The 96,117-nt window shown below is 62.0% G+C and carries 101 protein-coding genes, 1 tRNA gene and 2 pseudogenes; 60 read left to right on the plus strand and 44 right to left on the minus strand.

The genetic code is table 11. The annotated features are described in order from the left end of the window. The coding region (locus X751_RS02650; protein WP_023746140.1) for a kinesin at positions 1-5,624 on the minus strand (5,624 nt) is incomplete at its 3' end. 313 nt (positions 5,625-5,937) lie between these two features. On the opposite strand from X751_RS02650, the gene X751_RS137525 reads away from it, so the two are divergent. The 3 genes from X751_RS137525 (at position 5,938) to X751_RS137515 (ending at position 7,890) form a co-directional block, all read left to right on the plus strand. Further along, positions 5,938-6,276: an Hpt domain-containing protein gene (locus tag X751_RS137525; protein ID WP_023746141.1), complete on the plus strand. Its 339-nt coding sequence runs from the start codon at positions 5,938-5,940 to the stop codon at positions 6,274-6,276. Positions 6,277-6,433: 157 nt separating this feature from the next. After that, positions 6,434-6,754: a 2Fe-2S iron-sulfur cluster-binding protein gene (locus tag X751_RS137520; protein ID WP_023707481.1), complete on the plus strand. Its 321-nt coding sequence runs from the start codon at positions 6,434-6,436 to the stop codon at positions 6,752-6,754. A 104-nt stretch (positions 6,755-6,858) separates the two neighbouring features. Further along, complete coding sequence (locus X751_RS137515) at positions 6,859-7,890, plus strand: NAD(P)/FAD-dependent oxidoreductase (RefSeq protein WP_023673506.1); 1,032 nt, start codon at positions 6,859-6,861, stop codon at positions 7,888-7,890. Between the two features lie 20 nt (positions 7,891-7,910). On the opposite strand, the gene X751_RS137510 is transcribed toward X751_RS137515, so the two are convergent. Together X751_RS137510 and X751_RS137505 are read right to left on the minus strand one after the other, a co-directional pair. Beyond that, on the minus strand, positions 7,911-9,395 hold the full coding sequence (locus X751_RS137510) for an MDR family MFS transporter (protein ID WP_023746142.1): 1,485 nt from the start codon (positions 9,393-9,395) through the stop codon (positions 7,911-7,913). Between the two features lie 231 nt (positions 9,396-9,626). Then, positions 9,627-10,247: a DUF922 domain-containing protein gene (locus X751_RS137505; protein WP_023728091.1), complete on the minus strand. Its 621-nt coding sequence runs from the start codon at positions 10,245-10,247 to the stop codon at positions 9,627-9,629. A gap of 148 nt (positions 10,248-10,395) precedes the next feature. Here X751_RS137505 and folP point away from each other — a divergent pair, with 148 nt between their 5' ends. The 3 genes from folP to folK are packed head-to-tail and all read left to right on the plus strand — an operon-like array spanning position 10,396 to position 12,120. Continuing rightward, entirely contained in the window at positions 10,396-11,241 is an 846-nt protein-coding gene (gene folP / locus X751_RS137500) for a dihydropteroate synthase (RefSeq protein WP_023742509.1), read from the plus strand. A 17-nt stretch (positions 11,242-11,258) separates the two neighbouring features. Further along, positions 11,259-11,618, plus strand: a complete 360-nt coding sequence (gene folB, locus X751_RS137495) for a dihydroneopterin aldolase (protein WP_023673502.1) — start codon at positions 11,259-11,261, stop codon at positions 11,616-11,618. Further along, positions 11,602-12,120, plus strand: coding sequence for a 2-amino-4-hydroxy-6-hydroxymethyldihydropteridine diphosphokinase (gene folK, locus X751_RS137490; RefSeq protein ID WP_023685987.1), 519 nt, complete (start codon positions 11,602-11,604; stop codon positions 12,118-12,120). The genes folB and folK overlap by 17 nt, the downstream gene beginning before the upstream one ends. Here the strand turns inward: folK and X751_RS137485 are convergent. Both X751_RS137485 and X751_RS137480 read right to left on the minus strand, forming a co-directional pair. After that, positions 12,117-12,665 (minus strand): DUF924 family protein, encoded by a 549-nt coding sequence (locus X751_RS137485; RefSeq protein ID WP_023673500.1) that lies wholly within the window; start codon positions 12,663-12,665, stop codon positions 12,117-12,119. The genes folK and X751_RS137485 overlap by 4 nt on opposite strands. Next, complete coding sequence (locus X751_RS137480) at positions 12,665-14,512, minus strand: monovalent cation:proton antiporter-2 (CPA2) family protein (RefSeq protein ID WP_023715853.1); 1,848 nt, start codon at positions 14,510-14,512, stop codon at positions 12,665-12,667. Before X751_RS137480 ends, X751_RS137485 begins: the two co-directional genes overlap by 1 nt. Positions 14,513-14,672: 160 nt before the next feature. On the opposite strand from X751_RS137480, the gene X751_RS137475 reads away from it, so the two are divergent. The 3 genes from X751_RS137475 (at position 14,673) to X751_RS137465 (ending at position 17,381) form a co-directional block, all read left to right on the plus strand. Further along, complete coding sequence (locus X751_RS137475) at positions 14,673-15,662, plus strand: AraC family transcriptional regulator (protein ID WP_023673498.1); 990 nt, start codon at positions 14,673-14,675, stop codon at positions 15,660-15,662. Positions 15,663-15,722: 60 nt separating this feature from the next. Then, positions 15,723-16,931, plus strand: a complete 1,209-nt coding sequence (locus X751_RS137470; protein WP_023746143.1) for an MFS transporter — start codon at positions 15,723-15,725, stop codon at positions 16,929-16,931. Positions 16,932-17,114: 183 nt separating this feature from the next. Next, positions 17,115-17,381, plus strand: a complete 267-nt coding sequence (locus X751_RS137465; RefSeq protein WP_023673496.1) for a hypothetical protein — start codon at positions 17,115-17,117, stop codon at positions 17,379-17,381. Positions 17,382-17,725: 344 nt separating this feature from the next. Here the strand turns inward: X751_RS137465 and X751_RS137460 are convergent, their stop codons facing one another. The 4 genes from X751_RS137460 to X751_RS137445 all read right to left on the minus strand — a co-directional run bounded on the left by X751_RS137460 (position 17,726) and on the right by X751_RS137445 (position 21,486). Next, positions 17,726-18,274: a hypothetical protein gene (locus X751_RS137460; protein WP_023673495.1), complete on the minus strand. Its 549-nt coding sequence runs from the start codon at positions 18,272-18,274 to the stop codon at positions 17,726-17,728. 82 nt (positions 18,275-18,356) lie between these two features. Next, entirely contained in the window at positions 18,357-19,421 is a 1,065-nt protein-coding gene (locus X751_RS137455) for a TIGR01620 family protein (RefSeq protein ID WP_023746144.1), read from the minus strand. Continuing rightward, on the minus strand, positions 19,418-20,896 hold the full coding sequence (locus X751_RS137450) for a YcjX family protein (protein WP_023746145.1): 1,479 nt from the start codon (positions 20,894-20,896) through the stop codon (positions 19,418-19,420). Before X751_RS137450 ends, X751_RS137455 begins: the two co-directional genes overlap by 4 nt. A gap of 86 nt (positions 20,897-20,982) precedes the next feature. Beyond that, positions 20,983-21,486 (minus strand): histidine phosphatase family protein, encoded by a 504-nt coding sequence (locus tag X751_RS137445; RefSeq protein WP_023746146.1) that lies wholly within the window; start codon positions 21,484-21,486, stop codon positions 20,983-20,985. 255 nt (positions 21,487-21,741) lie between these two features. Here X751_RS137445 and dksA point away from each other — a divergent pair, with 255 nt between their 5' ends. After that, positions 21,742-22,158, plus strand: coding sequence for an RNA polymerase-binding protein DksA (gene dksA, locus X751_RS137440; protein ID WP_023673491.1), 417 nt, complete (start codon positions 21,742-21,744; stop codon positions 22,156-22,158). A 174-nt stretch (positions 22,159-22,332) separates the two neighbouring features. On the opposite strand, the gene X751_RS137435 is transcribed toward dksA, so the two are convergent. Continuing rightward, positions 22,333-23,049, minus strand: a complete 717-nt coding sequence (locus X751_RS137435) for a flagellar biosynthetic protein FliO (RefSeq protein ID WP_023693371.1) — start codon at positions 23,047-23,049, stop codon at positions 22,333-22,335. 205 nt (positions 23,050-23,254) lie between these two features. Here X751_RS137435 and X751_RS137430 point away from each other — a divergent pair, with 205 nt between their 5' ends. Together X751_RS137430 and X751_RS137425 are read left to right on the plus strand one after the other, a co-directional pair. Beyond that, the gene (locus tag X751_RS137430) at positions 23,255-25,825 is read left to right on the plus strand and encodes a PAS domain-containing sensor histidine kinase (protein ID WP_023670922.1); all 2,571 of its coding nucleotides are present in this window, start codon (positions 23,255-23,257) and stop codon (positions 25,823-25,825) included. A gap of 84 nt (positions 25,826-25,909) precedes the next feature. Further along, the gene (locus X751_RS137425; RefSeq protein WP_023670923.1) at positions 25,910-26,620 is read left to right on the plus strand and encodes a DeoD-type purine-nucleoside phosphorylase; all 711 of its coding nucleotides are present in this window, start codon (positions 25,910-25,912) and stop codon (positions 26,618-26,620) included. A gap of 5 nt (positions 26,621-26,625) precedes the next feature. Here X751_RS137425 and X751_RS137420 read toward each other — a convergent pair whose 3' ends face one another. Beyond that, a complete protein-coding gene (locus X751_RS137420) occupies positions 26,626-26,928 on the minus strand; it encodes a ribbon-helix-helix domain-containing protein (RefSeq protein WP_023746147.1) in 303 nt (100 codons plus the stop codon). A 220-nt stretch (positions 26,929-27,148) separates the two neighbouring features. Here X751_RS137420 and X751_RS137415 point away from each other — a divergent pair, with 220 nt between their 5' ends. The 3 genes from X751_RS137415 (at position 27,149) to X751_RS137405 (ending at position 29,773) form a co-directional block, all read left to right on the plus strand. Beyond that, the gene (locus tag X751_RS137415) at positions 27,149-27,544 is read left to right on the plus strand and encodes a VOC family protein (protein WP_023684616.1); all 396 of its coding nucleotides are present in this window, start codon (positions 27,149-27,151) and stop codon (positions 27,542-27,544) included. Between the two features lie 81 nt (positions 27,545-27,625). Then, positions 27,626-28,150, plus strand: coding sequence for a twin-arginine translocation pathway signal (locus tag X751_RS137410; RefSeq protein ID WP_023696497.1), 525 nt, complete (start codon positions 27,626-27,628; stop codon positions 28,148-28,150). A gap of 51 nt (positions 28,151-28,201) precedes the next feature. Continuing rightward, a complete protein-coding gene (locus X751_RS137405; RefSeq protein ID WP_023670928.1) occupies positions 28,202-29,773 on the plus strand; it encodes a GMC family oxidoreductase in 1,572 nt (523 codons plus the stop codon). Positions 29,774-29,835: 62 nt separating this feature from the next. Here X751_RS137405 and X751_RS137400 read toward each other — a convergent pair whose 3' ends face one another. Together X751_RS137400 and X751_RS137395 are read right to left on the minus strand one after the other, a co-directional pair. After that, on the minus strand, positions 29,836-31,749 hold the full coding sequence (locus X751_RS137400; protein ID WP_023746148.1) for a PhoX family phosphatase: 1,914 nt from the start codon (positions 31,747-31,749) through the stop codon (positions 29,836-29,838). A 117-nt stretch (positions 31,750-31,866) separates the two neighbouring features. Beyond that, complete coding sequence (locus tag X751_RS137395) at positions 31,867-32,262, minus strand: hypothetical protein (RefSeq protein WP_023746149.1); 396 nt, start codon at positions 32,260-32,262, stop codon at positions 31,867-31,869. Between the two features lie 314 nt (positions 32,263-32,576). Here X751_RS137395 and urtA point away from each other — a divergent pair, with 314 nt between their 5' ends. The 6 genes from urtA (at position 32,577) to X751_RS1000000166330 (ending at position 39,070) form a co-directional block, all read left to right on the plus strand. Further along, positions 32,577-33,887, plus strand: coding sequence for an urea ABC transporter substrate-binding protein (urtA, locus tag X751_RS137390; RefSeq protein WP_023746150.1), 1,311 nt, complete (start codon positions 32,577-32,579; stop codon positions 33,885-33,887). Positions 33,888-34,001: 114 nt separating this feature from the next. Continuing rightward, on the plus strand, positions 34,002-35,618 hold the full coding sequence (gene urtB, locus X751_RS137385; RefSeq protein WP_023746151.1) for an urea ABC transporter permease subunit UrtB: 1,617 nt from the start codon (positions 34,002-34,004) through the stop codon (positions 35,616-35,618). Further along, entirely contained in the window at positions 35,615-36,847 is a 1,233-nt protein-coding gene (gene urtC, locus X751_RS137380; RefSeq protein ID WP_023746152.1) for an urea ABC transporter permease subunit UrtC, read from the plus strand. Before urtB ends, urtC begins: the two co-directional genes overlap by 4 nt. Positions 36,848-36,851: 4 nt before the next feature. Next, positions 36,852-37,598 (plus strand): urea ABC transporter ATP-binding protein UrtD, encoded by a 747-nt coding sequence (gene urtD, locus X751_RS137375; RefSeq protein ID WP_023684623.1) that lies wholly within the window; start codon positions 36,852-36,854, stop codon positions 37,596-37,598. A 69-nt stretch (positions 37,599-37,667) separates the two neighbouring features. After that, complete coding sequence (gene urtE / locus X751_RS137370) at positions 37,668-38,363, plus strand: urea ABC transporter ATP-binding subunit UrtE (RefSeq protein WP_023688639.1); 696 nt, start codon at positions 37,668-37,670, stop codon at positions 38,361-38,363. A 530-nt stretch (positions 38,364-38,893) separates the two neighbouring features. Continuing rightward, complete coding sequence (locus X751_RS1000000166330) at positions 38,894-39,070, plus strand: hypothetical protein (RefSeq protein ID WP_023670936.1); 177 nt, start codon at positions 38,894-38,896, stop codon at positions 39,068-39,070. Positions 39,071-39,162: 92 nt separating this feature from the next. Here the strand turns inward: X751_RS1000000166330 and X751_RS137365 are convergent, their stop codons facing one another. The 8 genes from X751_RS137365 to X751_RS137335 all read right to left on the minus strand — a co-directional run bounded on the left by X751_RS137365 (position 39,163) and on the right by X751_RS137335 (position 47,445). Next, entirely contained in the window at positions 39,163-40,308 is a 1,146-nt protein-coding gene (locus X751_RS137365; protein ID WP_023706183.1) for a GGDEF domain-containing protein, read from the minus strand. 314 nt (positions 40,309-40,622) lie between these two features. Continuing rightward, on the minus strand, positions 40,623-41,426 hold the full coding sequence (locus X751_RS137360; protein WP_023706184.1) for a DUF72 domain-containing protein: 804 nt from the start codon (positions 41,424-41,426) through the stop codon (positions 40,623-40,625). A 28-nt stretch (positions 41,427-41,454) separates the two neighbouring features. Continuing rightward, complete coding sequence (locus X751_RS137355; protein ID WP_023706185.1) at positions 41,455-41,919, minus strand: N-acetyltransferase; 465 nt, start codon at positions 41,917-41,919, stop codon at positions 41,455-41,457. Positions 41,920-41,953: 34 nt separating this feature from the next. Then, a complete protein-coding gene (uvrA, locus tag X751_RS137350; protein ID WP_023746153.1) occupies positions 41,954-44,875 on the minus strand; it encodes an excinuclease ABC subunit UvrA in 2,922 nt (973 codons plus the stop codon). Between the two features lie 785 nt (positions 44,876-45,660). Then, positions 45,661-45,882: a hypothetical protein gene (locus tag X751_RS02465; RefSeq protein WP_032893286.1), complete on the minus strand. Its 222-nt coding sequence runs from the start codon at positions 45,880-45,882 to the stop codon at positions 45,661-45,663. A gap of 146 nt (positions 45,883-46,028) precedes the next feature. Continuing rightward, positions 46,029-46,637 carry an ATP-dependent Clp protease proteolytic subunit gene (locus X751_RS137345; RefSeq protein ID WP_023684630.1) on the minus strand — a complete coding sequence of 203 codons (609 nt, stop codon included), beginning with the start codon at positions 46,635-46,637 and terminating at the stop codon, positions 46,029-46,031. Between the two features lie 29 nt (positions 46,638-46,666). Continuing rightward, positions 46,667-47,134, minus strand: coding sequence for an SRPBCC domain-containing protein (locus tag X751_RS137340; protein ID WP_023746155.1), 468 nt, complete (start codon positions 47,132-47,134; stop codon positions 46,667-46,669). Next, entirely contained in the window at positions 47,131-47,445 is a 315-nt protein-coding gene (locus tag X751_RS137335) for a metalloregulator ArsR/SmtB family transcription factor (RefSeq protein ID WP_023670944.1), read from the minus strand. Before X751_RS137335 ends, X751_RS137340 begins: the two co-directional genes overlap by 4 nt. Before the next feature lie 133 nt (positions 47,446-47,578). Here X751_RS137335 and X751_RS137330 point away from each other — a divergent pair, with 133 nt between their 5' ends. The 4 genes from X751_RS137330 (at position 47,579) to X751_RS137315 (ending at position 49,611) form a co-directional block, all read left to right on the plus strand. Further along, entirely contained in the window at positions 47,579-47,980 is a 402-nt protein-coding gene (locus tag X751_RS137330; protein ID WP_023730163.1) for a hypothetical protein, read from the plus strand. A gap of 210 nt (positions 47,981-48,190) precedes the next feature. Continuing rightward, positions 48,191-48,727 carry a single-stranded DNA-binding protein gene (ssb, locus tag X751_RS137325; protein WP_023746156.1) on the plus strand — a complete coding sequence of 179 codons (537 nt, stop codon included), beginning with the start codon at positions 48,191-48,193 and terminating at the stop codon, positions 48,725-48,727. Positions 48,728-48,764: 37 nt separating this feature from the next. Next, positions 48,765-49,163, plus strand: a complete 399-nt coding sequence (locus X751_RS137320; protein WP_023746157.1) for a DUF2306 domain-containing protein — start codon at positions 48,765-48,767, stop codon at positions 49,161-49,163. Positions 49,164-49,185: 22 nt separating this feature from the next. Beyond that, positions 49,186-49,611: an OsmC family protein gene (locus tag X751_RS137315; RefSeq protein WP_023693390.1), complete on the plus strand. Its 426-nt coding sequence runs from the start codon at positions 49,186-49,188 to the stop codon at positions 49,609-49,611. Between the two features lie 52 nt (positions 49,612-49,663). On the opposite strand, the gene X751_RS137310 is transcribed toward X751_RS137315, so the two are convergent. From X751_RS137310 to X751_RS137300, 3 genes are all read right to left on the minus strand, one after another. Beyond that, positions 49,664-50,293, minus strand: coding sequence for a MarC family protein (locus X751_RS137310; RefSeq protein ID WP_023670949.1), 630 nt, complete (start codon positions 50,291-50,293; stop codon positions 49,664-49,666). Between the two features lie 106 nt (positions 50,294-50,399). Next, positions 50,400-50,777: a VOC family protein gene (locus X751_RS137305; protein ID WP_023746158.1), complete on the minus strand. Its 378-nt coding sequence runs from the start codon at positions 50,775-50,777 to the stop codon at positions 50,400-50,402. 33 nt (positions 50,778-50,810) lie between these two features. After that, positions 50,811-51,347, minus strand: a complete 537-nt coding sequence (locus X751_RS137300; RefSeq protein ID WP_023746159.1) for a hypothetical protein — start codon at positions 51,345-51,347, stop codon at positions 50,811-50,813. An 87-nt stretch (positions 51,348-51,434) separates the two neighbouring features. Here X751_RS137300 and X751_RS137295 point away from each other — a divergent pair, with 87 nt between their 5' ends. Next, complete coding sequence (locus X751_RS137295; RefSeq protein WP_023746160.1) at positions 51,435-52,286, plus strand: AraC family transcriptional regulator; 852 nt, start codon at positions 51,435-51,437, stop codon at positions 52,284-52,286. A gap of 223 nt (positions 52,287-52,509) precedes the next feature. Next, positions 52,510-55,260 (plus strand): DNA gyrase subunit A, encoded by a 2,751-nt coding sequence (gene gyrA, locus X751_RS01000000164370; protein ID WP_050592412.1) that lies wholly within the window; start codon positions 52,510-52,512, stop codon positions 55,258-55,260. 97 nt (positions 55,261-55,357) lie between these two features. On the opposite strand, the gene X751_RS1000000166335 is transcribed toward gyrA, so the two are convergent. After that, positions 55,358-55,504 carry a hypothetical protein gene (locus tag X751_RS1000000166335; RefSeq protein ID WP_023700785.1) on the minus strand — a complete coding sequence of 49 codons (147 nt, stop codon included), beginning with the start codon at positions 55,502-55,504 and terminating at the stop codon, positions 55,358-55,360. A 194-nt stretch (positions 55,505-55,698) separates the two neighbouring features. Here X751_RS1000000166335 and coaD point away from each other — a divergent pair, with 194 nt between their 5' ends. The 7 genes and pseudogenes from coaD (at position 55,699) to tgt (ending at position 60,351) form a co-directional block, all read left to right on the plus strand. Continuing rightward, complete coding sequence (gene coaD / locus X751_RS137290; RefSeq protein WP_023670954.1) at positions 55,699-56,199, plus strand: pantetheine-phosphate adenylyltransferase; 501 nt, start codon at positions 55,699-55,701, stop codon at positions 56,197-56,199. Positions 56,200-56,367: 168 nt separating this feature from the next. Continuing rightward, the gene (locus X751_RS137285) at positions 56,368-56,862 is read left to right on the plus strand and encodes a peptidylprolyl isomerase (RefSeq protein ID WP_245265849.1); all 495 of its coding nucleotides are present in this window, start codon (positions 56,368-56,370) and stop codon (positions 56,860-56,862) included. Between the two features lie 43 nt (positions 56,863-56,905). Beyond that, positions 56,906-57,418, plus strand: coding sequence for a peptidylprolyl isomerase (locus X751_RS137280; RefSeq protein WP_023730156.1), 513 nt, complete (start codon positions 56,906-56,908; stop codon positions 57,416-57,418). Between the two features lie 12 nt (positions 57,419-57,430). After that, positions 57,431-57,880 (plus strand): DMT family transporter, encoded by a 450-nt coding sequence (locus X751_RS137275; RefSeq protein ID WP_023693398.1) that lies wholly within the window; start codon positions 57,431-57,433, stop codon positions 57,878-57,880. Beyond that, positions 57,880-58,968 (plus strand): tRNA preQ1(34) S-adenosylmethionine ribosyltransferase-isomerase QueA, encoded by a 1,089-nt coding sequence (gene queA / locus X751_RS137270; RefSeq protein ID WP_023746162.1) that lies wholly within the window; start codon positions 57,880-57,882, stop codon positions 58,966-58,968. Before X751_RS137275 ends, queA begins: the two co-directional genes overlap by 1 nt. Continuing rightward, positions 58,958-59,228 (plus strand): annotated as a pseudogene (locus X751_RS01000000164375) (hypothetical protein). The gene queA and the pseudogene X751_RS01000000164375 overlap by 11 nt, the downstream one beginning before the upstream one ends. Then, the gene (gene tgt / locus X751_RS137265; RefSeq protein ID WP_023746163.1) at positions 59,221-60,351 is read left to right on the plus strand and encodes a tRNA guanosine(34) transglycosylase Tgt; all 1,131 of its coding nucleotides are present in this window, start codon (positions 59,221-59,223) and stop codon (positions 60,349-60,351) included. The pseudogene X751_RS01000000164375 and the gene tgt overlap by 8 nt, the downstream one beginning before the upstream one ends. 6 nt (positions 60,352-60,357) lie before the next feature. Here tgt and X751_RS137260 read toward each other — a convergent pair whose 3' ends face one another. Further along, positions 60,358-60,780, minus strand: coding sequence for a DUF4864 domain-containing protein (locus X751_RS137260; RefSeq protein ID WP_023684643.1), 423 nt, complete (start codon positions 60,778-60,780; stop codon positions 60,358-60,360). A gap of 193 nt (positions 60,781-60,973) precedes the next feature. On the opposite strand from X751_RS137260, the gene X751_RS137255 reads away from it, so the two are divergent. The 18 genes and pseudogenes from X751_RS137255 (at position 60,974) to X751_RS02290 (ending at position 79,065) form a co-directional block, all read left to right on the plus strand. Then, positions 60,974-61,585 (plus strand): DsbA family protein, encoded by a 612-nt coding sequence (locus X751_RS137255; RefSeq protein WP_023746164.1) that lies wholly within the window; start codon positions 60,974-60,976, stop codon positions 61,583-61,585. Positions 61,586-61,653: 68 nt separating this feature from the next. Next, on the plus strand, positions 61,654-61,890 hold the full coding sequence (locus tag X751_RS137250) for an Lrp/AsnC family transcriptional regulator (RefSeq protein WP_023670963.1): 237 nt from the start codon (positions 61,654-61,656) through the stop codon (positions 61,888-61,890). A 275-nt stretch (positions 61,891-62,165) separates the two neighbouring features. Continuing rightward, the gene (locus tag X751_RS137245; protein WP_023688618.1) at positions 62,166-63,578 is read left to right on the plus strand and encodes a circularly permuted type 2 ATP-grasp protein; all 1,413 of its coding nucleotides are present in this window, start codon (positions 62,166-62,168) and stop codon (positions 63,576-63,578) included. A gap of 161 nt (positions 63,579-63,739) precedes the next feature. After that, the gene (locus tag X751_RS137240; protein WP_023670965.1) at positions 63,740-64,681 is read left to right on the plus strand and encodes an alpha-E domain-containing protein; all 942 of its coding nucleotides are present in this window, start codon (positions 63,740-63,742) and stop codon (positions 64,679-64,681) included. An 85-nt stretch (positions 64,682-64,766) separates the two neighbouring features. Next, complete coding sequence (locus X751_RS137235) at positions 64,767-65,561, plus strand: transglutaminase family protein (RefSeq protein WP_023670966.1); 795 nt, start codon at positions 64,767-64,769, stop codon at positions 65,559-65,561. Between the two features lie 32 nt (positions 65,562-65,593). After that, entirely contained in the window at positions 65,594-66,325 is a 732-nt protein-coding gene (locus X751_RS137230; protein WP_023684646.1) for a peptidase, read from the plus strand. A gap of 88 nt (positions 66,326-66,413) precedes the next feature. After that, positions 66,414-67,829, plus strand: a complete 1,416-nt coding sequence (locus tag X751_RS137225; protein WP_023715834.1) for a pyridoxal-dependent decarboxylase — start codon at positions 66,414-66,416, stop codon at positions 67,827-67,829. Positions 67,830-67,843: 14 nt separating this feature from the next. Further along, positions 67,844-68,290, plus strand: coding sequence for a hypothetical protein (locus tag X751_RS137220; RefSeq protein ID WP_023693406.1), 447 nt, complete (start codon positions 67,844-67,846; stop codon positions 68,288-68,290). 115 nt (positions 68,291-68,405) lie between these two features. Beyond that, on the plus strand, positions 68,406-69,173 hold the full coding sequence (locus X751_RS137215; RefSeq protein WP_023670971.1) for a DeoR/GlpR family DNA-binding transcription regulator: 768 nt from the start codon (positions 68,406-68,408) through the stop codon (positions 69,171-69,173). Positions 69,174-69,290: 117 nt separating this feature from the next. Then, positions 69,291-70,811 carry a glycerol-3-phosphate dehydrogenase gene (gene glpD, locus X751_RS137210; RefSeq protein ID WP_023700779.1) on the plus strand — a complete coding sequence of 507 codons (1,521 nt, stop codon included), beginning with the start codon at positions 69,291-69,293 and terminating at the stop codon, positions 70,809-70,811. Between the two features lie 38 nt (positions 70,812-70,849). Beyond that, positions 70,850-71,929: an ABC transporter ATP-binding protein gene (locus X751_RS137205; RefSeq protein WP_023746165.1), complete on the plus strand. Its 1,080-nt coding sequence runs from the start codon at positions 70,850-70,852 to the stop codon at positions 71,927-71,929. Between the two features lie 10 nt (positions 71,930-71,939). Beyond that, entirely contained in the window at positions 71,940-73,031 is a 1,092-nt protein-coding gene (locus X751_RS137200; protein WP_023700777.1) for an ABC transporter ATP-binding protein, read from the plus strand. Continuing rightward, positions 73,032-73,898 (plus strand): sugar ABC transporter permease, encoded by an 867-nt coding sequence (locus X751_RS137195; RefSeq protein ID WP_023746166.1) that lies wholly within the window; start codon positions 73,032-73,034, stop codon positions 73,896-73,898. It begins immediately after the preceding gene. A 1-nt stretch (position 73,899) separates the two neighbouring features. Continuing rightward, positions 73,900-74,824, plus strand: a pseudogene (locus X751_RS01000000164380) (carbohydrate ABC transporter permease). Between the two features lie 67 nt (positions 74,825-74,891). Further along, entirely contained in the window at positions 74,892-75,179 is a 288-nt protein-coding gene (locus tag X751_RS137190; RefSeq protein ID WP_023693410.1) for a DUF2160 domain-containing protein, read from the plus strand. A gap of 77 nt (positions 75,180-75,256) precedes the next feature. Then, entirely contained in the window at positions 75,257-76,984 is a 1,728-nt protein-coding gene (locus tag X751_RS137185; protein WP_023670978.1) for an ABC transporter substrate-binding protein, read from the plus strand. A gap of 89 nt (positions 76,985-77,073) precedes the next feature. After that, positions 77,074-78,567, plus strand: a complete 1,494-nt coding sequence (glpK, locus tag X751_RS137180) for a glycerol kinase GlpK (protein WP_023746167.1) — start codon at positions 77,074-77,076, stop codon at positions 78,565-78,567. A 6-nt stretch (positions 78,568-78,573) separates the two neighbouring features. Next, positions 78,574-79,065, plus strand: a complete 492-nt coding sequence (locus X751_RS02290) for a DUF6882 domain-containing protein (RefSeq protein WP_023746168.1) — start codon at positions 78,574-78,576, stop codon at positions 79,063-79,065. 90 nt (positions 79,066-79,155) lie between these two features. Here X751_RS02290 and X751_RS137175 read toward each other — a convergent pair whose 3' ends face one another. After that, positions 79,156-79,647 carry a BA14K family protein gene (locus X751_RS137175; RefSeq protein ID WP_023734331.1) on the minus strand — a complete coding sequence of 164 codons (492 nt, stop codon included), beginning with the start codon at positions 79,645-79,647 and terminating at the stop codon, positions 79,156-79,158. A gap of 322 nt (positions 79,648-79,969) precedes the next feature. Between X751_RS137175 and X751_RS137170 the strand changes: the two genes are divergently transcribed. Then, positions 79,970-80,045: transfer RNA gene (locus X751_RS137170), tRNA-Lys, on the plus strand. 98 nt (positions 80,046-80,143) lie between these two features. After that, positions 80,144-80,416, plus strand: coding sequence for a hypothetical protein (locus tag X751_RS137165; protein WP_023746170.1), 273 nt, complete (start codon positions 80,144-80,146; stop codon positions 80,414-80,416). Between the two features lie 49 nt (positions 80,417-80,465). On the opposite strand, the gene X751_RS137160 is transcribed toward X751_RS137165, so the two are convergent. The 3 genes from X751_RS137160 to X751_RS0134415 form a co-directional block, all read right to left on the minus strand. Further along, positions 80,466-80,873, minus strand: coding sequence for a hypothetical protein (locus tag X751_RS137160; protein WP_023746171.1), 408 nt, complete (start codon positions 80,871-80,873; stop codon positions 80,466-80,468). A 702-nt stretch (positions 80,874-81,575) separates the two neighbouring features. Then, positions 81,576-81,773 carry a hypothetical protein gene (locus tag X751_RS137150; RefSeq protein WP_023746173.1) on the minus strand — a complete coding sequence of 66 codons (198 nt, stop codon included), beginning with the start codon at positions 81,771-81,773 and terminating at the stop codon, positions 81,576-81,578. Then, positions 81,770-82,354: a hypothetical protein gene (locus X751_RS0134415; RefSeq protein WP_050592413.1), complete on the minus strand. Its 585-nt coding sequence runs from the start codon at positions 82,352-82,354 to the stop codon at positions 81,770-81,772. The genes X751_RS137150 and X751_RS0134415 overlap by 4 nt, the downstream gene beginning before the upstream one ends. Before the next feature lie 821 nt (positions 82,355-83,175). Between X751_RS0134415 and X751_RS1000000167245 the strand changes: the two genes are divergently transcribed. Beyond that, positions 83,176-83,448, plus strand: a complete 273-nt coding sequence (locus tag X751_RS1000000167245) for a hypothetical protein (RefSeq protein WP_156936415.1) — start codon at positions 83,176-83,178, stop codon at positions 83,446-83,448. Positions 83,449-83,548: 100 nt separating this feature from the next. After that, complete coding sequence (locus X751_RS01000000164385; protein ID WP_348524587.1) at positions 83,549-83,755, plus strand: hypothetical protein; 207 nt, start codon at positions 83,549-83,551, stop codon at positions 83,753-83,755. 571 nt (positions 83,756-84,326) lie between these two features. Here the strand turns inward: X751_RS01000000164385 and X751_RS137135 are convergent. Continuing rightward, positions 84,327-84,677 carry a hypothetical protein gene (locus tag X751_RS137135; RefSeq protein WP_023746178.1) on the minus strand — a complete coding sequence of 117 codons (351 nt, stop codon included), beginning with the start codon at positions 84,675-84,677 and terminating at the stop codon, positions 84,327-84,329. Positions 84,678-85,156: 479 nt separating this feature from the next. Here X751_RS137135 and X751_RS137130 point away from each other — a divergent pair, with 479 nt between their 5' ends. Then, positions 85,157-85,690: a J domain-containing protein gene (locus X751_RS137130; RefSeq protein ID WP_023746179.1), complete on the plus strand. Its 534-nt coding sequence runs from the start codon at positions 85,157-85,159 to the stop codon at positions 85,688-85,690. Positions 85,691-85,797: 107 nt separating this feature from the next. Here X751_RS137130 and X751_RS137125 read toward each other — a convergent pair whose 3' ends face one another. Continuing rightward, positions 85,798-86,010: a hypothetical protein gene (locus tag X751_RS137125; protein WP_023746180.1), complete on the minus strand. Its 213-nt coding sequence runs from the start codon at positions 86,008-86,010 to the stop codon at positions 85,798-85,800. A gap of 80 nt (positions 86,011-86,090) precedes the next feature. Here X751_RS137125 and X751_RS137120 point away from each other — a divergent pair, with 80 nt between their 5' ends. Continuing rightward, positions 86,091-86,321: a hypothetical protein gene (locus tag X751_RS137120; protein ID WP_032893282.1), complete on the plus strand. Its 231-nt coding sequence runs from the start codon at positions 86,091-86,093 to the stop codon at positions 86,319-86,321. A 1,409-nt stretch (positions 86,322-87,730) separates the two neighbouring features. Here the strand turns inward: X751_RS137120 and X751_RS1000000167250 are convergent. The 9 genes from X751_RS1000000167250 to X751_RS137085 form a co-directional block, all read right to left on the minus strand. After that, positions 87,731-89,050 (minus strand): hypothetical protein, encoded by a 1,320-nt coding sequence (locus tag X751_RS1000000167250; protein WP_156936416.1) that lies wholly within the window; start codon positions 89,048-89,050, stop codon positions 87,731-87,733. Further along, on the minus strand, positions 89,047-89,172 hold the full coding sequence (locus tag X751_RS1000000168530) for a hypothetical protein (RefSeq protein WP_280806728.1): 126 nt from the start codon (positions 89,170-89,172) through the stop codon (positions 89,047-89,049). Before X751_RS1000000168530 ends, X751_RS1000000167250 begins: the two co-directional genes overlap by 4 nt. 15 nt (positions 89,173-89,187) lie before the next feature. After that, positions 89,188-90,879, minus strand: a complete 1,692-nt coding sequence (locus X751_RS137110) for a hypothetical protein (RefSeq protein ID WP_156936417.1) — start codon at positions 90,877-90,879, stop codon at positions 89,188-89,190. A gap of 2 nt (positions 90,880-90,881) precedes the next feature. Continuing rightward, positions 90,882-91,274 (minus strand): HK97 family phage prohead protease, encoded by a 393-nt coding sequence (locus X751_RS137105; protein ID WP_050592414.1) that lies wholly within the window; start codon positions 91,272-91,274, stop codon positions 90,882-90,884. Positions 91,275-91,522: 248 nt separating this feature from the next. Then, positions 91,523-91,879 (minus strand): P27 family phage terminase small subunit, encoded by a 357-nt coding sequence (locus X751_RS137100; RefSeq protein ID WP_023746187.1) that lies wholly within the window; start codon positions 91,877-91,879, stop codon positions 91,523-91,525. 107 nt (positions 91,880-91,986) lie between these two features. Next, positions 91,987-92,139, minus strand: coding sequence for a hypothetical protein (locus X751_RS1000000167255; RefSeq protein ID WP_023746188.1), 153 nt, complete (start codon positions 92,137-92,139; stop codon positions 91,987-91,989). A gap of 2 nt (positions 92,140-92,141) precedes the next feature. Further along, complete coding sequence (locus X751_RS137095; protein ID WP_023746189.1) at positions 92,142-92,579, minus strand: hypothetical protein; 438 nt, start codon at positions 92,577-92,579, stop codon at positions 92,142-92,144. Beyond that, the gene (locus X751_RS137090) at positions 92,576-93,136 is read right to left on the minus strand and encodes a hypothetical protein (RefSeq protein WP_023746190.1); all 561 of its coding nucleotides are present in this window, start codon (positions 93,134-93,136) and stop codon (positions 92,576-92,578) included. The genes X751_RS137095 and X751_RS137090 overlap by 4 nt, the downstream gene beginning before the upstream one ends. A 4-nt stretch (positions 93,137-93,140) precedes the next feature. Next, positions 93,141-93,512, minus strand: coding sequence for a hypothetical protein (locus X751_RS137085; RefSeq protein WP_156936418.1), 372 nt, complete (start codon positions 93,510-93,512; stop codon positions 93,141-93,143). Between X751_RS137085 and X751_RS137080 the strand changes: the two genes are divergently transcribed. Continuing rightward, positions 93,499-93,840, plus strand: a complete 342-nt coding sequence (locus X751_RS137080; RefSeq protein ID WP_023746192.1) for a hypothetical protein — start codon at positions 93,499-93,501, stop codon at positions 93,838-93,840. The two genes, X751_RS137085 and X751_RS137080, sit on opposite strands and share 14 nt — an antisense overlap. A 66-nt stretch (positions 93,841-93,906) precedes the next feature. After that, positions 93,907-94,110, plus strand: coding sequence for a hypothetical protein (locus X751_RS02185; protein ID WP_023746193.1), 204 nt, complete (start codon positions 93,907-93,909; stop codon positions 94,108-94,110). A 471-nt stretch (positions 94,111-94,581) separates the two neighbouring features. Here the strand turns inward: X751_RS02185 and X751_RS137075 are convergent, their stop codons facing one another. The 3 genes from X751_RS137075 to X751_RS137065 all read right to left on the minus strand — a co-directional run bounded on the left by X751_RS137075 (position 94,582) and on the right by X751_RS137065 (position 95,834). Then, complete coding sequence (locus X751_RS137075) at positions 94,582-95,082, minus strand: hypothetical protein (protein ID WP_031247348.1); 501 nt, start codon at positions 95,080-95,082, stop codon at positions 94,582-94,584. Positions 95,083-95,448: 366 nt separating this feature from the next. Beyond that, positions 95,449-95,643, minus strand: a complete 195-nt coding sequence (locus X751_RS137070) for a hypothetical protein (protein ID WP_031247352.1) — start codon at positions 95,641-95,643, stop codon at positions 95,449-95,451. Continuing rightward, on the minus strand, positions 95,640-95,834 hold the full coding sequence (locus X751_RS137065; RefSeq protein ID WP_023746196.1) for a hypothetical protein: 195 nt from the start codon (positions 95,832-95,834) through the stop codon (positions 95,640-95,642). Before X751_RS137065 ends, X751_RS137070 begins: the two co-directional genes overlap by 4 nt. Positions 95,835-96,117 lie beyond the last annotated feature (283 nt).

Consider the following 96,117-nt stretch of genomic DNA (forward strand, 5'->3'; position numbering starts at 1 on the left):
CGGCGTACCGGCTCGGCCGGGCGCTGCACTGGCGCCTGCGGCGCCGGGCGCAGGGCGCGCGGTTCGGCATTGTCGCCGCCGCGTCCCGATTTCGCAACGATATCCGAAAGTTCCTTGAGCGCGTTGATCTGCTCGGCAACGGCACGGCGGATCGCCGAGGTCGATTCCTTGGCCTCTTCCGGCATCTCGATGACGCCCTTCTTGAGCTCGGCGCGGGTGAGGTCGAGCTCGCTCTTGATCGAGCTTGCGGTGCGCCGCATCTCCTCGGTCGCATCGGCGAACCGGCTGGTTGCCGAATCGACCACTTCCGTTATGGCGATGCGGATCTTGTCGGCTGATGCCAGCGTCTTGCCTTCGGCATTCTGCATCGTCTGGCCGACAAGGTTTTCGAACGAACGCATCACCTTCTCGAGGTCTTCCGACTTCTTGACAAGGCCGACGGCGAGATCTTCGAGCGACGATTGCCGCTCAAGCGTGTGCTCCAGATTGCTCTGCGCCGAGCTCAACAGATCCGAAGCCGAGGACAGCAAGCGGCTGTGCTCGTCGAACTTGGTGGCGATCGAGGCCACTTCGCGCAGGGTCGACGACGACAGTTCGGTAAGCCGCGTCGTGTTCGAATCGACCAGGCGTGCCGAGCTGGCGAAGGTCTGCGCGGCCTTTTCGGTGGTTGCCGCGAAGCTTTGCGTGCTGCCGCTCAGACGTTCGTCAACCTGGCCGAGGTTGATCGCCGCCTGTTCGATCAGCTCACCAAGCTGCGAGCTGGAGACGCTCATGCGGCCGATGAGGTCGGCGACGCTATCGGCGAGCGACGAGCGCGCGCCTTCGACGGCCGACAGCGTTTCGGCGGTGCGGCTGGCGAGCGCGTTGACGAGGGCGGCATTTTCGCTGCGCAGCTTCTCGGTCGCGCGTTCGGTGACCTCTTCCATGCTCTTTTGCAGTTCCGAGCCGCCCTGGGCGAAGCGCTCGACCAGCGGCCGCGCGGTTTCGTCCAGGATCTTCGCCATCTCGGCCGAACGCGCCGCCAGCATCGTGTTGAGCTCGCGGGTATTGGTGCCGATGGTCTTGGCAGCGTCGTTGGTGCTCTGGCCGATGTGCTGGCCGACCGCGGTAAAAGTCTCCGCAATCGTGTTGGCGCGCGAGATCAGCTGAGCTTCTGCGCTGGAAACCTGCTCGTTGAGCTTCTGGCCCATTGTCTCCGTCGTATAAAGAAGGCGGTTCTCGACGCTGGCGACCTGTTCCTCGACGCGCGAAGCTGCGGACGCAACGCTCGCGGCCAGCCGCTCGTCGGCCCCGGCAAGAGCCTGCTCCATCTCGCGGGCGTGGACGGCAAGTTCCTGGCCGGTCTGGCGTGCACGTTCGGCAACACGCTGCTCGGTGCTGGCGAAGGCGCCAACGATGTTGTCGGCATGCTCGCCGATCGTCGAAGTGGAGTCGGCGATGCGCGACACCAGGCGGTGATCGGCCTCGTCGAAGATGCGGCTGATCTCGGTGGCGCGGGCTGACAGCGCGTCCGAACCCTCGGCGATGCGCGAGATCAGCTGCTGGTCGGCGGCGTCGAAGATGCGGCCAAGGTCGGAGGCGCGGGCGGCCAGCGCTTCGGCGGATTCGCCGATGCGCATGCTCAGCCGCTGGTCGGCGCCCTCGAAGTTACGCAGGATGTCGCCGGCGCGGTCGGCCAGCGACTGCGCCGTCTCGACCGCGCGGGCGACCAGCTTCTGGTCGGCGGCGTCGAACGTGCCGGCGATCTCGCCGGCGCGGGCAGCCAGCCGTCCGGCCGTTTCTTCGGCGCGGGCGAGCAGCGAGTTCGACGTCTCGTCATGCCGGGCAAGCAGCACGCTCGTTGTGTCTTCGGCGCGAGCAAGCAAGGCATTCGTCGTATCCTCGGCGCGAGCAATCAGGGCGCTCGATGTGTCCTCGGCACGGGCGTGCAGACGGCGATCCGCGTCCTCGAAGGTGCGGGCGATGTCCTCGGCCCGGGCCAAAAGGGCGGCCGAAGTCTGCTCGGCACGCTCGGCGATCTTGCGGTCGGCGTCACTGAAGGCAGCACCGGCCTGTTCGTGCAGCGCGCTGGTGACTTCCATCACCTTCTCGCGCAGCGCGCCGGCAACGAAGACGGCGCTCTTTTCGAGCACGCTGCGGACATTGTCGACACCCACCGACAACGCGCGCTCCATGGTTCCGGCGCGCTCTTCGATGATGCCGGTCTGCTTGCTGAAGGCCTGCTCGATCTTCTCGACATCGGCAGCGATTGCCGCCGAGATATCGGTGCTTCTGCCGGCAATCTGGTCGATATGGCCCGACAGCGAGCGGTCGACATCCTTACGTATGTCGGCGAGCTTTGCCAGATCGTCTTCCAGCGCCTGGGTCAACATGTTGCGGCCTTCGGCCAGCTTGCCGACATGGCCGGCGATGATGTCGTCAACCTCACCGCGGCTTGCCGACAGCTTCTGCAGGTCGGCTTCCAGCGCACGCTTCAAGATGTCTCGGCCCTCGGCCAGCTTCTCGACCTGGCCTGCGACCAGTCCGTCGATGCTCGACCGGCTCTCGGCCAGCTTGGCGAGGTCGTCCTCGAGAGCCTTCGACAGCGTCGCGCGATCCCGGACGAGCTTGTCGCTGTGACCCTCGATCAGGCTGTTGACATTTTCCAAATCCGCTTCCAGCACCCGCGCGAACTCGCCACGGTTTTCGCTCAGCTTCTGCGACTGGTCGGCAATGGCGCTCCTAATCGCATTGAGATCGGCTTCGAGCGCCCGTGTGAGGATGTCGCGGCCCTCGGCGAGCTTCTCGACCTGTCCGGCGACCAGCCCATCGATGTTGGAGCGGCTCTCCGCCAGCTTGGCGATGTCGTCTTCCAATGCCTTTGAGAGCGCCGAACGGTCCTGGACGAGCCTGTTTTGATGATCGGCCATGATGCCGCTGACATTGTGCAAATCGTCCTGAAGCGCCTGAGATAGCGTCGAACGATCCTGGACAAGCCGGCTCGAGTGGTCGGTGATCAGGCTGTTCACATTCTGAAGGTCATCCTTAAGCGCCTGGGATAGCGTCGAACGATCCTGAACAAGCCGGTTCGAGTGGTCGGCGATCAGGCTGTTCACATTCTGCAGATCGGCCTCCAGTGCCCTGGAAAGCTGACCGCGCTCTTCCGCCACCTTGTCGGAATGACCCGCGATGGCGCCCTTGATGGTGTTGAGGTCGGCTTCGAGCGCGCGCTTAAGGATATCGCGCCCCTCGGCCAGCTTTTCGACCTGGCCGGCGACCAGCCCGTCGATGCTCGACCGGCTCTCGGCGAGCTTGGCGAGGTCGGCCTCGAGCGTCTGTGACAACAGGCCACGATCGTCGGCAAGCCGGCTCGAATGGTCGGAGAGCAGGCCCCTGATGCCGGATAGGTCGTTCTCCAGCGCCTTGCTGAGTTCGGTGCGGTCCTCGGCCAGTTTCGCCGAGTGGTTCTCGATCACGCCCTTGATGCCGATAATGTCGTTTTCGAGCGCCTTGGTCAGGATGGCGCGGCCTTCGGCGATCTTTTCAACCTGGCCGGCGACCAGCCCGTCAATCGAGGCGCGGCTGTCGGCGAGCTTGCCGAGATCGGCTTCCAGGGCGCGCGACAGAATGTTGCGGCCTTCGGCCAGTTTACCGACATGTCCGGCGACCATTTCGTCAATGATCGTACGGGCTTGCACAAGTTTTCCGGAGTCTTCATGCAAAGCCTGGTTGAGCCGGTTGCGGCCTTCTTCAAGCCGCTCGAGATGGCTGCCCAGCGACGCGTCAATGGCGGCGCGCGACTCGTTGACCTTGCGCAGATCCTCTTCCAGGGCGCGCGAGATCAGGTTGCGGCCTTCGGCCAGCTTCTGCACCTGGTTGGTTACGGCCGCATCGATGCCGGCACGGCCCTCGGCGAACTTCGCCAGGTCCGCCTGCATGGCAGCCGCCATGCGTTCGCGGCTTTCGGACAGCTTGCGGCTGTGGTTTTCGACGGCGTCCTCGATGCCGACACGGGCATCGGCAAGACGCTGGATGTCGGTGTCGAAGGAGCGCGACACGACATGGCGGGCGGCTTCCATGCGGCCGGCGAAATCGCTGGCGCGGGCTTCGAGCATCGACGAGGTCGACGAGACGATGTCGGCCATGTCGGCGCCGATCTGGGTCTTGCCCTGATCGATCATCGCAGTCAAATGATCCTTGCTCTCGGCAAAGGTGTGGGCGATCTCGCGGGCGCGCTCGACCAGCGTTTCGTTGATCTGGCGGGCGCGCGCCTCGAGCGCGGCGTTGAGCTTCTGCGTGCCGGTATCGAGTGCTTCGGCGCGGGTCTGGAATTCGCTGATCAGCGCCTGGCCGCGCTCGGCCAGCGTCCGCTCGATGCCGTTCAGGCTGGACTCGAATTCCGAGCTCAGGGTGCGGGCGGCGCCGCCGAGCAGCGACACCATACCGGTGGTGCGGTCGTCGAGCAGGTCGGTCAGCGACCGGGTCAGGCCGTCTGTGGTGTCCGTCAGCTTGGCGATGCGGGTGTCGAGCAGCGAAGCAAAGGCTTCGCCCGATGTCGACAGCCTGTCGGTGATTGAATCCAGCCGGGTTTCGACGGAATCGAAGATCGACATCGAGCTTTCATTGATGCGGTCGATCAGCGTGTCGCCGGAATTCGTGATCGTCATCGACAGCTTGGTCGACGCGTTGAGGATAGAGTCGCGAATAATGTCGGAGGCGGCGCCGATCTCGTCCTTCAGCGTTTCATGCGCGCCGGTGATCGAGGCGCGCACGCGCTCGGCATGAGTGACGACGGCTTCGCGCTCGCTGCCCAGCCCGTCGACCAGCGACCGGATGCGCGATTCATTCTCCGAATAGGAGCGTTCGATCTGGTTGACCTCGCTGTGGACCAGCGTTTCGAGCTCGACGGCGCGCGCCAGCGTGCGCTCAATGCCTTCGCCCATCGCCGCCACTTCACGGCGAACGGCCTGGCCGATCATCATCACGCGATCCTGGGCGAGGTTTTCCGGCTCCGCCAAGCGGAAGGCCACCTCCGTCATCGACTGCGCGGCAATGCGCATTTCCTGCGCGCGGCGGATCATCGCCGCGAAGGCCCAAAACAGGACGACCGGTATGATTGCCGCGATCGCCAGGCCGATCAGTTCAGGGCGGGCCAGGATTTGATCGAACGTACGAATTTTCCAGATGCTGGGGCCAAACAGCAGATTGGCGAGGCCGCCGGCGCCGGCGATCCAGGCCAGCGACACGAACGCCACGACCCAATAGATCGTGCTCGACGCGCGCCGGTTGAGGCTGTGCAGCAGCGTCTTGTAATCTTTTTGGCGGTCATCGTTTGCCGGCTTGAAGCCGGCTGGCTGAGCGCTGTTGCGCGATTCGACCGGCCGCAGCTCGGCGGGCTTGGCTGCCGGCTTCGCACTCTGGTTTTGTTGGACGGGCGCGTTTTGAGCGGGGGCGGGCTTCTGGGGGCGGCCTTCGCGCGCCAGTTCGTCCGCGGCCTGCGATATCTGCGCTTCCAGATCTTCCATCGACGCCGCAATATCGAGATCGCCGCTGCCGTCTCCGCTGAGATCGAGGTCTAGTGCCTTTTCGAGTTCCCTGGCTACGTCGCTGTCGAGAGTTCTGGTCGTCGTTGGTTTCTTCGCCATGCCTTCGCTACCCTGTACTAGCTGCCGAGGGACTTCTTATTTTTGCCTGATTCTGGCTCGTCTTATCCCACGCAGGAGGCTGAAAATGGACCTTCGTATCGTAATGACACACAGGGGTAAAGAAAACATGCATTCCGCGAGATACGTAAAACTTTAAATATAAGGTTAACGACAACGTGATCTAACCGTCTCAACGGCAACAATTTTCCAGCCCAGTCATTAACGCGTTGGCGACGGAAATCGCCTAGTTTTTTCGGCGATCGGCACAAGGAGTTTCAAATTGGTACGCGGTGAAAGCGGCATTGCCTTCTCAATGCCGGGCGGCGATGCGTCGGGACCGGCCCGTTCGCGCCCAGTGGATCTGGCCCATCTGGCCCGTCAGACAATGGGCGATCGCGCCCTCGAACAGGAGGTATTGGCACTGTTCGTACAGCAGGCGCTTTCCGTCCGCGACAGAATTGTCGATGCCGACGTCAGGGAGCGACTGCTTCTGGCGCATGGGCTGAAAGGTTCGGCGCGCGGGGTCGGCGCCTTTGCCATCGCCGACTGCGCCAACTCGATCGAACAGCAGCCGGAAGATGCGCGCATCCTCAAGCGCCTCGGCGCCCTGATCGAGGAAGTGCGCGATTTCATCGCCGCCATCAGCCGGTAATGGCTGCCGCTCGGCAGCGGCCACCGGGATGAATCGACGGGGCCAGGGCGTGCTTTGGCCAGCTTTCCGAAAAAACGTCACAAAGCGGCGCTTTCGCGCCGCAGTTGACTTGTCCGGCGGAGTGATTATCTCGGCTGGGACTCCCTTCAGGTGACAAATGACCAAGCTGACCTTCATTGCCCATGACGGCACTCCTTTCGATGTCGAGGCCGAAAACGGCTCGACCGTCATGGAGAATGCGATCCGCAACGCGGTGCCGGGCATCGAGGCAGAATGCGGCGGCGCCTGCGCCTGCGCGACCTGCCATGTCTATGTCGACGAAGCCTGGACGGCCGAGGTCGGCGAGCCGGAGGCGATGGAAGAGGACATGCTGGACTTTGCCTATGACGTCCAGCCGAACTCGCGCCTGTCCTGCCAGATCAAGGTGCGCGACGCGCTTGACGGCCTCGTCGTGCGCGTGCCGGCTCGCCAGGGTTGATCTCCCGTACCATCTGATTTTTCCCGCCGCCGCTTGGCAGCGGGCCAATGCTCATGCAGTCTCGCGCCAGTTTCGCCCCAGTTTGACAATGAGGCTCGCCTGGCATGACCGATGTAATCAAGACGGACGCACTCATTGTCGGGGCGGGGCCGGTCGGCCTGTTCGCCGTGTTCGAACTCGGCCTCTTCGACATGAAGTGCCATCTGATCGATATCCTCGACCGGCCCGGCGGCCAATGCGCCGAACTCTATCCGGAAAAGCCGATCTACGACATTCCAGGCTGGCCCTCGATCTCGGCGCAAGGGCTGGTCGACAGACTGCTGGAGCAGATTCACCCGTTCAAGCCGGATTTTACCTTCAACCGCATGGTCTCCAGCCTGGAAAAGCTGGACGACGGCTCATTTCGGGTCACCACCGACGAGAACGAGGTGTTCGAAGCCAAGGTGGTGGTGATCGCCGCCGGTGGCGGCTCGTTCCAGCCCAAACGGCCGCCCATTCCCGGCATCGAGGCCTATGAGGGCAGGAGCGTCTTCTATTCGGTGCGCCGTATGGAGGAATTCCGCGGCCACGACCTCGTCATCGTCGGCGGCGGCGATTCCGCACTCGACTGGACGCTGAACCTGCAGCCGGTGGCAAAAAGCGTGACACTGGTCCACCGGCGCGCGGAATTCAGGGCGGCGCCCGACAGCGTTAACAAGATGTATGCCATGCAGGAGATGAAGCAGCTGGAGTTCCGGGTCGGCCAGGTGAGCGGCCTGACCGGCGCCGACGGCGAGCTGGCCTCTGCTACCATCAAGGGCGGGCCTGACGGCGACATCGAGGTGCCGTGCACGCGCATGCTGCCGTTCTTCGGCCTGACCATGAAGCTCGGCCCGATCGCCGAATGGGGGCTCAACCTTCATGAGAACCTCATCCCGGTCGATACCGAGAAATTCCAGACTTCGGTGCCAGGCATCTTTGCCGTCGGCGACATCAACTGGTACCCAGGCAAGCTGAAGCTGATCCTGTCGGGTTTTCACGAGGTGGCGCTGATGGCGCAGGCCGCCAAGCGCATCATCAGCCCCGGTGAGCGCATCGTCTTCCAGTACACGACGTCGTCGACCAGCCTGCAGAAGAAGCTCGGCGTCGTGGAGTAGGTCCTACAGGGCTTTCCGAATCACTCCACCAGAACGACTGGCGCCTCGGCGTCGTCGCGGCCGCGCAGTGACTTCTCCGGCATCAGCGCCAGCGTCATCAGCGCCAGCACGAGCGTGACGGCCGCGGCAAGGAAGATCATCATGAAGGGCGTCGCCGAGACGATCTGTCCGGCAGCCGGCGCGCCTTCGCCGGCAAGCGGCAGGCCATAGCCGAGCGCGACCGCGCCGAGCATGGCGACGCCGAGCGCGCTGCCCAGCGAACGCAGGAAGGTCAGCACGCCGGTGGCAACGCCGAGATGCGCGCGGTCGACGGCGTTCTGCACCGATACGGTGGCGACCGGGAAGGTGGTGCCGCTTCCAAGGCCGATGCAGATGGTCAAGAGCTCGACCACCAGCAGCGAGGCGCGGCCGGCGACCAGGCTGAGCACGCCAAGACAGATAATGGCGAAGAGAACGCCGACCATGGCGATACGCTTGTAGTGGAAGAAGCGCGGTATCGTGCGGCCGCTGAAGGTCGCGCCGGCGACCGTTCCGAGCAGCAGGCCGAGCATGGCAAGGCCCGACTGGCTGACCGACAGGCCGATGATCGACTGCAGATAGACCGGCAGGTACACCGACAGGCCGATATTGGCGGCCTGCAGCATGAACATCGACGCCGTGCCGGCAAGCACGATCGGATTGCTCAGCACTTCAAGCGAAATCAGCGGCTCGGCCGCACGCATCAGCCTGAGCGCGAACGCACCCCAGAAGACCGCCGAACAGGCGAGCAGGCCGACGATCTCGCGGGAGACCCATGGATAGGCGCTGCCGCCCCAGTTGAGGGCCAAAAGCAGCAATGCCGTCGCCACCACCAGAAGCAGCGCGCCCGGCGCGTCGATGCGATGCCGCTTTGCGGCGACCGGCAGTTTGCGCAGCGGCTTGTTGATGATGGCCATGGCCAAGATGCCGAGCGGGATATTGATCCAGAAGATCAGCGACCAATGCAGATGTTCGGCAAATCCGCCGCCGAGCAAAGGCCCGGCGATGCTGGCGACAGCCCAGGTGCCCGAAATCCAGGCGGCATAACGCGCGCGTTCACGCGGCGGCACGAGGTCGCCGATGACGATCTGCGCCAGGGCGAACAGGCCGCCGCCGCCCGCACCCTGGATCGCCCGGCCGACAACCAACACGAACATGTTGGGGGCCATGGCGCTGACCAGCGATCCCAGAAGGAAGATCAGAATCGCCGCATAGACGGTCGGCCGGCGGCCATAGACGTCGGAAATCTTGCCGTAGAGCGGCGCCATGGCCGTCGCCGTCAGGAGATAGCCGGTCACGATCCACGGCAGGTAGTCGGCATGGCCGAGCGAACGCCCGATGGTCGGCATGGCCGGCGCGACGATTGTCTGGTCGAGCGCCGCCAACAGCATCGACAAAAGGATGCCGGCGATGATGACGTTCTTCTCGCTTTCCGTCAGCGGTGCGGCGGGAGGCAGCCTAGCCGGCTTGTCGACAGCTTGGTCCATATCATTTCATCCATAAAGTTTGAGAGCGATTGCGCGGCGCCAAATGGCCGCTCCGCTACGCGCCGCCTCAATTGGTCTTGATCTGGTGTTTCGAAGCTCGCGCCTTGCCAGCCTGACATATCTTGCGAGCCTGACATATGTCGTCCCGTATAGGCCGATTTCGACCTATGCCCGAAAATTTTCTGGGGCTGGCCTCATGTTTCGGCAGAATTGGCTTGGTATCGCCGTGTTTCAGCCGGGCGGAAGCTGGCCGTTCTCGACGCGCTGCATGCGGTAGCGCAGCAGCCGCAGGATGCGGCTTTCGAAATTCACGCCTTCCACGCGGTCGAAGCGCAATTGGTCCTGGTCATGCCTGGCGAGTTCGGCCGCGGTGATCTGCGCCGCCTTCGCCTTTGCCCCGGCGCAGGTCTTTTGCGCAAAGCTCGCGTTCAGCGCGTCTTCGAGCAGACGGCCGTGGTTCTTGGCGATCTCGACATGACGCTCCTCATGGCGCTTGATGTCGGCCGACAGGGTGTCCCAGAACAGCCTGACATCGGGATCGGCCTTGCGCGGCCTGCGCCACTCCGGAAGGATGACCTTGACCTTGACGGTAACGGCGGCCTTGGCGATGCGGCAGGTGTCTGCGGTTTGCGCGTAGCTGATGCGGGTGGTGAACGCCATCTGGGTGGCGCCTGGATGCCGCATCCCGGTGCTTTTCACCTCGGGTCCATGCTTCGACAATTGCGTCTCGATGTCATCGAGCGTGCTGCCGCCGATGGCAAAATAGCTGTAGGTCTTCACCAGATTGGCAGCATTCGCCGGCAGGACGGTCAAAGCCAGCATCAGGGCGCAGAGCAGGGGTCGTTTCATCATGTTGCCTCTTCACTCACCTTGCTTTACGGCCGTTGCCGGCGCAACGGAATTGATCTTCCACCGATCACGCATCGTTGATGGATTGCAAGCGCTCGATGAGCCACATGCCAATGAGCCACATGCCAATGAGACACATGGTTGAAGGACAATGACGACAAGGCGATGGCAACTGGCGCATAAGTGCCATCTCGACCTTGGCGAGAAAGCCATTGTGGTCGGCATTCTCAACGTCACGCCCGACAGTTTTTCGGATGGCGGACTGTTCATCACGCCTGACCAGGCGGTGGCGCAGGCGCACCGCATGGTGGAAGAAGGCGCCGCCGTCGTCGATATCGGCGGGGAATCGACGCGCCCCGGCGCCTCGCCCGTGACGCCTGAAGAAGAGCAGGCCCGCATCCTGCCGGTCATCGCCGCGCTCGCCAGTTCAGGCGAAGCCCTGATTTCGGTCGACACCTATCGCGAGGAAACCGCGCGCCTCGCCGTCGCCGCCGGCGCGCATATCGTCAACGATGTCTGGGGCTTGCAGCGTGAACCCGGCATCGCCCGCGTCGCCGCCGAGACCGGCGCCGGACTGGTCATCATGCATACCGGGCGCGGGCGGCAAAAACTGCCCGACGTCATCGCCGACCAGTTTTTGTTCCTCAAGGCTTCGCTGGAAGTCGCCAGGCGCAGCGGCGTTGCGGACGATCATATCGTACTCGATGCCGGCTTCGGCTTCGCCAAGGAGACGGCTGAGGAAAACCTCGACCTGATGGCGCGGTTTTCCGAGCTTAAGGAGCTCGGTTTTCCCTTGATGGCCGGCACCTCCAGAAAACGCTTCATCGGCACCGTCACCGGCCGCGAAGCCGGCGCGCGCGCCGCCGGGACGGCAGCCACCAGTGTCATTCTGAGGCTGAAGGGCGCCGATCTGTTTCGCGTCCACGATGTCGCAATCAACGTGGACGCACTGGCGGTCGCCGATGCTATGCTGGCGCGCGAAAAGCCAGGACGCTGAGCCCAGGACACTAAGAAATGTACGTCATCCGCATGAAGAACTGCGCCTTCTTTGCCCGGCACGGCGTGCTGGATGAGGAAGAGGCGCTTGGCCAGCGTTTTTATGTCGATGCCGAGTTGACGGTCGAGCCCAGCCGCCCGCTGGAGGATGATTCCATCGAGGACACCGTCAATTACGGCATCGCCTTCACGGTGATTGAAAAGATCGTCACTGGACATCGCCGCTTCCTGATCGAGGCGCTGGCGCTCGAAGTGGCGAAGGCGCTGACTTCACGGTTCCCGCAGATCAGGAAGGCCGAGATCACCGTGCGCAAGCCCAACGCACCGGTGCCCGGCGTGCTCGATTATGTCGAGGTGACCGTTGTCTGGCCAGAGTAACAATAACACGGTCTATCTCAGCCTTGGCGGCAATCTCGGCGATCCCTCGGCCTCGATGGCGGCGGCGCTGCGCCTGCTCGACGCCGACGAGAGCACGCGCGTCGTCGCCGTCTCCTCACTTTACCGCACGCCGCCCTGGGGCAAGCTCGACCAGCCGGATTTCCTCAACGCCGCTGCCGAAATCTCGACCTCGCTGGCGCCAAGGGCGCTGCTCGACCTCTGCCTCGAGGCCGAGCGCAAGCTGAAGCGGGTGCGCGAGGAGCGCTGGGGTCCGCGCCTGATCGACATCGACATATTGGTGTTCGGCGACCGCACAATCCACGAAACCGGGCTGGAGGTGCCGCATCCCCGAATGGTGGAGCGCGCCTTCGTGCTGGCGCCCTTGGCAGAGATCGCGCCGGATCTGGCGGTGGGCGGCAGGAGCGTGACCGAGCGGCTCAGCGCCGTCGATACGTCAGGCATAGAGCGGCTGGCTTCCGGCCGCGATTGGTGGCTGGGTTAACCGGAGAAGCCGCCGCCATCCAGAAATGCCTGTTCGTCCGCCGTCGTCTCGCGGCCAAGCATCTTGTTCCTGTGCGGAAAGCGGCCGAAGCGCTGGATGATGTCGCGGTGCTCGATGGCGTATTTCACATACTCCGGCGCCCTGGCGGTGGTGAGCTCGACCGATCTGTCCTGGTCGGCGGGCAGTTCCGAATGTTCGTAGGGCAGGTACAGGAAGACGCGCAGGTTTTCTTCCAGCGAAAGGTCATGGCCGGCCGCAATCGCCTTGGCGGCAAAGTGCCGTGCCAGCGGATCGGTGGCGTACATATGGCCTGAGCCGCGAAAGCAGTTGCGCGGAAACTGGTCGAGCAGGATCATCAGCGCCAGCGAACCCTCGGCATGCTCCGACCATGCGTCGCACTCGCGCCGCGCGGCGGCAAAGTGCAGGTCGAGAAACCTGCTGCGGAAATCCGCGTCGAAGACGTCGTTCTTCTCGAACCACGCGTCTTCGCCGGCCTCGCGCCAGAATTTGGTGACGGCGAGCGCGCGCTCATCCGATGCGGTCATCAGCTTTCCCCCTGATCGGCGGGCTCGGGCTTGTGCAGCACGCCGGCCGTCTCTTCGTTCAGCGCCTGGCCGGGCCGGCGCGGTTGCGTCAGCGGCGTCGGGATCGGCGTGCCGGTATTGCCCCTGAGGAAACGTTGCCCGGCGCGGACGCCTTCGGCCAGCTGCGTCTCCAGTCGGGCATTGTCGCGCCGTCGCACATCCTCGATGACATCGGCGACATCTTCCGGCTCGACGCCCAAAACCTCGAGCGCGGAACCGCCGAAGACGAGGGCCGATTCGAAGGTCTCGCGCAGCTGGAAGTCGACCCCGGCGCGGATGAGCGACAGGGCGGTGCCGCGATCGAAGGCACGCGCCAGGACAGTCAGCAACGGGAACTCCGCCTTGATCAGTTCCGCCATGCGCACCGTGGCGTCCGGCTTGTCGACGCAGATCAGCACGGCGCGCGCGCGGCCTGCACCTGCGGCGCGCAGAATGTCGAGCCGCGTGCCGTCGCCATAGTAGACCTTGAAGCCGAAATCGGCGGCCGCCTGTATCATTTCGACATCATTGTCGATGATCGACACATCGATGCCGCGCAACAAAAGCGGCTGGCTCGCGATCTGGCCGAAACGGCCGAAGCCGATGACCAGCACGCTGCCGGTAAGGCCGTCGGCGATGTCGACGCCTTCAAGCGACTGCTCGTCGCGCGGCGTCAAATATTTGAGCGCAATGATGGCCAGCGGCGTCAGCACCATGGAGATGATGATGATAGCGGTCAGCGTTGCGTTGGCCCGGCTGTCGATGATGCCAACCGCCGCCGCGGCCGAATAGAGGACGAAGGCGAATTCGCCGCCTTGCGCCATGATCACGGCGCGTTCCAGCGCTTCACGATGACCGCTCTTCAGCATGCGGGCGACGAGATAGATGCCGAGCGCATTCATCGCCATGTAGGCGACGACATAGACGGCGATCAGCCGCCAGTTGTCGGCCACCACATGCAGGTCGAGCGACATGCCGACGGCGAGGAAGAACAGGCCAAGCAGGATGCCGCGGAATGGCTCGACGTCGGCCTCCAACTGGTGGCGGAAGGTCGATTCCGACAACAGCACGCCGGCCAGGAAGGCGCCCATCGCCATCGAGAGGCCGGAAAGCTGCATAACCAGCGCCGACCCCAGCACGACCAGAAGTGCTGCCGCCGTCATGACTTCGCGCGCCTTGGCGTCGGCCAGGATGCGGAAGAACGGGTTGAGCAGATAGCGGCCGGCCACCACCAGCCCGACGATGGCGCCAAGACCGATGCCGATTTCGGCCAGCCTCTGCTGCAGGGTCATCTCGGCGCCGCCCGGCGCCAGGAAGGCGACCAGCGCCAGAAGCGGCACGATTGCCAGATCCTCGAGCAGCAGGATGGACACGATGCGCTGGCCCTTGGGGCTGGCCATCTCGCCACGCTCTTCGAGAAGCTGCATGACGATCGCCGTCGAGGTCAGGACGAAGCCGGCGCCGGCAACGAAGGATTGCGCGATCGGAAAGCCGCCGGCGAGACCAACACCGGTAAGCAGCAATGCGCAGACGCCGACCTGCAGCGCGCCGAGGCCGAAAATCTCGCGGCGCAGGCCCCATAGCCGCGACGGCTGCATCTCCAGCCCGATGATGAACAGGAACATGACCACGCCGAGTTCGGCGACATGCAGGATGGCTTCCGATTCGGAAAAAATGCCAATACCGAACGGGCCGATGACCACGCCCGCGGCGAGATAGCCGAGGATCGAGCCCAGCCCCATGCGTTTGAAGATCGGAACGGCGACGACGCCTGCGGCAAGCAGCGCTACCACCTGAATGAGATCGCTGCCCGATGCTTCCGCTGCCATGCCTCTTGTCCCTGTGTCCGACAGCACTCCTTGCATGCACTGGGAGCGGGAGGCAAGGGCGGGAAGCCTGCCAGGATGGGTAGGGTGCCGCGGCAGCGATTCCCCGGTGGAACAACAGTCTGCGCTTGCCTGTCGGACGGCCGGTATTTATATCTGACAAATGCCTGATTATTCGTCCCGGCCGTCGCCGCTGCCACATATCCCGATGGATGCGCTCAGCGAAGTTCTGCAAGACTTTCGCTTGAGTGGCGTCAACTATGGCCGCTGCGAACTCCGGCACCCATGGAGCATAGACTTTCCGCAACAACAACTGCTTCGTTTTCACTTTGTCGGCCAGGGTCCATGCTGGATTCACACCGAAGCGCAAGGCTGGCAGGAGTTGCGCGATGGCGATCTGGTGCTGCTGCCGCAAGGCATCGCCCATCGGCTGGCGAGTGCGCCGGACGTGGTGGGCGATTCGCTCGAGGGCTGCCAGGTGATCAAGTTGGGCGGCAACGTTTGCGAAGTGATACGGCAGGGAACGGGCGCGACAAGCACCCTTTTCTGCGGCTCCATGTCTCTCGGCTCCTATGCGCTCAATCCGTTGATCACGTTGATGCCGCCTCTCATCAAGGGTTGCGACGTGGCCGGCAATGACCCGATGGTCGGCCCTTTGCTGGCGGCCATGACGGTGGAGGCCGCGCAACCCCAGATGGGCAGCGCCACCATCCTGTCGCGTATGGCGGATTTGCTGACAGCCAGGCTCATCCGGTGCTGGGTCAATTGCAACGGCGCCTCGACCACCGGTTGGCTCGCAGCCATCCGAGACCCCCATATAGGGCGCGCTCTGGCGGCCATGCATCGCGATCCCGGCCACAACTGGACGCTGGGAAGCCTGGCCGGCGTGGCAGGCCAATCGCGTTCGATTTTCGCCGAGCGCTTCAGCGCGGTATTGGGTGAGGGCGCCGCACATTATCTCGCCCGCCTGCGCATGCAGCTTGCCCGCGAATTGCTGGGCCAAAACGGCTTGTCTGTTGCCGAAGTCGCTACCCGTTTGGGCTATGATTCCGAGGCGTCCTTCGCCCGCGCGTTCAAGCGCATCACCAATGTCTCGCCAGGCGTTGTGCGCCGCACAATTCCCGGACGAATGGATATGAATTTCGGATTTTAAGGTACATAACATCCGGGCGGACTCGCCTATCTAAGATCTCCAAATTGTGGAGATCTTCCCGTGACTGACACAACATTACAGCTTGAAGACGCCGCCATTGGCCTTGATGCCGATGCACCAGCCGCGTGGAGCGCGGCCACCTGGTTCGCGGTCCTTTCATTGGCGGCCACCAGCTTTGCCCTGGTGTCTGCCGAATTCTTGCCGGCAGGTCTGTTGACGCCGATGGCGCGCGATCTCGGCATCAGCGAGGGAACGGCCGGACAGGTCGTCACCGCCACCGCTTCCGTTGGCGCCGTGACGGCCATGTTGAGCAATGTTCTCATCGGTCGATTGAACCGCAAGGCGGTGCTGGTTGGCCTCATGGCCCTGGCGGTCGGTTCCAATATTCTTGCGGCGCTGGCGCCCAATTTCTGGCTGCTGTTGCTGGGCCGGGCCGGGTTGGGGATCGCTCTTAGCGCTTTCTGGGCACTTTCCGTTGCCGTCGTGGCGCGGCTGGTTGGCGCCAATGCGACAGGTCGCGGCATGGCGATCGTGACCCTCGGCGTCTCGCTCGCCACCATTGCCGCGCCGTCGATGGGTGCGTTGATCAGTGACTGGCTGGGATGGCGCAGCGCCATGGCCATGACGGCGGGGCTGGCCGCGCTTGCCATGCTGCTGCAGCTTCTCAGCCTGCCGACCTTGCCTGCGGCGGCAAGCAACAGCCTTGCAGACGTCTTTCGGCTGACACGGCGGCGTGGCATCCAACTCGGCATGCTTGCCATTGTTCTGCTGATGACCGGGCATTTTGCCGGCTCGGTCTATGTGCGCCCGTTCCTCGAACAGGTGACGCTCCTCACAACCGGGCCGATTGCCCTGGCGCTGCTCGGGTTCGGCATCGCCGCTGTGATCGGCAATATTGCCGGTGGCCGCCTGGCCGACACCAACATCCACATGGCCCTCGCAGTTACCGCCGCGTTGATGGCGTTTGCGGCACTCGCTTTGGTGCTTTGGGGCGCGCAAACCGGCGTTGCCTTCGGCTTTGTTACGCTGTGGGGCTTCGCCTTCGGCATGGCGCCGGTGGTGCTGCCGACCAATATGTCCCGCGCGGCGGCTGATGCGCTGGAAGCAGCAGGCAGCCTGATGGTCACTTCCTTCCAGGTTGCCATCACCGTCGGTGCGGTTGTCGGCGGCTATGTCGTGGACACCTATGGCGCTACGGGACCTTTGACCCTAACCGCCGTCCTTGCCGCGGCGACGGCCGCACTGGCGCTGCTGCAGCCTCGTGGCTGAAACCTTGCTTCGTCTGACACGGGCGGCCTCAATCAGGCCGTCCGCGCCGTTGCAGCAGCGCTGCACAGGTTCATGCGCCGCACACGTTGCGTTTTGCCGCAATCGACGGCTATGGGACGCCAGGCTTCGGCCGTTGGAAGGCAGCGACGATCAAGTTCTGCCTTCGTGAGGAGAATGACTGACATGAAGAAGTTTTTGCTCGTCGGCGTGGGTGTCGCCATGCTTGCCGCATCGGCCTGTTCGAAGGCGCCTGAATGCACGCAGGAAATCGCGGCCAAGAAGGCGCAGGAAATGACCGCCGCGCTGCAGGAAGCGATCACCAAGGATCCGACCAAGGCCGCCGACCTGACCGCCAAGGTACAGGCTGTGACGACCAAATATCAGGGCGCCACCACGCCGGCCGACGCCTGCAAGGCCTATGACGAGCTGACGGCCGCCATCAAGGGCTGATTCTTCGTTCGGAAATTGAGGAAGGCGGTGGCTCAAGTAGCCGCCGCCTTTTTTGCTGGTGTTCTTAAAGCGCATCGCGCTGACACGGAGGACCGCCGGCACGCACAGGACCATGACACGTTGGCCTTGCTGTAGCTTGGGCCATCGGAGACGCTGACATCGTCGGTTGCGCGCCACATGTCCGGTCGCGACAGAAAGGTGCCGCCCCGAGCGGCCCGTGCTCGAGGAGCGCCAACCTGGCCGCAAGGTGGCGTGTCACTTCCCGACATCGAGCTGAGCGGAACAGCTCAGCTATCGCGCAGTGCAACCCCGTTCCGCGCTTTTTTCGGGGAACCGCTTGAGAGTCAGTTTTTGGCGATGGAGCCGACTTCGACGGCGTCGACGCGCTTGAGGCTCATGCCGATGACCGGCACCAGTTGTTGGTCGACGCGCACGGCGATAGTCACCGTCATCGAATTGTCGTCGGGAATGCGGGCCTGCATGACGCCGCGCAATTGGTTGCGGTTGATGGTGAAGACGACTTTGCGGGCATCGACCACGTTGCCGCCGATGATGTCCAGGCCCGACCCCGCGGCGCCGCCCATGAAATTGCCCTTGTAGTCGCGGCCCTTGCGCTCGACGGTCGCCGACATTTTCTGGGTGAAGACACCGACGCGGCAGTCGCCATCGAGCGTCATGCCGGTCTTGTTGTCCGGCGTCGAGCCGTCGAAGCTGCAGGTGAACTTCGTGCCCTTGTATTTGCCGGCGATGATTTCGCCCGGGCCGACCCATTTGCCTTCAACGGTGCGGAAGAACTGCTTGTCGGGCTCCGCTGCAAAGGCTTTCCCGGTCGGGCCCAGAGGTGCTGCAAGCGCGACCAGGGGCAGGACGCAGGACAAGATTACGCTTTTCATAGACGACACCCGGCAACAAGGAGGCTGTTGTTGGACGACCATGAACAAGATTGGTTAATGCTTGGTGACCGCGAGAGGGCGTTTACCTGCTCGAGGCGGGTGCTTCATTCTCTTTTTTGGCCGCAAACGAGGTCAGCGCCGACAGGAAATCGCCCATACCCGGCCGCCTGCCGGCAATGAAGGGCAGGGGCCGCGCCGTCTCCATGGCAGCAATGCCGATACGCGCCGTCATCATGCCGTTTACCACGCCTTCGCCGAGTTTCGCCGACAGCCGGGCGGCAAGGCCATGGCCGACGATCTGCTGGACGAAGCTGTCGCCGACGGCGATCGAGCCGGTCACCGCCAGATGGGCAAGAACGCTGCGCGCCAGCCGGAAAAAGCCCAGCGTGCCCGGCCTGCCGCCGTAGAGTTCGGACAAGCGGCGGATCAGGCGCCCGGCCTCGAACACGACATAGGCAACGTCTACGAGTGCGCGGGGGCTGACGGCGGTGACCAGCGACACGCGTTTGGCTGCTTCGAGGATCATCACCTTGGCTCTCGCATCGAGCGGCCCGAGAATCTCGGCCTCGGCCAGTCGCACCAGATTGCCGCCGTCGATGATCTCGCCGCGCAATTCGGCCAAGGAGCGCCTGCCGGCCGCGGTTTCGGGTTTCGCAGCGACAAAGGCCGAAAGCTCTTCGACGACGGCCCTTGCAGCCTTCGGATCGTCGCGCGCCACGGCATCGAGCGCCCGCTTTTGCAGTTTTTCGACCTCGGCCAGCCGGGCGATAGCCAGGAATTCGCGCACCAGCACGACTGCGAGGGCCAACACGGCAATTGCGGCCATTCCCGCTGCCAGCCACCCCAGCCACTCTGCGCGCTCGAACAGGTCGCGGATGAGCTGGTCGGTCCACAGGCCGACGGCGAGCGAAACCAGCACGCCGACCGCGCCGAAAAACAGGCTGGCAAACAGCGAGCGCCTGCGCGGCGCGGTCGCCGGCGGCGGTTCGGCGGCGACAATGTCCGGCTCATCGAAGACATCGATCTCGGCCGGCACGACGACGGTGCGCGGCTTGCGCGGCGGCTCGGCATGGGGGCGGCGCGTTTCCTGCTTCGGTTCGGCCTCCGGCTCGATGCGGAAAGCTGCCGGTCTGCGGGGCGCGGTCATGCCAGATGGTCTCCGATCAGGAACTGCAAGGCGCGGTCTAGCCTGATATGCGGCAGCGACAGCGTGACGCCTTCAGCGGTGCGTTCGAGCTTTGGCGGGCGAAAGCGCACGAAACGGATCGCCGGATCGTCGCTGCTCTGCCGGTGGTCGGCTTCCGAAACGTCGAAAACCGCGTCAATTTTCTCCGGCAAGTCCCCGGGAAATATGGCGGTTTCGGCTTTACCATCGAAGGTTTCGCCGTTGATCTTCTCGCCCTTCAGCGGCGTGCCGATGATCACCGGCAGGGTTTCGCGGCCTTGCTTGACCGTGCCTTCGCGCGTCGCGCGCACCGCCGCCATGGCGACCACGTCGACATCGGCGCCGGTGAAATTTGCCCGCGCCACGGCGCGGTCGGCAAGCCGCCGCACGATTGCCTGCAGCCGGTCATGGCTTTCGTGATGCAAATGGTCGGCCTTGGTCGCGGCAACCAGAATGCGGTCGATGCGGCGTGAAAACAGGTCGGTGAGGAAATTGCCTCGGCCAGGACGGAAACAGGAGAGGATTTCGGTCACCGCGCGTTCCAGGTCGGCCATCGCGCCGGGGCCGGCGTTCAGCGCCTGCATGGCGTCGATCACCACGATCTGGCGGTCGAGGCGGGTGATGTGTTCGCGGAAGAACGGTTTCACCACATGCGTCTTGTAGGCCTCGTAGCGGCGCTCCATCATCGCTTGCAGCGAGCCGGACCGCGGCCGTTTCTCACCCTTGAGCAGCAAGGGCGCGAAGGTCAGCGCCGGCGATCCCTCGAGGTCGCCAGGCATCAGGAAACGGCCGGGCGGCAAGGTCGAAAGCGCCCGCTCGTCGAGCTTGCAGGCCTTGAGGTAGGCGGCAAAACTCTCGGCGAGGCGCCGCGCCGTCATCTCGTCGGCTTCGGCATTGGGTTCGATCCTCGCCGACAGCGCCCGCCAGTCCTGCGACAGGTCGGCCCGCACCGGCAGCATCGCCATCTCGAACGCCTCGCGCGAAAAATCGGCGAAGGATTTGCCGAGCAGCGGCAGGTCGAGCAGCCATTCGCCGGGGTAGTCGACGATGTCGACCGACAATCGGCCGCTGGAAAACATCCGGTTCCAACCGGAGGCAGACTCATATTCGATGGTGAGCCTGAGTTCCGAAATGGCGCGCGTCGAGTCCGGCCAGACACGGTCGTTGACCAGGGCGGAGATATGGTCCTCGTACTGAAAACGCGGCACGGCATCGTCCGGCTGTTCCTCGAGGAAGGCGCGCGCGATCCGTCCCGACTTCTGCGCCTCGAACAGCGGCAGGCGCCCACCATGGATGAGATTGTGGACGAGAGCCGAGATGAACACCGTCTTACCGGCCCGGGACAGGCCGGTAACGCCCAGCCGAAGCGACGGCGAAAAAAGCCCGCTCGCACGCCCCGACAGCGTATCCAGGGCAATTCTCGCTTCGTCGGTGAAAGTGGTCAGCGATGATGCCAAAATCTGTTCTCTCAGGCGTGCTCTTGCGCCCGATATAGGCTTTGCGGTTCAAGTTTGAAATGGCGCCCGGCCTCGGCCGGCTCGGCTCAGAGATCGACGGGCGTCAGGAAGGCTTCGAGGTAGCCCGCGCCTTGCGCAGCCTCGGTGAGGGTGCCGTCGAAGCGCACGACCGCAAGGCCGGAGGTCGGGAAACCATGGTTCATGATGGCCCGAGCAGCCTCGTCGCCGTCGCCCGAGACCGCCATGGCAAGGTCTTCCGTCATCGGATTGTGGCCGATGACCAGCAGCGAGCCGGGGCCGCCATTGCTGCGGATGATGGCGAGGTAGCCGGCGGCATCCTCGCTGTAGAGCGTGTCGAAGAACAGCACCCGGCCGGTATCGGTGTGGCCGGCGATGCCTTCCAGCGTCTGGCGCGCCCGCTTGGCGCTGGAGCATAGCGTGATATCGGGGATGTAGTTGCGGGCACGCATCGCTGTCCCCATCATTTCGGCATCGGCAATGCCGGATGCGTCGAGCGGGCGATCGAAGTCGCGCACTCCGGGCAGGGCCCAGCCAGCCTTCGCATGCCTCAACAGATACAGTCTGCTCACCGGACCCCCAATGGTGTGCTGCCCACCAATGACACAACTGGATTAGCCACGAGAAAGGCCTGAGGCACAATGGGCGCCGCCGCCCAAGCGCAACGAATCATGTGCGAATTCGCCCGCGCCCCTGCTATGGAAGGCTTTGCTACGGATCGCCCGCGCGGGCATTAATAATTGCGTGAAACGCGCGCGGATTACGCTTGTGCAGCCTTCTCTGCGCGAATATATAGGCGCCAAATTTGGGGTTGTTGGGTGAGTCGAATGAACGATATCGTTACAGCCAATTACGTACCCTCCGAAGACGAGCCGTTCATGAACGAACGGCAGAAATCCTACTTTCGCCTGAAGCTCGTCACCTGGAAGACCGACATACTGCGCGAAGCGCGCGAAACCCTCGAAATCCTGCAGCAGGAAAACGCCAACCATCCCGATCTCGCCGATCGCGCTTCCTCGGAAACCGACCGCGCCATCGAGCTTCGGGCCCGCGACCGCCAGCGCAAGCTCATTTCAAAGATCGATTCGGCGCTGCAGCGCATCGATGAAGGCACTTACGGCTATTGCGAGGAAACCGGCGAGCCGATCGCGCTGAAGCGTCTCGACGCGCGTCCGATCGCGACCTTGTCGATCGAAGCGCAGGAGCGCCACGAGCGCCGCGAGAAGGTCTATCGCGACGATTGAGCCGCTGCCGTCAGGCAGGACTGTTTCATCAGAAATGGCCGGGTTTCCCGGCCATTTGTGTTTTTAGCGAAGGGTTTAGTCCGCCCCCAAGTTAAAGCGCGTCGCGCTGAAACGGACGACACGCTTAAGCGGCGTTCGATAGGGAATCGGCAAGATGTGACGGTTCGCCGGGCTTTATCGTTTCTGGCTGGCGAGTTCGCCGAGCAGCTTGGTCATCTCGTCGTCGAGAGACTGCGGTGCCTTCGCAGCCGGCTTGCTTGCCGGTTTGGGGTGCGAATCGTCGAGCGAGACCTCGAGCTCCCGCATCAGGGTATCGTCGATGGACTCATGCTTCGGTGGCGGGGCCTGCCGGGCAGTATTGGCGGCGGAGCCATAGGCCGGCAGCGGTGTCACATTGCTCGCCTGGTAGATTTGAGCCGGTTTCGGCGCCGGTGCGGCCTGGCGCGGCGGAACGGCGGCTGGAGCAGCCCTTACCGGTTGCGGCGGTGGCGCCTGCCTTGCGGGCGCGGTGGGAGCGGGTTGTGCTGCGCGCGGCCGCGGCGCCTGTTGCTGCTGGCCAACACCGCCATCGCCGGTCAATGCCGGACGGCGTGGCGCTGCAAGTCTGATATCGCGCTCGACGACAACGTCGGTCGGGCCGCCGATCAAAAGCAGGTGTTCGATGTCGTCGCGACGGATGAGCACCAGCCGGCGGTGGCTGTCGACCGCCGTCGCGTCCATGACCGCCAGCCGTGTCTTGCGGTTCCTGCCGCCGGCAACGAAGGTGCCGAAGGTCAGGTTGCGGACCAGCCTGATGATGATGAGCACGATGACCAGCAGGACAAGGGCAGCAAACGTCCACAGCAGCGCTGCGGCATATCCGGGACCCGCCACATTATCCAGCCACTGCATCGGTGCCCCCAATCGGCTTTTGAAGTGGAGGGACACTAGACCGTTGCGGCCAGCCACCGCAAGTTGCCTTCACGCTTCGTGAACAGCTTGAAAACACCGACGCGTCATTTTTATCCGACATTTGCCGCCAGGGCCTTTTCCGGATTAGGAGAATGTGATTCAACCGGCCGGGGGCGGTGTCGGACAACTCACGAGCAGGGGGCATATGGCCAGGGAAACGCGCGGCGATTTCTATCCGGTACCGATCGTCGATCAGAACACGCGGCCAGGCGCGGTTACCCGGCTCATCGTGTTCATCATCGTCCTGACCGGGGCCGCGATCGTTTTCGGCATTTTCCGCGAGCGTCTTGGCGATCCGTTCCTGCTCGGCATGCTGGGCGTGCTTGCCATGATCGGCGTCGGCTTCCTGTTCGCCACGGCCATCGGCTTCGTGCAGATCGCGCCGCGTTCGACCGGGGATGAACTGTCGAAGGCCTTCGTCGATTCCATGTCGCAGGGCCTGATCGTCACCGACACGAAGGGCCGCGTGGTCTACGCCAACCGGGCCTACGCCGAGATGACCGGTGCTGCGTCGGCCGCCGATCTGAAGACGGTCGAAGGCCTGCTTTCCGATGTCCCCGAAGCTTCGGTGACCATATACCGGCTGGCCTCGGGCTTGCGCGATGGCCAGGCCGGCGACGGTGAGTTCCGGCTGGCACAGTCGATCCGGCCGGGCGCCGAACCCGGCGCGCGCTGGTACCGGGCGCGAGCCCGTACCTTCAGCGTTCCCGGTCAGCGCCTGCCGATGCTTGCCTGGCAACTTGCCGATATCTCGCAGGAACGGGCCGAGCAGGAGCGTTTCTTCCTCGACTTGCAGAAGGCCATCGACCATCTCGACCATGCGCCGGCCGGTTTCTTCTCGGCCGACCAGGAAGGCCGTGTCACCTACATCAACGCCACGCTCGCCGAATGGCTGGGCATCGATCTGGCGAGCTTCACCCCTGGCGCCGTGACACTCCCGGAAATCGTCGCCGGCGACGGCATGGCGCTGGTGCGCTCGGTCAAGGCCGATCCCGGCACCACCCGCAACGCCGTCATCGATCTCGATCTTACGACGACGACCGGCGAGGCGCTGCCGGTGCGCTTCATGCATCGGGTCTCGGCCAGCCGCGAGGGGACCAACGGTCCCACCCGCACCATCGTGCTCAACCGCACGCAGGGCGAGGACGCATCGGCCGATCTTCGGGCTTCGGAGGTACGCTTCACTCGCTTCTTCAATTCGACGCCGATGGCCATTGCCGCCGTCGACAATGGCGGCCGCATCCTGCGCACCAACGCGCCGTTCCTGTCGCTGTTTTCCTCCGTCGTCGACGGCGACGCGGTTGACCGCCGCGTGCGGCTGGACACCGTGATCCATGAGCGCGACCGGCCGGCCTTTGCCGCCGCCTTCGAGAAGGCGCGGCTGAGGCAGGCCGACATCGAGCCGATCGACACGCTGCTGCCCGGCAATGAGGAGCGTCACATCCGCTTCTACGTTAACGCCGTCGCCGACGGCACCGGCGAGGGCGCCGAGGAATCGGCCATCGTCTATGCCGTCGAGACCACCGAGCAGAAGGCGCTCGAGGGCCAGATGGCGCAGAGCCAGAAGATGCAGGCGGTCGGACAGCTCGCCGGCGGCATCGCCCACGACTTCAACAATGTGCTGACCGCCATCATCATGGCGTCGGATCTTTTGCTGACCAATCACCGGCCGTCGGACCCGTCCTTCCCCGACATCATGAACATCAAGCAGAATGCCAACCGGGCGGCCTCGCTGGTGCGGCAGTTGCTCGCCTTCTCGCGCAAGCAGACATTGCGGCCGGAAGTGCTGAACCTGACCGACGTGCTTGCCGATCTCCGGATGCTGCTTGCCCGCCTGGTTGGCAACGAGATCAAGCTGAAGGTCGACCACGGCCGCGATTTGTGGCCGGTCAAGGTAGATATCGGCCAGTTCGAGCAGGTGGTGGTCAACCTGGCCGTCAACGCGCGCGATGCCATGCCGGCCGGCGGCGACCTCACCGTGCGCACCCGCAACGTCACCGCCGAACAATGCAAGAGCTTCTCCTACCGCGAGCTCACGCCTGCCGACTATGTCGTGGTCGAGGTCGAGGATAGCGGCTCGGGCATTGCCCCGGACGTGTTGAAGAAGATTTTTGAGCCGTTCTTCACCACCAAGGAAGTCGGCAAAGGCACCGGCCTTGGCCTGTCGATGGTCTATGGCATCATCAAGCAGACCGGCGGTTTCATCTTCTGCGATTCCGAAGTCGGCAAGGGTTCGACCTTCCGCATCTTCCTGCCGCGCCATATCGTGGAGGCGAAGAAGCCCGGCGACGTCAGCGAGGCGCCGGCTGCGCCGGTGAAAGCCGCCGACAGCGCCAAGGACCTGTCGGGCTCGGCCACTGTGCTCCTCGTCGAGGACGAAGACGCCGTGCGCATGGGCGGCTCGCGGGCGCTGACCTCGCGCGGCTATACCGTCCATGAGGCCTCCTCGGGCGTCGAGGCGCTGGAAGTCTTCGAGGCGCTCGGCGGCAAAGTCGATATCGTCGTGTCCGACGTGGTGATGCCGGAAATGGACGGACCGACGCTGCTCGGCGAACTGCGCAAGCGCCAGCCCGACATCAAGTTCGTCTTCGTGTCCGGCTATGCCGAAGACGCTTTCGCCAGAAACCTGCCGCCGGACGCGCAATTCGGCTTCCTGCCGAAGCCGTTCTCCCTCAAGCAACTGGCCACCGTGGTCAAGGATGTATTGGAGTCCTAGGGCGCCCTAATTCAAAGCTTGCGCAATGACGTGACACTGCCATGATTGCAGGCGAAACGGGCGGCGGGTTTTGGGGAGCATGTCGTGACGCCGCACAACGAGGCTGCCAGGGGCGACTATGCCGCAACGGTGCTGTTGCCGGGCGATCCGCAACGCGCCGAGTGGATGGCAAAGACATTTCTTGAGGCGCCGCGCTGCGTCAACCGCCGCCGGGGCGCACTCGGCTTCACCGGTCTCTATCGCGGCCGTCCCATCAGCATCCAGGCCACCGGCATCGGTGTCCCGTCCTTCCTGGTCTATGCGCATGAACTCCTGGATGTTCACGGCGTAAAAACGCTGATCCGCACAGGCACCTGCGGCGGCCTGACACCCCGCGTGCCGCTGCGCTCCTTGGTGATCTCGCAGTCGGTGCGCGCCGAAAGCGACCAAAGCGGCCAGGTCTTCGGCCTCTACGATGCTGCCGCCGGGCCCGATCCCGGCCTGTTCGCCCACGCTTTGGCCTGCGCCGCCCAGCTCGGCATCGACCACCAGGCCGGGCTGACCATCTGCAGCGATGTCTTCTACCACCCTGAAGGGCGCGACCGCTTTGCCGAAGCGCAGGCGCTTGGCGCTCTCGCTGTCGATATGGAAACCAGCGCACTCTACCGAATCGCGGCGCATTTCGGCGCCCGCGCGCTGTCGCTGCTGACCGTCGTCGACAACATCGTGACCGGCGAACAGACTGCCTATTCCGAACGTCAGGCGCTGTTCACCGATATGGCGCGGCTCGGGCTCGACGTTGCGGCGGAAGGCTAGCTTCCTCAGGCCGCTTCGCGCTTCGGCGTCAGCTCATCCATGTCTGGCCGGTGACCGCGCAGATAGAGCGCGCAGGTGGTACGCAGCATCGACGCGAAGTTGGGAATGGCGCCGTTGATCTCGATCGCCTCGTCATAGAGTTTTGAGATGAACTTCGGCGTCGTCAGGCCCTGGCTGTCGGCAATTTCGTCAAGCAGCGCCCAGAACGTTCCTTCAAGCTGGATACTCGTAGAGTAACCATCGATGCGGATCGACCGGTTGATCTGTCGATAGCCTTCCGGATCCTGCCCGGCAAAAACCCTGCACATCCTTACCTCCCGATATTGTTGGTTTTGGGCGCAGCGTGTCGCGCCTTCAAGTTGTGGTTGTCCCTGCATGTTCGGCCTTGTGGGCCGAATCGGCAATCGGACTTTCGTCTTTAGGCGCAGGCATAGCAGCGATTGCAAATTTAGCCGTGGTAACCGGCTGCCACCACCTTTCGCGCGTGCCGCCCATAATCGCCTCCAACATGCAGCGGCGGAGACTGATTTGGCGAAGGCAATCCATTCCATGATCCGGGTTCTCCAAGAGGCCAGATCCGTCGATTTCTACAGAAACGCTTTCGGGCTCGACGTCGCCGACAGGCTGGATTTCGAGACATTCACGCTGATTTACCTTGCCAACGCCGAAACGGGGTTCGAGCTCGAACTCACCGTGAACAAGGGCCGCACCGAGCCTTATGGGCTTGGCGACGGTTACGGCCATCTGGCGGTCTCGGTGTCCGATCTCGACAGCGAACACGACCGGATCGGCGCGCTCGGCCTCAACCCCAAGAAGATCGTCGAATTCAACCGCGACGGATCGCTGATCGCCCGCTTTTTCTTCATCGAGGACCCCGACGGCTACAAGATCGAGGTTCTGCAGCGTGGAGGGCGCTTCCAGTAGGGGATTATCGGCCGCATTCAGCCGCGCGACGCCAGCAACGGCGCTGTTCAAGGGCGCAAACAGCAAGCAGGGAGGAACAAAATGGTCACGATCTATGACGCGAGGCTCTCACGTCGTGAACTTCTCAAACGCGGCGGCATCGGCGCGTTGCTCGTCATTTCCGGCAGCGCCGTCATCAGCCCTGAAAATGCCTGGGGGCTCGAGACATCGGCGCTCAAGCCCGAAACCATGGCGACGCTGATCCAGATGGCGCGCGACATCTATCCGCACGATCAGGTGCCCGACAAATACTACGCCATCGCGGTAAAAGGCCATGACGAGCAGGCCGGCAAGGACGCTGCCTACAAGATGATGATCGAAGACGGCATCGCCGACCTCGACAAGAAGTCGGGCGAGGGCGGCTATCGCGGCCTCGGCTGGGAGGAGCAGCGCGTCGCCGTGCTGCAGCAGATCGAGGCGACGCCGTTCTTCCAGTCCATCCGCGGCGGCCTCGTCGTCAGCCTCTACAACCAGCAGGAGGTGTGGCCGATCTTCGGCTACGAGGGCGAATCCTACTCCAAGGGCGGCTACATCGCGCGCGGTTTCGACGACATAGAGTGGCTCTGAGCCCTTCCGTCGTTCTGAAACCCGGCAAACAGGAATTCATGGGAGGAAACCATGGCAGCTTCATTTGATCTCAACAACGATGGCGTGGTCGTGATCATCGGCTCCGGCGCCGGCGGCGGCACGCTCGGCAACGAACTCGCCCAGAAAGGCGTCGATGTCGTCATCCTCGAGGCCGGCGCGCGCCACGAATACGAGGATTTCATCAATGATGAGTGGGGTTCCTTCAGCCAACTCGCCTGGACGGACAAGCGCACGACGTCCGGCGACTGGCGGGTGTCGAAGGATTTCCCCAATTTGCCGGCCTGGATAGTCAAATCGGTCGGCGGCTCGACCACGCACTGGGCCGGCGCCTCGCTGCGCTTCCAGGAGCATGAGTTCAAGACGCTCTCGACCTACGGCAAGCTGGAAGGCGCCAACCTGCTGGACTGGCCGGTCACATTGGCCGAGATGGAGCCGTACTACGCCAAGGCGGAAGCCAAGATGGGCGTCACCGGCACCAATGGCTGGCCGCGGCTGCCCGGCAACAACAACTTCAAGGTGCTCAAGGCCGGCGCCGACAAGCTCGGCTACAAGGAATGTCATACCGGCAACATGGCAATCAATTCGGTCGAGCGCGACGACCGCAACTCCTGCCAACAGACCGGCTTCTGCTTCCAGGGCTGCAAATGGGGCGCCAAATGGTCGACGCTCTATACCGAGATCCCCAAGGGCGAGGCCTCCGGCCATCTCGAAGTCCGGCCGAATGCCATGGCGATCAAGATCAACCACGACGCCTCAGGCAAGGTGACCGGCGTCGTCTATGCCGACAAGGACGGCAAGCTGCAGGAACAGAAGGCCCGCATTGTCGCCGTCGCCGGCAACTCGATCGAAAGCCCGCGCCTGCTGCTAAACTCCGAGTCAGCGAAGTTTCCGCAAGGGCTTGCCAATTCGTCGGGGCAGGTCGGCAAGAACTACATGCGCCACACCACCGGTTCGGTCTACGCCATCTTCGACCAACCGGTGCACATGTATCGCGGCACCACCATGGCCGGCATTATCCGCGACGAGGCGCGGCACGATCCCTCACGCGGCTTTGTCGGCGGCTATGAATTCGAGACGCTGTCGCTCGGCTTGCCCTTCATGGCCGCCTTCCTCAACCCTGGCGGCTGGGGCCGTTCATTCACCACCGCGCTCGACCACTATGATCACATGGCTGGCCTGTGGATCGTCGGCGAGGACATGCCGCGCGCGGAAAACCGCATCACGCTGCACAAGGACGAGAAGGACGCGCACGGTATGCCGATCGCCGACGTGCATTTCGATGATCATCCCAACGACACGGCGATGCGCAACCATGCCTACAAGCAGGCCACAGCGCTTTACGATGCGGTCGGCGCGACGCGCTCCTTCCCGACGCCGCCCTATCCCTCAACCCACAATCTCGGCACAAACCGGATGAGCGAAAAGGCGGAAGACGGCGTCGTCAACAAGCACGGCCAGGCGCACGACATCAAAAACCTGTTCGTGTCGGACGGCAGCCAGTTCACCACCGGTGCGGCTGAAAATCCGACGCTGACGATCGTGTCGCTGGCTATCCGCCAGGCCGAATACATCGCTTCGCAAATGTCGGCCAAGACGATCTGAGCCGTCCTCCCGGATCGCTACGCGGAACGCGCATGGCGCGTTCCGCCCTTTTCCCTAGGACACTATGCGCCGACCGGCTGTCCGTCCTTGCGGCGGATGGCGACGACGGACGGCCGCGGCAATTGGCCATCCCTGAAGTCGGGCCACAGCGTCTGCGCCTTGTCGAGCGTCTCTGCATCTTCCGCAGGGTGCTGCACCGACAGGAACAAAGTCGAGCCGTCCGGCGTGAAGCACGGGCCGGTCGCTTCGGCGCCGTGCGGGCAGGTGAACAGCAGCTTCGGCAGGCCGCGCGCCGCACCTTCGGTGTCGACGCCATAGACGCCGTCCGGCAGGTCGAAATCATTGGCGCCGTCCGTCGCCACCCACAGCCGCCCGGCCGGATCGAAGGTGATGTTGTCGGGGCAGACGAACCAGCCATTGTCCGACGTATCCGGATGGAAGGTGGCGCCGACCTTGGCATCCCTGGGATTGCCGCAGAGCACGAACAGGTCCCAGGCATAGTTTTCGGCCGTGTGGTCGGCGTCCGCGCCGCGGCCGCCGGGCGGGATCAGTTCGACAATATGGCCCCAGAGATTTTCCGGCCGCGTGTTGGCCGGATTGACCTTTGACTGGTCGCGCTTCTTGTTCTTGGTCATCACCGCATAGACGCGGCCGGTCACCGGATTGGTCTCGATGTCCTCGGGCCGGTCCATCGGCGTGGCGCCGAGCGCATCTGCCGCAAACCGCGTCTTCAACAGCACCTCGGCCTGGTCGGCAAAACCGTTCTCGACGGTAAGCTTGCCCTGGCCGTGCACCAACGGCAGCCACGTCATCGAGCCATCGGCATCGAAGCGGGCGACCGACAGCACGCCATCGTCGAGCAGATCGGCGCCGGAGGCCGGGTTGGCCTTGTCATAGGCCTTGGCCGAGACGAAGCGGTACATATATTCGAAATAGTCGTCGTCACCCATATAGACGACAACGCGGCCGTCCTTGTTGAGGACCACGGTCGAGGCCTCATGCGACATGCGGCCAAGTGCCGTGCGCTTCACCGGCCTGGACTGAGGATCGTAAGGGTCGATCTCGACCACCCAGTCGAAGCGGTTGGCCTCGTTCGGTTCCTTGTCGAGGTTGAAGCGGTCATGGAAGCGGCCGCGGCCATAGATGTCGGAGCCGTCGAAGCCGTAACGGTCGAGCAGGTCGGCAGTCGGCGCCTTTTTCGGGTCGCCGCCGAAAATGTCGGACACGCCTTCCTCGCAGGTCAGCACCGTACCCCAGGGGGTGAAACCGCCGCTGCAGTTGTAGCTGGTGCCGAGCACTTTGGTGCCAGTCGCGTCGGCCGAGGTCTTCATCAGCGCATGGCCGGCAACCGGTCCGGAAACGGTCATTTCGGTGTTGGCGGTGATGCGGCGGTTCAGCGGACTGTCGGCTACGGTTTCCCACTTGCCGTCCTTCAATTGCACCTCGACGATCGAATGGCCCATCGCGGCCATGCCGAGATCGACCTGTTCCTTGGTCATCGTCTTGCCGGCATCGCCCTCGGTCATCCCCGGAAACATCACATTGGGCGAGATGTATTCGTTGTTGACGCAGAGCAGGCCATGATCAGAATTCACCGTGCCCTTCGGCAGCGGCATGAAGGCGATGTAGTCGCAATTGTAGCCGAAGCGCTTTTCCTGTTCCTCCGCCGCGACCTTGTTGCCGTCGAATTCGGCGAGGCCAGCTGCAAGCGGATCGCCCCAGCGCGCGACGATGGTCGTCTCATAGCCTTCGGCGGCGGCATGGGTCTTGTCGTAGACCCGCTTCAGCTCGGGAAAGCCGAGCGTCGACTGCGCTGCGGCGGCATGCGTTTCGCCGGCAAACAAGGAGCCTACAAAGCTGCCGCCGGCAATCAGCGCGCCGGAGGCGAGGCTGCCTTTCAAAAGAGACCGGCGCGAGACGCGCTCGGCAATGATTTCGCGGATGACGGGGGAGGATGAAGACGGTGTATTGGCCATGGTGTCTGCCTCTCAGGGTGGATGTTACGGCGCACCGTTGCCCTAGTCTGCTTAGGCAACATTCACATGACATAGGAGGAAGGTTTTGCCGCAACTGGGCGCGGCACTACGCATCGCTCAGCCCTTGGTGCAGGTCGAGGCGGTGAAGGCGCCGTCGGGCTGCTTCAGAATGATGTCGAATGACGGGGCGGTCTCGCCGTCCAGTGTTGCCTGTGTCATGGAGACGGAGTTGCCACCGGTGGTATAGCCGCCCAGCGGCCCGAGCCAGGTTATCTCGCCATTGGCATTCATCTGATAGTTGTAGCCTTGCGTCCCGGTGCCGAATGTCACCGGGCCGGTATAGACATTGCCCTTGATGGTGATGTCGCCGAGGTTGAGGAAGGCGCCGAGCAGGTAGACCTCGCAATGATAGGTGCCGTCCGGAAGCTTGCCCTCGCTGAAATCGGCGCGCGCGGCGCCGCTCGTTGCCATCAGCAGCAGGATGCAGGAAATGCGTGAGATGCGAGATGTCATGACGTCTCTCTTTTGAAGGGCGAGCTTGCCCTATTTTTGCGCGGTGCCGCAACATTGTTCGCCCGGAAACCACGGCCGGAGATCAAAAACTAGGCATTTGTCTCAATTGGGCGAAAATTAGGCAAAAGTCGTGTGCGCTGCGCAAATTTGCCTCAATCAATTTTTACCGGCTGCCTTTGTTGTTTCTCCAGGCTAATATACCAACCGGCTGATAACGCTCGGCTATTCCATCTTTATGAGCGGCGCCTTCGCGTTTGGCACGGCAGTTGCTTTGCATTGTCGCGGTGCAATCAAACAGCTTGGGAGTCTTCGGTATGAGGGGTAATTTCTCCACAATAACAAAAATGTTTTCGGCGGGCGTGATCGCCGCCGGCCTGTCGATGTCGTCTCCGGCCAAGGCCGCCGAAGACACGATCAAGGTCGGCATTCTGCATTCGCTGTCGGGGACCATGGCGATTTCGGAGACGACGCTGAAAGACGCCATGCTGATGCTCATCGAAGAGCAGAATGCCAAGGGCGGTCTGCTCGGCAAGAAGCTCGAGGCGGTCGTTGTCGATCCGGCCTCCAACTGGCCGCTCTTCGCCGAAAAGGCGCGCGAGCTGATCTCGAAGGACAAGGTCGCCGCCGTGTTCGGCTGCTGGACCTCGGTGTCGCGCAAATCGGTGTTGCCGGTGTTCTCGGAACTCGACAACATCCTGTTCTACCCCGTCCAGTATGAGGGCGAGGAAAGCGAGCGCAACGTGTTCTACACCGGCGCCGCCCCGAACCAGCAGGCGATTCCTGCCGTCGATTATCTCATGAGCGAGGACGGTGGCTCGGTGAAGCGCTGGGTGCTGGAAGGCACCGACTACGTCTATCCCCGAACCACCAACAAAGTCCTCGAGGCCTATCTGAAGGCCAAGGGCGTCGCCGCCGAAGACATCATGGTCAACTACACGCCGTTCGGCTTCTCCGACTGGCAGACCGAAGTCTCCGCAATCAAGAAATTCGGCTCGGCCGGCAAGAAGACCGCCGTCGTCTCGACCGTCAATGGCGACGCCAACGTTCCGTTCTACAAGGAACTCGGCAACCAGGGCATCAAGGCCGAGGACATCCCGGTCATGGCCTTTTCGGTCGGTGAGGAAGAACTGGCCGGTCTCGATACCGCGCCGCTGGTCGGCCATCTCGCTGCCTGGAACTATTTCGAGAGCGTCGACACACCCGAAAACAAGAAGTTCATCGCCGACTGGCACAAGTTCATCAAGAATGACAAGCGCACCACCAACGACCCGATGGAAGCTCACTATATCGGCTTCAACATGTGGGTGAAGGCGGTCGAAAAGGCTGGCACTACCGATCCCGACAAGGTCATCGACGCCATGGTCGGCGTGTCCGTGCCGAACCTCACCGGCGGCTATTCGACCATGATGCCGAACCATCACATCACCAAGCCGGTGCTGATCGGCGAGATCCAGGCCGACGGCCAGTTCGAGACCGTGTCGCAGACGCCCGGCCTCGTGATGGGCGACGAATGGTCCGACTATCTGCCCGATTCCAAGGACCTGATTTCGGATTGGCGCGCGCCTCTGTCCTGCGGCAACTTCAACGTTGCCACCGGCAAATGCGGCGGCAAGGGCACGAACTGATCCCTCCCGGGACTGACCGATCGTGGACGCGTCCACGATCGGTACCGCCAAGCGTCCGGGCGCTTCAGCCCGCCCGGACGCCAAATTCCACCCTCTCGGAAAGTATCTGAACGGATGATCCTGTCGCGCACTCTCGGCCTCATGCTGGTGTTCCTGGTGGCAAGTCTTTTGCCGTCGAACGCAGCCGAAGCCGATCTGCGCGCCATCGTCGCCAAATTCGCCACCGGCACCGGCTTTTCCGCCACGGAGGCCGTGGTGCGCGAGCTTGCCGCCACCGGCGATCCGCTGGTCGAACGACCGCTTGCCGCGCTTGCCGAGGGCAACCTCTACATCCGCAAAGCCGATTCCATGGTTTTCGTCGGCGCTGAGGCCGGCGACAGCGTCACCCTGCTCGACCCGCTGAGCGGCGAGAAAGCCGGCGATGCCGCCAAGGCCGACATCACGAAGATCAAGGTCAACAACACGCTGCGCCGCGTCATCCGCGATGCGCTGGGAACGCTGACGTTGCGCGCGAAAGATCCTTCTGTTCGCATCGCCGCCGCCGACACCATGTTCAAGACCCCCGATGCCGCCAATATCGAGCCGCTCGATGCAGCCATTGCCGCCGAGACCGACGCCAAGGTCAAGGCATTGTTCGAACAGGCGCGCGCGGCATCGGTGCTGGTCTCCGACAAGCCGGAGGCCGACAAGCTTGCCGCCATTGCCCTGATCGGCGCGCGCGGCGACCGCGACGCGGTCTCGCTGCTCACCGCGGTCGAGGCCAATGCGCAAGGCGCGGTCAAGGATGCCGCGACGGCGGCAATCGCCAGCATCAATTCGAGCCTGGCGCTGTGGGATGCCGGCCAGAACATATGGTACGGCATCTCGCTTGGCTCGGTGCTGCTGCTGGCCGCCATCGGCCTCGCCATCACCTTCGGCGTCATGGGCGTCATCAACATGGCGCATGGCGAGATGGTGATGCTCGGCGCCTACACCACCTTCGTCGTCCAGCAGGTGATCCGAACCTCATTCCCCGGCCTGTTCGACTGGTCGCTGGTGATCGCGCTGCCGCTCGCCTTCCTGGTTGCCGCTTCCGTCGGCCTGATCATCGAGCGCGGCGTCATCCGTTTCCTCTACGGCCGGCCGCTGGAAACGCTGCTCGCAACCTGGGGCGTCTCGCTTGTCATGCAGCAGGCGGTGCGCTCGATCTTCGGACCGACCAACCAGGAGGTCGGCAACCCCTCCTGGATGTCGGGATCGTTCGATGTCGGCCAACTCGCCGTCACCTGGAACCGCCTCTGGATCCTGGTCTTCGCGCTCACCGTCTTCGGCGTGCTGCTCTTTGTTATGAAGCGCACGCCCTGGGGCCTGCAGATGCGCGCCGTCACCGCCAACCGCCGCATGGCCGCCTCGATGGGCATCAGGACGCCTTGGGTCGATGCGCTGACCTTTGCGCTCGGCTCCGGCATTGCCGGCATTGCCGGCGTCGCGCTCAGCCAGATCGACAATGTCTCGCCCAATCTCGGCCGCGGCTACATCATCGACAGCTTCATGGTCGTGGTCTTCGGCGGCGTCGGCAATCTCTGGGGCACGCTGGTCGGCGCCTTCTCGCTCGGCATCGTCAACAAGGTTCTCGAACCCTATGCTGGCGCGGTGCTCGGCAAGATCGTCGTACTGGTGCTGATCATCCTGTTCATCCAGAAGCGCCCGCGCGGCCTGTTCGCGCTCAAGGGCAGGGCGGTGGAAACATGATCACGGGACGCTTCTTCGCCGCGGGTGCCGACCGTCGCATCGCCATCACTATTTTCATCCTGCTGACGGCCGCCATTATCGTGCCGCTGCTCAACCTCGCAGTGTCGCCGCAAAGCGCGTTCTATATTCCGTCCTACATCGTCGCGTTGACGGGCAAGTACCTCTGCTATGCATTGCTTGCCTTGGCGCTCGATCTCGTCTGGGGCTATTGCGGCATCCTCTCGCTCGGCCATGGCGCCTTCTTCGCCCTCGGCGGCTATGCGATGGGCATGTACCTCATGCGCCAGATCGGCTCGCGCGGCGTTTACGGCAATCCGATCCTGCCCGATTTCATGGTGTTCCTGAACTACAAGGAATTGCCCTGGTTCTGGACCGGTTTCGACCACTTCTGGTTCGCCGCCATCATGGTGCTGGCGGTGCCCGGCCTGCTCGCCTTCGTCTTCGGCTGGTTCGCCTTCCGCAGCCGCGTCACCGGCGTCTATCTCTCCATCATCACCCAGGCGATGACCTACGCGCTGCTGCTCGCCTTCTTCCGCAACGACATGGGTTTCGGCGGCAACAACGGCTTGACCGATTTCAAGGATATTCTGGGCTTCAACGTGCAGGCCGACGCCACCCGCTCGGCCCTGTTTGCCGCCAGCGCCATCATACTCGCGCTCGCCGTCTTCATCACCTGGGCGATCGTCGGCTCCAAATACGGCAAGCTGCTGATGGCGGTGCGCGACGCCGAGAGCCGCACCCGCTTCCTCGGCTGGCGGGCGGAGAACGTGAAGCTGTTTGCCTTCAGCGTCTCGGCTGTCATGGCCGGCATCGCCGGCGCGCTCTATGTGCCGCAGGTCGGTATCATCAATCCCGGCGAATTCGAGCCGTCCAATTCCATCGAAGTCGTGATCTGGGCAGCCGTCGGTGGGCGCGGCACCATTGTCGGCCCGATCGTCGGCGCGCTGCTGGTCAACGCCGGCAAATCCTGGTTCACCGGCCTGCTGCCGGAGTTCTGGCTGTTTGCGCTCGGCGGCCTGTTCGTCGCCGTAACCCTGTTCCTGCCCAAGGGCATCGTCGGCATGTGGGATTCCTGGCGCGGTAACGCTCGGGCGATGCGGGCTGCAGCGATTGCAGAGGAAGCGGGCACAGACCCTGATGCCCCGCCGCCATCGAAGATCGTGCGCAGCGCAGCAACAACGCCCGGTGCCTGGTCCGCGTCCGGGCCCGAACCGCAGCCGGCGGAATAGAGCGATGTCGAAGTCCAACACCATCCTCTATCTCGACGGCGTCTCGGTCTCCTTCGACGGTTTCCGCGCCATCAACAATCTGTCGCTGGTGCTCGACAAGGGCGAGATGCGCGCCGTCATCGGTCCCAACGGCGCCGGCAAGACGACGATGATGGACATCGTCACCGGCAAGACCCGGCCCGACGAGGGCGAAGTGTTCTTCGACGGCCAGGTCGATCTGACCCGGCACGACGAGGCGGAGATCGCCATGATGGGCATCGGCCGCAAATTCCAGAAGCCGACCGTCTTCGAAAGCCACAGCGTCGAAGACAATCTGATGCTGGCGCTGAAGGGCCCGCGCTCGATCTTTCCGGCGCTGTTCCATCGCCGCTCGGCCGGCGAAGCCAGACAGATCGACGACATCCTCGGCATCATCCGGCTGGGCGACAAGCGCCACGATCTGGCAGCCAATCTCAGCCATGGCCAGAAACAGTGGCTGGAGATCGGCATGCTGCTGGCGCAGGACCCGAAGCTGCTTTTGGTTGACGAGCCGGTCGCAGGGATGACCGATGCCGAGACCGAGGAAACCGCGCGGCTGCTCAAGGACATAGCGCGCGAGCATTCGGTCATCGTCGTCGAGCACGACATGCATTTCGTGCGCGAACTCGGCGTCAAGGTCACCTGCCTGCATGAGGGCTCGGTGCTGTCGGAAGGCTCGCTCGATTTCGTCTCGGCCGACGAGCGGGTCGTCGAAGTTTATCTCGGGAGATGAGCATGGTCTGGCGGGTGCAATTCCATCGCTTCGACTTTCCGTTCCTCCGCTTCTGGAGAAGGCGCTGACATGCTCGAAGTTTCCAACGCCACGCTCCATTACGGCGCTGCTCAGGCGCTGCGCGGTGTGTCGCTGACGGCGGGTGCCGGCAAGATCACCTGCGTGCTCGGCCGCAACGGCGTCGGCAAGACCAGTTTGATGAGATCGATCGTCGGCCACCACCGGCTGACGAGCGGAAGCGTTGCCTTCGAGGGGAAGGCGCTCGACCGGAGCGCGGCGTATGATCGCGCCCGGTCGGGCATCGCATTCGTACCGCAGGGCAGGGAGATCTTTCCGCTGCTGACGGTGCGCGAAAACCTGGAGTCCGGCTTTGCGCCGTTGAAGCGCGCCGACCGCAACGTGCCGGCGCATGTCTTCGAACTGTTTCCGGTGCTGAAGCAGATGCTGGGGCGGCGCGGCGGCGATCTCTCAGGCGGCCAGCAGCAGCAGCTCGCCATCGGCCGGGCGCTCGTCATGCGGCCGAAACTGCTGGTGCTCGACGAGCCGACCGAAGGCATCCAGCCCTCGATCATCAAGGACATCGGCCGCGCCATCCGTTATTTGCGCGATCAGGCCGGCATTGCGGTGCTTCTGGTCGAGCAATATCTCGATTTCTGCCGCGAGCTCGCCGACGAGGTCAACATCATGGACCGCGGCCAGATCGTCCACACCGGCCCGGCCGAAGATCTCGACCGGGCGGACGTCAGGAAGTTTCTGACGGTTTAACGCAGGTCGACGGCTGCACGGATCGTACACGTCGAAGATTGGCTGAAATGCCCACAATCACTTCGTCATTCTAGGGCGGAGCAAGGAGCGGAGCGACGCGCGCAGACCCTAGAATCCATGCCGCGACATCAGCCAAAGAGTGCCGCGATGCAGAACAAGATCGCTTCTGCGGCACATTGGCCATTCCACATTCTGCACCGTTAATGACGCTTCTTCGTCCCGGCATGGATCCCTGGGTCTTCGCTCCGCTTCGCGTCGCTACGCCCAAGGATGATGAAGTCGCGAAGGTCCGCACCCGTTGCGTCGGACTTTCGTCCGAGGCCGCCACACTCTGGCACGCCGAATACTGCATGCTAGTCTTTCCTAGGCCTCGGTGAGTCGGCCGCTTCCGTATCAGTCTGGTTCTGTAGCAGATCGAGGGAATATGCTGGCTCAGCCTGCAAGTTCCACGCAAGCAAGCCACCCTAGCTTCCCTCGCAGTTCTGATTGTCGGTCGATGCGTTCAGATAATCTTGCCAGGAGAATGGGCTATGGAACGGTTCGTCGAGGACCACCAGAAACGACGGCTGACAGAGCGTGTCGACATCATCACCGCCATCAACATTCTGCGCTCGCAAGGCTACCAGCAGGATGAGCTGATCGGCGAAATCACCAAGGTTTTCTACGTCGACCTCGACACTTACAACGAGATCGTCATAGCGGCCTAAAAGCGCGTCGCGCCTGAACGGCCTCATGCGACGCGCTTTGGGGTGTTGTTTTACGTGTGGTGAGGTTCAGGCCGGCTGAATATCAGCCCAGCCTACCCGGCGCGCCGGAAGGCGAGCACACGGTTGCGGCCGCCGCGCTTGGCGCCGTAAAGCGCCTTGTCGGCGGCGCTGAGCACCTTGTCGAATTTGGTGCCGCCCTCGCTGCCGAAGGCGTAGCCGGCGCTGACCGTGCAGGAGAGCAGGCGGGTCTCGGTATCGATCCGGCGCATGGCAAAACTGGCCCGGATGCGCTCGGCTATGAATTCCACCTTTTCAGGCAAGGTGCGATCGAGCACCAATGCAAATTCCTCTCCGCCCATGCGCGCGGCGACATCGCCTGGCTGGAGATTGGCGGTCAAATCCTTGGCGAACAGTTTCAGCACCTCATCGCCGGTGGCATGGCCGAACTCGTCATTGATGGCCTTGAAGCCGTCGAGATCGAACACGATCACGGCGGTGAAGGACCGGACCGGTGTTTTGCCGTGAAGGTCGAACAAAGCGCGCCGGTTGAGCAGTCCGGTCAGCGGATCGGTCAGCGCTTCGCGGCGATGATGCTGCGCCAGGCGTCCTTGGTTGAGCGCCAGCGAGAGCGCGCCGATGCCGGTCATGCAGGCGATGACGACGATGAGGCTGAAATCCTCGGCCCAGTTGCTCGGCGCATGGCCAAGCACCAGCCTGCCATCCCAGACAAGTGCACCGGAGCACAGCACGAAGGAAATTCCGGTGGCGGTGTAGAGCCCGGCAATGCCGAGGATCGGGGCAGGGAATTCCGTACGACCCTTCCAGTATTCATAGGCCGTCGCAAACAGGAGCAGCGCGGCAAAGGCATTCTCCAGCATGAAGCCCAGCCCGTCATAGCCAAGCGCTATCGGCGGCAAGGCGACTGCCAGCGAGACGCCGGCGCCGACAGCAATGCGGGGCAGCGGTGACCTCCCTGTCGTGAACTGATGGGCAGCGCCCAGCATGGTCGCGAAGCCGAGCAGCAGGAACGTGAAGCTGGCGAGGCCGAGCAGGCGTCCGGGCGCGTCGATATAGGCCTGGTAGGCGAAGACGTCGGCAACGATCAGAAGCACGCTGACCGCCCAGGTCAGCAGGAATTTTTCCGAGCGCGCGGTAAGCCAGATGCCGAACAGCGTCAGGCCGAGGCAAGCGGCGGAAAACCCGACAGCCAACAGAAGGGAACTGTAGTCGAGCGACATGCCCTCGTCCTTGCGCGCGGCGGCCGGCCTCTAGAAAGGACCCGCACCGGATTTATGCAGGAAGGAGGTATCGATAAGGTTACGATGCGCATAAGCTATCACGCTTCGGTTGATCGTAGCAATTCTGGGTTGAAACCCTTTTCAAGGGAAAGCGCTACCCGGATTTCCGGGAAAACCGGTCCGCACTCTTCCTGGAATTGCTCCTAATGCATGTCGCCCAGAAGTGTGCCGCGGTTCTGGGACAACGGCATGCATCAGGACAAAGACTTAAATCGCGACGTATGATCCGGTTCAGCGCGACGCGCTTTAACCGATCAGCTCACCCGCTTCATCAGCGCCATGGCGCCGAACGGCGCGCGCACCTTGCCCTCGGTGATGAAGTAGACGAACACGTCGCGCGGTTTCACCGGCGCGTCGAAAGTCGGATCGGCGCGCCGCAGATCTGCCGGCTGCTTGCCTTGCGCCCAGGTCTTCACCCGCGCTGCCCATTCGTCCAGGCCCTTCGGCGTATAGCAATCCGGATTGTCGTCGCTGCCGGTCTGCAGCCGCGCATAGATAAAATCGCCGGTGATGTCGGCGATACCAGGATATTTGGCATGGTCGGCATAGACGATCGCCGCCTTGTATTTGCGCGCCAGGCTCACAAATTCCGGCACGCTGAAACTGTCGTTGCGCACTTCCAGCGCATGGCGCAGCGCGACGCCATCCTGCTTTTCCGGCAGCAGCTTCAGGAAGGCCTCGAAATCGTCGGCGTCGAACTTTTTCGTCGGCGCGAACTGCCACAGGATCGGGCCCAGCTTGTCGCCCAGCGCGGCAATGCCGGAGCCGAGGAAGCGCGTCATGGACTCGCCGGCTTCGCCAAGCACGCGCCGGTTGGTGACGAAGCGATTGCCCTTCACCGAATAGACGAAACCGTCCGGCGCCTCGCCAGCCCATTTGACGAAGGTCGGCTCCTTGAAGCTGGAATAGTAGGTGCCGTTGACCTCGATGCTCGGCACCTGGCGGCTGGCATAGTGCAGCTGCTTGGCCTTCGACAGTTTGTCCGGATAGAAGGAGGTATCCCAGGGTTCGAAAGTCCAGCCACCCATCCCGGCGCGGATTGTTCCTTGGCTGATCATCGTCTTCCTCCCAGTTCTAAAAATGCGGTCAGGCTATTTTTCCAACCGGTTTGATCATGTCGACCACGGTCCATCCGGGACGGTGGGGATTGGCTCGGCGGCCCGTTTCGTGGAAGCCATAGGCCGTATAGATCTCGATGTTCCGCTCCATGCGCGAATTGGTGTAGAGCCGCACCTCCGGCACACCCCATAGCCGCGCCTGTTCCTGGGCGAAGTCGAGCAGCGCGGTGCCGAGTTTCCTGCCCTGGAAAGCGGGGGAGACCGCGACGCTGAAGATCATCGCATGATCGGGATGGCGCTCAATAACGATCAGCCCGGCGAGTTCCGCGCCGCTCTCCAAGAGCCAGACCTCGCCACGCTCGATGCGTGGCGCATAGTCCTCGGTGACTGGGAGCGGCGGCGCGCCTAACAGGGGCGTGTAGTGCTCATAGGCGGTCTGCGTCAGCGAGACGACTGCGTCGAGATCACCGGCAAGCGCCTGTCGGACTGTCATTCAAAGCTCTCCAGGCGCCCGACCGGTCTGTCAGTTACTCCGCCGCTTCGCGCTTGCCTCCGGGCCGCCGCTCCAAAAGCTCCTTCAGGAACTGGCCGGTGTAGCTGCGCTTTTCGCGCACGATCGCTTCCGGTGTGCCTTGGGCAACCAGCTCGCCGCCGCCATCGCCGCCTTCGGGGCCGAGGTCGAGCACCCAGTCGGCGGTCTTGATGACTTCGAGATTGTGCTCGATCACCACCACCGTGTTGCCCTGGTCGACCAGTTCGTGCAGCACTTCCAGCAACTTGGCGACGTCGTGGAAGTGCAGGCCGGTGGTCGGCTCGTCGAGGATGTAGAGCGTCTTGCCGGTCGCCTTGCGCGACAATTCCTTGGCGAGTTTTATCCGCTGCGCCTCACCACCCGACAGCGTCGTCGCCTGCTGGCCGATATGGATGTAGCCGAGGCCGACCTGCTTCAGCGTGTCGAGCTTGTCGCGCACCCCGGGCACGGCGGCAAAGAAATCGACGCCTTCCTCGACCGTCATGTCCAGGACGTCGGCGATCGACTTGCCCTTGAACACGACGTCGAGCGTCTCGCGGTTGTAGCGCTTGCCGTGGCAGACGTCGCACGTGACGTAGACGTCGGGCAGGAAGTGCATCTCGATCTTGATGACGCCGTCGCCCTGGCAGGCCTCGCAGCGGCCGCCCTTGACGTTGAAGGAGAAGCGGCCCGGCTGATAGCCGCGGGCCTTGGCCTCGGGCAACCCGGCGAACCAGTCGCGGATCGGTGTGAAGGCGCCGGTGTAGGTGGCCGGGTTCGAACGCGGTGTGCGGCCGATCGGCGACTGGTCGATGTCGATGACCTTGTCGAGGAATTCGAGGCCCTCGATGCGGTCGTGATCGGCCGGATGCTCGCGCGAGCCCATGATGCGGCGCGACGCCGCCTTGAACAAAGTCTCGATCAGGAAGGTCGATTTGCCGCCGCCAGACACGCCGGTGACGGCGGTGAAGGTGCCGAGCGGGATTTCGGCAGTGACGTTCTTGAGATTGTTGCCGCGCGCGCCGACGATCTTCAGCCGGCGGTTCTTCTTGGCCTCGCGCCTGACACCGGGCGTGGCTACTTCGAGCGCGCCCGACAGATATTTACCGGTGATCGAGTTGGGATTGGCCATCACCTGCTGCGGCGTGCCCTGGGCGATGATCTCGCCGCCATGAATGCCGGCGGCCGGACCCATGTCTACGACATAATCGGCATGCAGGATGGCGTCCTCGTCATGCTCGACGACGATCACCGTGTTGCCGATGTCGCGCAGATGCTTGAGCGTGTCGAGCAGGCGGGCATTGTCGCGCTGGTGCAGGCCGATCGACGGCTCGTCCAGCACATAGAGCACGCCGGTGAGGCCGGAGCCGATCTGCGACGCCAGCCTTATGCGCTGGCTCTCGCCGCCCGACAGCGTGCCGGAATTGCGCGACAGCGTCAGATAGTCGAGGCCGACATCGTTGAGGAAGCGCAGGCGGTCACGGATTTCCTTGAGAACGCGCACCGCGATCTCGTTCTGCTGGTCGTTGAGATGTGGCGGCAGTTCGGTGAACCACTGGTCGGCCTTGCGGATCGACAGCTCTGTGACTTCGCCGATATGCTTGCCGGCGATCTTCACCGCCAGCGCTTCCGGCTTCAGCCGGTATCCCTTGCAGACCGGGCAGGGCGTCGCCGACATGAAGCGCTCGATCTCCTCGCGCATCCAGGCGGATTCGGTTTCCTTCCACCGCCGTTCGAGATTGGGAATGACGCCCTCGAACGTCTTGGTGGTCTTGTAGGAGCGCAGGCCGTCATCATATTGGAAGGTGACCTCGCGCTCGCCGGTGCCGCGCAGGACGGCTTCCTTGGCCTCTTCGGTCAGGTCTTTGAACTTGTCGCCGAGCTTGAAGCCGTATGCCTTGCCCAGCGCTTCCAGCGTCTGCGCATAATAGGGCGAGGTCGATTTCGCCCACGGGCTGACGGCGCCGTCGCGCAGCGAGACGTTTTCGTCCGGCACGATCAGGCTGGCGTCGATGGCGCGCTGATTGCCGAGGCCGTCGCAGGTCGGGCAGGCGCCGAACGGGTTGTTGAACGAGAACAGCCTGGGCTCGATCTCCGGAATGGTGAAGCCGGAAACCGGGCAGGCGAATTTTTCCGAGAACAGGATGCGCTCATGCGTCTCGTTCTTCGATTTGTTGACCGAGTCCTCGCCGGTCTGGCTGGCGTCGAGCGGCCGGTCGGCGAACTCGGCCACCGCCAGCCCTTCGGCGAGCTTCAGCGCCGTTTCGATGGAATCGGCAAGCCGTGTCGCCAGGTCGCCGCGCACGACGATGCGGTCGACGACGACGTCGATGTCGTGCTTGTACTTCTTGTCCAACGCCGGCACATCGGCGATCTCATAGAAGACGCCGTCGACCTTGACGCGCTGAAAGCCCTTCTTCTGCAGCTCCAGCAGTTCCTTGCGATACTCGCCCTTGCGGCCGCGCACGATCGGCGCCAGCAGGAAAAGGCGCGTGCCTTCCTCGACCGCCAGCACCCGGTCGACCATCTGTGAAACCGTCTGGCTCTCGATCGGCAGGCCGGTCGCCGGCGAATAGGGGATGCCGACGCGCGCGAACAGCAAGCGCATGTAGTCGTAGATCTCGGTGACGGTGCCGACCGTCGAACGCGGGTTCTTCGACGTGGTCTTCTGCTCGATCGAGATGGCCGGCGACAGGCCGTCGATCTGGTCGACATCCGGCTTCTGCATCATTTCGAGGAACTGGCGCGCATAAGCCGACAGGCTCTCGACGTAACGGCGCTGGCCCTCGGCATAGATGGTGTCGAAAGCAAGCGACGATTTGCCGGAGCCCGACAGGCCGGTCATGACGATCAGGCTGTCACGCGGCAGGTCGAGATCGACATTCTTCAGGTTGTGTTCGCGTGCCCCGCGAATGGAAAGGTATTTATGGTCGGCCATCGCCGGTCGCCGCCTCAGGTCTGGTGTCAGTGGGATCGGCGGGTTTTCCCGGCCATTCCCTATGTAGGTATTTTTGCCGCCAAGTCGAGAGACGCCACACTTCTCGACCAAAGCCGTTTAACCGTCTTTCGCGCGAACGGGCAAGCGGAAAGAACAAAGACCGAACACGCTCCTGACAAAGCTGTGTGCAGAAACTGACAAGGGTGTTTCAGAAACTGACCCTGACGTAAGCTCCCGACGATCACATTTTCCGTAACCGGCTATTCAAGGTTGACGTCGTCGAATCGGGGGCGCACTCTGCCGGAGTCAACGGAGCCGGCCGTCTTTGATGGCCTCGCCGCCCATAGCGGCCTGCGAGACGCCGCAGGTTTTTGCGATTTGTGCTTCGGATTGACACCAGTCGCAACGGACATAGGAGCGGAGCATGACGCCACCGGATAGTCCCTTGAGGCTCCACCTGCTAGTGGAGCCGCGGCGGGCATAAGTGCCAGGTAGTTTCAAGGCATTGGAGTGTATGCGTCCCAACGAACGCATCGCGTCAGTCCAACAAACCACCAGACAAACCGTGACCTGCCGAATCCCACAAAAATCAGAGACGGCTAGTCGGATCGTCGGCTGAATGCCGCGAAGCATCCGAAATCAAAGTCGGTATAACACTACCGGCAGTTTGGATTTGAAATCCAAAAAAAGCCCCGACCGTTTGCGGAAGCAACGGCGGGGCTGTTCGTTTGCGAGGAAGTCGTCGACGCAGGCTTTCTCTCCCGTATAGTAGCTGGGAGAAGGGGCTACCGGCGCGGCGGCTTGATCCCACCCGTGCCGACATCGACAGTGATGCTGCCGGAAATCTTGACATCGGTGTCGCCGATCTTGAACGTGCCGTTCTCGCCGGCAGGCAGCGCGTCGTCCGGCTCCGGCCGCGGCGCGGGCTTGGCGATGCGGTAGTCGCCGGTCACGCCGGGCAGGGCGCCTTTCCGCGACGTGCTGGTGCTGCCCCCGGCAAAGGCCATGCTCGATGTCGCCGCCGTGATGGCAATGGCTATGGTCAGTCTGTTCAGGTGGTAGCGCATGGCAAGACTATAGTGCCGCGCTCAAGGCGAGGCCAGACCAGCGGCGTTGAAATTGAGGGAACACCGGCCTGCATTCGATACGGTGATCAAGCCGCTGCCTGCTTGCGAGTGTCGAAGACGTGGTCGACGAGGCCCCAGTCCTTGGCCTCCTTCGCGGTCATGAAGAAATCGCGGTCAAGCGTGCGTTCGACCTCTTCGTGGGTGCGGCCGCAATGGTGAGCGTAGAGGTCGGCCATGTGCCGCTTGGTGCGCAAAATGCCTTCGGCATGGCGCTGGATGTCGGAGGCCTGGCCCTGGAAGCCGCCCAGAGGCTGGTGCAGCACGATGCTGGCATTGGGCAGCGCGATGCGCCGCCCCGGCGTTCCCGCCATCAGCAGGAAGGAGGCCATCGACGCGGCAAAGCCCATGCACACGGTCGACACCGGGCAGCTGACATATTGCATCGTGTCGTAGATGGCGAAGCCGCTGGTCACCACGCCGCCCGGCGAGTTGATGTAGAGCGAGATCTCCTTGTCGGGATTGTCCGATTCCAGCGACAGGAGCTGGGCGCAGACCAGCGCCGACATGCCGTCATTGATCTCGCCATTCACGAAGATGATGCGCTCGCGCAGCAGCCGCGAGAAAATGTCGAAGGCACGTTCGCCGCGGCTCGATTGCTCGATCACCATCGGCACCAGATTGGCAAAGCCGCTCATCTCATTGTCTCCGTTTTGATTTTTCCGGGTCAGGCAGCGCGCAGCAACAGGCGTGGCGCGTTGGCGGCGACAGGCGGTTTGGGCTTGTATGCGCGCAGCCAGAGCCGGCAGCCGGCGCCGGCCATCGCGACCGCAGGCGTCAGGACAAACCCGTCATGGACGATGCGCAGATGCGTGCCGCCGGAAACGGTGCGGGCGAGTGTGAAGGTGACGATGCTCTCCAGCTCCTCGCGGTCGGCGTCGCCGGAACGCTCGCGCCAGGAATAGCGCAGCAGGCGCCCCGGCTCGGCATCGAGCACTTCGCACTCGATCGGCTTCTCAGGCCCGGCAAAGGCAAAGCGGCTGCCGGTTTCCGGATTGATGTCGTTCGGCATCATCCATTCCGCCAAGAGGTCCGGCACGGTCAGTGCCCGCCACACTTTTTCCGGTGCGTCCGGCAGATCGCATTCGAAGGCGAGGGCATCCTTGGCGGTCTGCGTCTGCTTTTCGTCGGTCATTGGTCCATGTCCTTCAAAACGGCCTTCAGTCTTTCGATGCGCTCCGGCCAGAATGCGCGGTAGCGTTCGATCCAGCCGAGCAGCGGCTCGAGCCCTTGCGGATCGGCGCGATAGTAGGCGTTGCGGCCGGCGCGTCTTTCGCTGACCAGGCCTGCGCCGCGCAGCACGGCAAGGTGCTGCGACACCGCCGGCTGCGACACGCTCATGCCGGTGCGCAACTCCGACACGCTCATCTCGCCGGAAGTCAGCCGCTCGTAGACGGCGCGTCGCGTCGGGTCGGCCAGGGCGCGAAAAATCTCTGCTTCGATCATGGCAAAAGCATAAGTCGATACTTATCGATTTGGCAAGGGGTGTTTTGAATGCCGCGTATTGATTGGATCCTGCCGGGCCTCTAAGCCGTGGGGAACAAGATGGGCCGATCATCGCGAGGCAGGAGTAGTATTTATGAATTCCAACGTCGATCTTTCGTCCGCCGAGAACCTCAACGAGGCTCTGAGGCTCTATCGCCGCCTCGTCCTCGGTATAGGAGCGATCGCCGTCATCGGTTTCGTGGCCGTGATCTTGTTGGCCAAGCTGGGTACGGCGCTATCGCCGCCATACGGGATTTACATCTTCGGCGAAGGATTGGGGACCTGGGGCCTGATCGCGGTGGTAGCGGCGCTCGTCGCTCAGGTGTGGTGGCACGGGCGCGCGATCGGGAAATTGCTGAATGACCCGGCTCTGAAATCTGAACCTGCAGTCGGGCTGATGTCGGCGCCAACCGTGATCGCACAGCGCGCCCATGGCATGGGCATGGAGTGGAGCGGCTTTTTCGGTCCGTTGCGACCAGCTAAAAAACGGCGCTGACGACACCGCTTCTCGCCCCTGCGTGTCAGCTAAATCCACGCGCCCGCGTCCGCGATTGCTGCCATTCCTTGACAATCCGTGGTTAACAGTATAGGAACGAAAAGGGAACAAAAACCTTGTGGGAAAAGCCAGCCGCGGCAAGCCAGGATTGTCCGCGGCCTGTAAGGTGAACGACTTGAAATTTGGTTCGGATGAGCGCGGAGAAGTGTCATGGCGGGTAGCGTCAACAAGGTCATTCTGGTCGGTAACCTCGGCGCGGACCCTGAAATCCGCCGCCTGAATTCTGGTGACCCGGTCGTCAACATCCGCATCGCCACGTCGGAAAGCTGGCGCGACAAGAACTCCGGCGAGCGCAAGGAAAAGACCGAATGGCACAACGTGGTCATTTTCAATGACCAGATCGCCAAGGTCGCCGAGCAGTACCTGAAGAAGGGCATGAAGGTTTACGTCGAAGGCCAGCTGCAGACACGCAAATGGCAGGATCAGACCGGCGCCGACAAGTATACGACCGAAGTCGTGTTGCAGAAATTCCGCGGCGAGCTGCAGATGCTCGATTCTCGCGGCGAGGGCGGCGGTCAGGTCGGCAACTATGCCGCCGGCGGCGGCAGCGCGAGCCGTGGCTCGGATTTCGGCCAGTCTGGCCCCAATGAGAGCTTCAACCGCGGCGGCAACAGCGGTGGCGGCGGTTCCAAGGGCGGCGGTGGCGGCGGCTCGTCGCGCGAACTGGACGACGAAATCCCGTTCTGAGCTGACGGTAGTCAGCGATATCTGAGGAGAGGGCGCGATGTCGCTCGGACCGCTTCTATCGGCGCGCCCTCCCATTCCATGGCACGCCTTCGCGGCCCTTGCCGCGCTGGCCATTGGCGCTACGCAACTGGCGCTGCCGAAACGCACGACGCGTCATCGTGTCGTCGGCTATGCCTGGGCGGCGCTGATGCTGGTCGTCGCCATCTCCAGTTTCTGGATCCAGCAGATACGCCTCGTCGGTCCGTTCAGCCCGATCCATCTCTTGTCGATTTTAGTGTTGATCGCCGTGCCGCTGGCGGTCTGGCACGCGCATATGCATCGGGTCGCCAAACATCGCAGGGTCATGATATCGCTGTATGTTTTCGCCCTGATCGGCGCCGGCGTGTTCACGCTGCTGCCGGGGCGGATCATGCACACGGTCGTCTTCGGCCAGTGACGCTTTCTGAAGGAAGATTGCCGTGAAAGCACGGATCAAATGGGTCGAGGAGCGCACCTTCGTCGGCGAGTCCGGCAGCGGCCACAAGGTTGTGCTGGGAACCGCCTCCGGGCCGGAAGGCAAGACGCCGGGTCCGAGCCCGATGGAACTGGTGCTGATCGGCACCGGCGGCTGCTCGGCCTATGATGTCGTCCACATCCTCGAAAAAGGCCGCGAGGCGATCGAGGACTGTGTTGTCGAACTCGACGCCGACCGGGCCGAAACCGACCCCAAAGTCTTCACCCGCATCCACATGCATTTCATCGTCACGGGCCACGCGCTGTCGCGCGACAAGGTCCAGCGCGCCATCAACCTGTCGATCGAGAAATACTGCTCGGCCTCGGCCATGCTGGCCAAGACGGCTGTCATCACCCACGATTTCGAGGTCGTCGATACGGCGGTGGAGTAGGGAGCAGGGAGCAGGGAGCAGGGAGCAGGGAGCAGGGAGCAGGGGCTGCCGTTCACCCCGCCATCAGCGCCTTGATCCCATCCGCGACGAACTGAACCGCAAGCGCGGCCAGGATGACGCCGAGCAGGCGGGTGAGGATCGAGCGGCCGGTCTGGCCGAGGATGCGGTCGATGCGCTCCGACAGCACGAACACCAGATAGGTGATGGCAAGGCAGACGAAGATGATGCCGACCAGCGCCGCTTGTGCTGCAAAACCCTGAAACGAGCCCGACAGTAGCACGGTCGCCGAAATCGCACCGGGGCCGGCGATCAGCGGGATCGCCAGCGGGAAGGCCGCGATGTTGTGGATCATGTCCTTGGTGATGGCAACGTCGCCGATCTTCTCCTTGCGGTCCTGGCGGCGCTCAAACACCATTTCGAACGCGATGAAGAACAGCAAAAACCCGCCGGCGACGCGGAAAGCCGGCAGCGTGATGCCGAACACCGACAGGATGGACGCCCCGGCCACCGCAAACAGCGCCATCACCAGGAAGCCGATGATCGAGGCGCGCACCGAAACCTGCTGACGTTCCTCGCGGTTCATGCCGCGTGTCACCGCGAGGAAGAGCGGCGCGAGACCTGGCGGGTCGATGGTCACCAGAATGGTGACGAAGGCGTTGAACAAGCTGTCGAAACTCGGCATCGCTGACCCCTCCCGCCGGGCCGGACCCCTGCGCCACGATAGTGGTAGAGCAAAGCCTGGCCGGTGGGAACCGTCCGAGATGCCGATACCGGAGACGCCGGCTATGTTAGGCGGCAGCGTTGAAATAGGCCTCCAGACGGTAGCCGTCGGGATCGACGATGAAGGCAGCGTAATAGTCCTCGCCATAGTCGGCGCGCAGGCCCGGCGCGCCATTGTCGCTGCCGCCTGCACGCAAGGCGGCGGCATGGAAGGCGACGACACTCTGCCTCGTCGGCGCGGCAAAGCAGAAATGCAGACCGGACTTCTCGTCCGATGACACTGGCCGCGCCGCATCGTTCACCCACAGCGCCACGGTTTGCGCACCATAACCCAGTGAGCCTGGCGACTGGCTGAGGCAGGAATAACCGAGCGGCTTTAGCGCGGCATCGTAGAAGGGCTTCGAAACGTTGGTGTCGCGGACGCCGATCGAGACATGGTCAAGCATGTTTTTTCACCTTTTTTGCAATATGTTGCGTCATCAGTCCTGGGCGACGCGGCGCGCCAGGAACTCGACTTCGAGACGCCATGTCTTGCCATCGTCGTGCGAACGCTCGCCGAGCCAGCGGAAGCTGTCCTTGGTGATGCGCGAAAAGCTCCAGCGGACCGAGGAACCAGTGCCGTCGGCGCCGACCTGCACAATCGTGTCGCCTTCGGCGCGACCAAGCTGGCGGCTGTAGTATTGGTTTCGCGGGTCGCTCCAGAAGATGTGCCAGGCATCCGAGCCGGGATCATAGGCCCGCAGCGTTGTGCCATAGAAAGTCCATTTGCCGAGCGAGGGCGAGGGGCCGGCATCCCGCGCGGGCAGGATCCATACATCCTGGATCGCCCTGCCTTCTAGGACCCAGCCGAAATGCACCTCGCCGCGTCCGGTGAGAACCGTGCCGTCCTCGAGATGGCGCGTGGCCTCGAATGTCCAGGCGCCGACGAAGCGGCCGTAGAGATCCAGCTTTTCAGCCAGGCCGGGATTGGGGCCGTCGCTGTGGAGCGCTTCGGCAAAGGAGGATGTACCGATCATACTTGCTGCCTTCGTTATGTCAGGAGGCTGCAAGCGATAGGCCCCGGCAGGGTGTCGCGCTTGGGAAAAATTGCTATCTTTCAAGCCATGACGACGAGCCAACAAAACCTGGCATCGGGGCAGGGTTGGTATGTCTGTGACGTGCTGTGCACGGCCGGCGCCGGCGACCGCCCGTTCGAGGAGGCGCACGACACCTTCTGCGTTGCCGCTGTCACCAGCGGCACCTTCCGCTACCGCACCAGGCAAGGCGCCGCCATGCTGGCGCCGGGCGCGATCCTGCTCGGCAATGTCGGCGCCTGCTATGAATGCGGGCATGAGCATGGCGCCGGCGACCGTTGCCTGTCCTTCCACTTCGCTCCGGCCTATCTCGACCGCATCGCCAGCGACGTGCCCGGCGCGAGCAAGCTCGCCTTCGGCGTGCCGCATATGCCGCCCTTGCCGGCGCTGGCATCGCTGCTGGCCGAGGCGGAAGCGGCGCGCGAGATGGTCGACATCGACGCCTTTGAAGAGCTTGGCCTGCGAATTGCGGGCGCAGCACTGGCAGTTGCCGGCGCAGCACTGCCTGTGGCCAGCGATGCGGTGCCTGGCGTTCGACCGCCGAGCCGCCGCGACCAGAAACGGGTTGCCGAGGCGGTGCGGCAGATCGAGCTCAATGCCGACAGGCCGGTCTCGCTTTCCGAGCTTGCCTGCGCGACGGCGACCAGCCCGTATCATTTCCTGCGCACCTTCCGGCAGGTCGCCGGCATGACGCCCTATCAGTTTCTGCTGAGAACCCGGCTGCACCGCGCGGCGGTGCGGCTGCGCATGTCAGGCGATGCCATCTCGGCAATCGCCTTCGAGGCCGGTTTCAACGATTTGTCGACGTTCAACCGCCGTTTCCGGCGCGTCATGGGTGAGACGCCTGGCCACTATCGCGCCCGGCGGGTGGCTACCCGCTGACGCGTCTGTCTGCCTCCAGATAAGCTGTTGGCTTGGAAAACTGTCCTTCGCAGGCTTTTGCCCCTGCCGGCGGCGAATGCGTTATGGCCAAATCGTCGCAATCAGAGGTATCCATTTGAATTTGCCACTGAAATCCTCATTGGAAAAGCACCACGAATATTGGAGTTTCGGCCGTGCTTCCTATATAAGCGGTCAGTGATTCCTGATTAGATTGTGATCCGATTTGACCGACCAAAAACCCCCGCGCGGCGCCGACGGCGGCCCCACCGGCATCGAGCCCATCTCCATCATCGAGGAGATGCAGAGCTCGTACCTCTCTTACGCCATGAGCGTCATCGTCAGCCGTGCGCTGCCCGATGTGCGCGACGGCCTGAAGCCGGTGCACCGCCGCATTCTCTATGCGGCGCATGAGAGCGGCTATCACTGGAACCGCAAATATGTGAAGTCGGCCCGCCCGGTCGCGGACGTGATGGGTAAATACCATCCGCATGGCGACGCCTCGATCTACGACGCCTTGGTGCGCATGGCGCAGGACTGGTCGCTGCGCGTTCCGCTGATCGACGGGCAGGGTAATTTCGGCTCCATCGACGGCGATCCGCCGGCGGCGATGCGCTACACCGAATCGCGGCTGACCAAGGTCGCACATGAACTCTTGGAGGACATCGACAAGGAAACCGTCGATTTCCAGGAGACTTATGACGCATCCGACACCGAACCGAAGGTGCTGCCGGCCCGCTTCCCCAATCTTCTGGTCAACGGTTCCGGCGGCATCGCCGTCGGCATGGCCACCAACATCCCGCCGCACAATCTGGCCGAGATCTGCAACGGCGCCATCGCCATCATCGACAATCCGGCGATCGATTTGCCGGCGCTGATGGAGATCATTCCGGGTCCCGATTTCCCGACCGGCGGCATCGTGCTCGGCCGTTCCGGCATCTACAGCGCCTATGCGACGGGCCGTGGCTCCATCGTCATGCGCGGCAAGGTCAATGTCGAACAGCGCGGCAACGACCGTGAATCGATCATCATCACGGAAGTCCCGTACCAGGTGAACAAGGCCTCGATGATCGAGAAAATGGCCGAGCTGGTGCGCGACAAGCGCATCGAAGGCATTTCCGACATTCGCGACGAAAGCGACCGCCAGGGCTACCGCGTCGTCATCGAGCTGAAGCGCGACGCTGTCGCCGACGTCATTCTCAACCAGCTTTACCGCTTCACGCCGCTGCAGACCTCCTTCGGCGCCAATATGGTGGCGCTGAACGGCGGCAAGCCGGAAGTGATGAACCTGACCGACATGCTGAAGGCGTTTGTCAGCTTCCGCGAAGAGGTGATTAGCCGGCGCACGAAATTCCTGCTGCGCAAGGCGCGCGACCGCGCCCACGTGCTGGTCGGCCTCGCCATAGCCGTCGCCAACATCGACGAAGTGATCAAGCTGATCCGCACCGCGCCCGATCCGCAGACGGCGCGCGAGCAGTTGATGGAGCGGCGCTGGCCCTCCGGGGACGTGGAGTCATTGATTCTGCTTATCGACGATCCGCGCCATCGCATCAATGAGGATGGCACCTACAACCTCTCCGAGGAACAGGCGCGCGCAATCCTCGAACTGCGCCTGCAGCGCCTGACCGCGCTCGGCCGTGACGAAATCGCCGACGAGCTGAACACCATCGGCGACGAGATCAAGGATTACCTCGACATTCTGTCGTCCCGCGCCCGCATCCAGCAGATCGTCAAGGACGAGCTTGCCGCCGTGCGCGACGAGTTCGGCACGCCGCGCCGCACCGAGCTCACCGACGGCGGCGCCGACATGGAAGACGAGGATCTGATCCAGCGCGAGGACATGGTCGTCACCGTCAGCCATTCCGGCTACATCAAGCGCGTGCCGCTGTCGCTCTACCGGGCGCAACGCCGCGGCGGCAAGGGCCGCTCCGGCATGTCGACCAAGGAAGAGGATTTCGTCACCCGGCTGTTCGTCGCCAACACGCATACGCCGGTGCTGTTCTTCTCCTCGCGCGGCATCGTCTACAAGGAAAAGGTCTGGCGGCTGCCAATCGGCAATCCGCAGTCGCGCGGCAAGGCGCTGATCAACATGCTGCCGCTGGAGCAGGGCGAGCGCATCACCACCATCATGCCGCTGCCCGAGGACGAGACCAGCTGGGGCGAACTCGACGTCATGTTCGCCACCACGCGCGGCACCGTGCGCCGCAACAAGCTGTCCGAATTCGTCCAGGTCAACCGCAACGGCAAGATCGCCATGAAGCTGGAGGAGGAGGGCGACGAGATCCTCGGCGTCGAGACCTGCACAGACAATGACGATGTGCTTTTGACCGCCAGCTCCGGCCAGTGCATCCGCTTCCGCGTTGGCGATGTGCGCGTCTTCCAGAGCCGCAATTCGGTCGGCGTGCGCGGCATAAGCATGGCCGAGACCGACCGCATCATCTCCATGTCGGTGATCGAGCATGTCGATGCTTCGCCGGCGGAACGCTCCGCCTACCTCAAGCGGGCAGCACTGGAGCGGCGGCTTGCCGCCGAGGTGACCGGCGAGGAAGAAGAGATTGCACTCACCAATGAGGAGATTGGCGAGGAGACCGAGCTTTCCGACAGCCGTTACGAAGAGCTCAAGGCGCATGAGCAATTTGTGCTGACGGTGACCGAATATGGCTACGGCAAGCGCTCGTCATCCTACGATTTCCGCCTGACTGGACGCGGCGGCAAGGGCATCCGCGCCACCGACGTGTCGAAGGTGGCCGAGATCGGCCAGCTGGTGGCGACTTTCCCGGTCGGCAATGACGACCAGATCATGCTGGTTTCGGACGGCGGCACGGTCATCCGGGTGCCGGTCAACGGTATCCGTTTCGCCAGCCGCGCCACCAAGGGCGTGACCATCTTCAACACCGCCGAAGGCGAAAAGGTGGTTTCGGTCGAACGGATCTCGGAGCCGCAGGCCGACGAGGATGTCGAAGAGAGTGTTCATTGAGGCCGGGGCCGGAGATGCCGTACCGGACAGCGCCGAATAGGTTTTGACCAACAACGCCGGCCCGATGGGCCGGCGCAAACAAGAAACTAGCAATAAATCAGGGGTGACGGTGGGGCCAGCGAGCGCCGAAACCTTCGAACCGCTTTGTGCGGACACGGACGCGCTCTGCCTCGCTATGCAATCCGAATGCGGTGGCGATCAGCATGGCGACGGTCATTGCGGTGGCGAGCATGTAGATCAGCATGTGCGTGTTCTCCTGCGCCTATCCAACGGTTAGATCGGGTTTTGGTTTCATCTTCCGAAGTGCAAACTAGCGAACGCGGCGTGAAGTCTTCGTGATCAAGGCATTCATCTGTCGTTCATGTCTGCGAAAAGGTTCACGCAGATGTTCCCAATCGCATTTGCCTTCCGCCCAATGCCCCGCTAGAAGCACCTCCCATGACCGATCGCATCGCCCTTTATGCCGGCTCCTTCGACCCGCTGACCAACGGCCATCTCGATGTCCTGAAGGCATCGCTGGCTGTCGCCGACACGGTTTATGCGGCGATCGGCACTCACCCCGGCAAGACGCCGCTGTTTTCCTTCGACGAACGGGTGAAGCTGATCGAGGCCGCGACCAAGGCCGAATTTGGCCGCGACGGCGACCGTATCAAGGTCGTCGCCTTTGACGGGCTGGTCATCGACGCGGCCCGCAAGCATGGCGCCTCGATCATGATCCGCGGCCTGCGTGACGGCACCGATCTCGACTATGAGATGCAGATGGCTGGAATGAACGAGACGATGGCGCCGGAACTGCAGACGGTTTTTCTGCCCGCCAGCCCGTCGGTACGCACCATTACCGCCACACTTGTGCGCCAGATAGCCTCGATGGGCGGCGACATCCGTCCGTTCGTGCCGGCCGCCGTTGCCGGTGCGCTCACCGCCAAATTCGCGAAATAGTGCATGTCGCCCAAAAGTGGATGCCGGTTTTGGGGCAACGACATGCACCCTAACAAAGACCTTCGGAGATCCCTTATGCAGCTGAAAAAGCTCGCCTCGTTCCTCGTCGTGCTTGCCGGTCTCGTGACCGCATCCGTTTCGGCCTTCGCCGCCGAGCCGGAAAACACCATGATCATCACCTTGAAGAACGGCGACGTCACCATCGCGCTGCGCCCTGATCTGGCGCCCAAGCATGTCGCGCAGATCAAGAAGCTGGTGCGCAAAGGCGTTTACGACGATGTCGCCTTCCACCGCGTCATCAACGGCTTCATGGCGCAGACCGGCGACGTCAAGTTCGGCAACATGAAGAAGGGGTTCAGCCCCGAAGCCGTCGGCACCGGCGGTTCCGAGCTGCCTGATCTTCCGGCCGAATTCTCGCAGAGTGAGCATTTCAAGCGCGGCACGCTCGGCATGGCCCGCTCGCAGGATCCGAACTCCGCCAATTCACAGTTCTTCATCATGTTCGCGCCGGCGCCAAACCTCGATGGCCAGTACACCATCGTCGGCAATGTCGTCAGTGGCATGGAGCTGGTGGACAAGATCAAGAAGGGCGACGAGGCCGACAACGGCACGGTCAGCGACCCCGACCGCATGGTCAAGGTACGCATCGCCGCCGACAAGTAAACCTATCAAATCATTCTGTTTTCTGAGATAAAGGAGATCCCACATGGCTGAGATCAAGGACCGCGAAAACGCACTCATCCTGGAAACGACCAAGGGCAAGGTCGTCATCGAACTGTTTCCCGACCTGGCCCCCGGCCACGTCGCCCGCATCAAGGAACTGGCCCGCGAAGGCGCCTATGACGGCGTGGTTTTCCACCGCGTCATCGAAGGCTTTATGGCGCAGACCGGTGACGTCAAGTTCGGCAATTCGACCAAGCCCACTTTTGCCCCCTCCCGCGCGGGCATGGGCGGTTCCGAGAAGCCTGACCTGAAAGCTGAATTCTCCAACGCCAACCATGGCCGCGGCACCTGCTCGATGGCCCGTTCGCAGAACCCGAACTCCGCCAATTCGCAGTTCTTCATCTGCTTCGACGATGCCGCTTTCCTCAACCGCCAGTACACGGTCTGGGGCCAGGTCATCGAAGGCATGGACAATGTCGACAAGATCAAGCGCGGCGAGCCGGTGGTCGATCCCGACAAGATCGTGTCGCTGAAGGTCGCGGCCGACGTCAAGTAAGGACAAACGACGATGATGGGCGTGGTCTGGTCGCTGCTCGGCATCCTGTCAGGCGCCTTCATCGCCGTCCAGGCGCCGATCAACTCGCAGCTGGCGCGCGGCCTGGGGCTCCCGGTCGCGGCTGCTGCGTTTTCGTTCCTGTCGGGCGCGATCGTGCTTGGTATCATCTCCATTGCCGTTGTGCGGCTGCAGGACATCTCGCTCGACTGGAAGGCGCCGGCGCCTTGGCTGTTCATCGCCGGCGGCATGCTCGGCGGTTTCTATGTTACCCTGTCAACCATTCTTACGCCGCGCATTGGTGCAGCCGCGTTGATGGCGTTCCTGGTTGCCGGCCAGTTGCTGGCCGGCATGCTGATCGATCGCGTCGGCTTTCTCGGCGTGGCGGTGCGCGAGATTTCGCTCGGCCGCATCGCCGGCGCGGTGCTGCTGTTGGCCGGAGCGCTGCTCGTCCGGCTCTACTGATGCGCGTCGATCTCTTCGACTTCGACCTGCCGGAGGAGCGCATCGCGCTGCGCCCGGCCGAGCCGCGCGACAGCGCCAGAATGCTGGTGGTCAGGCCAGGCGAAGACTTTGCGGACCGCGCGGTGCGCGACCTTCCGTCCTTGCTCAGAACGGGCGACGTGCTGGTCTTCAACGACACCAAGGTCATTCCTGCCCAGTTGAGAGGCATCAGGCGGCGCGGCGAAGCGCAGGCGCAGGTCGACGCCACGCTGCATATGCGCATGGCGCCGGACCGCTGGCTGGCCTTCATGCGGCCGGGCAAGCGCATCGCCGCCGGCGACCGCATCCATTTCGGCCATGACGGCAATTCCTGTTTCCTCGGCCAGCTCGACGCCACAGTGATCGAGAAGGGCGATGCCGGCGAGGTGCTGCTCGGTTTCGACCTGTCGGGGCCGTTTCTCGACGAGGCGCTGCATGCCGTCGGCCACATCCCGCTGCCGCCCTATATCGCCTCCAAGCGCGACGACGACGCGCGCGACCTGACGGATTACCAGACAATCTATGCCAAGGAGGAGGGCGCAGTCGCTGCCCCCACCGCAGGCCTGCATTTCACGCCGGAGCTGTTTGCCGCGCTGGATGCAAAAGGCATCGAACGCCGCTTCGTGACCTTGCATGTCGGCGCCGGCACCTTCCTGCCGGTCAAGGCGGACGACACCGCTCACCACAAGATGCATGCCGAGACCGGCTCGGTCAGCGAAGCAACAGCCGACGCTCTGAATGGCGCCAAGGCGCGGGGCGGGCGCATCATCGCTGTCGGCACCACCTCGCTGCGCTTGCTGGAGAGCGCGGCACGGCCTGATGGCTCGCTGACCGCCTGGTCCGGCCCGACCGACATCTTCATCACGCCGGGCTATCGGTTCAAGACCGCCGACCTGCTGATGACCAATTTCCATCTCCCGCGTTCGACGCTGTTCATGCTGGTTTCGGCCTTCAGCGGCCTAGATACGATGCGTGCGGCCTATGCTCATGCCATCGGGAACAATTACAGGTTCTATTCCTACGGAGATGCAAGCCTGCTTTATCGAGCGGAGATGAGCGATGGACGATGACCTGCAAACCCTCGATCGCGAAAGCCTGATCGGCGAAGTGAAGAAATTGCGTGCCGGCATTCGCCAGCACCGAGATTCTACCGGCCATGATTTATGCTGGCATCATCCCAACCTGTGGGACCTGCTTGCCGGAAAAGACCGATCCATCGATTGCCGTGCCGCCATGGCCGAAATTCATGCGCGGCTGCATCCAATACCGCCAGTCGCTCGACAGGCAGGCGCCACGCGCGCCTGTCCATGACAAGGAATTCAATGGCTGAAACATTCACCTTCAAGATCCTCGCCACTGACGGCAAGGCGCGGCGCGGTTCCATCACCATGCCGCGCGGCGAAATCCGCACGCCAGCCTTCATGCCGGTCGGCACCGGCGGCACGGTCAAGGCCATGTATATGGATCAGGTGCGCGGGGTCGGCGCCGATATCATCCTGGGCAACACCTACCATCTGATGCTGCGGCCCGGGGCCGAGCGCGTGGCGCGGCTTGGTGGCTTGCATGAATTCGCCCGCTGGCCGCAGCCGATCCTGACCGACAGTGGCGGTTTTCAGGTCATGTCGCTGTCGAAACTCAGGAAATTGACCGAGAAGGGCGTCACGTTTCGCTCGCACATTGACGGCGCTGCCTATGAGATGTCGCCGGAGCGCTCGATCGAGATCCAGGGCCTGCTCGATTCCGACATCCAGATGCAGCTCGACGAATGCACAGCGCTGCCGGCCGACCTCAAGCAGGTCGAGCGCGCGATGGAGCTGTCGCTGCGCTGGGCCGAGCGCTGCAGGACAGCGTTCGGCGATCAGCCCGGCAAGGCGATGTTCGGCATCGTCCAGGGTGGCGATAACGCAGCTCTCAGGGTGCGTTCGGCGCAGGCGCTGAGCGCGATGGAGCTGAAGGGCTATGCGGTCGGCGGCCTGGCCGTCGGCGAGCCGCAAGCGGTGATGCTGGATATGCTGGAGATCACCTGTCCGGAATTGCCTGACGACAAGCCTCGATATCTCATGGGCGTCGGCACGCCGGACGACATCGTGAAATCGGTGGCGCGCGGCATCGACATGTTCGACTGCGTGATGCCGACCCGCGCCGGCCGCCATGGCCTGGCCTATACCAGGCGCGGCAAGGTCAATCTCAGGAATGCCCGCCATGCGGACGATCCGCGGCCGCTGGACGAGGAGAGCGACTGCCCTGCGGCACGCGACTACTCACGCGCCTATCTGCACCATCTTGTGCGCTCGCAAGAGGCGCTGGGGGCGATGCTGCTGACCTGGAACAACCTTTCCTACTACCAGAAACTGATGCAGGACATTCGCGCCGCGATCGAGGCCCGGGCTTTTGAGGCGCGCAAGGCTGAGATTTCCGAGGGATGGGCGAGGGGTGATATCCCGGTGCTATAAGCACATCTAGGTGCTGAGCGAATTCGCTGCGCGCAAGCTGCAGCCGGTGATTTGAAAGCTGCCGTCGGGCTGCTGTTCCAGCGTGTAGACCGCCTCATAGTCCTTGCCGTCGGGCCCAACGATCAGCACTTGCTGGATTAGCGAAGTTGGCCCCATCTGCTCGACCTTGCCGAAGGAATAGCTCTGCGGCTGGCGCACCGGCGGATAGCCGTTGGTCACCATGTTCATGAAGGTGTCGACGGTCGGAAAGATGCGCTTCACATTTGGAGCGGCGAAACTGTACGCCTTGGCGCCATCATTGGCGATGAGGGCCTTCAACTGACCATCGATGACGGCCTGGCCGGCCTTGACTTCGGCGTCGCCGGCAAGGGCTGCCGACACGAACAACGCGAACAGCAATGAAACAACTGCGAATGCGGTGCGGCGCATGGCCTGTCTCCATTGTCCCCCAACAAAACCTGTCCCGGGACGCATCATACCATACGCTTTGCGGAGCCTCACGGTTTCAGCAACCGCAATATTCGCCACGCAAGTGCCACATGATCATGCTTAAGCCTCCTTTAACGCGGGGCGCGCATCGTAGGGACGGGTGGGGACCCGTTCGCGCAACCAGGGGACAACCATGTTCAAGCAGCCGATCGACCGGCGCCTTTTGCTGAAGGGCGCGGCAAGCCTCGCAGTTTTGGCTCCCTTGCCCGCCTGGGCAAGCACTGGGCCGACCGTCACGGAAGTCGCCTTCGATCCCGCCATTCCAGCGCTCGGCAACCCCGATGGCGACGTCACCATCGCCGAATTCGTCGACTATCAGTGCCCGATCTGCAAGCTCGTCTTCGTCGAGCTGAAGAAGTTGATGGAAGAGGACAACGGCGTCCGGCTTGTGATGAAGGACTGGCCGATCTTCGGCGACGTGTCGCGCGACGCGGCGCGGGTGACGCTGCTGAGCGGCGAACACTATGCCGCGGCGGTCGATGCGCTGATGACCAACCAGCGCGGCCTTTCGGAACGCCGCACCAACGACATCCTTTCTTCCGTCGGTGTCGATGTGGCGATGGTGCGTGCCGACCTCGCCATCCGTGAACCCGACATCGACGCTGCCCTTGTCCGCACCGAAGCCCAGGCGACGGCTTTCAAGCTGCGCGGCACGCCAGCCCTGGTCATCGGCGGCAACTTGTACCGGCGCGGCATGCCCGTGTCCGAACTGAGACAAGCCGTCGCCAAGGCCCGCTCCGCCTGATGCTTGAAAGCCGGGCGGCAGTCTGCCACAAGGGCCGCTTGAGTGCTGAAGCTTGATCGGGACCGGCAATGAAGACGTTTTTCATGCAGATAAAGTGCGATCTGGGCAAGTCCTATGAGGTCGCCAGCGCGCTCGCCGATGCCGAAATCGCCTCGGAGATCTACTCGACCGCCGGCAATTACGACTTGCTTGCCAAATTCTACGTCGACGACGAGGAAGATGTCGGCCACTTCGTCAACGAGAAGGTGCAGATTATTCCCGGAATCAAGGACACCTTCACGGTCGTCACTTTCCGCGCTTTCTAAAGCAGTTCCAGGAAAAAAATGTGAAGCGGTTTTCCGTCCGGAATTGCGTCAAAGCACAAAGCCATGGCAGGTCGCCGTTTCCATGAAACGGTGAACTGCTATGGCCGCATCAGGCACTTGCCCGGCGACAAGGCAGAGCCTGATTAAGGTCCCGTTCCGACTGCCCGAATTTTGGGCAGTCGGAACATACTGGTCGCCGATATCCTCCAAATCACCGATTGCGCTTGATTTTCTCCCGCGACGCCAGTGAAATGGCGTCACAGGGGAGTATGCGATTGGCAGCGTTCGATGAAATGCTTCCGGAAGTTTCCGGGCTGAGACAACCGTATACGGCTTACGACCGCTGGCTGAAGGAGCAGGACCCGGCCAGGCTTACGGAAAAGATGCAGGACGCGGAGCGCGTCTTCCGCAAGACCGGCATTACCTTCGCCGTCTATGGCGAGCAGGAAGCCTCCGAGCGGCTGATCCCCTTCGACATCGTGCCGCGCATCATCTCCGGCAATGAATGGCGAAGGCTAACGCAAGGCATCGAGCAGCGCGTACAGGCGCTGAACGCTTTCCTCGACGACATTTACCACCGCCAGGAAATCCTGCGCGCCGGCCGCGTGCCGAGGGAGCTGATCGCCAGGAACGAGGCGTTCCTGCCGGAAATGATCGGAGTGCGGCCACCGGCCGGCGTCTACACCCACATTATCGGCGTCGATATCGTCCGGATCTCGGAGAACGAGTTCTACGTGCTGGAGGACAATGCGCGCACGCCGTCGGGGGTCTCCTACATGCTGGAGAACCGCGAGACGATGATGCAGCTCTTTCCCGAGCTGTTCCAGCAGATCAAGGTGCGGCCGGTGGAGAATTATCCGCAATTGCTGCGCCAGTCGCTGGCGGCAGTGCGGCCGCAAAGCACCAAGGGCGCACCGACCATTGCCGTGCTGACGCCGGGCAGCTTCAACTCCGCCTATTTCGAACATGCCTTCCTCGCCGACCAGATGGGCGTGCAACTGGTCGAAGGCCAGGATCTGCGCGTTGTAGACGGCCACGTCGCTATGCGCACGACCGAAGGCTACAAGCAGATCGACGTGCTTTACCGGCGCGTCGACGATTCCTTCCTCGATCCGCTGACCTTCCGGCCGGAATCGGCCCTTGGCGTGCCCGGCATCATGGACGTCTACCGCGCCGGCAACATCACCATCGCCAACGCGCCGGGAACCGGCATCGCCGACGACAAGGCGATTTATTCCTACATGCCCGACATCGTCGAGTTCTACACCGGCCGCAAAGCCATCCTCGGCAACATCCCGACCTGGCGCTGCTCGGAGCCCGACAGCCTGAAATACGTGCTCGAACACATCCATGAGCTGGTCATCAAGGAAGTGCACGGCTCCGGCGGCTACGGCATGCTGGTGGGGCCGGCTGCGACCAAGAAGGAATGCCAGGATTTCGCCAAGAAGCTGCAGGCGAAGCCTTCCAACTACATCGCCCAGCCGACGCTGGCGCTGTCGACCTGCCCGATCCTGACAGAAAAAGGCCTGTCGCCGCGCCATGTCGACTTGCGACCCTATGTTCTGGTCTCCGACCGAATCCAGATCGTTCCCGGCGGCTTGACGCGGGTGGCGCTGAAGGAGGGTTCTTTGGTCGTGAATTCCTCGCAAGGCGGCGGCACGAAGGATACGTGGGTGTTGGACGATTAGGTAGGGAATAGGGCAGTAGGCAGTAGGCAGTAGGCAGTAGGCAGTAGGCAGTAGGCAGTAGGCAGTAGAGGGACAAGAAATGCCATATTCCACAGAGATTCAAATGCTTACTAATCCCTACTCACTATTCCCTACTCACTAGCCCCGAAGGGCCACTTCACATGCTTCTCGGCCGCACCGCCAACGGGCTCTACTGGATGAACCGCTATATCGAGCGGGCGGAAAACATGGCGCGTCTGGTCGATGCCGGCCTTCGCATGGCGCTGACCCGCACCCAGAGCGCGTCGGAAGAGTGGAATTCGGTGCTGCTCAGCGCCGGCTCCGACGTCACCTTCACGCAGAAATACAAGGACTATACCGCCGCCAACGTCGCCGACTTCCTGCTGCGCGACACCTCGAACCCGTCGAGCACGATGTCGGCGATCGAGACCGCTCGCAACAATGCCCGCATGGTGCGCACCGCGCTGACGCGCGAGACGTGGGAGAGCATCAACGAAGCCTGGATGGCCCTGAAGCGCATGCTGGCAAAGCCGATCGACGAGCGCGACCTGCCGAGTGTGCTCGACGCCATCAAGCGCGAGACGGCGCTGATCCGCGGCTCGTTCTACGGAACGATGCTGCGCAACGAGATCTTCGACTTCTCGCAGCTCGGCACCTATGTCGAGCGGGCCGACAACACGGCACGCATCCTCGACGTGAAATACTACGTGCTGCTGCCGTCGATCTCCTGGGTCGGCTCGAGCCTCGACAACTACCAGTGGGAATCGATCCTGCGCTCGGTGTCGGCGCACCGTTCCTATCGCTGGGTCTATGAGGCCGACTACAAACCGACCAACATTGCCGACTATCTGATCCTCAATGTGCGCATGCCGCGCTCGCTGACCTTCTGTTATCGTTTTCTCGCCGAGCATCTGAAGTTCCTCGGCGACGATTATGGCGACCGTCATGCCTGCCACGCCACCGTCGACAGGACACAGGCGATGCTGCAGGCAGGGTCGATCAAGGACATATTCGACACCGGCCTGCACGAATTCCTGGCCAGGTTCATTCAAGACAACACCAAGCTTGGCGAAGAGATCGCACAAGATTACCGGTTCAATTGAGCATGATCGCGAACCGGAGGACCGCGCTAGCGACAAGTGAGACCCGGTTTTCGGATAAGATCATGCTTACAAACGGAAAATAGGCATGCGGCTCAAGATCACCCACCGTACCGAATACCGCTACGACGCGCCGGTGCACTATCTGTTGCAGCGGCTACGCCTGTTACCGGTCAGTGGCCCGACGCAGACCGTGCTGTCCTGGGCGCTGAAGATCGAGGGCGCGCGCGAGGAAGTCCGCTTTAACGACCATTTCGGCAACGATAACAGGCTGTTGAGCGTCGAGGGCGAGCGCGACTTCATCACCGTCGAGGCCTCCGGCGAGGTTGTCACCCGCGACACAGCGGGCGTCTCGGGTCCGCATCACGGCTTTGCGCCACTGTGGCTGTTCAGCCAGGAGACAGCTTTGACCATCCCCGGCGAGGGCATAAGCGAGCTTGCCGCGGCGGTCGGCAAAGGTACCGACATCGAAAGGCTGCATCGGCTGATGGCGCTGATCGTCGAGCGCGTCGCCTACACGCCGGGCACCACCAGCGTGACGACCCCGGCGGAAGAGGCATTGGCGCTGAAGACCGGCGTTTGCCAGGATCACAGCCACATCTTTGTCACCGCAGCCCGCGTCATGGGTTTTCCGGCCCGCTATGTCAGTGGCTATCTGATGATGGATGCGGCCATCGAGCAGGCGGCAAGCCATGCCTGGGCCGAAGCCCATGTTCAGGGTCTCGGCTGGGTCGCCTTCGACGCCGCCAACGGCATTTCCCCCGATGAACGCTATGTCAGGGTAGCCACCGGCCGTGATTATCGCGACGCCTCGCCGGTGTCGGGAATTCGACTGGGACAGGCGGAGGAACAGCTTGCAGTCACCGTCACGGTAGAGCAGTAGTCTCCGGCAAGATTGCTGCCTGAAGAGATTCCATGACTTATTGCGTCGGCCTCAAGATCGATCGTGGGCTCGTGTTCATGTCGGACACGCGCACCAATGCAGGGATGGATTCGATCTCCACTTTCAAGAAGATGCATGTCTGGGAAGAGCCAGGCGAGCGCGTCATCGTACTGATGTCGGCCGGCAATCTGGCTACGACGCAGGCCGTGGTCAGCCTGCTCGACGAGCGCACCAAGGCGGTGGCGGAACGCCACGCGACGCTGCTCGAGACCCCATCCATGTACCAGACGGTGCGGCTGGTCGGCGACACCGTCAAGGAAGTCATCGCCAGCTCGTCGCCTGCCGGCGAAAAGGCGGATTCCTATTTCAACGCCTCCTTCATCCTCGGCGGCCAGATCAAGGGCAGCCCGCCACGGCTGTTCATGATCTATCCCGAGGGCAATTTCATTGAATCGACCGACGACACGCCGTTCTTCCAGATCGGCGAGACCAAATACGGCAAGCCGATCATCATCCGTGCCTATGAAAGGACGATGAGCCTGGCTGAAACGGTCAAGCTCTTGCTGGTATCGTTCGATTCGACGCTGAAATCGAACCTGTCCGTCGGCCTGCCTCTCGACCTGCTGTTCCTGGAGGAGGACACGTTCACGGTGGGTTTGAAAAAGCGCATCGGCCAGGACGATCGATATTATCGTGCTATTTCCGAAGGCTGGTCGAACGCGTTGAAGACGGCCTTTGCCAGCCTGCCGGATTTTCCGGGGTAGCGCGGGCCCTTCGTCGCGGTTGCCTGTCTCTATTTAACATGTTAATCAAAATTCAAACGGCTGGCTGATCGGCGTGTCGGGAGGATCCATGGACAACGAGCAATTCCGCGACTGGTCGAGGCGCGCCGCCGACTGGGGCGCTGATTACCGCGCCGGCCTTCGCGATCGGCCCGTGCGACCTGCCATAGCGCCGGGCGAGATCTTCAGGAGCATCGAAGCTTCTCCGCCGGAGGCCGCGGAATCGATGGAGACGATCTTCGCCGATTTCGAAGCCAAGATCGTGCCCGGCATGACGCATTGGCAGCATCCGCGTTTCTTTGCTTATTTCCCGGCCAATGCAGCACCCGTCTCGGTGGTGGCCGAATATCTGGTCTCTGCGATGGCCGCGCAGTGCATGCTGTGGCAGACTTCGCCGGCGGCGACAGAGCTTGAGACGCGCATCGTCGACTGGATGCGCCAGGCGCTCGGCCTGCCCGAAGGCTTTTCCGGCGTGATCCAGGACTCCGCATCATCGGCGACGCTGGCCGCCGTGTTGACCATGCGCGAGCGCACGCTCGACTGGCAGGGCAACAAGAAGGGTCTTTCCGGGCAGGGCAGGCTGCGCGTCTATTCCTCCGACCAGGTGCACACCTCGATCGACCGCGCCATCTGGGTCGCCGGCATTGGCGAGGAAAACCTCGTCCGCATTCCCGTCGCCGGCACCTACCGCGCCATGGATACCGCGGCTTTGGAAGCGGCGATTGTTGCCGACCGCGCCGCCGGCCTATTGCCGGCCGGCATCATCGCGTGCGTCGGCGGCACCAGCACCGGCGGCACCGACGACATCGCTGAAGTGGCCGCGGTGGCCAAACGCCAGGGGCTCTATCTGCATATCGACGCCGCCTGGGCCGGATCGGCGATGATCTGTCCGGAATACCGGCATTTCTGGACCGGTGTCGAGGGCGCGGACTCGATCGTCTTCAACCCGCACAAATGGCTGGGCGCGCAATTCGACTGCTCGATCCAGTTCGTCCGCCAGCCGGAGGATCTCGTGCGCACACTGGCGATCAAGCCGGACTATCTGAAAACTCGCGGCCATGACGGCATCATCAACTACTCCGAATGGTCGGTGCCTCTCGGCCGTCGCTTCCGGGCGCTGAAGCTGTGGTTCCTGCTGCGCGCCCATGGCCTCGAGGCGCTGCGCACCATGATCCGCAATCACGTCGCCTGGAGCGAAGGCATAGCAGCGCGCCTGGCCGAGGAGGAGGATTTCGAGCTCGCCAGCCAGCCGATGCTGTCGCTGTTCTCGTTCCGGCATCGCGCCGCATCCGGCGTTGACTCCGACGAGCACAATTTGCGTCTGGTCGACGCCATCAACAATGACGGCCGTATCTACCTGACGCAGACGCGTGTCGATGGCCGGGTCGCCATCCGCTTCCAGGCAGGCCAGTTCGAGACAACCGCGGCCGATGTCGATACCGCCTTCACTGTCATCTGCGAGTGTGCAAGATCCCCGAAGGACTGACAGGGATTGCCCGGGTGGTTGCCGCCGCCGGGGCAAGCCAGCAAGGACTTGCGAGCAAGCATATGGCCGGAAGGGCCGAAGGGGTTAGCCAGAATCTGACGGGCGTCTGGAGCGGGCGCTATTTCTATCCGCGCGAACTGCCGCCGGTTTCCTTCGTTGCAACGCTGATCGAGACGGCAACCAGCTTGACGGGGATGACCCACGAACCGGCGGCGACCAGCACGGCAAGATACGCAAGCCTGCAGGGGCAGCGAGAGGGCAACGCCGTCTCCTTTACCAAGACATACGACAAGGCCGAATTGAAGGCGCACCCGATTCACTACAGCGGCATCATCAACGGTGATGCAACCGAGATCAAAGGCACTTGGCGAATCCCGGGATACTGGTCCGGCAATTTCCTGATGATCCGCTCGCCAGGTAAAGTCGCGGCTGTCACCCGCAAGGTGGCGGAGCGGGTCTGAGCCGTATCTGCCCGGTTCGCCTTTGCAATCATCGATATTTCATTAGCCGGCGTCTCCCTTTTCATTGCTTTCGTTTTCAGCTACAAACAAGAAAAACGAAAACGGGAGGTTCTCAGTGTATTTGTCGCCGCGCCATGCCGAGATCATCCAGATGGCGAAGGACCATGGCCGTGTGCTGGTCGATGACCTCGCCACGCATTTCAACGTGACGCCACAGACCATCCGCAAGGACCTCAACGATCTCTGCGACCAGCGGCTGCTGACGCGCATCCATGGCGGGGCCCTGTTCCCGTCCGGCATCGAGAACATGGAGTATGAGGCGCGCCGCAAGATTGCCGCCGACGAGAAGGAGGCCATCGGCCGCGCGGCGGCCAGGCTGATACCCGACAACGCCTCCCTGTTCATCAACATCGGCACCACGACCGAGTCGGTCAGCAAGGCGCTGCTCGACCATACCGGGCTGATGGTCATCACCAATAATATCAATGTTGCCAACAGGATGCGCATCTATCCTTCGATCGAGGTGGTAATCGCCGGCGGCGTCGTGCGTGGCTCCGACGGCGGCGTTGTCGGCGAGGCCGCGGTCGATTTCATCAGGCAGTTCAAGGTCGACTATGCAGTGATCGGCGCCTCGGCCATCGACCATGACGGCGCGTTGCTCGATTTCGACTTTCGCGAAGTGAAAGTGGCGCAAGCCATTATCGCCAATGCCAGGCATGTCATCCTGGTCTCCGACCAGACCAAGTTCGAACGCACCGCGCCGGTTCGCATCGGCCATCTCTCGCAAGTCAACACCTTCATCACCGACCGTTGCGACATCCCGTCGGTGCGTAAGATCTGCGAGGAAGCGGAGGTTCAATTGATCGAAACGTCGCTCGGCTAGGCTATCGATCACGGTCCCGTTACATTTCGTTTGACATTCGTTCTTATTTCGAAATAATCCCGATACGGTTTCGTAACAACTCAAAAATGCTGCAATGCGAAATCGCGGGAGGGATTTGTGGACGCAGTCCGTGACATCTTCGTCATCGGTGGCGGCATCAATGGCTGCGGCATCGCCCGCGACGCCGTTGGGCGGGGCTTTTCGGTATTTCTCGCCGAGATGAACGACCTCGCCAGCGGAACCTCCTCCGGTTCGACCAAGCTGATCCATGGTGGCCTGCGCTACCTCGAATTCTACGAGTTCCGGCTTGTGCGCGAGGCGCTGATGGAGCGCGAGGTTCTGTGGAAGAACGCGCCGCACATCATCTGGCCGATGCGCTTCGTGCTGCCCTATGCCAAGGGCCTGCGCCCGGCCTGGCTGATCCGGCTCGGCCTGTTCCTCTACGATCATATTGGTGGCCGCAAATTGCTGCCGGCGACCCGGACACTGGACATGTCCAAGGATCCGGCGGGCAAGCCGCTGAAGCCGCTGTTTCACAAGGCCTTCGAGTACTCGGACGGCTGGGTCAACGATGCCCGGCTGGTGGTGTTGAACGCGCGTGACGCCGCCGACCGCGGCGCCACCATCCGCACCCGCACGAAAGTCGTCGGGGCGCGGCGCGAAGGCGATCTATGGGCGATCCGCGTGGAAGACGTGCGGACGGGAGATGCCGACGAGGTCAAGGCCCGGCTGCTGGTCAATGCCGCCGGTCCATGGGTCGACCACGTCCTGTCGACCACCGTGGGCCAGAACGACGTGCACAATGTGCGCCTGGTGCAGGGCAGTCATATCGTCATCAAAAAGAAATTCGATGATCCGCGCGCCTACTTCTTCCAGAACAAGGACGGGCGCATCATCTTCGCCATCCCTTACGAGGAAGAATTTACGCTGATCGGCACCACCGATCGCGACTATCCCGGCGATCCGCATGACGTGAAGATCAGCGACACCGAGATCGACTATCTCTGCGCGGCGGCGAGCGAATATTTTGCTGAAGCCGTGACGCGCCCCGACATCGTCTGGACCTATTCGGCCGTGCGCCCGCTCTACGACGACGGCGCTTCGAAGGCGCAGGAAGCGACCCGCGACTATGTGTTGAAAGCCGATGGCGGCGAGGGCAAGGCGCCGATCGTCAACGCTTTCGGCGGCAAGATCACCACCTACCGCCGGCTGTCGGAATCGATGCTGGAAAAGATCGAAGGTTTTCTCGGCAAGCGCGGCAAGCCGTGGACGGCGAACGCGCCCTTGCCGGGCGGCGATTTCCCGGCCACCGGTTTCGACGTCCAGGTGGCGAAGCTGAAGAGCGCCTATCCTTTCCTCGACCAGCGCCTGGCGCGTCGGTTGACCAGGCTTTACGGCACGCGCGCGCAAGTGCTGCTCGGCCTTGCCAAGTCGAACGCCGATCTCGGCCGCAATTTCGGCGCCGATCTCTATGAGGCCGAGGTACGCTACCTCAGCGAAAATGAATGGGCGCTGACCGCCGAAGATGTATTGTGGCGTCGCACCAAGCGCGGTCTGCATCTCAGCCGCGAACAGGCCTCGGCGCTTGACGAATTCATGCGCGGCATCAGCCGGCGCCATGTCGCGGCAGCGGAATAGGGAAGGCGATTGATGCACAAAGCCTGGGAGGAGGCATCATGCTGGAACTGAGAAACGTGACGAAGATGGTCGGCGCGGTGGAGCATATCCGCGACGTGTCGCTGACGCTTCAGCACGGCTCGCTCAACGTTTTGCTCGGGCCGACACTGTCGGGCAAGACAAGTCTGATGCGGCTGATGGCCGGGCTCGACGTGCCGACCACCGGTTCAGTCTGGTTCGACGGCCAGAATGTCACCGGCATGCCGGTGCAGCAGCGCAAGATCGCCATGGTCTATCAGCAGTTCATCAACTACCCCGCGATGACCGTCTACGAGAACATCGCCTCGCCGTTGCGCGTCGCCGGCACCGACCAGGCCAAGATCGACAAGGAAGTCCGCAACGCGGCAGGGCTTCTGAAGCTCACACCCTATCTCGACCGCACGCCGCTCAGCCTGTCCGGCGGACAGCAGCAGCGTACGGCGCTGGCCCGCGCCATCGTCAAGAATGCCAGCCTGGTGCTGCTCGACGAGCCGCTCGCCAATCTCGACTACAAATTGCGCGAGGAGCTGCGCGCCGAACTGCCCAAGATATTTGCCGCCGCCGGCACCATTTTCGTCTACGCCACGACTGAGCCGCATGAAGCCTTGCTGCTCGGCGGCAATACGGCGACGCTGTCCGAGGGGCGGATCACCCAATTCGGGCCGACCATCGACGTCTTCCGCAAGCCGATCGACCTGGTGACGGCGAAAACCTTTGCCGATCCGCCGCTCAACACCATCGTGCTGGCCAAGAAGAGCCCGGATTTCCTGCTCGAGGGCGGCGTCAAGCTGCCGGTGCCGGCCGAACTCGCCGGCATTGCCGACGCCAATTACACGATCGGCTTTCAGCCGCATCATCTGTCGCTGGAGCGGCCCAACGCTGCCGCGGTGCCGGTGCGCGCCAAGGTGACGATCACCGAGATCACCGGCTCGGAAAGCTTCATCCACCTCGATTTTGCCGATGCGCGCTGGGTCATGCTGGCCCACGGCATCCGCGATTTCGAGCCGGACGCCGAGATCGAGGTGTTTATCGATCCGCGCCACATCATGGTCTTCGACAGCAACGGCAGCGCCGTCGCCGCGCCGAAGCTTGCGGCCTGAGGGGGAAGAGATGGCGCGCATCGACGTCAACCATGTCAGGCACTCCTACCTGCCCAATCCGCAGAAGGATGCCGATTTTGCGCTGCGGGAAGTGCACCACACATTCGAGGATGGCGGCGCCTATGCGCTGCTTGGGCCCTCGGGTTGCGGCAAGACCACGCTGCTCAACATCATTTCGGGACTTCTGCACCCCTCGCACGGTGAGTTGTTGTTCAACGGCAAGGACGTCACCAATCTGTCGACGCAGGAGCGCAACATCGCGCAGGTGTTCCAGTTCCCGGTCATCTACGACACCATGACCGTTTACGACAATCTTGCCTTCCCGCTGCGCAATCGCGGCGTGCCGGAGGCCGATGTCGACCGCAAGGTGCGCGAGACGCTGGAGATGATCGACCTGGCGTCGTGGGCGAAGAAGAAGGCGAGGGGCCTGACCGCCGACCAGAAGCAGAAGATCTCGCTCGGCCGCGGCCTGGTGCGCTCGGATGTCAATGCCATCCTGTTCGACGAACCGCTGACGGTTATCGATCCGCACATGAAATGGGTGCTGCGATCGCAGTTGAAGCAACTGCACCGCCGCTTCGGCTACACCATGGTCTATGTCACCCATGACCAGACCGAGGCGCTGACCTTCGCCGACCAGGTCGTCGTCATGTATGATGGCGGCATCGTCCAGATCGGCACGCCGGCTGAATTGTTTGAGCGCCCGCGCCACACATTCGTCGGTTACTTCATCGGCTCGCCCGGCATGAACGTCATGCCGGTGGCGATCGACGGCAAGACTGCGACCATTGGCAGTCAGCGCATCGAGTTGCCCGGCGCGCCAAAGACCGCCGCTGGGAGCTCCGGCGCCATCGAACTCGGCATCCGCCCCGAGTATGTCAGGCTCGGCCGCGAGGGCATGGCGGTTAAAATAAGCAAGGTCGAGGATCTCGGCCGCCACAAGGTGGTGCGCGCCAGCCTCGAAGGCCGCGAGATCGCTGCCGTCATCGGCGAGGACGAGAGCGTGCCGGCCGACCCAAAGGTTCGCTTCGATCCGGCCGGCATCAACATCTATGCCGATTCCTGGCTGGTTGAGATGGGGCGTGTCGAGATGGGGGCATAGATGGAAAAGACCTGGAACAACAAGGCCTGGTTCCTGGTGCTGCCGGTGCTGGTGCTGGTGGCGTTCTCGGCCGTCATTCCGCTGATGACGGTCGTCAACTATTCGGTGCAGGACACCTTCGGCAACAACGTCTTCTTCTGGGCAGGCACCCAGTGGTTCGAGGAACTGCTGTCGTCCAGCCGCTTCTGGGAAGCCATGGTGCGCAACCTGATCTTCTCCTTCATCATCCTGGCCATCGAAGTGCCGCTCGGCATCTTCATCGCGCTCAACATGCCGAAGAAGGGTTGGGGCGTGCCGGTCTGCCTGGTGCTTATGTCGTTGCCGCTGCTCATTCCGTGGAACGTCGTCGGCACCATCTGGCAGGTCTTCGGCCGCAACGACATCGGCCTGCTCGGCTACTACGTCAACGCGCTCGGCATCGACTACAATTACGTGCAGGATCCGTTCGACGCCTGGGTCACCATCATCATCATGGACGTCTGGCACTGGACCAGCCTTGTCGTGCTGCTCTGCTATGCCGGCCTGGTTTCGATCCCGGATGCCTTCTACCAGGCGGCCAAGATCGACGGCGCCTCGCGCTGGGCGGTGTTCCGTTATATCCAGCTGCCGAAGATGCAGCGTGTGCTTTTGATCGCCGTGCTGTTGCGCTTCATGGATAGCTTCATGATCTACACCGAGCCCTTCGTCGTCACCGGCGGCGGCCCCGGCAACTCGACCACCTTCCTGTCGATCGACCTCGTCAAGACCGCGCTCGGCCAGTTCGACCTCGGTCCGGCGGCCGCCATGTCGCTGGTCTACTTCCTGATCATCCTGTTGTTGTCGTGGGTGTTCTACACCGTGATGACCAACTACGACGCGGACCGCTGAGATGAGCGGCGCCAACGAAAGAGCCGACAGAGTGAGCGAAACCACCGCTTCGGGAAAATTGGCGAGCACGCTTTCGCAGGATCAGGTCGCCCGGCTGATGCGCAAGCGCGGCGAGGAATCGCGCTGGTGGTGGATCGTGCCGACGATCTACATCATCGTGCTTCTGCTNGCTTCTGCTGCCGATCTACTGGCTCATCAACATGAGCTTCAAGACCAATGCCGAGATCGTCTCCTCGCTGACGCTCTATCCGCATCAGCCTACGATCGCCAACTACGTCACCATCTTTACCGACGCCTCCTGGTATTCGGGCTACATCAATTCGATCACCTATGTGGTGATGAACATGGTGATCTCGGTGGCCGCAGCGCTGCCGGCGGCCTACGCCTTTTCGCGCTACCGCTTCCTCGGCGACAAGCATCTGTTCTTCTGGCTGCTGACCAACCGCATGGCGCCGCCGGCAGTGTTCGCGCTGCCGTTCTTCCAGCTCTATTCGGCTTTCGGCCTGATCGACACCCACATCGCTGTGGCGCTGGCGCACTGCCTGTTCAACGTGCCGCTGGCGGTGTGGATCCTCGAAGGCTTCATGTCGGGCGTGCCCAAAGAGATCGACGAAACAGCCTATATCGACGGCTACTCGTTCCCGCGCTTCTTCGTCAGGATATTCATGCCGCTGATCGCCAGTGGCATCGGTGTCGCCTGCTTCTTCTGCTTCATGTTCTCATGGGTCGAACTTTTGATCGCCCGCACGCTGACCACCACTGACGCCAAGCCCATCGCCGCCACCATGACCCGCACCGTTTCGGCCGCCGGCATGGATTGGGGCCTGCTCGCCGCCGCCGGCGTGCTGACGCTGATCCCCGGCGCGCTCGTCATCTGGTTTGTCCGCAACTACATCGCCAAGGGCTTCGCCCTGGGGAGGGTGTGATGAAACAAAAGCACGGGTTCATCCTCACCACCACCGCCAAGGGCTTTGCCCTGGGGAGGGTGTCACCATGAATCTCGACCTCACCTGGATGGCGTGGACGTGGCCGACGGCGGCGTTCTTCGGCACCATTCTTCTGCTGCTGTGCGGCATGGCGTTTTGGGAATTTGCCTCGCCGGGCGGCAATCCGCGCGTCGGCGTCCTGCGCTTCGAGACGACGCGCGGCGACCGTCTTTTTCTGTCGCTGCTTGGCAGCGCCTTTATCCATCTCGCTTGGCTGGGTCTTGTCGGATCCAACCTGTGGTGGGCTCTCGCTCTCTCCGTGGTCTACGCCGTCGGCGTGTTCCGCTACGTATAGAGGGGGAAACTGTTGGATCGACCGCGTGCCGGCGGCCGTTCCAGATCGCACTTGAAACCTAAATGTGGAGGAAACCTATGCGACGGCAATTTTTAACATCAACAACTGCCCTTGTCCTGTTGCTCGGGGTAGGCAACGCCTACGCCGGAATGGATGAGGCCAAGGCGTTTCTGGACAAGGAAATCGGCCCGCTGTCGACGCTCGACCGCGCCGGCCAGGAAGCAGAAATGCAGTGGTTCATCGATGCCGCGAAGCCTTTCGCCGGCATGGACATCAAGGTCGTGTCCGAAACCATCGCCACCCACCAGTATGAATCGCAGGTGCTGGCGCCGGCCTTTACCGCCATCACTGGCATCAAGATCACGCATGACGTCATCCAGGAAGGCGACGTCGTCGAGAAGATCCAGACCCAGATGCAGACCGGCCAGAACCTCTATGACGGCTGGGTCAACGATTCCGACCTGATCGGCACCCACTGGCGCTACCAGCAGGTCCGCAACCTGACCGACTGGATGGCGGGCGAGGGCAAGGACGTTACCAATCCGAACCTCGACCTGAAGGATTTTATCGGCACCTCCTTCACCACCGCGCCGGACAAGAAGCTCTATCAGCTGCCCGACCAGCAGTTCGCCAACCTCTACTGGTTCCGTTACGACTGGTTCAACGACGAGAAGAACAAGGCCGACTTCAAGGCGAAATACGGCTACGACCTCGGCGTTCCCGTCAACTGGTCGGCCTATGAGGACATCGCCGAGTTCTTCACCGGCCGCGAGATCGACGGCAAGAAGGTCTATGGCCACATGGACTACGGCAAGAAGGACCCGTCGCTCGGCTGGCGCTTCACCGATGCCTGGCTGTCGATGGCCGGCAACGGCGACAAGGGCCTGCCGAACGGCCTGCCGGTCGACGAATGGGGCATCAAGGTCAACGAGAAATCACAGCCGGTCGGCTCCTGCACGGCGCGCGGCGGCGACACCAACGGCCCGGCTGCCGTCTACTCGATCCAGAAATACCTCGACTGGCTGAAGGCCTACGCTCCGGCCGAAGCCCAAGGCATGACCTTCTCCGAATCCGGCCCGGTGCCGGCACAGGGTGCGGTCGCGCAGCAGATATTCTGGTACACCGCCTTCACCGCTTCGATGGTCGACGCCGGCGCCAAGGCGGTGCTGAACGACGACGGTACGCCGAAGTGGCGCATGGCCCCGTCGCCGCATGGCGTCTACTGGAAGGACGGCATGAAGCTCGGCTATCAGGACGTGGGTTCCTGGACGCTGATGAAGTCGACGCCGACTGACCGGGCCAAGGCCGCCTGGCTCTACGCGCAGTTCGTGACCTCGAAGACGGTCGACGTGAAGAAGAGCCATGTCGGCTTGACCTTCATCCGCGAAAGCACGATCCACGACAAGAGCTTCACCGAACGTGCGCCGAAGCTCGGTGGTCTGATCGAGTTCTACCGCTCGCCGGCCCGCGTTCAGTGGTCGCCGACCGGCACCAACGTGCCCGATTATCCGAAGCTGGCACAGCTCTGGTGGCAGGCGATCGGCGATGCCTCGTCCGGCGCCAAGACGGCGCAGGAAGCCATGGACTCGCTCTGCGCCGAGCAGGAAAAAGTCATGACCCGCATCGAGAAGTCGGGCGTCCAGGGCGATATCGGCCCGAAGATGGCCGAAGAGCATGACCTCGCCTACTGGAACGCCGACGCGGTCAAGAACGGCAATCTCGCGCCTCAGCTGAAGATCGAGAACGAGAAGGAAAAGCCGATCACCATCAACTACGACGAACTGGTGAAGAGCTGGCAGAAGTAATCTTGGCGTACGCGCCAGGATCATAGTGAACGGGGAGGCGGCATCTTGCCGTCTCCCCTGTTTGTATAGGCGAGCTACCGGGAGGACTAATGACCGGATACATCCTTGCAATCGACCAGGGTACGACATCGACCAGGGCGATCCTGTTCGACGGCGCGATGAAGGTCGCCGGCAGCAAGCAGCAGGAATTCACGCAGCATTATCCTGCCTCCGGCTGGGTGGAGCATGATCCGGAAGAGATCTGGGCAAGCGTCGTCGCGACGGTCAAAGGCGCGCTGAAGGCCGCCGGCCGCGAGGCCTCGGATGTGGCGGCGATCGGCATCACCAACCAGCGCGAAACCGTCGTCATCTGGGACAAGGCGACCGGCAAGCCGATCCACAATGCCATCGTCTGGCAGGACCGCCGCACCGCGCCGCTGTGCCAGAAGCTGAAAAAACACGGCCTGGAGAAAAAGTTCACCAAAAAGACCGGCCTGCTGCTCGATCCCTATTTCTCCGGCACCAAGATCGCCTGGATGCTGGACAAGGTGAACGGTGCGAGAAAGCGCGCCGAAAAGGGCGAACTGCTCGCCGGCACTATCGACAGTTTTTTGATCTGGCGGCTGACCGGCGGCAAGGTGCATGCGACGGATGCCACCAACGCCTCGCGCACGCTGGTCTATAACATCGAGAAAAATGTCTGGGACGACGAGCTGCTCTCCATCCTGCGCATCCCGGTGGCGATGCTGCCTGAGGTCAAGGATTGCGCCGACGACTACGGCGTGACGGAAAAAAGCCTGTTTGGCGCCGAAATCAAAATCCTTGGCGTGGCCGGCGATCAGCACGCAGCGACCATCGGCCAGGCCTGTTTCGAGCCAGGCATGATGAAATCGACCTATGGCACCGGCTGCTTTGCGCTGCTCAACACCGGCGCCGATCTGGTGCGCTCGAAGAACCGGCTGTTGACCACCATCGCCTATCGGCTGAACGGCAAGACCACCTATGCCTTGGAAGGCTCGATCTTCATCGCCGGTGCCGCCGTGCAATGGCTGCGCGACGGCATCAAGGTGATCGGCAAGGCCGAGCATAGCGGCGTTTTGGCTGCAACCGCCGACCCCACGCAGAACGTCTATCTGGTGCCGGCTTTCGTCGGTCTCGGCGCGCCGCATTGGGACGCCGAAGCGCGTGGCGCGATCTTCGGGCTGACGCGCAACTCAGGCCCGGCGGAGTTTGCCCGCGCGGCGCTTGAATCCGTCGCCTACCAGACGCGCGATCTCCTCGACGCCATGCGCAAGGACTGGAAGGGGGCGTCGGCCAAAACCGTGCTTCGCGTCGACGGCGGCATGGTGGCCTCCGACTGGACCATGCAGCGGCTGGCCGATATCCTCGATGCGCCGGTCGATCGCCCGACCATTCTGGAGACGACGGCGCTGGGTGCGGCGTGGCTTGCCGGCTCGAAAGCAGGCGTGTGGCCGAAGGCGAAGGATTTTGCCAAGAGCTGGGCGCTCGAGCGCCGCTTCAAGCCGGACATGGATGCCACGGTGCGTTCGGCAAAACTGGCCGGCTGGCGCGATGCGGTGCGCCGGACGCTGAGCGTACGGTAGTAAATCGTGGCGGGGGAAGGGGATGAATCCACACTGGTATGTCGCCTGGCGCGACGAGGCTGTCGAACAATTGGATGCAAAGAATGCACGCTTGCAGCAGGCGTTCCGATCGGCAGTTGGCCTCGCTATGACTATGATCTGACAGAAGGAAAGCTTCTGTTCTCGGACAACGGCATCACCAAGGTCGTCGCCGAAATCCAAATCGCCGGATCGACGAGTGCCAAGGCCAGCAACTGGCTCTGGGCTTGGGCAAATTCAAACCTGCCTGGCGAACTGCTTGCCGACGCAAAGCTGGTTCGGTCATTCGGACAGGAGCATTCCATTGATGAGCTGGCTCAATCCTATGCGATAGATTTGAACAACGACCTGGAAGTGCTCGGCTGGAAGACGACCGCAGTTGCGGTTCGAATCTGCAACGGCCTCGGCCCATACCGTTCTCCGCGTGGTGAAGGCGGAGCCCTGTATCTGATCTTCAAGAGCGTCAATTGGGCCAGCTAATCCGCCGCGCCCGTACCCAAGCAACCTACGGAAAAGCCCGCGCCGTTGCCGGCGCGGGCTTTTCTACACAACACTTGGTACCAACTCAGCTCAATAGGGCGAATTGCACTGCCGACGCGGGCCGTAATTGGGCTGGAATGTGTTGTCCGAAGCGCGGTACGACCGATAGCGGTCGTAGCACCACTGCACATGGGCATCGCCGCGGTTGTTCTCGCTGTTGACGATCGCGCCGGTGATCAGGGCGCCGGTGGCGAAGGCAGCCAGCGGGAACCAGTAGTCGCCGTGACGGCGATAGCCGCGGTGATATTCGCGATAGCCGCGATGGCCATTCCAATAGCTGCCGCCATCATTGTTGCGCGAGAACTGGCGGCCTACGCGGAAATCGCGATTGCCGGAATTGCGGTTGCCATGGCGCATCCACCGCCAGTTGTCATGACGAGAATCGCCCACATTCACGATGTCGGACGAAGTTGCTGATGACTGGGGCACGAACATCTGGGCGGCATTGGCCGGCATAGCGGCGGCCGCGGCAAACGAAATTGACAGGGTGGTCGCCAGTAGACCCGTTGCGATCTTGTTCATGATCTTCTCCTTGAAGGGTGGTTGACGTCCCTTGTGAGACGAAAACGGCCCGCTCGTGCGATGGTTCCCACCAAAACAGTAAGTTGCTGATTTGTAATGTTTCTCGAATTTGGCGCGTGAGAAAAGGCGCGTTTGGCGCGCCAACAGATCGAAGCGGCGACCACGTTGCGGGCGCGGCTCACCGGGCTGGTGACGACGCAATTTGCGGCGCGTCTGGCGATGGCTGAAACCCCGTTCGAACGGCCATCTTTTTCCGGTTGACCGGTCGCGGCACTCTCCCTATGTTCCGCGCAATTTCGAGGGCGGCCTTTAGAGCCCGCGGGAGCGCGTAGCTCAGCCGGTAGAGCAACTGACTTTTAATCAGTAGGTCTCGGGTTCGAACCCCGACGCGCTCACCAAATAAATCAACAACTTAGAAGTCATTTGAAGCCTTGCCGGGACAGGGCAGGGTGGCCAGGCTAACGTACGGCTAACAAAAGCATGATGGGGGATAGACATGATTGATTGGGAGCAGATTCGCAAACACCGCCACGTAAAAGAGCAATCGCCATCTGAATGGCCACAGGGCGTTCAGGCTATTAGCAGCAGCGGCCTCACCCTCTTGGGCATCCATGAAAAGAGCGGCGAATTATATTGGGATGGCCAGCAGGTTGTCACAGCGAGGCGACTTGCCAACTTTGAACGAGCTATGGCGTTGGCCGTCACCATCGCAACAGTCATTATGGCTGTGATCGAAGTCGGCCGCGCTGCAGGCTTTATTACGCATTGAAAAAGCCCGCCACCGTGAGGCAGCGGGCAATTCCCAACGGTTGGGTTTTTCAGTTGTGTTCTGGCTGCTCCGGCGAGTCGCCCGCGTCCTGTTCGCCATCGAAGAATGTGACATCCGCCTTCGCGCCACGTAGCGCCACATCCTGGTCCATTCCGATCGACCAGCCCAGCGAGGGCTCGTGCTCGTCGCCGCCTTCCTCCAGTTCAGCGTCATCGGCCTCCCTGTCGGTGTTGTCCGTGCCCCCGCGGGGACCGGAAGCTGTCCAGCCGAGCGTCAATTCATCGTCGGCCGTTTCCTCCAGATCGACATCCGCTTCCATCAGATCCAAGGCGGTGATCAGCGACAAGGCGCGGTCCAACAGATCGTTCAGGCGCTTCTCGACGGACTGGCGCCAGACGCGCGGGTCTGTTCCCTTCGGCATGGCGTAGGGCTTCAGCATCCTGACATGAGCGGTCATGACGCTTCGCCTCTTTCGAAGTGGAGCATGACAACGATGCAATCGCCATTGCTGCCGGGCAAGATTGTGCAGGGATGGTCGTTCAGGTCTGTCATTGCGTGGCTGAGCGCCTCAGCGGCTCGCCAAACGGCATCCGCCTTCTGCTGTAGCGTCAGCGCCGCTACGGCAACCGGAAGCGCTGTTGCGCCTGCTATGACCGGAAGCGATGCCAGTCCGACGAGCAAATGCCGCCGGTCGATGGTTGTTGCCTGTGATGTCATGTTGAAAAGTCCCCACGGTTCTAACCGGCTTCTCACAGCCGGGCTCTGGAGGCGCCAACTTGGCGTGACCAGAAACAATCGGTGACGGACCGAAAGCCGGGGGGTGAGAAACCGCCGTGAGACGGCTCGAACGCTTTTAAGGTTTCCCTCTGGACAGCACGCTCGACCCCGGCCATATTCAGCCGGTTGGAGCCGCGCCGCCAAGCGCGTCCATTGAGGTCGGCAATTAGCCCACCTCGTTCATCCGAGCCCCCCGCCAAGGGAGCGAGACCCCGCCAAGGGTCAATCGGAGATATCACGGTCCGGGTTCTCACACCCACGGACACAGTTTGCTGATTTGCCCCTTTCGTCAAGCACTCCCTCCGGGGAGACGGCTTGCGTTTGCACCCCTCACGCGACGAAAGGGCCGGCGGACAAAAGCCGCCGGCTGCTGCTCTTCTTATCAGTGATGAGTTTTACGGTATCGCCGTCGGACTTCGGCTAAGACGAATTCGGGGGATGCTCTGAGCGGAACCGCCTCGCGGTCGTGCTGTTCCTCGATCGGCTCAGGCTCACGATCGGTGTCACCGTCCATCTCGTCGAGCACCGCAATGAGATGCTCGATCGTGGCTTCAATGCGGTCGCGGAAGAATGTGCTCAATGGACGCTCCCCCACTGAACGGAGAGAGTGCCGCCGAGTTCGTGGATGGCGCGCACGATGCAGTTGTAATTCGCGGTCCCACGCTTTCCTCGCCAACGTTTGTCCTTGAAATAGCGCTTGGCCTTGGCGAACTCATCGAGGTCAGCCATCGAGATGTTCTGCCGCCAACACTCCTCGCGCAGTGTGTCCAACAGGCCGATGCCGGTCGTCTCGTAAGGCTTACGCGGTCGTGAAAGCTTTTGCTGCGAACCACGGTCGAAAATAGCACGCGATTCCATCTCGGGAAACGCTTCGTACAGCACCTTAGTGGTAGCCGTGCGATACAGCTTGCGGAACAGCGTGTCTCTCTTAGCTGTCCATGTGCTGCTCTTGGTGATTCCGATGCTCACGCACCGGCTCTTGATCGCGCAGCTACTGCGGTGGGGAAGCGCTCTTGATATAGCGGCATAGTCGGGATAACCGTCCCGGCAAATGCCGTCTTCAGCGTCTGTCCAAAGCTTGTAGCCCCGGCATGTCACTCCCTGCTTTTGGATCCTTCTTCTGGTTTTTTCCCCGATCGTTTGATGGTGGGCAACGAACATCAGGCACTCTCCTCTTCATGTGATTGAAAAAATCTTTGGAGGCTTGAGCTTCTTCATGTCACCCGACGTTTCGTCGCCGTCGAACCGGGAAATAGTGGGTAGGACAAATCTGTCGCGATATGGGGTAGAGAAAACTGTGCCCGTGAATCCCGCTGTTATCCCCTGCCCATGAACATTATCCCCCTCTACATCGCCGCAATCGCCCTCCTGATGCTCGCCAGCGCGGTCTGGTGCTACCGGCAGCGGGACATGTCTTACGCGGGGGAGCGGCCAGCTGGTCGAGCGTCCAGCCTATTTTGGTAAATGCGCAAGAGTACGTCGCGAGCAGTCTCGGCGCGTTCTCGCGTGCAGCCCATAAGTATTCTTCCGCCCAAGGTTGCGGGCTCGTCGGTAACGTCATCCCATACCATCCAAGCGCCGGCCGGATCGAGAATGCAACTAAATCTACCTGGGCTTTCTTCCATCGAACCCGTCCCCAATGGGTGGGAGCGTTTCATTATTTTAGCAATCACGCAAGTAATGACCGGCGCGACACCACTACGTCGTTTGGTCAAAGTTAATTGCAGTGCAGAGGAAGGCCTAGCGTACCAGTTGAATGGCATTTTATTAAAATGCCCTTCAAATCAGTATTTGCGGAGTGAGAGGCTAATGCCTCTTCGGCGCACTGTGCCATGGTAGGCTGCTGTTGCTTTGGAAGTTACGTACCGCCAAAGGCTTTGAACCTAGCGCCAATCTGCCCCGGCGATGCGCCGCGTGAATGCCCGCTCGACTCCAGCAACAGCCTCATCCTTCGTTTCGACTGTTCCGCGCGCGCCGCCGTCATGGCAGGTCCAGAACCAAGTGCCTACGGCTGGGCCGTGCATCCTCTTCATGATGCGGCCGACCTTTTCCTGCTGGAACGCTGCGGCGAAATCGAAGGGCGCCGTCTGCCCTCCTATGACGGTTCGCGACCACGCCAGCCAAACGCGAGCACCCAGGCCGAGCACGAACTTGAACGCCTCGTCCTGTTTCTCGAACGTCTGGAGGATCGTGCTTCCGTCGACGACCTGAAAGCCGCGTTGATAGGCGAAGCGGACTGTAAGGCGATCGGCTGACATTGAGCCGATATAGGCCGGCGCCCGCCAATCGGCCAAGGGCTGCGGCGTATATTAGCAACATCTTGACTAAAAGGCTGCCCGCTCCAGAATCTCGAGCATGGCTCGGGGAATAGGCATCGGTGACGAGGTGGCGATAACGGCCACAGTGCGCAGGCGGGTCGACGAGGACCACGTCAGCGTCAGCATACCCAGCTACAACTTCCCGCATTCGATCGTCGATCGCACGACGAAAGTGAAGCGCGCGGCCAGCACATCGAGCTTGTCGGCAACGTCACCTATGTCGACGAGGAAGGCGGCAAGGTGACAATTATCCTAGGACCGCCGGTCACGGTCGACATCACTAAGGTCAGGCTGGTGCAGGCCTATGTGAACCCGAAGGGCAAGAAGCAGCTGCGCGACATGGTCGACTAGCTGCCCTGGAACTGCCGAGACAGGTAGTCTCTACCCTAATCCATCCCAACTTGGCGCCTCGTCACCTTGAGCGACTCAAGCTGCATCAACGAGGTCGAAGAAAGATGGCCGATCACCGGCCCGGTACCGTCCTCACGTTGGGAGAAGAAGTCTTTCGACCACGGAAGCCAGAGGGTGCGAGATAGTATGAAGCAGGTTGCTTGGGGAAGCCCAGCAGCCATCATTTCGCTATGATTGCATATATGAAGATCGAAGGGTTTTTCCCTCGGCGCATATCTGGACGTGCCGTAGGTAATTTCTACCCAGCCGCGAAGGCCGTCCTTTGTCACCCTGAGAGCCCGAACTAAGCCGGGCCGGGGCTTGGGAGCTGGTTTAGACGGCAGCTCGTCAACTGGGAAGTGGCACCACACTATGTCTAGTGGGCGCGGAAGCGTGGCAACGCCATACAACTCCCGCCCCAAGTGTCACCACGCCGGCCCGTCAATTAGGTCAAATTCCTCGCGCGAGGCCTCGTCCTCCGATATCTTTTTAAGGGCTTTGAAGTTGGCCTCATTGATATCGTCGCTATAGTCAGCGGCAGGCGGCTCCTTGCGCCACTTGCTGCCATTTCCGTCCGCTGGATGGGACGGCTGAGGTATCCGAGACATAACCTCTTCCTTCCGTAAAAACTTGAGCATCAAAGCTCCGCAAGCGATTGCCACCCTTTTTGAGCAGCCTGTCCAAGCCGATATATAGGTCGGCATTAAGGCACTGGGAGCCTTAATTATGTGTTCCGGGATGGACAATTGGTTCGTCAGCCTAACGACTTCCAGCATGTGAAAGTTCCGGCGAAACCCCTCCGCCAACGCGCTACAAGTCGCATAAGTGACACCAGATGGCAATTAACCTTTTGGTATAGGCTTGGTTTTGTGGCATTTGCGCACCACCGGCCTGCATGTAGTGTTGGCGTTCGTGGCCGCTAGGTCTGTGAAATTAACTTCACACGGGCCACCAAGCGAAGAGAGCCCCGCCAGACGCATGACGTAACGTCAAGAATCGGATATCGCTTGTGTTGCGGCGGACCTGATTACCGTCCGGCCGGCGCTGATCAGGCAATCTCCCACTGCGGCGCCGGCCATTTTCATTGCACCCCGCGCGGGAGCCGCCTTGGCTGACGTCCATTAGCTTCCGCTCATCTTGACCCCGGGCGCAATGTATTGTCCGTATATGAACTCGACGAGTGAGGGCACTGCATCGCCAGGTAGGCGGTCGGCCCCCGCGCGGCTGTCGAGCGATGTTTGAGGGGAGCAGCGCATTGTTCGTCGATTACTACGAACTCTTGGAGATCAGCCCAAACGCCAACTCGGAGACACTTGAGCGAATATTCCGCTACTTTGCGATGCGCTATCATCCCGACAATCAGCAAACTGGAAACGAAGCCCGCTTCAGCGAAATAGTAGAAGCACACAACGTCTTGAGGGATCCCGTTAAGCGCGCCCAGTACGATATCTCCTATCGAGAGCATGCCGGCGAGCGGCTTAAATTGGTCGAGGAGGCAAGCGACCCCAAAGGGGTCGAGAAGGACGCTTTGGTCCAGGCCAAACTGCTTTCGCTGCTCTATGTGAAGCGCCGCCAGGATGTCGGCAATCCGGGCATTGGCGACGTCGAACTCGAACGGTTGTTAGGCTGTCCACCAGAGCATCTGGATTTTCATCTCTGGTACATGAAGGCAAAGGGGTGGATTGCAAGAATTGAGAACGGGACAATCGCGATCACGGTTGAAGGCGTCGATCGCGCCGATTCCGAACTGCGTCGCGATACCAGCACTCGGCTCCTGAGTAGAGACTAGAAAGCGTCACACGGGTCGAGAAGGACGCCGTAACGGTCAGCCTGGGTGGCCCGGTGGTGGGTCGCGCCTGATGTTGTGCGGCTGGTGAAGGTCTAGCTTTCCCGACCTTACCGCCCTAACGGCTGCTTCGAAAGCGATAGAAGTTCGGCCTCATCTTTTATCCCGGCCATGTAGTTGGCAATGATCCGAGAAGCCAACCGGCCCTGCCCATCAGGTGATTGGTCGTCGACCAGTTTAAGCTGCTCGAAAACGCGCCCTAGCAAGGCCAATTCGGCAGGCTTAAAAATCCCGGCATCCACGGCTTTTCGTCTGATGGGCATGACTAGTGTTCTTCCCTCACAGTCTCAAGCCGCCAACCTGAAATCGGTTCCGGAACATTTTAGCTAAAGTGAATGTTTCAATGGTTATGAAGAGCGAAGCCGCTGAATGCCGGGCAGCGTTGACGCTCATCCGGCGCACAATCGAGGACCACTGCCCGCCCGGCGTGCTGCCCAGCGAGGAAGCTGTGAACGGTCTCTATGGGCCGGGGCTCATGGATGAGGCGGAAGCGCTGGCTGCTGCCATCGTCGCAACAATCGACCAGATGCAACTGCGCGTGATGGTGAAACCACCGTCCCCAAGTATCAAATAGAGACCGACACAGGGAAGTTCGCATCGGCGCGACGGTGGGCTCGCACCGACCGGGCAGGTGATGCGAGCCCGGCCGAGTCTTGCGGACCTCGACCAGCAGCGATCACCCACTCGCTGCCGTTATATCAACAAGCCCCCAAATTTCAGGTTCCGCTAATGTACAAAAAAGCCCACCAACCGCTGAGGTAGTGGGCAGTTTTGGGAGACACTGATATGGGAACAGTGCGACCGCCCGAAGTGTTTCGAGGCGACGATGTTCCAGGGGGATTCACAGATTCGCGCTTTTGATGTTCAGCGAAGGGCGGCAAGTTGCTCGCTTCGGGGGAGCTTCCAATCCTAGACGAGAAGACTGATCGCCAGCGAAAGCGACGGCATCTGCCTCATTTTCGAATGCTCGGGAATACGTTTCACCGTTCCTGCCTATGATGCGAACAACCCACTCGCCCAACGAATGGCCGATCTCTAGGAAGAGGGAAGACGAAGAAGGCGGCCGGTACGTGACGCTCGGGAGGCTTGTCCCGCCAAAATCGGCTTCATCATCGGAGGAATGAACTTCACGCATGCACTGACTCCCGAGACCGCGAGTCAATTAGCGCGTGCTTAATTAGTTCCGGCGCGTTTTAACGAATCGTTGACCGCGCTGTCCCAGAATAGGACGGCGCGGTCAAACCCCAACCTTGGCTGCGCAGGCGGCTCTGNACGAATCGTTGACCGCGCTGTCCCAGAATAGGACGGCGCGGTCAAACCCCAACCTTGGCTGCGCAGGCGGCTCTGGCATCGAGTTCCACCCCGAACTGTCGGAGCCGCCACCCACATCCCACAATTTACCAGCAATGGTTGAATCAACCGTTACTGCACGTGCTTTCCATTGCGCTCCCCTGATCGTTAGACTTTGGCGGAACAAACAGGGGATTCACAGATTCGGCGCTTCGATCTAGACTCGACCGATGGAAACGATCTTTGACGATCTCTCCCAAGCCCTGAGAGAGCCCCGCCAGGACGTGTGGCGCCCCGTCAGCGCCTTCGCCCTCGATCTTGCCGCCAAGCTTGTCCTTGGCCTGGCTGTCGGCCTAGGCGTTGGCTTTGGAATGGCGATCGCGGGCTAGCCAGCCCCGATCAGGTAAAACAATGCGCTAAGAACCGCAGCGACTGATGCCCCGGCTATGAGCATGAGGCGGCGGTGCTGTTTGCGCCGATTGGCAGGCTTCTTCCCGTCCGCAGCGGCGTATGCGCTGTAAATTCGCCGCCCGTCCTCACCGTACCTATCGCTGTTCGGGTAAGCCTTCTTTGGCTTGGATCTCGGTCGAAGTATTTTCATGGCCTTGTCCGGATCGTGAACAACACCGGACAGTTTAGCGGCTTCTGATGTAGGGACTCAACCGTGGAATGGACGCATTTGGCGCTCGCCGGTTAGCTCAAAGTCACCTTGGGATCGATGTAGAAGGTCGATGAGGCTTTGGCGGCTTTGACCCGGCAAAATATCCAACCAACCTGTTGAGCCGTGAACGACGCATCCAGCTTGAACTTGGTCGTTGATCCGCCCCAGGTGCCCGAGCCTGCCGCCTGACCAGCCGCTGCTGCCAGCAGATCCGCCTTCCCGTCATTGACAAATGACGCCATCGGGAAAGATGCATCGCCGAGATATTCAACCTCTAGCCAGATGTCATCGTTGTTCGGAACCGCGCCGCCGCCCCAGATACCCTGAACGGCAGCGTTGACAGACGATCCGGTGGTCGTGTTCCAGATCGCAATCGGAATGCTCTCATATGGGAAGTGTTCCGAGCAATTCGCGGTCGTGACGATCTTGTGAGAGATGGGGGTAGCACCATCACTCGCCCCACCTGAAAGGACGACGGTCGTTTCCTCGGTCTCGGTCCCTTCGTAGCGAATGCGGCCATGTTTGTAGTTGGTGCCGCCGGAGTCGATACGAAGATAGTCAACGCCGCCCTGGCCCTTCGCCGTTGGCGTGGCGCCTATCGTGACCGATGCGCCTGTCTTGCAATCGGTCAAGAGCGCCTGGACGGCGATCTGACCCGAACTGTTGCCAACGATCGTGTTGCCTGATCCAAGCGCGCTGAAATCGACGCCACGGCAGTCGATCTTTGCACCGCGCGCGCTGGTGAAGAGGAATAGGGTCGTCGGAATCGTTGCTCCGGTGATGGCGGAAGGCGTGTTCGTCCAGAGGACATCGGCATTGATGACGGCACCCTGACCCACATTGGTGAACCGCATCGTGGTATTGTAAAGCTCGATGCCGGTTCCGCCTGATGAAGTGTTCCCGAGGTCGATCTTTGAACTTGAGCTAGACCCTCCGAGTCGGAGAGCGCAATTGCGGAATTTGATCGCGCCATCGACAGCGCCAGCGACAATTACGTGCCCTGTTGTTGTGGTGCCGGTGAAGGTCATCCCATCGTAGACGGCCGGCCCACCGGCAAACGACAGATTGGAACTCCCAGTGCAGGTCACAGTTCCCGTTGTGCGTATGTCGGCCGACACCGGAGGGACAGACCCACTGTGATTTACGCATATCGCCTTGACGGGCGACGCCGCCGTGCCGGGAGAAGTCAGCGTTATTGATGAGCCTTGCAATTCGGCATGATCTTCCGAGACGTAGATGGTGTCACCGGCGGCCGAGGCGGTCAGCGCCGCCGCAAGCGTCAGATAGGCATTGGCCCAATCGGCACCAGTCGCGGCGCCAGCGGCTCCAGAACGTACATAACGAAGGGTCATGACAACATTGCTCCAGGTGGCAGCATGCCGGCCACGATCGCCCATGCCTCAGCAATCTGCTTGGGATCCAGGGGCGGCTTTTCGTCCTTTTCCTGGACGGGTTTATTGCGTTTGGTGCTCATGCCGAAGGCTTCCTTTCAGCGCTCGAAAAAGGCGATTGAATAGGGTTCGCAGACGCTACGGGCGATCTCTCGAACGGAGGCGGTGACATCGACCACGGCGCCCTGCACCATGTCGTCAATGACGCCCTCGAATCCGATTTCTGACTCGTCCAGGAAGTCCACCAGGGGTCTTTCCGTGCCATCATCCGACGTGTTGAATAGGGTGCGGTAGGGCTTGGCTATGAACTGGCTCGTTGCTACGGCCAGGTTCGATTGCCCGTCATAGACCACCTTGGGAACGGTGACTGAAGTCTTGGAAACCGAAGTTGTCAGGCCAGTGTCGAGGTCGGTGAAATTGTAGGAGGTGCTTTCCTGGTAGAAGAAAACGCCGTCCAGGCGGTGCATTTCCGGCTCGGCAAAACTGCTGGTGATCTGGTAGGGAACAGCCTTCGTCCAGACCGTTGCACCGGTCGCGCCATCAACCCGAATCGCTTGCGCATCGTCGGTGAAAACAATCACGTCGCCGTCATGCCAGACCAGATAGACTAGATCGGTCGAAAAGCTGGCAAACTCGGTCGTTGTAGCCAGCGCGCCCATCGACGTAACAATCGATTTGACGAGCTTGTCGTCAGCGCAAATCCACAGGTCGGCATCATTGGTGCGGACAGTGCCGAAGGTCAAACAATTGACTTGGCTGTAGCCCTCCCAACCTACTTCGTTAAAGGTCGGGATGACCTTGCCTTGCGTGATCCGATGGATGAAATGGATGCCCAGGCCGCTTGAATCACCCACGAAGATCGACGCCGATCCGAACGTACAAAGTGCGGAGGCAGCGGTAAACTGAGCCCCGGTACCGGCGGTATCTTCAGCTACAACGGCGCCGGTTTCGGCGTCGATGAGGATGGCGTATAGCGCCGGGTACCCGCCGGTACGTTTGGCAAGCGCAAAAAGACAATGCAATCCCGGAATATATCGAAGGCTTCCGCTTTCAATAAAAGCGTATGTGAATGAGAGAAATGTGATCTTAACAGCGAAAATCTCACGCAAACCACTGATGTGGAAACGGCGGATATAGAGGTCATCATCTACTGCGTAGAATGTCCCCGTTAGCCAATCAACGACAGGAACGGTGATGATGGGTGTTGAGAGCAAGACGGTGAAATCAGCCTTGGCCGCGACCGATGCCGCCTGAATCCATTCAGCCTCGAAAACAGGCGGTGCGCCTAGACCGACAATATCGAAATCAGTCACCACGATATCGAGGTAACCGCGATGCGCGGAAACGTTGGTCGCCCCTTCTTCGGCCACCATGGTGGGATCGCGGAGTTGGGTCGAACGGCCGTCGTATGCCTTGAACTTTAGCCCGCTCTGACGATAGCCCGTCGTTGCGTCATAGATCAGCTTGCCATTGGCGTAGAACTTGCGCAACGTCCAGGTCGAATCCGGAACCAGGGGTCTGGCAAAGCGAAGCCGGGCCGACATCTTGGCCGTGGTCGTGGTGATGGTGTCCCAGTATTCCTGATGGGTCGAAGTCACCGTGAGGATCGGCGGAACCCAGATGTAGGCAGCCGGCAGCCGACACTTCCCCCAGACCACAGGTATGGTCTGTCCATAGGCGGATGTTGGAAGCGTGGTCTGAACATTAGGTACATCGGCGACGATCGGCGTTGCCGTGTCCCCGAAATGCCAGTGCCCTATAGGTCTAGCATTTATGCTGCCAATGCCCATGGTCAGACGCTCCCAATGCAGAATTCAGTGATGCGGGCCGTGGGATCGCCGGGCTCATGAACGATCGAGATTTCGCCGACATGGTAGACCTGTGGACACAGTGAGATGCCGCCTTCGATCTCCTTGCGCAGCCCTATTTTGCGACCGAGTGACAGGCCGATAACGCCGGCCTCGATCTTCTCGATTGCCATTGCGGCCTCGACTCGACCGACCACAAACAGGCCAGTTTCATCCGCAGTGATTTTCAACCATTGGCCGACAGGCTCGCCGTCGTGCTCCATGAGCATTTTGGGAGAAATGCCGCGCTGGAGAAGACTGTCGAACGCGCCGGCCGCAATCACGTGTTGATCGTTGACCACGACTCCGAATGTTGCGGCATAGCCGGCGATCATCATTTGCAGGCCGCCTCTAACTCGCGTTGCAATTCAAGAGCCTGCTGAAACGACAGTTCAAACAGGTTATGGGTTTGCTCCGGCATCACCCAGTCTGGGTCGCAGCCAAGCGCATCGTACCGAGCTGGTAGCGGCGACATTTCCCAAGGAAACAGACCCAACGCGCGGTGCAGTTCTAGATAATCGCGCGCCTGTAAGCCTCGATCGAGGCGGGCGTGATCCGCAACGGCTTACCCTTCGCCCTGCGACGTTTAACCGGCATCGAAAACACCCCTCCGGTTAGAGCGCAAGCCCGGCGGCCGAGTGCGGCTTGGCGGCACTTCAACATCAAGATCCAGTTCCCTGACCAACCTTGCGAACCCCGTCCGAGCGTCTTTCTCGATGCCTACCGCTGGGTGAGCACGGACGTTTTTGCGATCGTCAACGGTCGTGATTCCTTCCTTGTCGATCACGGCTCGGGCCTGCTGCGAACGGTCCCACGCTTCGGCCGCAAGCTGCAGCAGCCGAAGATGGTGCCCCTCCAATTCGAAATCGGTGACGACTCTACGCCACCAGGCCTTGGCCTCGTCGCTCAGGTGTCCAGGTGGGTTTGGTCCGCGTCTTTTCATGGCTCATTCATTGGTGTGGAGAAACGGGGGCACCGTTCGGCAAAATAGTGCTGGGGAACCGGTCGCATGGATGCTTCTATGCAGCTTTTGAGATCTCCCCCCCGGCATCAGTGCAGCACTGGCTCGCGGGCTTTGACCCAGCGGTCGACTTCAAAGATGATCAGGTCCATCTCGTTGTCCGAAAGCTTGCGGCAGATCTCGTTCTCCACCCGAAGCATCACCCGGACCATTAGCGTCTTGGTGGCGTCGGACACGACCATGATCAAGGCTTCGCAGGTCGTCTGCCGGCCGGCACCCGCACGCGCGCTTTCGACATGATCTTCGCAGTCGATAGCGCGCGGGCTTCAACGAGGCTAAGGCGCTCCTCTAGCTCATAGCGCTTGAGATACTGGCCGCTTCCTCGCGCTGCCATCTCTCCAAGCAGGTATCCAACTGCGGTTTTGAGAGCGATGATTGGATTGCTCGCCTCTTCGTCTATCTTCCTGAGCAGGTCTTCCAGAGACTGCGACGCCTGCTCGCGATTCACCTTCGTTGCCTGGTCTGGTGTGAGGCGCTCGCCGCGCTGATGTCGGCCGATCAAGGCGCGAGCTTCCATCCTGCGCATTTCTTCCTGCGGGACATAACGAGTCGCGTCTGGTGCATTGATCGAGGTCATGGCGCCGTCGAACGCGTGAATGGCTTTGCTCGATGGTGCGTTCATTTGCTTGCCTCCTGCCGAGTCCATACAGGTGCGGGCGCCAGCGCGGCGTGTCTGACGAGGTTGCGAGCCGTATAGATCGAGCTGTTGATGATGTTTCCGCAAACTGAAGGAAGCCGGCGAGGCAACTTCACACCGGCGGCAACAGAGGCGGCATGGAGAGCGCTTCCCAGTCCGAGAAGGGTTTCGAGTTCACCCAGTTTGTCGGACACCGCATCGGAAAATCTGTCCAGTGCCGAGGCTAGGAAGGCATGCGTATCTTGGTCGTAGCGCTCACGAAGTGACGAACGCTTTTCTGCTGCGTCTTTCTCGGCTTTGAAGAGCGGCTCCAGGGTCAAGCCGATCTCTTCCACCTCACGCAGGGTGATCACAGGCGGTTGGCCTGGCACCTGGGCGTGGAGTTGGCGCGTGGCTTCGATGTGTCGGGCCTGACCTGCCTCTCTCTGGGAGACGGCATGCTGCCAGGCTGCATCAGCTTCTGAAATGGCTGCTGGCTTAGCTGGAATCTTCAGAATACTAGCGAAGTCGGTCTCAGATGTTTTTGGCGTTCTGGCGAGCATGCTGTCACTCCTTGTCGATTGGGACTCTACGCCCGGAAGCAACGGCTGATGATAACGCGTCAGCGGCTATTCGAATGATCACTCTGCCGATCCGCTTTCGATTGCGGCTACCTGCCTCGTCTACTGCGCCCGCCTCCAGCATCAGGTTGATCAGCGGGAAATCGACTTGGATAGGCAAAATGATGCCGCCCAACTCCTTGCGTTCCTTGTGGCGGGCTTGGCGCTCACGACCGAGCTTTCGGCGTCTTTCAAGACGATCGCCTGACGTACCGCTCATGGGCACGCCCCGATGGCTGTCGGAACCAAAGTCCTTGAGCAAAGTTTCCCCACCGAAGGGCGATTTAGGTTTTGGAGAACTCGAAATGAAGACCATCATTCTGGGCGCATTGGCCCTTTGCTTGGCTGCGCCTGCGGTCGCGTCCGCAGAAGAAGGCATCGTCGTCCAGACCCAGCGACATCACCACCGCCATTATTGGGACGACAACAATAACGACCGTGTGGTCATCTATCGGAACGGACACCGTCTCCATCGCCGCCATCATGGCGAGCAGGCGTTTTACGACAATGGCGAGCGCGCCTGGCGCCGGCATCATCACCGGTCCAGCGACTTTGTGGTCACCGGATCGATCAACCGTCCGATGCATCACCGCCGTCACGTCGTCATTCAGCAGGACGACAACAGCGATTATGACTCCGACTATTGATCGCGGTCTAACGGCCCGGCCTCTCGACTTCGACTGGAGCCGGGCATCGGAGGGAGGGGTTTCGCCATGACGATGCTGTTTCAACCCTTGGACTCGGACGGTCACAAGCGCAGCGAGCTTTACCATGCGGCGCGTCTGGCGATGCTCCAGTGTCGTGTGCTGATGCGCTTTGACAGGGTCGAAGACGCAGCGGACAAGGTCCAGGCAGCGGCCGAGCTGTTCGCTGAGGCGGCTCGACCTGCCGGAAGCACTCAAACGCTCGGTATGTGAGCGCCAAGTCGGGCAGCGGAACCGGCAGGCGGCAACGCGCGTTGCCGTTGCATGGTCGACTATCTCAAATCGGTACTGAAGGAACTGTGTCCTGCCTGGCTCATGCGGAAGGCGGTCGATGCGGACGTTCGCCCTGTTGAGCAGCAGCCACCCATAAGCGATCTGATAGGTGCGGCGCCGCCGATGCGATATCGTGGGCCGGTGCGTTCCGAACCTCCCGACCACAGGCTTCCCGAGTCCCGGCTGTAGCGCCGCTACGTTGGCCTTGATGGGAAGAGCGCCGACATCCGGCCCTGGCGCCTCTTCTCTCCAAAGCCCCTTGCGACGCTTGGTGACGGTCTCGGCTTTCGCGATTTGCGATGATGAAAAAGTTTTAGTTTTTGTTTTTCGTATCTGTTTAGTTTCAGTCTCCGTTTCAGTCTCCGTATTAGTCTCTGTATATCGATAGGCGTCCGATACCCTATCCATAGGCTATCCGCCTCTCTGCATGAGACGGGTGCCGAGAAGGCGACTCGTGATATTGGTCACGCTTGGCGCCGCTGCCTGTTCGGCTTCCTCGGCCTCCAGCGCGGCCTTGCCGAGCGAGGTGCCGGCGAATTCGGCATGCACCTTCTCTTGGAGCCGGCCAGATTCGATCTTGGCAATCTGGCTCATGATGCCTTTGCCAAACTTCCAACTGCCCTTGGCGTGATGCTTGAACCACCGCTCGATGTAGATTTCGTCGGTGTCGGCATCGAGATCGACCAGGCTGCCATCCAGCAACTTGCCTCTGTACAGCAGGAACTTCTCTGCGGGCCAGATGAGATCGGCGGCCGCATATGCCGGCTTGATCTGCGAACAGCCGCAGGAATTTTGGTGCTGCCCGTGAAGCACATAGTTGAAGAGGGCTCGCCCGCTGTCATCGAGGGCGAGGTAACGCTTTGAACTGTGCAGCTTCGGAGAAACCAGAGTGAAGGGGCGTTCGTTGCTCATGAAGCACCCCTTTGGCTCAACGACCGGCGGTGGGTTCGGCGATGGCAGCGTCGACATAGAAATATGACGGCTAGTTTCTTCGAATATGCGTCTGGATCCGTCTCAATCGGATGGTGTGCGTCGGAGCGCGGGTTGCCGCATTTCTTGCAAGGTTTGCGCACCAGGCGGCCGGTCTTGACCGCGTGTTGCACAGCGGAATGCGCGCGAACCGCAGCCGGATTGCGCAACTTCCATGCAGCTTGGGCCGTGACTTTCCCGTTGCCTTTCCGCGGTGTTTTGGTAGTGTCGAAAGTCTCAGATGTTGCTGCCAAGCCACTTGAGATTTCGAGGCCGGTTGGCGCGTCGTGCGCCGCCGGCTTCTCGCTGTTAAGAGACCGAAGCATTGGCGCCGCCTCCCAACTTGGCAAGGCGCAGCACCTCAAGCGCCTGAATAGGCGTCAGCCCAAATCGTTCGCGTAGGCCGGGGATGATGCCGCTGGTCAACTCGTGTCGGTGTGCGGCGTACCAGGCAGCGGCGATCACCACCGCTTCGGAATTTGCGTGACAAAGGCCGGTCATCATGCGGCCTCCCCATTTGCCAGGGGGCGCGATGCAGTCCACAGTTCGATCTCGTCGGAGGTCCAGACGCGCGTGTTGGCGCCGAAGTAACGGCCCGGCGGGAATCCTTCTTCCTTTATCCAGTCCAGCAGAGTCGGCCAATTACCGACGATGCCGCGCGCCTTAAGGTCTTTGAAGCGGAGAAACGTTGTCATCAGGTGCCTCTTGGTTAAGTGAGAGGCACCCCAAATACGCCCGCCTTAGCGGACTTTCACGCTACGAAAATGCGGCAATTATTTCCCGGCGCCGAAAAATCTCGCGCCTTTTCCTACCTTGAAAAGCTTCTGCACAGCCTGATAGCTTTTCTTGATAGCGTCCTCATCCCCGGCCGCGTCGGTTTTGGCCAAGACCTCCGACGCTTTTGGGTAGTGTGCTGAGAGTTCTGCAAATTCGCTGAGAGGGGGCGGTCATGGCAGGCTGGTGATTGTTCACGTCACC

This window comes from Mesorhizobium sp. LNJC394B00, from assembly GCF_000502555.1.
GTDB lineage: Bacteria > Pseudomonadota > Alphaproteobacteria > Rhizobiales > Rhizobiaceae > Mesorhizobium.

Excerpts from the sequence above, each read along its gene's own strand:
- X751_RS137525 (WP_023746141.1), top strand. The coding sequence starts at position 5,938 with ATGCCGGGCGGCGATGCGTCGGGACCGGCCCGTTCGCGCCCAGTGGAT.
- X751_RS137520 (WP_023707481.1), top strand. The coding sequence starts at position 6,434 with ATGACCAAGCTGACCTTCATTGCCCATGACGGCACTCCTTTCGATGTC.
- X751_RS137515 (WP_023673506.1), top strand. The coding sequence starts at position 6,859 with ATGACCGATGTAATCAAGACGGACGCACTCATTGTCGGGGCGGGGCCG.
- X751_RS137510 (WP_023746142.1), bottom strand. The coding sequence starts at position 9,395 with ATGGACCAAGCTGTCGACAAGCCGGCTAGGCTGCCTCCCGCCGCACCG.
- X751_RS137505 (WP_023728091.1), bottom strand. The coding sequence starts at position 10,247 with ATGATGAAACGACCCCTGCTCTGCGCCCTGATGCTGGCTTTGACCGTC.
- folP (WP_023742509.1), top strand. The coding sequence starts at position 10,396 with ATGACGACAAGGCGATGGCAACTGGCGCATAAGTGCCATCTCGACCTT.
- folB (WP_023673502.1), top strand. The coding sequence starts at position 11,259 with ATGTACGTCATCCGCATGAAGAACTGCGCCTTCTTTGCCCGGCACGGC.
- X751_RS137485 (WP_023673500.1), bottom strand. The coding sequence starts at position 12,665 with ATGACCGCATCGGATGAGCGCGCGCTCGCCGTCACCAAATTCTGGCGC.
- X751_RS137480 (WP_023715853.1), bottom strand. The coding sequence starts at position 14,512 with ATGGCAGCGGAAGCATCGGGCAGCGATCTCATTCAGGTGGTAGCGCTG.
- X751_RS137475 (WP_023673498.1), top strand. The coding sequence starts at position 14,673 with ATGCCTGATTATTCGTCCCGGCCGTCGCCGCTGCCACATATCCCGATG.
- X751_RS137465 (WP_023673496.1), top strand. The coding sequence starts at position 17,115 with ATGAAGAAGTTTTTGCTCGTCGGCGTGGGTGTCGCCATGCTTGCCGCA.
- X751_RS137460 (WP_023673495.1), bottom strand. The coding sequence starts at position 18,274 with ATGAAAAGCGTAATCTTGTCCTGCGTCCTGCCCCTGGTCGCGCTTGCA.
- X751_RS137455 (WP_023746144.1), bottom strand. The coding sequence starts at position 19,421 with ATGACCGCGCCCCGCAGACCGGCAGCTTTCCGCATCGAGCCGGAGGCC.
- dksA (WP_023673491.1), top strand. The coding sequence starts at position 21,742 with ATGAACGATATCGTTACAGCCAATTACGTACCCTCCGAAGACGAGCCG.
- X751_RS137435 (WP_023693371.1), bottom strand. The coding sequence starts at position 23,049 with ATGCAGTGGCTGGATAATGTGGCGGGTCCCGGATATGCCGCAGCGCTG.
- X751_RS137430 (WP_023670922.1), top strand. The coding sequence starts at position 23,255 with ATGGCCAGGGAAACGCGCGGCGATTTCTATCCGGTACCGATCGTCGAT.
- X751_RS137420 (WP_023746147.1), bottom strand. The coding sequence starts at position 26,928 with ATGTGCAGGGTTTTTGCCGGGCAGGATCCGGAAGGCTATCGACAGATC.
- X751_RS137410 (WP_023696497.1), top strand. The coding sequence starts at position 27,626 with ATGGTCACGATCTATGACGCGAGGCTCTCACGTCGTGAACTTCTCAAA.
- X751_RS137405 (WP_023670928.1), top strand. The coding sequence starts at position 28,202 with ATGGCAGCTTCATTTGATCTCAACAACGATGGCGTGGTCGTGATCATC.
- X751_RS137400 (WP_023746148.1), bottom strand. The coding sequence starts at position 31,749 with ATGGCCAATACACCGTCTTCATCCTCCCCCGTCATCCGCGAAATCATT.
- X751_RS137395 (WP_023746149.1), bottom strand. The coding sequence starts at position 32,262 with ATGACATCTCGCATCTCACGCATTTCCTGCATCCTGCTGCTGATGGCA.
- urtA (WP_023746150.1), top strand. The coding sequence starts at position 32,577 with ATGAGGGGTAATTTCTCCACAATAACAAAAATGTTTTCGGCGGGCGTG.
- urtB (WP_023746151.1), top strand. The coding sequence starts at position 34,002 with ATGATCCTGTCGCGCACTCTCGGCCTCATGCTGGTGTTCCTGGTGGCA.
- urtC (WP_023746152.1), top strand. The coding sequence starts at position 35,615 with ATGATCACGGGACGCTTCTTCGCCGCGGGTGCCGACCGTCGCATCGCC.
- urtD (WP_023684623.1), top strand. The coding sequence starts at position 36,852 with ATGTCGAAGTCCAACACCATCCTCTATCTCGACGGCGTCTCGGTCTCC.
- urtE (WP_023688639.1), top strand. The coding sequence starts at position 37,668 with ATGCTCGAAGTTTCCAACGCCACGCTCCATTACGGCGCTGCTCAGGCG.
- X751_RS1000000166330 (WP_023670936.1), top strand. The coding sequence starts at position 38,894 with ATGGAACGGTTCGTCGAGGACCACCAGAAACGACGGCTGACAGAGCGT.
- X751_RS137365 (WP_023706183.1), bottom strand. The coding sequence starts at position 40,308 with ATGTCGCTCGACTACAGTTCCCTTCTGTTGGCTGTCGGGTTTTCCGCC.
- X751_RS137360 (WP_023706184.1), bottom strand. The coding sequence starts at position 41,426 with ATGATCAGCCAAGGAACAATCCGCGCCGGGATGGGTGGCTGGACTTTC.
- X751_RS137355 (WP_023706185.1), bottom strand. The coding sequence starts at position 41,919 with ATGACAGTCCGACAGGCGCTTGCCGGTGATCTCGACGCAGTCGTCTCG.
- uvrA (WP_023746153.1), bottom strand. The coding sequence starts at position 44,875 with ATGGCCGACCATAAATACCTTTCCATTCGCGGGGCACGCGAACACAAC.
- X751_RS02465 (WP_032893286.1), bottom strand. The coding sequence starts at position 45,882 with ATGGCCTTTGCCGGGGGCAGCACCAGCACGTCGCGGAAAGGCGCCCTG.
- X751_RS137345 (WP_023684630.1), bottom strand. The coding sequence starts at position 46,637 with ATGAGCGGCTTTGCCAATCTGGTGCCGATGGTGATCGAGCAATCGAGC.
- X751_RS137340 (WP_023746155.1), bottom strand. The coding sequence starts at position 47,134 with ATGACCGACGAAAAGCAGACGCAGACCGCCAAGGATGCCCTCGCCTTC.
- X751_RS137335 (WP_023670944.1), bottom strand. The coding sequence starts at position 47,445 with ATGATCGAAGCAGAGATTTTTCGCGCCCTGGCCGACCCGACGCGACGC.
- X751_RS137330 (WP_023730163.1), top strand. The coding sequence starts at position 47,579 with ATGAATTCCAACGTCGATCTTTCGTCCGCCGAGAACCTCAACGAGGCT.
- ssb (WP_023746156.1), top strand. The coding sequence starts at position 48,191 with ATGGCGGGTAGCGTCAACAAGGTCATTCTGGTCGGTAACCTCGGCGCG.
- X751_RS137320 (WP_023746157.1), top strand. The coding sequence starts at position 48,765 with ATGTCGCTCGGACCGCTTCTATCGGCGCGCCCTCCCATTCCATGGCAC.
- X751_RS137310 (WP_023670949.1), bottom strand. The coding sequence starts at position 50,293 with ATGCCGAGTTTCGACAGCTTGTTCAACGCCTTCGTCACCATTCTGGTG.
- X751_RS137305 (WP_023746158.1), bottom strand. The coding sequence starts at position 50,777 with ATGCTTGACCATGTCTCGATCGGCGTCCGCGACACCAACGTTTCGAAG.
- X751_RS137300 (WP_023746159.1), bottom strand. The coding sequence starts at position 51,347 with ATGATCGGTACATCCTCCTTTGCCGAAGCGCTCCACAGCGACGGCCCC.
- X751_RS137295 (WP_023746160.1), top strand. The coding sequence starts at position 51,435 with ATGACGACGAGCCAACAAAACCTGGCATCGGGGCAGGGTTGGTATGTC.
- X751_RS1000000166335 (WP_023700785.1), bottom strand. The coding sequence starts at position 55,504 with ATGCTGATCTACATGCTCGCCACCGCAATGACCGTCGCCATGCTGATC.
- coaD (WP_023670954.1), top strand. The coding sequence starts at position 55,699 with ATGACCGATCGCATCGCCCTTTATGCCGGCTCCTTCGACCCGCTGACC.
- X751_RS137285 (WP_245265849.1), top strand. The coding sequence starts at position 56,368 with ATGATCATCACCTTGAAGAACGGCGACGTCACCATCGCGCTGCGCCCT.
- X751_RS137280 (WP_023730156.1), top strand. The coding sequence starts at position 56,906 with ATGGCTGAGATCAAGGACCGCGAAAACGCACTCATCCTGGAAACGACC.
- X751_RS137275 (WP_023693398.1), top strand. The coding sequence starts at position 57,431 with ATGATGGGCGTGGTCTGGTCGCTGCTCGGCATCCTGTCAGGCGCCTTC.
- queA (WP_023746162.1), top strand. The coding sequence starts at position 57,880 with ATGCGCGTCGATCTCTTCGACTTCGACCTGCCGGAGGAGCGCATCGCG.
- tgt (WP_023746163.1), top strand. The coding sequence starts at position 59,221 with ATGGCTGAAACATTCACCTTCAAGATCCTCGCCACTGACGGCAAGGCG.
- X751_RS137260 (WP_023684643.1), bottom strand. The coding sequence starts at position 60,780 with ATGCGCCGCACCGCATTCGCAGTTGTTTCATTGCTGTTCGCGTTGTTC.
- X751_RS137255 (WP_023746164.1), top strand. The coding sequence starts at position 60,974 with ATGTTCAAGCAGCCGATCGACCGGCGCCTTTTGCTGAAGGGCGCGGCA.
- X751_RS137250 (WP_023670963.1), top strand. The coding sequence starts at position 61,654 with ATGAAGACGTTTTTCATGCAGATAAAGTGCGATCTGGGCAAGTCCTAT.
- X751_RS137240 (WP_023670965.1), top strand. The coding sequence starts at position 63,740 with ATGCTTCTCGGCCGCACCGCCAACGGGCTCTACTGGATGAACCGCTAT.
- X751_RS137235 (WP_023670966.1), top strand. The coding sequence starts at position 64,767 with ATGCGGCTCAAGATCACCCACCGTACCGAATACCGCTACGACGCGCCG.
- X751_RS137230 (WP_023684646.1), top strand. The coding sequence starts at position 65,594 with ATGACTTATTGCGTCGGCCTCAAGATCGATCGTGGGCTCGTGTTCATG.
- X751_RS137225 (WP_023715834.1), top strand. The coding sequence starts at position 66,414 with ATGGACAACGAGCAATTCCGCGACTGGTCGAGGCGCGCCGCCGACTGG.
- X751_RS137205 (WP_023746165.1), top strand. The coding sequence starts at position 70,850 with ATGCTGGAACTGAGAAACGTGACGAAGATGGTCGGCGCGGTGGAGCAT.
- X751_RS137200 (WP_023700777.1), top strand. The coding sequence starts at position 71,940 with ATGGCGCGCATCGACGTCAACCATGTCAGGCACTCCTACCTGCCCAAT.
- X751_RS137195 (WP_023746166.1), top strand. The coding sequence starts at position 73,032 with ATGGAAAAGACCTGGAACAACAAGGCCTGGTTCCTGGTGCTGCCGGTG.
- X751_RS137190 (WP_023693410.1), top strand. The coding sequence starts at position 74,892 with ATGAATCTCGACCTCACCTGGATGGCGTGGACGTGGCCGACGGCGGCG.
- X751_RS137185 (WP_023670978.1), top strand. The coding sequence starts at position 75,257 with ATGCGACGGCAATTTTTAACATCAACAACTGCCCTTGTCCTGTTGCTC.
- glpK (WP_023746167.1), top strand. The coding sequence starts at position 77,074 with ATGACCGGATACATCCTTGCAATCGACCAGGGTACGACATCGACCAGG.
- X751_RS137175 (WP_023734331.1), bottom strand. The coding sequence starts at position 79,647 with ATGAACAAGATCGCAACGGGTCTACTGGCGACCACCCTGTCAATTTCG.
- X751_RS137165 (WP_023746170.1), top strand. The coding sequence starts at position 80,144 with ATGATTGATTGGGAGCAGATTCGCAAACACCGCCACGTAAAAGAGCAA.
- X751_RS137160 (WP_023746171.1), bottom strand. The coding sequence starts at position 80,873 with ATGACCGCTCATGTCAGGATGCTGAAGCCCTACGCCATGCCGAAGGGA.
- X751_RS0134415 (WP_050592413.1), bottom strand. The coding sequence starts at position 82,354 with ATGTTCGTTGCCCACCATCAAACGATCGGGGAAAAAACCAGAAGAAGG.
- X751_RS1000000167245 (WP_156936415.1), top strand. The coding sequence starts at position 83,176 with ATGGCAGGTCCAGAACCAAGTGCCTACGGCTGGGCCGTGCATCCTCTT.
- X751_RS01000000164385 (WP_348524587.1), top strand. The coding sequence starts at position 83,549 with ATGGCTCGGGGAATAGGCATCGGTGACGAGGTGGCGATAACGGCCACA.
- X751_RS137135 (WP_023746178.1), bottom strand. The coding sequence starts at position 84,677 with ATGCTGGAAGTCGTTAGGCTGACGAACCAATTGTCCATCCCGGAACAC.
- X751_RS137125 (WP_023746180.1), bottom strand. The coding sequence starts at position 86,010 with ATGCCCATCAGACGAAAAGCCGTGGATGCCGGGATTTTTAAGCCTGCC.
- X751_RS137120 (WP_032893282.1), top strand. The coding sequence starts at position 86,091 with ATGGTTATGAAGAGCGAAGCCGCTGAATGCCGGGCAGCGTTGACGCTC.
- X751_RS1000000167250 (WP_156936416.1), bottom strand. The coding sequence starts at position 89,050 with ATGACCCTTCGTTATGTACGTTCTGGAGCCGCTGGCGCCGCGACTGGT.
- X751_RS1000000168530 (WP_280806728.1), bottom strand. The coding sequence starts at position 89,172 with ATGAGCACCAAACGCAATAAACCCGTCCAGGAAAAGGACGAAAAGCCG.
- X751_RS137110 (WP_156936417.1), bottom strand. The coding sequence starts at position 90,879 with ATGGGCATTGGCAGCATAAATGCTAGACCTATAGGGCACTGGCATTTC.
- X751_RS137105 (WP_050592414.1), bottom strand. The coding sequence starts at position 91,274 with ATGATGATCGCCGGCTATGCCGCAACATTCGGAGTCGTGGTCAACGAT.
- X751_RS137100 (WP_023746187.1), bottom strand. The coding sequence starts at position 91,879 with ATGAAAAGACGCGGACCAAACCCACCTGGACACCTGAGCGACGAGGCC.
- X751_RS1000000167255 (WP_023746188.1), bottom strand. The coding sequence starts at position 92,139 with ATGGTCGTGTCCGACGCCACCAAGACGCTAATGGTCCGGGTGATGCTT.
- X751_RS137095 (WP_023746189.1), bottom strand. The coding sequence starts at position 92,579 with ATGAACGCACCATCGAGCAAAGCCATTCACGCGTTCGACGGCGCCATG.
- X751_RS137090 (WP_023746190.1), bottom strand. The coding sequence starts at position 93,136 with ATGCTCGCCAGAACGCCAAAAACATCTGAGACCGACTTCGCTAGTATT.
- X751_RS137080 (WP_023746192.1), top strand. The coding sequence starts at position 93,499 with ATGAAGACCATCATTCTGGGCGCATTGGCCCTTTGCTTGGCTGCGCCT.
- X751_RS137085 (WP_156936418.1), bottom strand. The coding sequence starts at position 93,512 with ATGATGGTCTTCATTTCGAGTTCTCCAAAACCTAAATCGCCCTTCGGT.
- X751_RS02185 (WP_023746193.1), top strand. The coding sequence starts at position 93,907 with ATGACGATGCTGTTTCAACCCTTGGACTCGGACGGTCACAAGCGCAGC.
- X751_RS137075 (WP_031247348.1), bottom strand. The coding sequence starts at position 95,082 with ATGAGCAACGAACGCCCCTTCACTCTGGTTTCTCCGAAGCTGCACAGT.
- X751_RS137070 (WP_031247352.1), bottom strand. The coding sequence starts at position 95,643 with ATGATGACCGGCCTTTGTCACGCAAATTCCGAAGCGGTGGTGATCGCC.
- X751_RS137065 (WP_023746196.1), bottom strand. The coding sequence starts at position 95,834 with ATGACAACGTTTCTCCGCTTCAAAGACCTTAAGGCGCGCGGCATCGTC.